Origin of the sequence: Agarivorans gilvus (assembly GCF_001420915.1) — a bacterium.
GTDB lineage: Bacteria > Pseudomonadota > Gammaproteobacteria > Enterobacterales > Celerinatantimonadaceae > Agarivorans > Agarivorans gilvus.
In genome coordinates, this window is the sequence record NZ_CP013021.1 from 3,783,872 (window position 1) to 3,898,140 (window position 114,269).

A 114,269-nucleotide genomic window follows, 5' to 3' on the forward strand; every position below is an offset into this window, starting at 1 on the left:
GGCTTATGAACTGGGTTTTGTGCCTTTAGTGGAGAATGCATCTCAGGCGACTCTACTTGGCTATTCACTATTTTACTTCGTCGCTGCTTTGTTGTTTATCCTGCGTCGTGGTGGCTTAATTGATAGCGTGGGTAAGGTGATTACTCCGTTATTGGTATTGTGTATATCGATAATTGGGGTGAGCGTGTTTAGCCAGCCTTTTGCTGAGATCGCCGCCGCCCAGCAAAATTTTGCTGATATGCCTTTTGGGCAGGGCTTTATCGATGGCTACAATACTATGGATGCCTTAGCCGCCTTGATGTTTGGTGTATTGATGATTGAAGCACTTAACACCAGAGGTATTAGCGGTAAGGACGCTCAATTCTCATATTTGGTGAAAGCCAGCTTAATTGCCGCAGTGGGCTTAACGCTATTCTATGTAGTGCTATTTTATCTAGGCGCTACCGCAACGGGTGTGGCGCCTGAGGCGAAAAATGGTGGGCAAATTATTGTTGCCTACGTAGAGGTACTGTTTGGTCTGAAGGGGCAGTGGCTTTTGGCCACCATTGTCAGTCTTGCCTGTTTTACTACGGCGATTGGTGGTATTTCGTCATTCGCGACCTATGTGAGTGACAACAGCAAATTTTCGTATTCACTCATCGCGATTGTTACGGCTGCCTGTTGTGCCTTGGTGGCCAATATCGGCCTCGATCAGTTATTGCTGGTGTCTATCCCGATTCTGATTGGTATTTATCCGGTTGCGGTGGCCTTGATTGCCTTTAACTTGTTGGTTAATTGGTTTAACCGTCCTCACATGGCGGCGCGCTTAATTATTGGTGTGGCGGCCTTATTTGGTTTGATGGATGGATTAAAAGCTGCCGGTGTGAACATGGACGCCTTCAGTCTTTTGCCTGGCTTCTCGCAAGGTTTTGCTTGGTTACTGCCTACCTTTGCCGCAGTATTGGTCAGCGTATTTGCTCGTTCAGAGAAAGCCGCGCTCACTGAAACCGCTTAAATCTAGACAACATTGCGCCGTTAGCTAATCGGCGCAATATTCTAAGTTAGCAACATATTGGGTTAATAAAGAAATAATTTTATTTGGCCACTGAAGATCTTTGCCTACAGCGCCTCGTATTCACTTCCAGCCCACAATACTATGAAATTTCCTTGTTAGTTTTTCACCGTGCAAGATGGAGTTTGCCATGAAAGAAGTCCCATTTAGGTGGATAGATCGTATAAATGTGCACCTAAAGTTGCAGGAAAAGTTTCTGTTAATGTTTACTTTTCCGATGCTAGCGCTGATTGGCATACTGCTGATCGTGTCCAGTAATGTTGATCAATATATTGAGTCTGTTCATCAGCAAGAAGCTCAGTTACTCAGTCAAGTGATTAGTGCTAAGCCTGAGCAACTAGCCGGAATATTGTCGCAAGCGGGTTACGCTTTAAATGGCAGCAAGGTGAGCTCTCTGCATGAGGATACCTCCATTTTTAGTTTGTTCTCGAATTGGCAGTACGTCAGTATCGCGGCCATTTTATTTGTGGCCGGTTTGCTGTTTTATTACGTGATGACCTTTATTGGTGGTGCTATGTACCAAATTCATCGCGCACTCGATCTCTTATCCAAGGGGGATCTAACCCACCGTTTGAATTACTTTCCGGTACGGGACGAATTTAGCTCCATTGCCATCATTATCGACAAAGTCGCTATTCGTGAACATCAATTGGTCAGTGAAACCAATGCCAGTAATGCCATGGTTAAAGATTTGTGCGAGCAGTTAAATCAAACCAGCGAACAGTGCAGCGACCTTAGCGTGCAGCAGCAAGATAGAGTGGACTCCTTGGCCAGTGCTATTGAGCAAATGGTCTCAACGATTCGTGATGTCGCGGCCAACGCCAACGACACCGCAGAGCAAACTAGCCAAGCCAATCTAGCGACCAGTGAAGGTCAACAAAAGGTTGAGCAAACGGTGGATGCCATCGACAGCTTGATGTCTGATGTACAGCGTGCAGAGCAGGCGGTGAACCAATTAGAACAACGTACCCAAGAAATTGGTGAGGTGGTCACCACTATTGAAGCGATTTCAGAACAAACCAACTTGTTGGCCTTAAATGCGGCGATTGAGGCGGCGCGTGCCGGTGAGCAAGGTCGTGGTTTTGCCGTGGTCGCCGATGAAGTGCGTGGTTTAGCAGGGCGCGCTCAGCAAGCAACGGTGAAAATTCAATCGATGATTGAAGAGCTACAAAGCACCAGTTTAGGTTTAAGTTCTACGGTGAAAGAAAGTGTGCAACGCGGTGAAACCAGCAAGCAGATGATGGGTGGTGTTCACCAAACTATTGCCGATATTAGCCAGCGAACCGATACGGTGTCTGCCAAGATTTCTGAAATTGCCATTGCTTCAGAAGAGCAGGGCACGGTAGCTACCGGGATTTCCGACGATACTCATCAGTTGCGCGACCAAACTGTGTTGGTGACCGAATTGGTACAAGGTTCAGAGCAGTCGATAAAAACCTTGTTAGAGCAAGTTGAGTTATTAGAACAGTTGACCAAAGAGCTGAAAGTGTAAGCTTAAGACTTCACGCGCCTATCTATAGAAAAACAGAAAACAGGGCGCGTGAAAGCATCACGGCGCTTGCTAATGAGCCCCTTCCATCTTAGTTTGACCTCCCCGCATTCTCCAAACTAAACCGAATAAGCCGAGAGCAAGCAGTATCAAGGTTGTAGGCTCATTTACGCTGACGTTATTAGCTTCGCGGCTGCTGACGGTATACTCCGTCATTGACCAAGTTTCGCTTCTAAAACCACAGGTGTCGGGACTGCCATTGTAACTACAGTATTCTAGATATAGTGAGCTATCAGAAGTGGACAAATAGTAGTCTAAGTATTTAGCTAAAAAGCCTTCATTATTGGCATAATTAAGATAAAAACTAGTTAGGCTGACATTGAGTAAATCATCAATGTAGATGCCTATATAGCTTCCGCCTTGCAGATCTTCTATCTGTATTGTTGATGCAAATCCAGGAGTGGTAAAAATGCCGCTTATTGAACTAATGGATGATAACTGCAAGTCTCCAGGTCCATAAGGGATGGGTTGGTATATCGTGTCATCAAAGTTAAGGGTAAGTGAGGTTCCTCGGTTATAATAGATGGTGATCGTGTCAATAATTACCCCTGCCTTGAGTGGTAGTGACAGAGTCAGACTTATTAACAGAAAGATGAACTGTTTGTTGAAAGTTACTTGCATGTTCGTGCTCCTTGCTGGTGAGTTTTTCTCTACATCAGCGAACCATCAGAGCAGCTAGTGAAGCATGACTCATCGCTGGTGAATTTTAAGCAAGAACAGCACCAGTGTGTTTTCGTTACAGCTATAAACAATTGTCAAAGCTCGATGCAAGGGTTCAGGTATGCGAATCCATACCAATGAAATAATAGATAAATTACATTTTTATCATTCATTATTTTCGGCCCTAAGGAATTTACGAGTGATATTTTATTGGCATGTTTTATGGTAGGACATTTGTCTATCAGTCGAAGTTGTAAAATTATCTGACAATTTCGACTGTCGGAGCTTAGGGGCTTACATGAGTAAGTCGCTACTTACTCAGTATTCGGTTTATTTTAATGTGGACAAGGTGGAACTTGAGTTTAGTACTGAGTCACTATTGAAGCCTAGATATCAAGCCAGCGCAGCAAGCTCTTGTTTCAACTGCGCACACCATTGAGCAATGCGTTGATCGCTAAGGTCGTATTGGTTTTCATCGTCTAGTGCTAATCCAAAGAAATATTCGCTGTCTTCGGTGAGGGCTTTAGAGGCTTCAAATTCGTAGCCTTGGTTGGGCCAAAAGCCGATGAAGTTGGCACCGGAAGGGGCCAGTTGTTCAAACAGCATGCCCATGGCATCGAGGAACCACTCGCTATAACCAATTTGGTCGCCCAAACCAAACAAGGCGATGGTCTTGTTTTGTAAGTCGAGCCCTTCAAGGTTGTCCCATACTGCTTCCCAATCTTCCTGCAATTCGCCATAATCCCAAGTAGAAATACCGAGAATAAGCACAGGGTAGTCAGTCATTTGTTGCACATCACAGTCTTTGATATTGAACATATCAAGTTGCTGTTCGGCAAATTCAGCTTGAATTTTTTCCGCTGCTATTTCGGTATAACAGGTAGATGAGCCATAAAAAAGACCAATGCGCATAGTAAACATCCTTCATGCAGGGGGAGAGCTGCGCGGCAGTGTATCAAAAGCCTCAGCTAACACCAATACGCCCGTGTCTTGAAGCCTAAGCAGTGAGAACAATGCCCAGTACTAAAGCCAGTGAAGTCGACCATCCTTTAATCAACCGTTTCATCGAACAGCTGTGGTTTGAGCACGGTTTGGCGGAAAATACCTTAAGCTCTTATCGGAACGACTTGCAGCAGTTGCTGGTATTTTTTAACGCCCAGCAAATTCAGTTAGAGCAGGCGCAAACCCTAGATCTACAAGCCTTTATTAGTCAGCGCTATCAGCAGGGGCAAAAACCTGCCAGTGCAGCGCGCCAGCTATCTACGTTGCGGCGCTTTTACCGCTTCTTAATTCAGCAGCGGCTGCGTGAAGATGACCCCTGTGCCTTGTTGGCGCAGCCCAAGCTAGAGAAGAAGCTACCAGGCACCTTGAGTGAGGCCGAAGTGGAAGCATTGTTGGCCCAGCCCGATTTAACTGACCCTATCCAACATCGCGACTTAGCCATGTTAGAGGTATTATATGCCACCGGCCTACGGGTGACTGAGTTGGTGAGTTTGCAAATTGAGCAGCTAAGCTTGCGCCAAGGTTTGGTTAGGGTAGTGGGAAAAGGCGGTAAAGAGCGCTTAGTGCCGCTAGGCGAGCAAGCCTTAGATGTGCTTGAAGGCTACCTTAAGCTGGCGCGTCCCCAGTTACTTAAGCAGGAGAGTGATGTTTTGTTTCCCAGCTTACGGGGCCAGCAAATGACAAGGCAAACCTTTTGGCATCGAATCAAACACTATGCGCTGTTAGCTGGGGTAAAAAGCCACTTGTCGCCACATACTCTGCGCCACGCTTTTGCTACGCACTTGCTCAATCACGGTGCCGATTTGCGGGTGGTACAAATGTTACTTGGCCATAGTGACCTGTCTACCACCCAAATTTATACCCATGTGGCTAACGAGCGTTTGCGCAGTGTTTATCACCAGCATCATCCGCGAGCCTAGTTGCTGGAGCAGCCTTAGATGAAAAATTTTGCAATTAACCCGCTGAGGCGGTAAGTTTTGCAGAGTTTATACGGTCTGCTTGAGTACCCATTTCCGGAGAATTATTAATGAAGTTATCCAAGGCCCTATTGTTGTCAATGAGTCTGTTCGGCCTTAGCTTAGGCTCGGTGTGGAGTGCTCAAGCGAGTGAATCCGCTACAGGCAAGCTTGATCCGCTAAAAACCCAGCAAGTGATAGAGGCGCGTTTGGGAGTTAAAGTAGACTCCGTTGCTGAAACGCCACTGCCAGGCATTTATGAGATTGCCACCAGTCAGGGCATGTTCTATGTGAGCCCAGATGGCCAATACCTGCTTCAAGGTAGCTTATTTGATTTGGTTAACCGCACTAACCTGACCGAGCAAAGCATGGCTAAACTGCGCATTAAGCAGTTGGCGAGTTTTGAAGACGATATGATCGTATTTAAAGCTAAAGATGAGAAACACGTGGTAACGGTATTTACCGATACCAGCTGTGGTTACTGTCGTAAGCTGCATCACGAGCTCTACACCTATCAAGAAAAGAATCCGCAAACCAAGAAGCTGGAAACCCTACCGGGTTACACCGATTTAGGCATTACCGTGCGCTACTTGGCCTTTCCTCGTGGTGGCGTCGATTCACCAGCCTATGGGCAAATGCAGAGTGTGTGGTGTTCAGAGGATAAAGCCGCAGCCATTGGTGAAGCTAAAAATGGCAAAGCGATTAGCCCTGTAAGCTGTAAAAACAATGTATTGCAGCAATACCAACTAGGCGAAGCCTTTGGCGTAAGAGGTACTCCAGCCATGGTATTGGAAGATGGTTCTATGCTGCCGGGCTATCGCCCACCGGCGGCCTTGCTGGATTTTTTAGAACGTAGTTAAGCCCCAGCTTGCCGATATAGGGCTCCTACTTTGTTTGAAAGAGGAGCCTTTTTTATATGATGAATTAGAGTAAATCAGACTGTGTTATTACGCCGCCGAGAAAACCTTGATACCCAATCCTTACCCAGTGAATGGCCTGAACTGTTAAAGCAAGTCTATGCGCGTCGGGGAGTGAAAAGCGCCGCTGATGTTGAGCGCCGAGCGCAAGCCTTGTTGCCATTTCAAGGCTTGCAGGGAATGAATGATGCGGTAGCGCTGTTAATCGACAGCCTAATGCGACGTAAACAAGTACTGATTGTGGGCGACTTTGACGCCGACGGTGCTACCAGTACCGCCTTGTTAATGGCTGGGTTACCGCAATTTGGTTTCAGTAAAGTCGACTTTTTAGTACCGAATCGTTTTGAGTATGGTTATGGCTTGAGTCCGGAGATCGTCGAACTAGCGGCGGCCAAGGGGGCAGAGCTAATTATTACCGTGGATAACGGTATTTCCAGTATTAGTGGGGTGGCCAAAGCCAAAGACTTAGGCATTCCAGTATTAATTACCGACCACCACCTGCCCGGTGAACAACTCCCGCAAGCCGCGGCCATTGTTAATCCCAATTTATCCGATTGTGCTTTTCCCAGTAAAAATCTCGCCGGAGTGGGAGTCGCCTTTTACTTGCTGGTGGCGCTACGTAGCGAGATGCGCCAGCAAAATCTGTTCGATAAACAAGGTCTGCTGGAACCCAATATTGCCAGTTTATTGGACTTAGTGGCCTTGGGCACGGTGGCCGACGTAGTCCCTCTGGATAGTAATAATCGTATTTTGGTGCATCAGGGCTTACAGCGGATCCGCGCCGGCGCTTGTCGACCAGGTATTCAAGCCTTAATTGAAGTGGCGGGGCGGCAGCAGGCGAATATGGTGGCCAGCGATTTAGGTTTCGCCATTGGCCCGCGTTTGAATGCGGTAGGGCGCTTAGATGATATGAGCTTGGGCATTCATTGCCTGATCAGCGACGATATTCACCACGCCCGTCAGCTAGCCAGCGAAATGGATAGCCTCAATAGCGAGCGTAAAGACATTGAACAAAGCATGCAGCAAGAAGCCTTGCATAGTGTTAATCAATTAAGCATTGATAGCGAACACTTACCCAAGGCGCTGTGTTTATACCAAGCCGACTGGCACCAAGGCGTGGTGGGCTTAGTCGCCTCGCGAATTAAAGAACAATATTATCGACCGGTATTTGCCTTTGCCGATGGCGAACACGGAGAAGTGAAGGGCTCGGGGCGCTCGGTGACGGGGGTGCATTTGCGTGACCTGCTGGAGCGGATCGATACCCAAAATCCCGGCTTAATTAGTAAGTTTGGCGGTCATGCCATGGCGGCGGGCTTATCACTGCCGCAGGCTCGCTTCGATGAGTTTAAGCGCTGTTTGGAAGATACCGCAGCCAGCTTTATTGACAGTGAATGTTTAACCCATACTTTGCTTAGCGACGGTGAATTACTGGCTGAGCAAATGACGCTAGATTTTGCCCAAATGCTACGAGACGCTGGCCCTTGGGGGCAGGGTTTCCCCGAACCCTTGTTTGATGGTGAGTTTGAGCTGTGTAGCCAGCGAGTGGTCGGGCAAAAGCACCTAAAAATGAGTGTTAAACTGCCCGGAATGGCTCAAGAACTGGATGCGATTGCCTTTAATGTGGATCGGGATATTTGGCCGAATGCCAGTTTGAAGCAGGTGCAATTGGTGTATAAGTTAGATGTAAATGAATTTAGAGGGCGGCGCAGTGTGCAACTGATGGTTGAGCATCTAGTGCCCTTGTAAACACAGGAGTAAGCAACAATGTCAGACAGCATGATTGTTATTTGTCCTAGCTGCCAAGCGGGTAATCGTCTACCCATTTCTCGAATGAGTGAAGCGGCGAAATGCGGCAAATGTAAAGCGCCTTTGTTTAGCGGTAAACCGATAGAGGTGGATGAGACTAGTTTTGCCAAACACCTGGCCGGTGAGCTGCCTGTAGTGGTGGATTTTTGGGCTGATTGGTGTGGCCCTTGTAAAAGCATGGCTCCTGCCTATGCGCAAATGGCCCAGCAGTATGCTCATCAGGCGCAGTTTTTAAAGGTAGATACCGAGCAACAACAAGCTTTGGCTCAGCGTTATCAGATCCGTTCTATACCCACCTTGATGTGTTTCAAGCAAGGTAAGTTGTTGGGCCAACAAGCGGGCGCTTTACCCGCTCAAGCCATGCAGCAATGGCTACAACAGTTCATTTAATCGGCTAGATTGTTCACGGCCATTACTACAAAGAGTGTTTAGTCTGCGCTTGGCTGAATGCTTTTTGTAGCTTCCTCGCATTTTATTCCCTTCGCTATTGAGTTGTTCGGCTAATTATCGATAATCCTTGCGACCATTTGTTAATGGTTGGTGTGTGGATGTTTATGAATTTGTTGTCAATAATTTATAAAAAATCTCAACCAAGCCCCTTGGATGTTGTTGCAAAATTAAGGATTGTTTATGCCTAGGAATTTAAGCCTCACCGGAAATGAAAGAAAAATGGTAGAAGATCAGCATATTGTCTCTACCACAGACTTACGGGGGGTGATTACCTATGCAAACAAAGACTTTGTCGAGATTAGCGGTTATAGCGAGTCAGAACTGGTTACCCATGGTCACAACATTGTGCGCCATCCGGCGATGCCTGCGGTGGCCTTTAAGATGTTATGGGACCGCATTCAAGCTGGCCAGCCGTGGATAGGTGTGGTAAATAACCGCTGTAAAAATGGCGACAACTACTGGGTGGACGCTCTAGTCACCCCGATCCTTGGTGAGCAAGGAAAAATAACCGGTTATCAATCGGTGCGGGTTAAACCCAAAGCCGAGTACGTGGCGCGCGCCGATGCCTTGTATCAGCGGGTGAGCCAAGGTAAACCGCCATTATCGCGCATTCAGCAAGGCTTAGGTTTGTTTAGCCGTTATTGCCTAGCCATTGGCTTGCCGATGTTGCTGGTATTAGCTTGGTGTTTTGTCACTGCCAGTCTAGCTGTGGCCACGGGCATAGTGGCCTTATTGGCGGTGTTAGTGCTAAGCCCCTTAAGCGCATTTTATTTAAGCGCGCCGCTACGCCAGCAGGCCGCCCAAAGTAAAAATTTAATAGACGACCCTGTCGCCCAGTGGATTTATACCGGTCGCACCGATGAGCTCGGGCAGATAGAGCTGGCAAAGTTGTTGTTATCCCACTTGCAGCAAACCTTAGTTTGGCGTGTCAGTGACGCCACTCACAACCTCGATGAAGTGGCCGCTCAAGCCGCTCAAGCCACTGAAAATGTTTATCAAGATATGAGCTCGCAGCAGTTAGAGGCAGAGCAGGTGGCCAGTGCGATAACCCAAATGACCAGCAGTGTTGAAGAGGTTTCGGCAAATATTCAACGCACCGCCGAGCAAACCAACCACGCTGAGCAGCAGGTTCATCAAGGTCACCAAGAAGTGACTGAGACCATTACCCATATTAATCAATTAGCTAAAGAAATCGCTCAGGCTAGTCTGGTGATTGAACGCTTGGCCAAAGAGAGTGAACAAATCGGCGCCTTTGTCAGTGTCATTCAAGGAATTGCCGAGCAAACCAACTTACTGGCCTTAAATGCGGCGATTGAAGCGGCTCGCGCCGGCGAGCAAGGACGCGGCTTTGCGGTGGTGGCCGACGAAGTAAGAAGCTTGGCTAATCGCACCCAAAGCTCTACCGAAGAGATCCAAAGTATTGTGGCTACTTTGCAAAGCGAAGCCGAACAAGCAGTTACAGTTATGCAACAAGGCGAGCGCTCTGCCAAAGGTAGCGTAGAGCAAGCTGCACAGGCTGGCGAGGCGATTTATTCAATGACTGCTACGGTAGATCAGATCCGCGATCAGATTGAGCAAATTGCCGCGGCCAGTGAGCAACAGGCCGCGGTATCTAATGAGATCAGCCAAAACATTGCCAATATTAACCAGCAGACGCTGCACACCCTAGAGGGCTGTCAGCATAGTGGCCAAGCTAACCAACAGCTTTCGGAGCAAACTAAAAAACTGCAAGCTATGGTGGAACTATTTGCTCGCTAACCTTGGCTTTAAGTGAATTTACAGCGCCAAATCAAGCTGCTTAATCGCCAGCTTTAAGGCGGCAAAGCACTGCCTGTCGATGGCGCTATCCAGCTCCTGTTGCATAATACTTAAGGCCTTAGCAATGGGAATGGGGGCGCGATAGGGACGGTCGGCAGTTATTGCATCAAAGATATCGGCCACTGTAATGGCTCGGGTGGCTAAGCTGATTTGTTCACCCTTAATGCCTCTTGGGTAACCCTTGCCATCGAGGCGTTCATGGTGGGCCGCCGATACTCGAGCCAGTTCTTTAAAGGCGGCAATTTCGCAGAGAATTTCCTCGGTATATACCGCGTGCATGCGCATTTCTATCCATTCGTCTTCATCCAACTTACCGGGTTTATCGAGAATGGAATTACTCACACCCAGTTTGCCGATGTCGTGTAACAGGGCGCCGCGTTTTAACCAGCGGCGTAGCTCATCGCTAAAACCGAGCTGTTGGCCAATTAGGTCGGTGTATAAGGCTACCCGTTCACTGTGGCCTGCGGTGTAGGGGCTTTTGGAGTCAACAATTTGGCCAAATGCGGCGGCAATTTCATCAAGGTAGTCATCATCTAGGCTAACCGAGTGCTGAGCAGGCTCAAAGGCCAATACTTGTTGTTGCACATCTTCTGCTTCTAGGCCTGCCCAAAATGTGGGCTGCTCGGCTAAATCGACAAAGTGTTGCACTAGTTCTGGGTCAAACCATGTGCCCGCGCGGGTAGTTAATTCGCGCAGCGCGGCATCTCGCCCTGATGATTGATGGAACACATCGGCCACCTGCGCCAGCAGTGCGATGCGGGCGAATAGGGGGATGGCTTGACCGGCTAACTGAGCAGGTCGACCTCCGCCGTTCCAGTGTTCATCTAGGCTGCGAATGGCCTCACTAACACTGGGGCCAAAACGCAGTTGCTTGGCTATTTCGGCGCCACGATCGCAGCGGGTTTGGATTAAGTCTTGGGCTATCTCATCACCATTTTTAATAATATTAAGAATCGCCTTAAAGCGCTCGGCAAGGTTTTTCTTCAAGCCAGTATTTTGCACCACAAAGTTAACCACTTGGCTAAGGCTGCCGTTCACTGTTTTAAAATTGTGTTTAAAACTCAAGTCATCGGTGACATATAGCTCGCAGATCCGTGCCGCGTTGCTACTACAACCTAAGTCTTTTAGCAGCAGAGTGTAGTAGAGCTCGTGCAGTTCTTCAGCGCTAAGCCCACAGCGCTCGCCGATGTGAAAGCCTATCCAGCAGACGCGAATGCAATGCCCCGGCGGTTGCCCTTCGGTAATGTCTAAGGCTTTACTCAATGAGGCCATCAATTCGCTAAGCTGAAGTTGCGATTGACGTTGAATGTCATGGGCTGCTTGCATATTTTTACCTAGTTATTTAGGCCTTATTTAGAGTGTAATTCAGCCGAGTCGGCTTAGGCCTGAGTTATTCTTTATCGAAGCTGTCAACCACAATGGCCCCCATAGAGGCGGGCATAGCAATAATGATAATACGTTTAAGTGCCACCATAGGCTCACTGAGTAAGGGCAGTTTATCAATACATAACAAGACTAAGGCTACCACCATGGCTGCCATGACGTAGTCGATAACGATACGCAGCACAAACACCGGCAGCCGATGGTTAATCTGCCTTTGAAAGACGCTCTGATAACTAAATAAGGCGAGAAAGATTAACGATAAACCCAGCAACATGAAAATATTGCTAAGGGCCAGGGTTTCGCCTAAACGCCAGGCTTCTTCGGTAAAGGAAATCGGCACCGCCAGCGCAAACGCGCCAACAAACACCTGACTGGCATCTTCCATGTTGAAACTAACTTGCATTGCCAACCTTGGTGGTGGAAGGGCTGTAGTATTACTGTAGCGGAAGGTATTGATTTTAGATAGCTTTAGCCGCTAACCCTTGCTGTTGGCTGGCTGCTCTGTGGATTTTTGCTTCATCAGCAACAGGGTAAGAAGGATTTTACTGGGTACTAATAACAGCAAGCCTAGGCCAATAATGCCGGCGATAATTTGTACCCCGCGCACCCCCATCGATACGCTTATGTCGGAAAACATCGCTAAGGCGACGCCGCCCAGCACCAATAATAAACCGAGGCCCATGCTTGTATAGAGCAGCCATTTCCATGATGCTTTCATTGTGATTTCCCGCTAGCCTGCCTTAGTCGCATTATTGGCTGGGCCAGCCTTAGCGACTTTGCGCTAGCGCAGTTTAGGTTTAATTATCTAGCGGGAGCAGCTTGGCATTGTCCATTGTGAGATTTAAGTGGGCTTGTTGCTGTGGCCAAGTGAGCTGCCCGCGCACTTGCCAACGGCTATTGGCTTGCCACTGCAAGGCCTTGGGGAGCTTAAGTCTAAGCTCAGCACCTGCGTCAGTTTGTGCCAGCGCTAGGCCGTTGGCCGCTTCGCTTAATAACTGTACCTCGCCGCTTACCCAGCCGCTGAATTGTTGTTCTATTGCCTGCTCCAAGGCGAGTTCGCTTTGCTTACGAAAAGGACTATTGGGGGCCCAAGTGTAGTAGCAAAACAGACCAACCAACAGAGCCAATACCAAGGGAATACGTTTGTCGATGACGCGAGGATCTTTCATCAGTGCCGTCCTGTAGTGCTGTAAGCAGCGAATCGACCACTTTTTATTGTGGCAGGGTGGTTTAACTAAAAGGAAGGTCATGCTAACAAGTTCAGACCTTAATAAACAAGCTTAAGCCTCTTAAGCTGGCAAGTATTGGCAGGCGAAGGATGAGATAATGGGCTTTCTTATGGTTAGGGCGCTGTTTACTAGCGCTGCTTAATGATCATTCAGATACTCCAAACATAGTGCAGTGGCGCTGGTGCGGTTGTCTACTTCCAGCTTTTGAAAAATCGCTTCTAAGTGCTTGTTCACGGTTCTTGGGCTCATGCTCAAAATTTGGGCGATTTCTCGGTTGGTCTTACCTCGAGCCAGCCAAAATACCACTTCGGATTCTCGCTCGGTCAAGCTAAAACGCTGGCGCAAAGACTCCCTAATACTCTGTTCATCGTTATCAACCAAGCGCAGTAGGTGCTCTCCCGGTGAGGACTGCCCAAGGTATTTTAGTTGGAAGGGTTTGGCGAAGTGCTGCAGCGCTAAACTGCTGTGTTTGCTGGGCGCGTTATTCAGCCAGCGTTGAATTTGCTGGGTGAATTTGGCGCTGACCTCGGCGTCATCAATATGAATGGCGCTGAGCAATTGTTTGCTTTTGCTGCTCATCCAAGCAATGCCGCCGCTGCTGGTAAAGGTAAGGGTGGCTTGGCCTATTTCGTCTAAAGCACCACGCACGCTGCGGGTGAGGCGAGCGTTGTTAAGGTGTACTTTTATCCGGGCGAACAGTTCGTCTAGTTTGATGGGTTTATTGAGGTAGTCAACGCCGCCCGACTCTAGGCCCTTAATCACCGACTCGCTGTCGCTTAGGCCAGTCATAAAGATGATCGGCAAATCACTGAGTTCGTCATTGTCTTTGAGTAATTGGCAGGCCTCGAAGCCATCCATATTGGGCATCAGCGCATCCATCAGTACTAAGTCTGGAGTGATCCGCTCGGTAATGTTTAAGGCCTGTTGCCCGTCCATGGCGATGAGTACCGTATAACCCTGCTCAATCAGGGCGGTATTTAACATGCCCACCGATTCTGCTGAGTCGTCTACGACTAATACTATTCCTTTTGAATCAAGCGCATTCATGCTGCTAATACCTTCTCACAATAATCTTTAATTTTTGAAAACTGATATTGTTCTAAGTCTTTTCGTAGTGTCGAAGTATGCGCCAATAGGCTTGGGTCACACTCTAAATTATTTATAATTTTGTCTATTCCTTGTACAAAGCCTAATTGGGCCATTTCCCATAGCTCTCTAAATTGTTTGCGTTGTTCTTGGCAAAGGCTGACCTTGCTGGCCTGAATAGGGTCGATTAGCCTAGGTGACCACTTCGGCGAGGCATGATAATTCCAGTTAAGTTTTAAGGCCTTGGCTATTTTATCCAGCAAAGCATTGTCGCGGATCGGTTTGGCCAAATAGTCGTTATGTAGTGGATGAGGTGAGCCTTGCAATAAGGGCGCTTCATCGGCGTCGGCCGATACCATGATCACCGGCGCTTTAATCCCTTTAGCCCGTAGAGCTTCCAGTAGTTGCCAGCCGTTCATTTCCGGCATGGAAATATCTAACAAGAATATATCGATGTTGGCTAATTGCAGACTACTGAGGCAATTAATGGCATCGCTAGCCTCTAAAACCACAAAACCCAAGGGGGAAAGCAGTTCGCTTACTAAGTTACGGTGATTAGGGTCATCATCTACCACCATTAGCGTTTTGCTGGGACCGTCTAAGGAGCTGATTTTAGTTTGCGGTGTTTGGCTGGGGCCTTCTTCTTCAATACTGGATAACATTAAACTTAATTTAAAGCAGCTGCCCTTACCCGGTGTACTGCTTAGGCTGATATTGCCACCCATGATGTCGGTGAGTAGTTGGGTAATAGTCAGGCCAAGGCCAGTGCCCGGCAGTTGTGGAGCATCCAGTTTACGCACCCGTTCAAAGGGTTTAAATATTCGTAGCTGATCGCTTTCATCAATGCCGGGGCCACTGTCTTGTATGGTAAATTCGGCCACTTGGCTGCGGTAGCGTACGCTTAAAGACACGCCACCTTGCTGGGTAAACTTCACCGCATTCGATAACAAGTTAATTAGAATTTGCCGCAGGTGAGTCTCGTCGGCATAAACGCAGTTAGGCAAATAAGGGCTGGGTTGGTAGTCGAAGCGAATGTCTTTTTCTCTGGCTTGCAGGCTAAACATTTCGACTAAATCATCCAGTAATACTTTAATGGCCACCTTGTCACGTTGAATTTCTAACTTGCCTGCTTCAATACGCGATATGTCGAGCAGTCCTTCAATGATGTCGGCAAGGTGTTCACCACTGCGTTTAATTAATGAAATTTTGGCGGCATGGGCAGGCAACAAATTCGGCGCGTTTTCTAGCAGTTGAGCATAACCCAATACCGAATTTAACGGTGTTCGTAGTTCGTGGCTAATGCCGGTGAGGTAGCGGCTCTTAGCCTGATTGGCCAGTTCGGCGGTTTCTTTGGCTTGCTGTAAGGCGCGGTCGGTGATTTCGTGAGCCGAGATCTCTTGGCTAAGTAGTTCGGTTTGGCGCAGTGACTCGGTAAGTGCCAATTGGCGGCTGTCGTTGGCCAGTACAAATAGCCATACCAGGACCCCAACAATAATCATCAGCAAAAAGAATACATGGCTAAGGGTGGTGGATATCAGCTCGCGTGATTCGGTTTCTACCTCGGGGACCCCCAGATAGACCAAATAGAACAAGCCCGAGATGAGACCGGCAATAATCATCATTAGTCCGCTAAATTGCAGCAGTCTGGCATTCATCATTGAGGAGATAGAGCTAGGCAGAATCAGCCGTACAAATTGATTGAGCTGCTGGCCAAAGTTGGCGTGCGGTTTACATTGGTCGTGGCAACGAGCATCTAAGGTGCAACACAGTGAACAAATAGCTCCCCCGTAGGCGGGACAAGAGGCTAAGTCTTCAACCTCGAAATAGTTTTGACAGACTCGGCACTCACCATGTTGGGCTAGCGATAACTCGCTATCGCGCGCCAGATAATAACGGCCTTGAGTAATGATGGCGATCAGCGGCGAGCAAACAAATGCGCTAGCCAAACCGATGAAGGGCGACAGGGCTTGGGCCGTTTCGCCGAGTTGGCCGGTATAACATAGAATGCCGGCGCTGGAAGCTATCACCATGGCACCTACGCCCACCGGGTTAATATCAAACAGGTGGGCACGTTTAAACTCGATGTACTTGGGGCTATAACCCAAGGGTTTGTTAATCAGTAAATCGGCCACCAAAGCTCCCACCCAGGCGACCGCCACGTTGGAATAGATCCCTAGAATATTCTCAATCGCCGAGTAGATCCCTAGCTCCATGATTAACAGCGCAATAATCACGTTAAATACCAACCAAACTACACGGCCGGGATGGCTATGGGTGAGACGAGAGAAGAAGTTAGACCAAGCGATTGAGCCCGCATAAGCGTTGGTGACGTTAATTTTTAACTGGCAGACAATCACAAAGATCCCCGCTAGGCATAGGGCAATCAGTGGTGATTGGGTCACATAAGAAAACGCCACTTGATACATTTGGATGGGATCGCCTGCCACCCCAGCGGCCACGCCGGCATTTAAACCCAAGACCACTAAGAATGAGCCTGCCAATATTTTTAGCGCGCCTACAACTATCCAGCCTGGGCCGGCGGCCAGCAAGGCGGCCCACCAACGAACCCGGTTTTGCTGATTCTTTTCCGGCATGAAACGCAGAAAGTCTACCTGTTCGCCAATTTGGGCCATTAGGGAGAATAGTACCCCGCCGCTGCGCCAAATAGGTGCAGGTCAAAACCAGCACTTTGCTGTTGCTTGCCTTGAAAATGGGTCCAATCATCTATGCTGGTGGACTCATGCCATAGGATGAAAACAAAGGGCAGCAGTTGTAACACCACCCAAATTGGCTGGCTCCAAAGCTGAAAACGGCTGATAAAGGTGATCCCGTGAGTCACCAGTGGGATCACCACCACGGCGCTAATCAAATAACCAATGCTTAAAGGGATGGCAAACAACAGCTCTAAGGCCGAGGCCATAATGGCTGCTTCAATGGCAAAGAAAATAAAGGTGAACGAGGCATAAATTAATGAGGTGATGGTGGAGCCGATGTAGCCGAAACCCGCACCACGGGTGAGTAGGTCTATGTCTACGCCATAGCGGGCGGCGTAGTAGGAAATCGGCGCGGCACAAATAAAAATAATCGCCGATACCACCAAGATAGCGGCCAGAGCATTGCTAAAGCCAAATTTAAGCATCAACGCACCGCCGATGGCTTCTAAGGCGAGAAAAGAGATTGCCCCTAGAGCAGTGTTAGCGACCCGCGAGCTAGACCATTGACGGGCGCTTTTGGCGGTAAAACGTAGTGCATAGTCCTCTAGGGTTTGGTTGGCCACCCAGCGATTGTAGTTCCTCCTCGCTTTTAGAATATGCTGATCATTCATCTTTTAAATGCCTTTTATATCAATAATTTAATGATGCCATTGTTAGTAAAAGCATTATTTGAGCCAATCCTTTGGCGGTGAAAGATATACCATCTCTATTAAGCTCTTGACCTTAAACAAAGGGTTAAGTCATGGCTATGCGTTAAATGACGTAGTGGGCTAGAGCAATTGGCGAATTCTTATTGCTCTTGGGGTTTTGCATGATGGTTATCACCAAGTACGGACACATCGTCTTTCACTCAAGTAGGGATACCACTATGCAAAAACTTAAAACTTCAGGCGTGAGCAATCTGCTGCGTCGCCGTGTGCTCAAGGGAATGATGGCCTTACCCGCCGCGATGCTGGTTTCTCAGCTCAGCTTTGCTGCCAGCCCCAGTACTGCAGAGGTCAATACCACTGGTTTGGCGGTCACCGACGATACGGTAAAAGTCGGTATTTTACACTCGGTTACCGGCACCATGGCGATCAGTGAAACTGGTTCGGTGCAAGCGGAGAAGCTGGCGATTGAGCAAATCAATGCCATGGGCGGGGTACTCGGTCGTAAGATTGAATACATTCAAGAAGATGGTGCCAGTGACTGGCCTACTTTCGCTGAAAAATCGAAAAAGTTATTGGTAAAAGACAAGGCCGCCGCGGTATTTGGTTGTTGGACCTCGGCTTCTCGTAAAGCGGTATTACCGGTATTTGAGCAATACAATGGCATGCTTTATTACCCCACCTTTTACGAAGGATTGGAGCAATCACCTAACGTGATTTACACCGGCCAAGAAGCCACTCAGCAGATTATTGCCGGTATTGATTGGGTGACTAAAACCAAAGGCGCTAAGAGCTTCTTCTTACTTGGTTCAGATTACATCTGGCCACGTACCTCTAACAAAATCGCTCGTAAGCACATCGAGAAATTGGGCTTGAAAGTAGTGGGCGAAGAGTACTACCCACTGGGTCACACTCAATTTAACTCGGTGATTAACAAGATTAAGTTGAAAAAACCTGACGTGATTTACGCGATTGTGGTGGGCGGCTCGAACGTGGCCTTCTACAAGCAGCTTAAAGCGGCCGGTATTGATATGACCAAGGAAAAACCATTAGTGCTAACCATTTCGGTTACCGAAGATGAAATCCTAGGTATTGGCGGTGAGAACATTCAAGGTGCTTACGCTGCGATGAAATACTTCCAAAGCTTAACCAATACTAACAACCAAGAGTTTGTGGCCGCCTTTAAAGAGCGTTGGGGTGACGACATTGTGATTGGTGACGTAACTCAGGCTGCTTACTTAGGCCCATGGTTATGGAAGGCTGCGGTAGAAAAAGCGGGCTCGTTTGATATCGACAAGGTGCGCGCCGCATCTCCTAATCTAGAGCTGACCACCGCTCCAGAAGGTTATGTGAAGGTTCACGAAAATCATCACCTATGGTCGAAGACTCGTATTGGACACGCTAAGGCTGATGGTCAGTACGAAATTGTCTATGAAACTGACGAGTTAATCGAACCCAATCCTTTCCCTGAGGGTTATCAGTAAACAACGGATGGGTGCCCCACGGCACCCAATCTTTTCGCTGACATCAAGGAGGGGCAGCCAATGTTTGCCGATTATACCAGCGCTGAGCTAACCGCCATTTTCGCTATGCAGGGATTTGCCGGTCTTATTTTGTTTTCTGTATTTGTTCTTATGGCCCTAGGGCTTGCCATCATCTTCGGTCAGATGGGTGTGATTAACATGGCGCATGGTGAATTCATGATCCTAGGTGCCTATATCACTTATCTCACCTCACAGTTTTTTAGTAGCCATTTACCTAGCCTATTTGACGGCTATTTCTTTGTCGCCATGTTATTGGCCTTTGTGGTAACCGCCGCCTTAGGTGCTTTGGTGGAATGGTTAATGATTCGTCATTTATACAAACGACCACTCGACACCTTGCTGGCCACTTGGGGCTTAAGCCTTATCTTGCAGCAGCTTTATCGCACCGTATTTGGCGCGCGTGAAGTGGGAGTGAGCCTACCCGATTGGTTAATGGGCTCTTACGCCATTACCGACATTATTGAAGTGCCGATTAACGGCATCTTTGTGATGGGCTTAACCATCATTATCACCTTTGGCGTGTACCTCACGATGCAAAAGTCTCGTCTTGGTAAGCAAACCCGAGCGGTGGTGCAAAACCGTGCCATGGCCGGTGCAGTGGGGATTAATACTGAGCGGGTCGACCGTTACACCTTTGCCCTGGGTTGCGGCATTGCCGGGGTGGCGGGTTCGGCTTTCACCATGGTGGGCTCAACTGGGCCAACGGCGGGTCAGTTATACATTGTTGATACCTTCTTAGTGGTGGTATTTGGTGGCGCATCCAGCTTACTGGGCACCGTTGCCTCGGCCTTCACCATCTCACAAGCGCAATCAACCATGGAGTTTTTCCTCAGTGGTTCGATGGCCAAAGTACTTACCTTATTAACCGTTGTTGGAATATTGATGCTGCGTCCTCAAGGTTTATTTTCGCTCAAAGTTCGTCGTTAGGGAGAAAGCAGAATGTTATTTCAAACTAATTCAGATGCTCCGCAGGACAGCAACTCAGTAGGCTGGTGGAAATACCTGCTACTGGCTGCGCTACTGTTTATTGTGCTGCCGCTGGCCTTAGATATTTTTCGCTTAAACCTAGTGGGTAAATACCTAACCTATGCTTTTGTCGCGATTGGTTTGGTGTTGTGTTGGGGCTGTGGCGGGATCTTGAGCCTGGGCCAAGGGGTATTTTTTGGCCTAGGTGGCTATTGCATGGCGATGTTCCTTAAATTGGAAGCTTCCGACCCTGAATCTACCGCGATCCAATCCACCCCTGGCATTCCCGACTTTATGGACTGGAACCAGCTAACCGAGTTGCCTTGGTTTTGGCAGCCCTTCCATAGTTTAGGTTTCACTTTGATCGCAGTGATTGCGGTGCCGGTATTGTTTGCCTTCATCATTGCGGTGGCCATGTTTACTCGCCGAGTGGGCGGGGTGTACTTTGCCATTATCACGCAGGCGATAGCCGCCATTTTGACCATTTTGATTATTGGTCAGCAGGGCTATACCGGCGGGGTGAATGGGATCACCGATTTACGCACCTTTCTGGGGTGGGATATTCGTTCGGAGTTTTCCCAATATCTGCTGTATTTCATCAATGCTGCCTTGTTGTTTGCTTGCCTGATGGTGGCCTTGTACATCAAACGCTGTAAGTTAGGTCGACTATTGGTGGCAATGCGGGAAAAAGAAGACCGCGTTCGTTTCTCCGGTTACAACGTAGCTAGCTTTAAAATCTTCATCTTCTGTATTGGCGCTGCCTTTGCCGCGATTGGCGGGGCGATGTTCACTCTGCAAGTGGGTTTCATGTCGCCGTCTTTTGTTGGCATTGTGCCTTCGATTGAAATGGTGATTTTCTGTGCCGTAGGTGGACGCTTGTCCTTGTTGGGTGCGGTGTATGGCACCTTGTTGGTGAATCTGGCTAAAACCAGTTTCTCCGAGTCCTTCCCCGAGTTGTGGTTATTTGCCATGGGCGCTTTGTTCATTGGCGTAGTGATGGCCTTTCCCGATGGCTTGGCGGGCCTTTATCAAGAGCATATTGAACCGCGTATTAAACGCCGCTTTAAGCGTAAACCCAGTCCTGCTGTTAAGTCGGTAGCCGCTGAGCAAGCAGCCGATAGCAGCAAGCCTACATCACCATCAGTAGAGGAGCGCGGTAATGCAACAGCCTAAGCAAACAACAGCCCGCAAAGATTTTGTATTGAGCGTAGAGGGCTTAACCGTTTCGTTCGATGGTTTTAAGGCGGTGGATGATTTGTCGCTGTACGTCGAGGAGAAAGAAATTCGAGTAATTATTGGCCCCAACGGAGCCGGTAAAACCACGGTGCTGGATTTGATTTGTGGCCGTACCAAGGCGACTCAAGGCTCAATCAAATTTAAGCAAAAAGAACTCACCAAGTTAAAGGAACATCAGATTGTACATGCAGGGGTGGGGCGAAAGTTCCAAAACCCCTCAATTTATGAAGATCTCACGGTGTTTGAAAACTTAGAAATTTCTTATCCGCGAGGGCGCAATGTTTGGGGCGCTTTAACCTTCAAGCGTGATCAAGCGGTGCAAGACAAAATCATGGAAATTGCCGAGATGGTATTTCTTAGCGACAAGCTACATGACCAAGCCGACTTACTCAGTCATGGGCAAAAGCAGTGGTTGGAGATTGGCATGCTGCTGATCCAAGACCCTGAATTGCTGATGTTGGATGAGCCAGTAGCGGGCATGTCAGTGGCCGAACGCAAGCAAACCGCCGCCCTGTTGCAAAGCATTACGCAGCAGCGCTCAGTATTGGTGATTGAGCACGACATGCAGTTTGTGGAAGACATCGCCGACCGAGTCACGGTGTTGCATCAGGGCAAGGTCTTATCGGAAGGCTCGATGCAGCGGGTGAAGAATGATCCCAAGGTCATTGAAGTGTACCTAGGTCACTAAGGAGAAGGTGATGTTACAACTAAGCGATTACAGCGTGGCCTACGGGCAAAGTGAAGTGATATCAGAGCTGAACTTTTCGCTAAAGCCAAATGAAATTGTCGCCATTTTGGGGCGCAACGGCATGGGCAAAACCACTTTGATGAAGTCTCTGATCGGCATGATCCCCAGTCGCAGCGGCAATGTGGAGCTTGCTGGCAAGAGTTTAAACAAGCAAAAAAGTTATCAGCGGGTGGCTTCGGGTTTAGGTTTTGTCCCGCAAGGGCGAATGATTTTTTCCACCATGACGGTGCAGGAGAACATTGAAACCGGCTTAACCAGCATTGGCCAAAGCAAGGTACCCGACGACTTGTACAGTATTTTCCCGGTGCTGTGGGAAATGCGTCATCGTCGCGGTGGCAACTTATCTGGTGGGCAACAGCAGCAGCTGGCCATCGCTCGTGCGCTAGCCAGCAACCCCAGTGTATTGCTGCTGGATGAACCCACCGAAGGTATTCAACCTTCAATCATTAAAGATATGGCAAAAACCCTGAAACAAATTCGCGACCAGCGTGGTTTGTCGATAGTGGTTTCCGAGCAAGTTCTGAGTTTTGCCCTTGATGTTGCAGATCGAATTCTCGTAATTGAAAAGGGAAAAATAGTGCATGACGTGCTGCGCGACGAAGTTGATGAACAACAAGTGGCAGCTTATTTATCAGTATAAAAGTGGTTAGTTATATTCAAGGAGAAGAACCATGGCAGAAACAATTATTAAAGTGGACTTAAGCAAATCAGCCTACGAAAACGAAAATCTACACAACCGCTGGCATCCCGACATTCCGATGGCGGCAATGGTTAAGCCCGGTGACGACTTTATTTTGGAGTGTATCGACTGGACCGGTGGGCAGATCAAAAACAACGATGATGCTTCGGATGTGCGCGATGTGGATTTAACTCAGGTGCACTTTTTGTCAGGCCCGGTTGGGGTAGAAGGCGCTGAGCCAGGCGATTTATTGGAAGTCGATATTCTAGATATTGGTACTTTTGAAGAGTCGCAGTGGGGCTTTAACGGCTTCTTCTCTAAACAAAATGGCGGCGGCTTTTTAGACGAGCACTTCCCCGAAGCGCAAAAGTCGATTTGGGACTTCAACGGCATGTTCACTAAATCAAGACATGTTCCTGGTGTTGAATTTGCTGGTTTAATTCACCCTGGCTTAATCGGCTGTTTACCTTCTAAGAGCATGTTGGAAGAGTGGAACCGTCGCGAGAAAGAGTTATTTGATACTAACCCGAGCGTGTGCCAATGTTAGCGGCCTTGCCTTACGCGCCTACCGCTCACATGGGACGGATGAAGCCCGAGCAAGCTAAAGTAGCGGCAGAAGAAGGCGCACGTACGGTGCCGCCTCGTGAGCACGGTGGTAACTGCGACATTAAAGACTTGTCTCGTGGCTCTAAGATTTACTTCCCGGTATATGTGAAAGACGCGGGTCTGTCGGTGGGCGATTTACACTTTAGCCAAGGCGATGGTGAGATTACCTTCTGTGGCGCGATTGAAATGGCCGGTTGGATCCACTTACGAGTGAAACTGATCAAAGATGGTATGGCTAAGTACGCCATTAAAAACCCTATCTTTAAGCCTAGCCCGATCACGCCTCGTTACGACGATTACTTGATCTTTGAAGGTATATCGGTAGATGAGAATGGCAAGCAGCATTACCTCGATGCTAACGTGGCTTATCGTCAGGCCTGTTTAAATGCTATTGAGTATCTGAAGAAGTTTGGTTACAGCGGTGCGCAGGCCTACTCGCTACTGGGTACTGCGCCGGTGCAAGGTCACTTGAGCGGGGTGGTGGATGTGCCTAACTCCTGCGCCACTTTATGGTTGCCTACCGACATCTTTGAATTTGATATTAAACCGAATGCCGAAGGGCCAACTAAGTACCTCGACGGTAGTGTTGATATGCCTTTAGCGCCTGATCTAGATAAATAAGCGAGGTGAGCCATGCCAGTTTACGATTATAAATGTGCCGAACACGGTTTGTTTTATAAACTCACCGAGATGAAAGACAGTGCCAAACCGGCTGCCTGCCCTGAGTGTCAAAGCTTGTCTGCCAGAGTGATTGTGCTACCGCCATCGGTATTGGATGTCGCAGCAGAAACCAAGCAAGCGATTGAGCGTAACGAGAAGGCCCAGCATGAGCCGCAGCATTCCACCGTGGAGACTCGCGCTGAAAATGCCGAAAAAGTTAAAAAAGGCTGTGGTTGCACCCATCATAAACGTGGCGGCTCCAAGCTGTTTTATACTGCTAATGGCGAAAAAATGTTTCCATCTATGCGACCGTGGATGATTAGCCACTAAGCAGATGGTATCTACTATAAAGGCAGCCAAGGCTGCCTTTATTTATATGCTGGCGGTGCGAATGGTTTTTTATCACTAGCGCTGAAATAGTGCTGTACAAGCGTTTTGCTTAATTTATAATCAGCGCGGTTTTAAACCATAGTGATAAACAACAGTAGGTGATTATGAGTAAAAAGAAACAGCTTGCGGCTAAACCGCTTGCTCACCAGCACGGTCGTGGGCAAATCAACGACAACGCCATCAAGGCCTTGGTAACCAGTCAACTATTTAGAAGCAAAGTTGAACGGCCGAAAAAAGGTAAAGGTTCATATAACAGAAAGGGGCATCAGCTGAAGGGCGATGCCCCTTTTGACATCTTAGCTAAGCCATCTTTAGTGCGGCTGATGCAGCCAGTGTTGTAACTCTTGTAACGACGCCACCTGATGTTTAGGTTGAATGCCCTGAGGCAGCGGCTGTTGTTCGCGGTTCAACCAACAAGTATCGATACCCGCATTAATCCCACCTTGAATATCTGAATGAGGGTTGTCTCCCACCATTAATACCTGCTGGCGATTAGGCTGTTGCATTTGCTCGAAGGCATGTTCAAATATCGCTTTAGCTGGTTTCGCCACACCCACTTGTTCGGAAATCACCAAGGTTTGAAAGTAACCGCTTAGGCCGGTGCGCTCTAGACGTATTTGCTGCAATGCGGTGAAGCCATTAGTAATAATGCCTAGCTTCACCTTATCTTTAAGGCTGTCGAGTAAGTCTTTAGCACCGGGAAGCAACTTACAGATGTCGGCCATGGCCTCTAAAAACGCCTGATTCAAATGCTGAGCAGGTACGGCTAATTTGTTAGCCCAATGGGTAAAGCGTTGCTCCTGAAGTTGCTGAGCGTTAATTTGCCCCGCTTGGTAGGCGTCCCATAAGGCTAAGTTGGTGTTTTGGTAGTCTTGGTAGTGCTGGCGTTCAAATTGTTGATTAAAGCGCGAAAACATCAACTGCAGTCCAGCAAAAGCATCGAAATGGAACAGGGTTTCGTCGGCGTCAAATAATATCCATTGGTACTTCATTCAGCAGCCTTTAAAGACAAATAAAAGGGCGCTTATGGTGGGCGAGCATTGCTGAATTGTCAAAGGCTGTTCACGGCTTGGGTGGTAGGCTGAAGCCCCTTAGCTGGCTTAAGCTGCGCCTAATCTTTAGCTTATTTGGGCTGGGGGAGAAAGGATGAGCCACACTATAGTGGCTTTGGCTTGCATTTGAGCAAAAAAGGAGTACAATTCCGCGGCTTCAATTAGCGGGTTCCCAGTTTTGGGACCTTAAATTTTTTAACTAGTATGAGGACGATATGGTTACCATTCGTTTGCAACGTGGCGGCGCTAAAAAGCGTCCATTCTATCAAGTAGTTGTTACTGATAGCCGTAATTCACGTGACGGTCGCTTCATTGAAAAATTAGGTTTTTTCAATCCGATCGCACGAGGTCAAGAAGAGCGTGTACGCTTAGAGCATGACCGCATTGAACACTGGGTTGGTCAAGGCGCAGCGGTTTCTAACCGTGTAGCTAAGCTAATCAAAGATTCAAAAGCAGCTTAATTGAATATTTTTGGTGGAGTTTAGATGAGCAACAATCAACAGCCCATCGTCATAGGCCGCTTAGGTGCTGTTTACGGCATTAAAGGTTGGCTTAAAGTTAACTCGTTCACCGAAGATGCAGAAGCTGTATTTAACTATCAGCCTTGGTTGATAGGTCGTTCTGGCGAATATACTTCAATTGAAGTGACAGAATGGCGGCGTCACAGTAAATCTTTCATCGTTAAGCTTGCGGGCTTTGATGTAAGAGAACAAGCGCAGAGTTTAACCGGGATGGATATTGCGGCTTTGCCGGAAAGTCTACCTGAATTGGCTGAAGACGAGTACTACTGGCGTGATCTTATCGACATGCAAGTGGTTAACCGAAGCGGCTATAACTTAGGGCAAGTGACCGATTTAATGGAAACTGGCTCGAATGATGTCTTGGTTGTGAAGGCCAATTTAAAAGATGCCTTTGGCAAAAAAGAACGGTTAATTCCGTTCGTAGAGTCTCAGATAATTGATAACGTCGATCGCGAGTCTCAAACTATTACTGTTGATTGGGATCCTAGTTTCTAGGTTTCCTTATGGCTGAGCAGACACCACGTTTGTGGGTAGGAATAGTTAGTCTATTCCCTGAAATGTTCTCTGCTATAAGCGAGTACGGTGTGACCGGGCGAGCGGTAAAACGTGGCCTGATTCAAATTGAGTGTTGGAATCCTCGTGATTTCACCCACGATAAACATCGTACGGTGGACGACCGACCTTACGGCGGTGGACCTGGCATGTTAATGATGGTGCAACCTTTACGGGATGCGATTCATGCTGCTAAACGGGCTGCTGGTGATGGGGTTAAGGTGATTTACATGTCACCACAAGGGCGTACCTTGAAGCAAGATGGAGTAATAGAGTTAGCTCAACAACAAAAGTTGATTATTGTTGCTGGTCGCTATGAAGGCATTGACGAACGCTTGATTCAAGCCGAAGTTGATGAAGAATGGTCGATTGGTGACTATGTGCTAAGTGGTGGTGAGCTGCCGGCAATGAATATGATAGACGCCGTCTCGCGGTTAATTCCGGGAGTATTGGGGGATAGCGCTTCAGCCGAGCAGGATTCATTCTCTGATGGATTGTTGGATTGTCCACACTATACTCGTCCAGAAGTTTTGGATGGTAAGGCAGTACCCGAGGTATTGCTCAGTGGTAACCATAAAAAAATTGAAGAATGGCGCTATAAACAAGCACTTGGGCGAACCTATTTGAGGCGACCGGAGTTATTGGAGAATCTAGCTCTGACTGACAAGCAAGAAAAAATTCTTGCTGAGTTCATTCAAGAGCAAACGCTCTTGGATAATAAATAAAGATTCAGTTAATTCTAGGAAAAGTGTAATGAGCAACATTATTAAACAGCTCGAAGAAGAGCAAATGAAGCAGGACGTACCTGCGTTCGCACCTGGTGATACAGTAGTAGTACAGGTTAGAGTAAAAGAAGGTAACCGTGAGCGTCTACAGGCGTTTGAAGGTGTGGTAATTGCTAAGCGTAACCGTGGTTTACACTCTGCATTTACTGTACGTAAAATGTCAAGCGGTGAAGGCGTAGAGCGTGCATTCCAAACTCATAGCCCGCTAATTGAAAGCATTACTGTTAAGCGTCGTGGTGACGTTCGTCGTGCTAAGCTTTACTACCTACGTGAACTTTCTGGTAAGAAAGCACGTATTAAAGAAAAGTTGGCTAAATAAGCCCTTTTCTTCGAGACAAAAAAGCCCGCGTATGCGGGCTTTTTTTTGGCTAATTACTGGGCGACTTGTAATACAGAATTGTCACCATCCACGCCATTAGGTTGATAAGCATCGGCTTCCCAGTCGTTGTCGTAAGCCTCCGCTCCACCTTCCAAACACAATTTGTATTTGAACTGGTAAGCATCTTGTTGATCGGTAGGAACGTTTACTACAGTCTTGAATTTCCCACTTTTCAATTTGCTCATTTCGATGGGTTGCCACTGGTTAAACTCTGCCAGCAGAAAAATCTGTTCGGCATCTTGAGTGGCTTCTTTCTCAACTTCAAATGTGACTTTGACTTCTGGTTTTGATTTTAAGTATTGCTTCTTCAATGGCATGGTGGGTTCTCCTCCGAGAGCTAAAGTAAATCCGTATACTATGTGACCAATATCGATTCTTTCAAAAAAGTGAGAGCTTGGTCAATAGTTGATTGATTTTTTTATAGTTGGAAGTGTTGACGTAACAGCTCGGCGGTGAAGCGAGTTTTGAGATAATAACCGCGTGGCAGGGTTTGAATTATTTGACCATTGGGGCCAATGGCATCGGTTCGAGCCTTGTTGTTAGCGGCTTTGGGGCGTAATTGCAATACTTGACCATGGCGAGCGGTGATCTGCTCGATTTGGCCAAAGGCGATCATATCCATCAGTTCTTCCCAATCTTCGCGCAGTAACTGTTCTTGGGCAGCGCTGGGGCTCCAAAGTAAAGGGGTGGCCACAACGCGTTGCTCAACAGGGATCTGCCGCTCGGCTAAAATGGGGATCCACAGTACTCGGGATAGCTTGTTATACACATTACTGCTGTGCCAAGTAAGCCCGGTGACCTGACATAGCGGGGTAATGCATACGTAAGTACTTTCCAGCGGTTTACCTTGGCTATCAATGGGAATGGTTTTTAGTTCTATACCTAGTTCGGGAAAGTCTTGAATGGGTTTACTGCCAGCGCTGGCTCCCAAACACCATTCGATCAGTTGACCTCCCCAGCCCTTTTCTCGTTTTAGGTTTTTAGGGATGCTAAAACCTTCACGCTGCGCCAGTTCACCCAGGCTAAAGCCGGCTAGAGATTGAGCGCGTTGTAATAATTCGGCTTCGCTTTTGGGTTTGGCTAGCATGCTGACTTTTGATAAGAAAAAACACCATTGTATAGAAGCTGGCCAATAAATGCAGTAGTGGCTTGTTAGTTTTACTCTAATCCTTAAGTCTATGATTAAAATGAGTTTTATGCCTTTTTCTTGGTCTTTGTTGGAGGCTATTTAGGTTTATTCAGGGCTTATGTACACTTATGAACAGTGTTATGCACATATTTTATGGATAACTATCTTTAACTGTTATTAACTTTGTTTTTATGCACAGAATGCTTCGTTTTAACTCAGTTTGTATAATTTATAAACTTAATGATGAAGATAACTTGGTGTTTTTAAGGCTTGTGTGTTTTTTGAGCGCTTGAACTTATAAACAGCATGGAGTTTTACTAATATCGGCTTTTTGTTATTAAGCTCTTCTTAACTTAATGATTTAAATGTATTTTTTATATTTCAGTTTTTCGTTTCTTTAAAGTTTTTGTACTTTGCAATATTCCATATTTGGTTTAACCCAAGTTATGCACAGCTTTTCTCACAGATAAATCGAATAACTTTAAGCAAGCGAGTATTTCTACAAATTAACTCCTTTGTGATAGTCGTATTTGCTGTGTTTCAGTTTCTGTGAAAGAATCAACTTATCTATAGTTTTCAGCTGAAGGTTGTTTCAGTGATTGATGGGGATGGTTATCGTCCCAACGTAGGCATCGTTATTTGTAATCAGCGTGGTCAAGTCTTGTGGGCCCGTCGATGTGGCCAACATTCATGGCAGTTTCCTCAGGGCGGAGTTGACGAGGGCGAAACCGCCGAACAAGCGATGTATCGTGAGTTGCATGAAGAAGTCGGCTTGTTGCCGAAAGATGTGAAAATTTTAGCAACAACCAGACATTGGCTGCGTTATAAGTTACCAAAACGCCTCATTCGTTGGGATAGTCCGCCTGTTTGTATCGGACAAAAACAAAAGTGGTTTTTGCTGCGTCTTGTTGGCAAAGAATCTAATATTAAATTTGATCGCTGTGGTCACCCTGAGTTTGATGATTGGCGCTGGGTGAGTTTTTGGTACCCGGTTCGCCAAGTGGTATCATTCAAGCGAGAAGTATATCGTCGCGCGCTAAAAGAGTTTGTGAGTACGGCTATGCCGTTTAATCGTTCCGAGAAAAGCCAAGGAAAAGACAAGCGGCGGCGCTTTAAAAAACGTAAGGGAGCATAGTCAGTGTTAGGAGAGTTACGTGCCATTGTTGAACAGGTAAGTAATGCGGATTCTCTTGACGGCGCATTGGCGATACTGGTGCAAAAAATTCGCCATACCATGAAAACTGACTGTTGCTCGGTTTATGTTACCGACCCCCAGCAACAACTGTTGGTACTGCGGGCAACAGATGGTTTGGCTCAAGAAGCTGTTGGTAAGGCTTGCATGCCCTTAGGAGAGGGCATGGTGGGTCAGGTGGCGGTGCGAGAAGAGCCGATTAACCTAGCCGATGCTAGAAGTAACCCCCATTTTAAATACCTTCCAGAAACCGCAGAAGAAGGCTTTCTCTCTTTTTTAGGTACCCCCATAACCCACCATCGCAAGGTGCTGGGTGTATTGGTCGTTCAACAATCGCAAGCGCGTAGTTACGATCAAAGTGAAGAATCTTTTTTGGTCACACTCGCGGCTCATTTGGCCGGGGTTTTAGCCAATACTGATTTTCAGACAGTGCTTAGTGAGCCCAATCAACGCAAACGACTTAAAGCCATTAAGGCGGGCTCTAGCTCCAGTGGTATCGCTATTGCTAAGGCTTGGATTAACCGCTCCAGCGGCGAGCTAGAGCAACAGCAAATTATTGAAACCGATAATATAGAGCACCAATTAGAGCGCTTTAATGTTGCTTTAGAAATCACTCGTGAAGAATTTCATAGCCTAGCGATTAAGTTGTCGGAACAGCTGCCTAAAGATGTGGCGTCTATTTTCGACCTATATCAACACATGTTGGCCGATGCCAGTTTAGCGGGCGATATTCGTAATAAAATCAAACAGGGTTATCAGGTTGAAGGGGCCTTGCGCATGGTGGTTGAGCACTATGTGCAACAATTCTCCGAGATGAGTGACCCTTATCTTAAAGAGCGTGCGGTAGATGTTAAAGACGTAGGCTTACGTTTGCTACATGCTTTGTTATTGGGCCCTAGCGCGGAGATGTTTCCTACTGAGCCGGTGATTGTGGTCGCGGAAGAAGTTACGGCGACCATGTTTGCGCAGATCCCTCGTCAATTCTTAGCAGGGGTTATCTCACAGCGGGGCGCTGCTAATTCTCATGCTGCTATTTTAGCTAGAGCAATGGGGATCCCTGCGCTGATGGGCTTGAGTTTCGACATCAATAAACTGCGTGGCTGCGAGCTTATTTTGGATGGTTATTCAGCCGAGTTATTTGTTGAGCCTGACAAGATTGTTCGAGATGAATACCTCGCCTTATTGGCTCAAGAAAGTGAGTTAAATACGCTGGTTCAGCAAGATTTAGATAAACCCGCAATGAGTCTTGATGGCCTAGAAGTTGAGATGCTGATAAACGCCGGTTTGAGTGCCGATAGTGATATTGCGATTAACGCTGGCGCCGATGGTGTAGGTTTGTATCGAACCGAAGTGCCTTTTTTGATGCAGGACCGTTTCCCTTCAGAAGACGAACAGTTTATGCGTTATCGCGATATCTTAAACAGTTACCGCGACAAAAACGTATGCATGCGCACGCTGGATGTGGGTGGTGATAAACAGTTACCTTATTTTCCTATTGTGGAAGAAAATCCCTTTCTTGGTTGGCGAGGCATTCGTTTAACGCTCGATCACCCTGAAATCTTTTTGGTTCAAGCGCGGGCTATGTATCGAGCTGCCATTGAATGTGGCAACTTATCGATTATGTTGCCAATGATCAGTTGTTTAAATGAAGTGGATGAAGCTTCGCGTTTACTAGAGCAAGCTTGGGTTGAGGTGCTTGACGAACTGGGAATTGACGAAGAACCAGAACGGCCGAAACACGGGGTGATGTTGGAAGTGCCTTCGGTGCTATTTGTGCTACCCGAGTTGGCCCAGCGGGTAGACTTTTGGTCGGTGGGGAGTAACGATTTAACCCAATACTTATTGGCGGTGGACCGAAACAATACCCGAGTCGCAGGCTTATTTAATACCTTTCATCCGGCGGTGGTACGAGCACTTAAACAAATTATTGAGCAGGCTAATCAGCATGCTATACCAGTTAGCTTCTGTGGTGAGCTAGCGGGCGATCCGGTGGGGGCTTTATTGGTATTAGCGCTGGGTTATCGCCGTTTGAGCATGTCTAGTTTCAACTTGGCTAAAATTAAATACATTATTCGTCATGTTGATGTGGCTGAGTTGAGCGCGTTGGGTGAACAAATTCTGCAAAGCCAAAGCGGGTCGGCAATTTATAGTTTGCTATTTCGTTATCTGGAACAGCGCGACTTATCGCAGTTAGTGCGAGTGAGTAAACATTGAGTTTGGTTTTGCTAATCGCTTGTGTCATGAGCGCTTTCACTGCAAAATGCCCATTCTTTTTAGTCCTTAAATAGAGCTTTTTATTGTGTCTACACCTTTGCAATTTCCCGAGATAGACCCTATTGCTATCAGCATCGGGCCTCTCGCTGTACGCTGGTATGGCTTAATGTACCTATTTGGTTTCTTGTTTGCTTTATGGCTAGGTGGCCGTCTCGCAGATAAACCAAAAAGTGGCTGGACCCGTGCCGAAGTCAGTGACTTATTGTTTTATTGTTTTATCGGGGTGATTTTAGGTGGCCGAGTGGGTTATGTATTATTTTACCAATTCCCGCATTTTTTAGACGATCCCCTCTACCTATTTAAGATTTGGACTGGTGGCATGTCCTTCCATGGCGGCTTGTTAGGTGTGATTACCGCCATGCTATGGTTTGCTAAAAAGACTAAGCGGCATTTCTTTACTGTTGCCGACTTTATTGCTCCCTTGATTCCTTTTGGTTTAGCCACGGGTCGTTTAGGCAACTTCATCAATGGTGAGTTATGGGGCAGGGCTACCGATATGCCTTGGGGCATGGTTTTTCCAAGCGGTGGCCCCATCGCCAGACACCCTTCGCAGCTCTATGAATTTGCCTTAGAGGGCGTGCTGCTGTTACTGCTGTTATTGGCTTACGCTAAACGTAAACCACCTATGGGGGCTGTTTCTGGCGCCTTCTTATTGGGCTATGGTTGCTTCCGCTTTATTATTGAATTCTTCCGCGAACCTGATAGTCACCTAGGCTTGTTAAGTTTTGGCATGAGTATGGGGCAGATATTGTCGTTACCGATGATAATTTTTGGTGGAATATTTATCGCTTGGGCTTATCGCCGCGTGGGTAAAGAGAGAACTGCATGAAACAGTATTTGGAGCTTTGTCAGCGGATCGTTGATGAAGGTATTTGGGTAGAAAACGAACGCACTGGTAAGCGTTGCTTAACGGTGATTAACGCAGATTTGGAGTATGATGTAGCCAATAATCAATTTCCTCTGGTGACTACCCGAAAAAGCTATTGGAAAGCGGCTATTGCCGAGCTATTGGGTTACATTCGCGGTTTAGATAATGCCGCCGACTTCAAAGCTCTAGGCACCCCTACCTGGTTGGCTAACGCCAATGAAAACCAAGCCTGGCTGAATAATCCTGCGCGTAAAGGTGAAAATGATATGGGGCGGGTTTATGGTGTACAAGGCCGCTCTTGGCGTAAACCCGATGGCGGCAGTATCGACCAGTTACGTAAAATTGTTGATGACTTGTCGCAAGGCATCGATGACCGTGGTGAGATCCTATCTTTTTACAACCCCGGTGAATTTCATCTAGGCTGTTTACGCCCTTGTATGCACACCCATACCTTTTCCTTATTGGGTGATACCTTGTATCTGACCTCATCACAGCGCTCTTGTGATGTGCCGCTTGGGCAAAATTTCAACCAGATCCAGGTGTTTACCTTCTTGGCTTTAATGGCGCAAATTACCGGGCACAAGCCGGGTAAGGCTTACCATAAGATTGTTAATGCGCACATTTATGAAGATCAGTTGTCATTGATGAAAGAGGTACAGTTGAAACGTGAGCCTTATGCTTCGCCGCAGCTGCATATTAACCCAGACATTAAAACCTTAGAAGATTTAGAAACCTGGGTGACCCTAGATGATTTTGAAGTCAGTGGTTACCAGTACCATGATGCGATAGCCTATCCCTTCTCGGTATAGAGCTGCTTGGTAGCGACCTTATGCTGCTAAGTAGGCTACCGGTCTTGAAAATGCCCTTCAGTTTTGTGAAGGGCTTTTTTTTGCTTAACGCTCAGTTTTACCGTAGACGCATGGCTTTTCGAGCAATTCGAAGAACGGCCAGCCTTTCATTTTTGTTTGCTTAGCCATGTTGAAAAGTGGCTCGCTAAGCAGCCTTATTTGCGGTGTAAACGCTCAGCAAAACCAGCCCTGTTTAATTTAATTAGCTGCTTAATATTGGGCTTTAGTAAAAACAAGGAAGGTTTTGGCCTCACGCTCGCTGAGTATTAGCGCGGTTTATTTGCGGCTGAAGTGTTGCCAAATAGTAAGTTTCTTTTTTGTAGTGTAGGTAGGGGCTGTTTAGTTATTAGGCTTTATTGCTTGCGATTAGTGGAGTGGAGCCGAAAATTGGCAGCAAGGTTTGTTTGCGTTAGCTCACCAAGTTTTTGTTAACCTCTGGTTAAACTTTTTCTTATCTTAATTATCTTCGGAAATACCGATGATAAGCGCAATTAGAAATGAATATGTTTTAACTCCTTGCTCAGTAAAATGATTATTCATTTTTCATTGTGAGCTGTTATGAAGTCATTTATTGAACGCTTTTTAAAGATGGAAGCTGCTGGTGGTATTTTGCTAATGCTAGCTGCTGCCGTGGCTATGTTTATGGCAAATAATGCTTGGTTGTCACAAGCTTACTTTGCTTTCTTAGATACTCCTTTACAGGTTCGCATCGCCGAGCTTGATATTAATAAGCCCTTATTGCTTTGGATTAACGATGGTTTAATGGCGATTTTCTTCTTAGTGATTGGTTTAGAAGTAAAACGCGAGTTAATTGAAGGCGCTTTATCTTCTAAAGAGCGGGCGCTATTGCCGGTTGTTGCCGCCGTTGGTGGTATGGTGGTTCCTGCATTAGTCTATTTGCTATTCAATATGGGCGACGCTGAGCTAGCCAAGGGCTGGGCGATTCCTGCTGCGACTGATATTGCCTTTGCGTTGGGTGTGATGGCCTTACTCGGTAAACGCGTTCCAGCGAGCTTAAAAGTTTTCTTGTTGGCTTTAGCCATTGCCGATGACTTGGGCGTGATTATTGTTATCGCTTTGTTCTATACCAGTGAGTTAGCGATTGTTCCTGCCATTTGGGCGGCCTTTGCCACCCTCGGCTTGTACCTATTAAATCGTCGTGGTCATGGTGGTTTAACGGCTTATTTAATTTTAGGTACGGTGTTATGGGTTGCCGTATTGAAATCGGGCGTTCATGCCACCTTAGCTGGGGTGATTGTAGGCTTCATGCTACCCATTAAGGCCAAGTCTGGTGGTTCTCCACTGAAGAAACTAGAACATGCGCTGCATCCGGCTTCGAGTTTCATTATTGTACCTATCTTTGCCTTCGCCAATGCAGGGGTCCCTTTGGCGGGAATCAGCTTGGAAAGCTTCCACAGTCCACTGGCTTTGGGGGTAGTGCTTGGCTTGCTGGTGGGCAAACCTTTAGGTATTTATACTGCCAGTCGTTTAGCCATTCGGGTTGGCTTGGCCAAGTTGCCAGAAGGGGCTAACAATATGCAGTTGTTTGCCACCTCCATGCTGTGTGGCATTGGCTTTACTATGTCGATATTTATCTCGTCATTGGCCTTTAGCGGACAAACTGATTTGATAGCCTTGTCGCGTTTAGCTATATTGGCAGGCTCTATCAGTGCCGCCGTGCTAGGTTATGGTTTGCTACGTTGGTCAACTCCCGAGCAGGCTAGTAAGCAACTACCACAATATGGCGAGACAGCTGATACAGCCCAAAATCCTTCCATCTAGTATTGAAGGTCGTCATTTTTAGTGTAGACAAACCCCGTTATCGGGGTTTGTTTGTAGGTGGAGCATGTCACATTTAAATTATAATCACCTGTATTACTTCTGGATGACTTATAAGCGTGGCTCGGTTACGGCCGCCGCAGAGGCTCTGTTTCTTACTCCACAAACGGTCACCGGACAAATTAAGTTATTAGAGCAGCGTTTTTCCGGTGAATTGTTTATTCGGCGTGGGCCTAAAATTACCCCCACCGAGCTTGGCCATCTGGTTTACCGTTATGCGGACCGCATGTTTAGTCTAAGCTACGAAATGTTAGATATTGTGAATTATTCCCAGCAGGAGAAGCTGCTGTTTGAAGTAGGGGTGGCTGATGCTTTGTCTAAGCGACTTGCTAGCCGTATTTTACTCTCTGCTGTGCCGCCCAATGGTAACATCCGCTTACGCTGCGTGGAGTCTACCCATGACTTATTACTGTCGCAGTTAGCCGAACATAAGCTTGATATGATTTTGTCTGACTGTGGATTAGATCATGCGCAGCAAAACGGTGTACTAAGTAAAAAGCTGGGTGAGAGCAGCATTGCTTTTTTTGCGAACGAACCGCTACCTACTCTCGATTTCCCTGCCTGCTTAGAACAGCGCAGCTTGTTATTACCCTCTCGTACCAGTGCCTTAGGCAGAAAGTTGTCTACATGGTTTGATGGCTTGGGCTTAAATGTATCGGTATTGGGTGAATTTGATGACGCTGCCTTAATGAAAGCCTTTGGTGCGTATACCGATGGTATTTTTGTCGCACCGGCTATTTACACCGAAGAGATTTTAGCTAATCCCAATACGCGTTTAATTGGTATAGCTAAAGAATTGACCGAGGAATACCACCTATTGTTTGCTGAGCGGATGATTCAACATCCCTCGGTTCAACAGCTATGTAATAGCGACTTTTCGAGTTTGTTTTCTGGTCAGCGACAATTACAAGACGAAGCTGAAATACTAAATTTTGCGGATCCCAATAATTAGCACTAATTGTGTTATTTAAATGCAATTTGACAGCAGTTAATTGATATTTATAGCTTTTTTTCATGTGATTTAGCTCGATGTTTTAGCTTTTAGTGCCATGTTTTTTTGAAGTTAAACGTTTTTATAATAAAAAGCGCTTAATTATTCGTCATTCAACTCTTACTCTCCATCGAAAACATATCAACACGATTTCGACTCAAAGGCTCGGTTTCTCCATTGCTATTGAGTCAACTCCAATAAATGGCTAGCAAAGACTAGTCAAATGAACGTTCTGTTAGCTCTGCGTTACGGCAATAGAGCTGTTGTTCAGAAACGCTTAAGCCCATCCATCTCAATGGGCTTAATTGGCGATGCGAAAGGCATCTAAGCGCAGAAACGAACGGTAGTTGGGCAATTCAAATTCGGTTAACACTAAACTTTCCCATGTTTGGCTTCTGCATTTTTAACGGCGAGTAATACGTATGAGTGGCTTGAGAGCGACGAGTGCGGGAAAGGAAGCAAATCATGAAAAAGGTGTTTGCCATAAGTATGGTGGCAGCCTCGATCTCTGCGCAGGCAGAAATTGCGGCAACCCATATTTATCACAACCATATGCCAAACTTTTGGCCTTATTACGACGTAAGTGAATACGATAATCTGGCGGTAGGTGAAGCCATTCGTTATACCTACGACGGTCAAGTAATTAATCTCAAAAACAACCCTCCAGCTAATTACACATTTTTTATTCCAGGCAGTGGCGCTCCCATGCCGCATGATGATTTAGTCTCTTACTATCAGCATCATGCTAAAACTGGTGCGTACCTTAGCTGGCCGATGGATACGGCTTTAGGCAACAATGGTAATCATCCGCAGAGTCAAACCCATGTGACGATGTCGGCGTCGGTGATCAATAACGTACAAAGCTTTGCCGAGCTGGGAAACCTTAGTGGTTACAACCTAGGCTGGGGCGACTATTGGCGTAATACCCAAGCAGCCACTAAAACCACTAATGGTTATAAAGCCTTAGATACCATTCACTTCTCTGGCCACCACTCGATGGGGCCTTTGGTAGGTAATGATTATTTCTTAAAAGATTTGATCTACCAAAATGTGACCTTGGCGCAAGACTATTTCTTAGGCGACTCTTTTACCTCGTCTAAAGGTTTCTTCCCCACCGAGTTAGGGTTCTCTGAGCGAATTATTCCAGCGCTAACTAAGTTGGGCATCGAGTGGTCGGTATTGGGTAACGTGCACTATTCACGTACCTTACGAGACTACCCTTATCTTAATGACCCAGGTAAAGATACTTTAGTGTCACCACCAAACCGAGCTGACTTACAAAATGTCAGTGATATTGGTGCATGGACCGAGCTGCACATGTTTAATGAGCAGCAGACTACCTATAATAAATTTCCTTTCGCTTCTATTCCTCACTGGGTGCAATATGTTGACCCTGAAACCGGTGAAGAGCATAGGGTAGCGGGGATCCCTGTTGAGCAAGCGAGTTCTTGGGAAGAAGGTTATCAAGGTTCGATTACTGCCGATGTATTAAAGGGTTTTGAAGGCGATGCCGCATCAATTGGTCGTACTCAATACTTCACCATTGCTCATGATGGCGATAACTCATCAGGCCGAGCGGGTGATGGCGGTACTTGGGCGAACTCTGGCAATGTTACCTATGCTGACAGCGCTGTACGAGGCATGGGGGTTGACGAATACCTGCAAGCCTACCCGATCCCTGCCGACGATGTAGTACACGTTCAAGATGGTTCTTGGATTGATACTCGAGACTCTTCAGCCGATCCAACGTGGTATCACTGGCACATTCCAATGGGCGTGTGGGCAGGACAAATGGCTGATTTCAATACCGTTCACGGTACTGATTTCGAGGCAACTCGCCAGCACATGGTATCACTGGAACTGGGTTACCATTATTTAGAGCGTAACTTCGCCTTGTTACAAGCGGCTGAAAACTATGCTAAAACCGCTGAGCAAATTTGGTTGGATAATAATCCAAATTATTGGAGCCCAACTACGGCCTTAGATAATGAAGTCACCTACCCTGGTAACCAGTTAAACCCTTGGATGATGTCTTACCCTGTTAAGGGGGATGCAGCGAATAACTACGCCGGTGGCGCTAACCCTGCTGAGTTAGGTTGGTACTTCTTAATTGCATCGATCGATTCAGGTTTTGGTTACTACGATGAAAACGTAGATGACGGGGTTAAACCTACTGTTTCGTTTAATCAGTCTTTACACTTCACTCAACCTTATGTGGAAGCTAATTTAAGCCAAGATCAAACCGGCCCATCTATTTGGTGGCCACAACGTTACCCCTATAACCCAGGTAGTGCTAACTCAAGTAAGGCCGAAGGTTGGGCAACCGTTTATGCCGATACTAAGTTTGCTATCTATACCTACGGTTACGACGTAAGTGGTATTCAAGACATTAAAGTGAAGGTGCGTGTTCACACCGACAAGTGGGCTACTGCTACGGATAAAACCTTCAAGCTTTATGATCCTAGTGCCCATGCCAGCGATCCTAACGTTGACCCATCACGGGTGGGTGAATGGCAAACCTTTAGTATGACCGAGCGAGACCTTAGTGGTGACATTAATGGTGTAGATTGGCAGCCTAGCGGTAAGGAAATGTTTGAAGTGGTTCCTGCTGAAAAGATTGGCAATATGTACTTTAGCTACATCGACCAGTATCAAGAGCAGTTGTTGGACTACTACATTGAAGCTACCGATAGTAAAGGCAACGTAACCCGTTCTGAAATCCAACAGGTTTATGTGGGGGCTGGTCAGTTTAGTGCTGTAGGCAATCAAATTGTTGAAGACCTAAATGGTGAGATTGCTGGTGAAGCGATGTTCTTCACTGACAATGTAGTAGTAGGTGACAAACGCCCAGTTGCTGTGATTGATGCCACAGGCGGTGAAGTCGAAGCAGGTACCGTGGTAACCCTAAGCGCAGCTGGTTCAACTGATGAAGAAGGCCCTATTGCTAGTTACTTATGGAGCACTGGTGAGACCACTCCTTCTATTAGCGTGACTCTTGATGAGCGTACGACTATTTCGGTCACTGTGACCGACAGTGTTGGCCAAACGGCTTCTGCTAGTGTGACTTATCGTATTGCTGGGCAGTCTTTAACTAGCACGGTGTATTATCAAGATACTAACGGCTGGGGACAGGTTTGTTTGCATTACACTGTGGATGGTGCAGTAACTTGGACTACCGCGCCTGGTGAAGAGATGCAAAGCTTGGGAGATAACTGGTACAGCTTGACAGTTGATTTGGTAGACGAGACTCAGTTGGAGTTTGTTACTAACAACTGTAGTGGTGCTTGGGACAACAATGGCGGACAAAACTATCAAGTCAGTGATGGTGTTTGGAGTGTTGCCGCCGGTGCCATTGCCGCAGGGCTCCCCGATGGCCTAGATGGTAACGCTGCTCCTGTTGCGGTGATTAGCCCTGCTAGTCAAACTGTGACTAAAGGCACTGTTGTTACTCTTAGCGCAGCAGGCTCAAGTGATAGCGATGGATCTATTGCCAGTTATGCTTGGAGCACAGGTGAAAGCAGTGAAGCGATTACTGTAACGGTAAATGAAACACAAACCATTAGCCTGACGGTGACTGACGAGCTAGGTAAAACAGCGAGTACCTCTGTTACCCTAACGGTAGCGCCTAATGTTGCGCCTGTGGCGGTGATTTCTCCAGATAGCCAAACCGTAGCAGCGGGTACCACGGTTACCTTGAGTGCGGCTAATTCTAGCGACCAAGATGGTTCAATCGCCAGTTATCTATGGAGCACCGGAGCGACTACGCAAAGCATTGACGTAGTGGTTAATGAAACTCAAACGATTACTCTAACAGTAACAGACAACGAAGGTGTTAGTAGCAGTGCTGAAGTAGTACTCAGCGTTGCAGGTGATGATAAAGCTAAAAACTTCGAGCAACTATACTTCCGTGGTACGGCTAACGCTTGGCAGACTAGTGCAATGCAGTTAGTGGCCGATAATACTTGGCAGTTGCAAGTAGAGTTTGACGGACAACCAGACCAACGCTTCAAGTTTGACCTTAACGGTGATTGGAGTATTAACTACGGCGACAATGGTGCAGATGGCAGCTTGGAGCAAACTGGCGCTGATATTTATACCAGCGTAGTAGGCACTTACTTAATCGAAGTGAACGACCAAACCATGAGCTATAGCATTAGCGAGCTTTATGCCAATAATGCGCCGGTTGCGATCATTGGGGCTTCGGCCATACAAATCGATATTGGCCAAAGCATTACCTATAGTGCTGCGGGCTCTAGCGATAGTGATGGGGTGATTGCGGCTTACTTATGGGGCAATGGTGCTACCACAGAAACCACTACTGTAACCTACGATACAGCGGGCTCTTACGGCATGACGCTTACCGTGACTGATGATGGTGGTAAAACTGCTCAAGCCTCGGTAGTGGTTGAAGTAATTGACCCAAATGCCAACTACAGTGGTCACTTCGAGCAATTGTATTTCCGTGGAACCGCTAACGGTTGGCAAACTGCGGCAATGAGTTTGGTGGCGAACAATACCTGGCAAGTGAGTGTTAGTTTTGATGGTCAGCAAGATCAACGCTTTAAGTTTGATGTGAACGGTGATTGGTCTTACAACTTTGGTGATAACAACAGCGACGGTGTAGTGGAGCAAACAGGCTCAGATATTTACACCGATGTGGTTGGTGATTACATCATCGAGTTAAATGACGCTACCATGCAATATCAAATTATCGCCCAGTAAGCGATATTTAACGACAAAAGCCGCTTTTTAGCGGCTTTTTTGTTTAAAGCTTTCTCATCATTCTGCCGCTATCTAGCGAGTCGAGATTAATTCACGTATAGTCTGCGATGAAGGCCCTAGTGAGTAGAAAGATGAACATAGAAGACATGCAGAAGAATGCCAAACCGGCATTAAAGCTATTAAAAGCCCTTGCCAACGAAAGTCGTTTAATGATTTTGTGTCATTTGTTAGAGGGTGAATTAACGGTAGGGGAATTGAATCAACGGGTTCAGTTAAGTCAATCTGCTTTATCACAACACCTAGCTTGGTTACGAAAAGACCAATTAGTGGCCACGCGTAAAGAGTCCCAAACCATCTACTATTCATTATCCAGTGAAGAGGCGAAGGCTGTATTAGGCCAATTACATAAACTGTATTGTGCTTAGTGTTGACTGACCGATAAGCTAGAGCCTGAGTTGCTTTGATGCAGCTTCTTTTTTGGCATTCACTTAGGCTAGTTTAAACTGTTCGGTTATGTATCTCGCCATATCATATAGGGTATTTTTCTTAATTTTTATATAGTTGTAGTTAGCAAACACAATGGATGGTTATGTTATCTTTATTGAAAATTTTAAAATTTAAGGCTAGAAGTGGGTTTTTATCGAAAGACTGTGAGGTTCGCCATATAGCAGGAGAGGTTATTGAAAATAGCTATAATGCTACTTTGTATACCGATCATGACCCGTCGACCAATAAATCTAAAACAACGGCTTTTCGCCGAACTGTATTAAAAGTTAGGGACCGTGAATCTGGAGAAGTATTTATAGCTGCATTTAGCCAGCGTACTGAGATTAGGCCTGGTGATCAGGTGAGGCTATTTTACTACCCGCTAAATAATAAAGATGGAACTTTTATTCCTTTTGCCCTTTATCGACATAGTGATGGTTATTTTCTCGTTGATAAAGATACAAAAACGAAAGCATCGATGGGCATGGCTGGGTACGGAGCACTGGGAAGAACATTTTCTAAACTGGTTCGCTTATTTGAGTACGCCTTAGCTTTCTTTGTTCTCGCCTATGTTTACTCTTTTCTTTCCACTTATGGGAGTGATGTGAGCGAAGGATTTCGCTTCTATGAAGAACCTTTCAAGGCTTTCTTGTGGGCGATATCAGAGCATGTACTTAATATTCCTGACGGTAGTTTAAATTCGGGTTTGATCTTTGCTGCAGTAGGCACTGTCGTAGGAGTGTATCTGATTGAGCAATTCACTGATCTTTTTCTGCCATCGGTGGTGACAGGTAAACGAGTGTTCAGACGATTCAAGAAAGAAGTACCCCGTATAGCCTAAAATTCATAATATTGAGCTGTTAGGCGCTTTGTTAGACATAAAAAAACCGGCTTAAGCCGGTTTTTTTTCAAGCTCTTAATTTTTAGATTAAAGAGCGTTGATTTTAGCAACTAGGCGGCTCTTATGACGAGCGGCTTTGTTTTTGCTGATCAAACCTTTAGACGCGTAACGGTCTAGAACAGGTTGAGCGGCTTGGTATGCAACTTGTGCTGCTTCTTTATCGCCGGCTTCGATAGCTGCAATAACTTTTTTCAAATTAGTGCGCATCATAGAGCGACGGCTAGCGTTATGTTGACGACGCTTTTCAGCTTGGATAGCGCGTTTTTTAGCTGACTTAATATTAGCCAAGTGTAACTCCTGAACTTTGTCTTGGAATTATGAATTTAAAGGCCGTGGAATATGCCCGTTTTTCATGTTTATGTCAAACAATTTTTAACCAACTATAAAATCCAAGCAAGTAAAACTGAAGTAATTGCTCTGCCCGTAGCATCGATCTTTATAGGCGGGTAAACTGTGGCGCAATTCTACCAGCATTTTTTATGTTAGGGCAGAGGAAATTGTATTAATTAGCTTCAGGAATCGGCATTGAGTAGAACTTTGTTAAAATCAGGCGCCATTGTAAGTGCGATGACGCTGATTTCCCGCGTATTGGGCTTAGCCAGAGATGTGGTGATAGCCAATTTAATGGGCGCAGGAGTGGCGGCGGACGTATTTTTCTTTGCCAATAAAATTCCTAATTTCTTGCGTCGTTTGTTTGCCGAGGGCGCGTTTGCCCAGGCCTTTGTTCCGGTTCTCACTGAATACAAGCAAACCAGTAGCGAAGACGAGGTCAGACAGCTGGTCGCCAAAGTGAGCGGCACCTTGGGCGCGGCGGTAAGCGTGGTGACTTTATTGGGGATAGTAGGCTCTCCTTTAGTTGCCGCGTTATTTGGTACCGGATGGTTTATTTCATGGCTGAATGACGGCCCCGATGCCGCTAAATTCGAGTTATCGGCCTTTTTGTTGAAAATCACCTTTCCTTATTTGTGGTTTGTTACTTTTACCGGCTTATCTGGCGCCATTCTGAACGCCTTTGGTCGTTTTGCTGTGGCGGCCTTTACTCCGGTGTTACTCAACGTGGTGATTATTGGTTTTGCGCTGTGGGTATCACCGCAGTTGGCTCAGCCAGAAGTGGGTTTGGCCATGGGGTCTTTTTTGGTGGCTTGTTACAGTTTCTGTTTCAGCTACCTTTCTTGTTTAGGTTGAAGCTGCTGTGCAAACCCAGTTGGGGTTGGCGCCATCCTGGTGTGGTAAAAATACGTACACTGATGATTCCTGCTTTATTTGGGGTATCGGTCAGTCAAATCAACCTGTTGCTGGATACCCTGATTGCCAGCTTCCTGGTGACTGGCTCAATCTCGTGGTTGTACTATTCAGATCGTTTATTGGAGTTCCCCTTAGGCCTATTTGGTATTGCCATCGCCACGGTGATTTTACCCAGTTTGTCGCAGCGCCATGTTGATAAAAGTCCTCAGCAATTTCAACAAACCATGGACTGGGCGGTACGCATGGTGTGTTTCTTGGGGATCCCTGCGGCGATAGGTTTGGCAATGTTAGGCCAGCCTATTTTGCAGGTCTTGTTCATGCGAGGTGCCTTTGATCAACAAGATGTCCTTAATGCTTCCTATAGTTTGATGGCTTATAGCGGAGGCTTGCTGTTCTTCATGTTGGTGAAGGTCTTGGCGCCCGGCTATTACTCGCGTCAAGACACTAAAACGCCAGTAAAGATTGGCATTATCGCCATGTTAAGCAATATGGGCTTCAATTTTATTTTTGCCATTCCTTATGGTTATGTAGGTTTGGCGATAGCTACGGCCCTTTCGGCCCTGTTAAATGCTAGTTTGTTATATCGAGGTCTATATCGCCAAGGGGTGTATCGTTTAAGTTCTGCGACCTTACTCTGTATTGCTAAAATTGTTGTGGCTTCGCTATTGATGGGTGGGCTTATAGGCTATTTATCCCCCTCTGCTAATGAGTGGTTTGATTTAACTTGGTCGCAGAGTGTGCTGCAACTGATTATCTGTATCTTCGCGGCGTTTTTGGGCTACCTGATTTTATTATTCGGATTAGGGATCCGTTTAGCGCATTTGAAAAGCAGTTTCGGGGCTGTAACTGGGGACTAAACAAGCTATAATCCGCGAGTTTTTGACGAAATAGGCGCCGGAATGGAGTTAATTCGCGGTATACGCAACATTAAAGCACGCCATTATGGCTGTGCTTTAAGTATTGGTAATTTTGATGGTGTGCATTTAGGCCATCAGCAGGTGATTAAGTGTTTGGTGGAACAAGCTCGCCAGCGCAGCTTGCCGGCTGTGGTAATGATATTTGAGCCGCAACCTCTAGAAGTGTTTGCTAAACATCAAGCTCCAGCTCGAATTAGCCGTTTTCGCGATAAATACCAACAGCTAAAAGCGCTAGGGGTGGATCGCTTATTGGTGGTGCGTTTTAGTCATGCCTTTGCCCAGCAAAGCGCTGACTATTTCATTCGTCATTTATTGGTGGAGTTGTTGGGTGTTAAATACCTTGCCGTGGGCGATGATTTTCATTTTGGCAAGGGGCGTGAGGGCAATTTTGCTCTGCTGCAAGCGGCCAAAGCCGAGTTTGGTTTTGAGCTCACCGCTAGCGATTCATTTTGTATGAATCAGCAACGCGTCAGTAGTACTCTATTGCGCCAATACTTAGCTGAATCAGATTTTAATTCGGTGGCGCAATTGTTGGGTCGCCGATTTAGCTTTAATGGCAAAGTAATTCACGGCCAAAAGTTGGGGCGTCAGTTAGGTTTTGCTACGGCTAATTTAAAAGTGGCGCGTCATGTATGTCCAATCCATGGGGTGTTTGCTGTTAAGGCCTACATAGAACATCAGCCCGAGCATCGCTTTTCAGGGATTGCTAATATTGGCTGGCGGCCTACCGCCGCAGGAAAAGATTTATTGGTAGAGGCTCACTTATTTGAGTTCGATGCCGCACTGTATGGACAGCGCTTAGTGGTTGAACCGCAGTTAAAGATACGAGATGAACAAAAATTCGATTCGCTTGAGGCCTTAAAAACTCAAGTGGATCTCGATATTAAGCGAGCAAAAGCCTACTATGGCCTTGCTGAGTAATAGACTGGAAACGTAATTCGATGAGCGACTATAAAGATACTCTTAACCTACCTGAAACTGAATTCCCGATGCGAGGCAATTTAGCGAACCGCGAACCTGCCATGCTGAAACGCTGGAACGAAAAAGATCTGTATGGCCAAATTAGAAAGGCCAAAAAAGGTAAGAAAAGCTTTATTTTGCATGATGGTCCTCCTTACGCTAACGGTAATATTCACCTTGGTCATGCGGTAAACAAGGTACTCAAAGACATCATCATTAAATCGAAAACCTTGTCTGATTTCGATTCTCCTTATGTGCCTGGCTGGGACTGTCATGGTCTGCCCATCGAATTACAAGTAGAGAAGAAAGTCGGTAAGCCGGGTAAGAAGGTTACTGCTGCTGAATTTCGTCAAAAATGTCGTGATTATGCTGCCAAACAAATTGATGGGCAGCGTAGTGACTTTATTCGCATGGGTATTTTAGGTGATTGGCAAAATCCTTACCTCACCATGAACTTTGATACCGAAGCCAACATCATTCGCGCTTTGGCTAAAATCATCGATAACGGCCACCTACTACAAGGCTCAAAGCCAGTTCACTGGTGTACTGATTGTGGTAGTGCGTTAGCTGAAGCTGAAGTGGAATATGAAGACAAAACCTCTCCAGCTATTGATGTACGTTTTACCGCCGTTGATGAAGAGCAGGTATTAGCCAAGTTTGCCCATCCTGATGGTGTCAGTGGTGAAGGCCCAATCTCTGCAGTTATTTGGACTACTACGCCTTGGACGCTACCGGCAAACCGCGCGGTGGCCTTAAATGCTCATCTTGAATATGTGTTGGTGCAAATTGAAACCGAAGTGGGTAAAGAGCGTTTAATTTTAGCCCGAGAATTGATGGAGCAGTGTGTTGAGCGCTTTGGCGCTAAGCACTACCATGCTTTGGGTTACTGTCAGGGCCAAGATTTAGAGCTAGTGCAACTGAAACACCCCTTCTATGACTTTACCGTTCCAGTGATTTTGGGTGACCATGTTACTACGGAGTCTGGTACTGGTTGTGTGCATACCGCACCAGGCCATGGTCAAGAAGACTTCGCGGTAGGTCAAAAATATCACTTAGAAGTAGCAAACCCAGTGGGGGATAACGGCGTGTACTTGGCTGATACCGAGTTTTTTGCTGGCCAGCACGTATTTAAAGCCAATGATAGTGTAGTAGAGAAGCTTAAAGAAACCGGCGCTTTATTACACCACCATGCTTACCGTCATAGCTACCCACATTGTTGGCGCCATAAAACCCCAATTATTTTCCGTGCCACGCCGCAGTGGTTTGTGAGCATGGACCAAAATGGTTTGCGTAAGCAAGCGATGCAAGAGATTGAAAAAACGCAGTGGATCCCTGAATGGGGCCAAAGCCGTATCGAAAGCATGGTAGAAAATCGCCCAGATTGGTGTATCTCGCGTCAGCGTACTTGGGGCGTACCGATTGCCTTGTTTGTTCATCGTGAAACTAATCAATTACACCCTCGCGCAGTTGAGCTAATGGAAGAAGTAGCGAAACGTGTTGAGCAAACCGGTATTCAAGCTTGGTGGGATTTAGACGCAACAGAATTGTTAGGTGATGAAGCAGAGCAATACCGTAAAGTTGAAGATACTTTAGACGTATGGTTTGATTCCGGCTCGACTCACTCAAGCGTAGTCGCTGCACGTAAAGAATTTAATGGTCATTCAGCCGATATGTACCTTGAAGGCTCTGACCAACACCGTGGCTGGTTCCAATCGTCCTTGATGATTTCAACCGCTATCAGCGGCAAGGCGCCTTACCGCCAAGTATTAACCCATGGTTTTACCGTGGATGCCAATGGCCATAAGTTCTCTAAATCTTTAGGTAATGGTATTGCGCCACAAGATATCTGGAACAAGCTTGGTTCTGACATCCTACGTTTATGGATTGCTTCAACTAACTACTCGGCAGAAATGACCGTATCGGATGAAGTGTTTAAACGTAGTGCCGATGCTTATCGTCGTATTCGTAATACTTCCCGCTTCTTGTTGGCTAACTTGGCCGGATTTGAGCCAGAGCAGCATCTTGTTGCAGCGGAAGATATGGTTGAGCTTGACCGCTGGGTAGTTGGCCGCGCCGCTGCTGTACAACAAGAGATTGTTGATGCTTACGAGCAGTATCAATTCCACGTGGTGTATCAAAAGCTTATGCACTTCTGTTCAATCGAATTGGGTAGCTTCTATTTAGATATCATCAAAGATCGTCAATACACGGCTAAAGCCGATGGTATTGCTCGTCGTTCATGTCAAACCGCCTTGTATCATATTGCCGAAGCGCTGACTCGTTGGATTGCGCCGATTTTAAGCTTTACCGCCGATGAAATTTGGCAAGCTTTACCGGGGCAACGTAGCGAGTTTGTGTTTACCGAAACTTGGTACGAAGGCTTAAGCGCCCTAGCGCAAGATAGCGGTATTAACGATGAGTTTTGGGCTCAGCTGATCACTATTCGTGATGAAGTGAATAAGAGCTTAGAGCAAGCGCGTCGTGACAAGAAAATTGGTGGAACCTTGGAAGCCAAGGTGACTTTATTTGTTGATGCAGAGTTGGAGAAAGTGCTAGCGCAATTGGGTGATGAGTTACGGTTCGTATTATTAACCTCTGATGTCACTCTTAAGCCTTTAGCTGAAGCTGGCAGTGATGCGGTAGAGACTGAACTAAGCAATCTTAAGGTCACTGTAGAAGTTGCTGAAGCTGAAAAATGTGAGCGCTGCTGGCACCATCGGGAAGATGTGGGTAGCAACCCTGAACATCCTGGTCTTTGCGGACGTTGCGTAACTAACGTAGCGGGTGAAGGTGAGCAACGTCGTTATGCATAGTCAGCTTACCGCAAGTAAAGCCAATAGCAGTGGTCTGCGTTGGCTTTGGTTAAGTGTTCTGGTGTTTGCGCTGGATCAGCTAACTAAATTAGCCATTGCTAAGACCTTTGACCTTTATGAGTCAGTGGCAATAACGCCGTTTTTTAATTTGGTTTCAGTACGCAATTATGGTGCCGCATTTAGCTTTTTAAGTGATGCAGGTGGCTGGCAGCGCTGGTTCTTCACTGCCATTGCGGTGGTAGTGAGTGCCTTGTTACTGTGGTGGATGAAGAAAACGCCAGCCGAGCAAAAACTACCAGCGATTGCTTATGCTTTAGTCTTGGGTGGCGCTATTGGCAATGTGTTTGATCGCATCGTGTTTGGTTACGTGATTGATTTCTTAGATTTTTATGTGGGAAGTTATCATTGGCCTTCATTTAATATTGCCGACTCGGCGATTTGTATTGGCGCAGTGTTATTAGTACTAGATAGTTTTCTTTCTCCCAAAGCAAAGGATGCTAAATGATTCAGCAAGGAAGTAAGGTAGAGCTGCATTTCGTGTTGAAACTGAGTGATGGTTCTATTGCCGAGAGTACTTATAACTACCCTAAGCCGGCACAATTAGTGATAGGCGATGGCAGTTTAAGTGAGGGTTTTGAGCAGTGCTTGTTGGGTTTAAAGCCCGGCGATAAAAGCCAGTTTGAACTCTCTGCCGACCAAGCTTTTGGTCAAAGCAATCCTGATAATATTCAGCATTTTGAGCGTAGTAAGTTTGGAGAAGACGCGCCCGCAGAAGAAGGCAATATTATTGCCTTCGCCCAACCCAATGGCAGCGAAATTCCCGGCATTGTGCGAGCCGTTACTGGCGATTCGGTGACAGTGGACTTTAATCATCCGCTTGCTGGCCAAAACGTCATTTTTGAAGTAGAAATTTTAGCGGTAAATTAAGGAGTAATAGTGGAGATACTATTAGCCAATCCTCGAGGTTTTTGTGCCGGTGTCGACCGCGCTATTTCTATTGTTGAGCGTGCCCTAGAAATGTTTGGCGCGCCTATTTATGTGCGCCACGAAGTGGTACATAACCGCTATGTGGTAGATGGTTTACGTAAACGTGGTGCGGAGTTTGTTGACGAACTAAGTGATGTTCCTGAAGGCAGCATTTGTATTTTTAGCGCCCATGGTGTGTCGCAAGCCGTTCGTATTGAAGCCAAGCAACGTTCATTAAAAATATTTGATGCCACTTGTCCCTTAGTGACGAAAGTGCACATGGAAGTCACCCGTGCCAGCCGCAAGGGCATAGAGTGTGTGTTGATTGGTCACCAAGGCCATCCTGAAGTGAACGGCACAATGGGACAGTACGATAATCCTGAGGGCGGAATTTACCTCGTGGAGACGGTGGAAGATGTTGCCAAACTCAAGGTGAAAAAGCCCCAGCAACTGTTTTATTGTACTCAAACCACGCTGTCTGTAGATGATACCTCGGCTATCATTGATGCGCTGCGCGAAACCTTTCCAGATATTCAAGGGCCACGTAAAGACGATATTTGTTATGCCACCCAGAATCGGCAGGACGCCGTAAAAGATTTGGCTGAAAAGTCTGATGTAGTATTGGTAGTGGGATCAAAGAACTCTTCCAACTCAAACCGTCTACGCGAGAAGGCTGAGAAGTCTGGTGCTCGTGCTTATCTTATTGATGGCGTGAGTGACATTAATTGTCAGTGGTTTGAAGAGCATAGTCGAATTGGCGTTACTGCCGGTGCCTCTGCCCCAGAAATCTTAGTGCAGGAAGTGGTCACTGGCTTAAAAGCGATGGGCGGCGTTACGGTAGTGGAAAACCCTGGCCGTGAAGAAAATACCATTTTTGAAGTTCCCGCCGAATTACGTATTCGCCAACAAAATTAAACGCCTCTCTCATATAGCGTAAAAAACGCAGCAATCTGTGTTGTTTTACGCTATAACCGTAAATATTGATTATTTGTTAAGGCCTCACTATATCGATAGCGGGAAAGCATCAAGGATGGGTTGGTAGGGATGCAAACTAAGGTTAAACTTCGAGCTAGAGGCTTTACTCTGATCGAAGTGATTATCACCACTTTTATATTGGCGATAGGCTTGCTTGCCGTTGTTGCAATGCAGGCTGTTGCTAAACGTTCAAGTTTTGAAACTCAGCAGCGTACTGTGGCTATGCAGCTCGCTGAAGATATGGTTGAACGTATTCGTTTAAATAATCTTGCCTGGCAAGCGAATAATCCCGCTACGGTTATTGTAGGGGATGGCCAAACTGCTAGAACAAGACCCGCCTGTGCCCAAGATAGCGGCATGATGAGCAATTGCTCCATGGCCGATTTGGTTAATTACGATCTCTACCATTGGGAGTATGCGCTTAATGCTAACTCCGCTGAGTCTACTGGTGGTTTGGTAAAACCTAACGGCTGTGTCTTATTAAGCCCTCAAGGTCAGCTCACTGTGGTGGTCAGCTGGGTATCTAGGCAATCATTTACAGGGATTGCTAGCGGTAATACGGTTGAAGAAAACTGCGGTGCCGAGTCAGATAAGCGTCGTAGCATGCTACTAAGTACCTGGGTGGCGTCATGATTCAGCAGCGCGGTTTTACTCTAGTAGAATGGTTGATTGCCATCGTTATAGGTTTATTTCTCACTGCGGGTATAGGTAGTTTTCTGGTGGCCTCTCAGCGCAGCACCGAATCCACTTACCATAGTGAACAGTTGATGGACAGTGGTCGTATCGCGATGCACTTGATTACTCGCGACTTACAAATGGTGGGCTTTTTTGGCGAATACACTGGCAAACCGATGGTACGAAATTCTGGTGTTATCTTGGCTGCTGGCGCAAATGGCGCAATAGCCAATGACTGTACTATTGATTGGGTGGGTAGTACTCCCGAAGGCTCTTTTCCTTCTGCTGATGGGCGCTTTAGCCCGCTGTTTGTAGGGAAGGTGAGTAGTTCTAATTCTCTAAGTGGGCAATATGCCTGCGTCGCCAACCGCAGTAACCTGGTGGTGGATTCTGATGTGATAGGGATTAAACGGGTGATTGGCGCACCGATGGCTGCTCAGACAGATCTCGATGATAACCGTTACTATTTTGCGGCTAATACGGCTACCTCACAGATTTTCACTAAAACCGATACTTGGCCTACCCAGGCGGCTATGCCCGGTCGTCAAGTTTGGGAATACCAGCATATTGTGTATTTTCTCGACGTCAGTCCTCAATCGGGTTTACCCGTTTTACGTCAGCTGCACTTAACAAAGAACAGTGGCATGCTTTTGGCCGGAAGTGGTCCTTTGGTTGAAGGCATTGAGCGAATGCGCGTGCTGTTGGGAGTGGATACTGATACCACTCAGGACGGTGCAATTAACGATTTTGTAGCGGCTAGTGCGGTGACGCCCTTGCAGTGGAGCGAGGGCCGAGTATTGGGAGCAAAAGTCTTTTTACTGGTGCGCTCATTAACTGAAGATCAAAACTATACTAATGAGACAAGCTACCAACTTGGTGACATCACCGTCGCAGCGGCTAACGACCATTATCGTCGCGCCTTATTTGAGTCAGTGGTTTCATTCAGGAATATGAGGTATTGATGCGAAATGTTTTGATGCAGCGAACACAAAGTGGCGCTGCCTTATTTGTTGCCATGATCTTTCTGTTGATTCTGAGTTTTCTTGGTGGAGTTTTGCTGAGTAATTCTAATCAAGGCTTAAAAATTGTTTCGGCTATGGGGACCGTCTGGGAGCAGAGCATGAATTGGAAGGTGAGATGAGTGAGTTGGTGATTGACCCTGACTTACAAGGAGCGATTGGTTCAATGGTTCCTGCTGCGTCTATGCCTGTTTCGGACTTTGTTGCCGGGGCTGATGGAACATTAAGACATACTGTAGATGGAGTGTGCTCACGTAGCTTTAATGCTAGTAGTAACAATGCAATTACTCAGTGTCGTTATGTAAGAGCAGACGCGAATAAGAATTACGGAAAGGCAAATCGAGCATCCACTTCAATAGCTGCCGGTATAGAGCAGCCGATGCTTTAACTATAAACGGTAAATAGCAGGCTACCAGCCTGCTGAATAGACAAGGAGAGAGCAGATGAACACTCGGTTGAAATCGGGACTGCTTGCTTGGTTGTGCTCAGTGGCAGTAACTATGCCAGTTTGGGCAGATGATACAGAACTTTTCTTATTTGATTTTAATAGTTTAAGTTCTGCGGATCCTAAAGTATTGATCATTTTCGACACCTCGGGGAGTATGGCTTGGAATATTACCACTCGCGAAGGTTATAACCGCGACAACAATGGTGATGTGGAATATCAAGACTACCCTGAGGCGATTAGTTCACAAAATAGCCTAAACAATGAGTTCATTTACTTCACGGTAAATGGTGTGGACGGTTCTTACATTCCTACCGGGGCTAACGACGACCGGCGTTTTATTTGGGATATCAATAACTGTGCCACCTCTTATGAAGCGCTAGCTAAGAACGGCATCTTTACTGGCTACTTTCGCGAGCATCGCGTTCAGGGGGCACCGGTTCTTGGGAGGACGTGCGTTTAAATAATGGCGCAAACTATACTGTACTAGATTGTCTTGATGACTATGATTTAGCTAGCGATCCCAGCACTGGCGAATTGTTAGATGAAAACGGTAACCCTCGCTCCTTTACTGTTAAATTGCAAGATCGCGATGGCAATTTTGTTGATAAAGAAATTAAAACTATTAACCCAGGCCAATATCGGATTAGCAATAATGCTTATGAAGCCGCGCCGCAAGGCCATCCAATCAATGGCGCAGCAAGAAATACCGAAGACTTTTACACCTTAAATAAAGCGGATGCTGAGCAAACCACCAAAGCCACCTTTGATGACGGTTACCTAATAACATTATATTCGGCTAACTATCTGCGCTGGTATCACTACGGAGATGCTACAACCACTCGCCCGCGGATCGAAATTGCTCAAGAGGCGATGGAAAATGCCCTCAACACCATTAATGGCGTTAAGTTTGGTTTAATGGTATTTAACGAGTCTAATCATGGTGGACGAGTCATTAGAGGTATTCAAGCCTCTGATGATAACCAGGATTTAATTTCTGATATTATCGATTTAACCGCTGAGGGGGGACGCCCTTGGTGGAAACCCTAATGGAAGCTAAGCATTACTTTGCCGGCGAAGCCGTTGACTATGGGAAAAGGGGTAACAATTCTGAACAAAATGATCGCGATAGAAGTATAGAGTCAAATAATAACTATATTTCGCCCTATGAAGTGGGCTGTGATAGTTCCATTAATATTATTTATGTCACCGATGGTACCCCCTCCGTTGATGACGAAGAAAATACCAACGTAGGCAATTTGCCGATCAATACTCCGAATGTAGCAGGCTGTGATGGTGCCACCACGGTGAATGGTTGTACTTGGAAGAACCCGGTTGGTTTTGGTACTGGAAGCGAAACAAGTTATTTACCAGTACTGGCTAAATGGATGAATACTAATGATATTAATCCCGATATGGCTGGCCGCCAATATGCCAAGATTTCGACTATTGGTTTTGGTGAACAGGTAATTGAAGGCGGCTCCGCAATGTTAATCAAAACAGCGGAAAATGCCCAAGGTCGTTTTTATCCAGCTGAGGATGGGGTGGCTTTAGAAGCGGCATTTCGTCAGGCTCTTATTGGTATTTATGAAGAGACTTCTTCGCTAGTATCACCTGCGGTGACCAGTAACAACTTCGACCGCACTCGCACCCTAGACCGAGTTTATTATGCGATGTTTAAGCCCTCTCTCACACCGCGTTGGCGAGGCAATCTGAAAAAGCTTCAGTTGACCCCCGCGGGCTATATGGCCGATCAAAATGGTCAGCCTGCGATTGGTGCCGACGGTTCGATCATCGACGAAGCCAAGACTTATTGGTCGTCAATTAAAGATGGTAATAATGTCGAGCTAGGTGGGGTGTCAGAAACCCTAGCCAGTAACGATTCGCGTAACGTGTATTTCAATCAAACTAATAATGGTAGTTTTAGCCGTTTTACCAGTGCTAACCTAGAGACTCGGGCGGGTAGTACTACTTTATTAGCCGATCATTTAGGTGTACCTGAAGCCGATCTAACAGAACATATTGATTGGATCAAAGGCGCCGATGTTGACGATGATGATGGCGATAGTAGCACCACCATTCGTAATGATTTGATGGGTGACCCTTTGCATTCGCGTCCCTTAGTCATTAACTACGGTTTACGCAGTGGTGCAGATGCAGGTAGTACTGACCCCGACGATATGGATATTCGCATTTTGGTTGGCACCAATGGCGGGGCCATGCACCTATTTAAGGATGCGGGGGCTACGGTATCCGAAAGCTGGGCTTTCTTTCCTTATGAATTATTAGGACGACAGCTGACATTACGCAATAACAGTGCTAGTTCGCAACATGTTTATGGGGTTGATGGTACGCCTACCGTCTTCTTAAAAGATGTTGATAACGATGGAAAATATACATCTAGCGGCGATAAGGTGTTGGTATTTACTGGCCTGCGGCGCGGCGGTGATGCCTATTACGGCATGGACTTGACCAACCCAGATTTACCTAAAATGCTGTGGAAGATAGATAGCTCTAGCACTGGTATGAGTGAATTAGGGCAAAGTTGGTCACAACCTAGTGTGGGTTATGTACCAGGGCATAGTAACCCTGTGGTGATTTTTGGTGCGGGTTATGATGTGAACCAAGACTTAGCTACCCCTGCAGCTGATGATCAAGGTCGAGGCGTTTTCATTGTTGATGCCTTAGATGGCAGTTTGGTTTGGAGCCTAACCAACGCCGATGACGCGCGTTTGACCCATAGTGTTCCTGCTCGCGTTGCCACCTTGGATGCTGATGGTGACGGTGCTATTGACCGACTCTATTTTGGTGATACTGGTGGTCAAGTATGGCGAGTAGATCTTTATTCTAGCAATCAAGATAAGTGGAAAATGACCGCTTTAGCCAGCATTAGTGATCAGTCGGAAGTGACCCAACGTCGTAAGTTTTTCACTGAACCAGTGATTGTGAGAACTTATTTGAAAAAACTAACTCGGGTGACCACTGGGGAAGGAGAAAACCAAGTTACCATCACCGATGCTCAGCAAATTCCTTACGATGCGGTATTAATAGGTAGTGGTGACCGGACTAAGCCGGTAAGTGATAAAGATCCGGATGGGGTGGATAACAGTTTCTATATGTTCCGAGATTACAATGTACAGCCAACGGATTTTACCGCGCTGGACTCAAGCTCGCAGCCAGTGGCGATAGCGTCCAATGAGTTATATAACATCACTAGCGATCCTATTGGCAGTTTAAGTGATGAAACCGCCATTGAAACTCAGCTGATTGCGCTGGGTTCTGCCAAAGGTTGGGTTTATAACTTGCTTGACGACGGAGAAAAATCATTGGGAGCGGCTTTGGTATTGGGCGGTGAGTTGTACTTTACTTCTTTTATTCCCGAAACGACTAACTCAGAAACCTGTACTATTCCTACCATTGGTAAAGGACGTACTTACGCGGTAAACATGCATATAGGCGTTAATACCAGTAGCTCTCGCTACTATGATGTGGATAACAAAGTACCTGATGACTTGATTATTCACTCTGGTGAAGACGAGCAGGGGGAATCGGTAGTCCGAGTATTTGGTGGTGACCCTGGAGAAGACCTCGATTACGACGACCAAGATGAAACTCAAGAGCACACTTGTGAAGAAGCTGGCGCGTGTTCTCAGGGTTCTCGAGAGGCCAATATGAATATGAGCCCTAAACAAATTTACTTTTATTTTAATGAGGATTAAATGAGTCGTTTAGTACGTGGCGTAACGCTGATTGAATTAATGATTGCGGTGGCGATTGTGGCAATTTTAGCTGCGGTCGCTTACCCAGCTTACACCTCGTTTGTGGCTGAATCGCGCCGCTCAGAGGCGAAGAAAGAGCTGGCTAGCTTGGCGGTATTACAAGAGCAGTTTTATGTGGATAATTCAGTTTATGCCTCTGATTTGGTGAGTTTAGGTTTAGCAGCCTCAGGAGCCACCAGTTACAATACCGAGAATGCGTATTATAAGATTACTTTAAGCACCTCTTCGGCAAATAGTACCTATACCGCCCAGGCGACCGCTATTGGTTCTCAACTATCCGCAGATACAGATTGCAAAATATTTAGCATTAATGATGAGGGTGCCAAGTTAGCTAAGGACGCTCTCGGAAATACAAACTCAGACTGTTGGTGATAACTATGAAAGGCTTAACAATATTGGTATTGGTGATGCTACCGCTTTCGTTTAGCTGGGGTAAAACCGTTAAATGTTATATGGCTGGGGATAAAGGTAAGGATCAAGTAGTCATAGCAACACCTAAGGGTCTAAGTAATATGCAGGAGATTAATGATGAAATGTATCGTCGTTATGCCGAGCATGGTAAAACGATAAATAAATTAGGTAACATTACTCAATTTGAATGTGTTGAGTTTGAGCGCAAGTTTAGTAGTAAAGCTGCCAATACTCGCTTTTCAGAAATGCAATATTAAGCGGTTTTTATAATGGGCAAGTTGCTTCGGTATCAAAGCGCACGCTGCCCCCTTTACTTACGGCTACTCCTTTTATGTAGCTATTGTCATTTGAACAGAAATAAACCCTGCCGGAGTTACCTGAAATAAGCCCATCGCTTCTAAATGATAAGGAATTGATTGCGCCAACAAAGCCGGTGCTACCGGCTTTATTAAAGGGATTGGCCGCTTGTAATACTTTTTCCCCCACATCTCGCTTAGTATTACCATTATCGTCGGCAAATACCGTTAAACCTGCATCCGCGTCCCCGCCGCAGTCACTACCGTTACTCGCTAGCGCACAGATTACTACCGTTTGGTTGAGATCGATCGCTTGGCTTCGAGCAAAACGGATTTCTCGCATTATACGATTGGCCGAAGCATCTCCCGATATTGATTGAAATAGGCCATTTAAACTAGGTACGCCTATGCCGAGTAAGATAACGGCAATCGCCACGGTGACCATTAATTCTAATAAAGTAAAGCCCAGTTGTTGTTTCAAGAGACGCTGCCTTTCATTCCATTGTTACTTTAATAATATACCGCTGAAAAAAATCTTGCTGGCTTAGCTTAACGTTATCATAGCAAACATGGTTTTGTGCAATCGAATAAACCAATAAGGGATGGCGCCGACATTTTTGTTGGCTTAGTCGCTGGTTGCCTAGAGAGTTGTTTTGAGATGGTTTTATGCTGGATATTTTCACCTTTTTAACAATTTCCTGCATCTAGCAGGTGCTTAACATTGTCACTTGCTTGCGCTTGGCTTAAAGTAAAGGCATAGCGTGTCAACAAAATGAAATATAAGGAAGTTTATATGAAGCAAGTAACGGCAATTATCAAGCCATTTAAAATGGATGATGTTCGCGAAGCTTTAGCGGAAATTGGTATCACCGGTATGACGGTCACCGAAGTAAAAGGCTTTGGCCGCCAGAAAGGGCATACAGAACTGTACCGTGGTGCAGAGTACAAAGTTGATTTTCTTCCGAAAATGAAACTGGAGTTAGTGGTTCAGCAAGACGATCTTGATCGTTGTATCGAAACTATCGTGAAAACAGCCCAAACCGGTAAAATTGGTGATGGTAAGATTTTTGTGCGTGATGTTGACCGAGTTATTCGTATTCGTACTGGTGAAGAAAACGACGACGCTATTTAACAGTTATTGTTTTGGTTGCTTGAGTAATTTTTAGCATCCGCCAGCTCAATTTTTGCTTACTTCTATAAATAATCCGAGTCTTGCTACTCGGATTATTTTTTATGCTTTCTTTGGTATCTTTGCCTAGCCCTCGCTTGTTTGCCGTTTGTATTTTTTGCCGTTTGAGGGCAAGATAAGCGGGTTGTTTATAAGCAACATATTCTCAGGGCGGGGTGTAACTCCCCACCGGCGGTAGTTAGTTGTTAAGCTAAGAGCCCGCGAGCGCCTAGGTATATTTCTAAGTATATTTAGGGTCAGCAGATCTGGTGAATCCCACAAGGGGCTAGTCCAGAGCCGACGGTAATTTACAGCGTGCTGTAATCAGTCCGGATGGAAGAGAATCATGTATCAAAGTACTACCTATCTAATGGGGAGTAGACTTAGCCTTTGGCTAAGCTTTTGTTGATGCCGATAATTTACTTCGAACCTAGTTCGAAGACATTCCTATTGCCCTGATTCTGGAAACCTAATCTTGTAGTTTAAGGACTTTAACCATGAATCAGTCATTACTTGCCGAATACGGCAATTCCATGCAACGTGTCGAGGCCGCTTTAGCCGCATTAGCTAAAGGCCACGGGGTATTGTTAGTTGACGATGAAGATCGTGAAAACGAAGGCGATCTTATTTTTGCAGCAGAAACACTCACTAATCAGCAAATGGCGCTGTTAATTCGTGAATGTAGCGGTATTGTTTGTTTGTGTTTGAACGATGATAAAATCAAACAATTACAGCTTCCACCAATGGTTAGCGATAATTCTAGTCAATTTGGTACAGCTTTTACCGTGAGCATTGAAGCCAAAGTAGGAGTGACGACCGGCGTATCCGCAGCCGACCGAGTGACCACCATTAAAACTGCTATCGCCGATGATGCCAAAGCTGAAGATTTAGCCCGTCCCGGCCATGTATATCCTTTACGCGCCCAGCCCGGTGGCGTGCTTTCGCGTCGTGGTCATACCGAAGGTACGGTTGATCTAATGAGTTTAGCCGGCTTGCGTCCAGCCGGTGTATTGTGCGAACTCACCATGGCCGATGGCACTATGGCCCGTTTACCGCAAATTGTGGAATTCGCCCGGCAACATGATATGCCAGTATTGAGCATCGAAGATATTGTCAGTTACCGCAAAGCGACCATCGAGCAAGCCAGCTAAGACACTACCGACGACACAAAAAATTAGGGGCTCATGGCGAGCCCCTAATGGATTAAGCGTTTAGTTCTATTGTTGTTATATGTTGTTACAGTGTAAACACCTGATAAAAATATAACGTATTTTTAACAATGTGGTGGCCTTTCCTGACGCACATTTAGCGATATTTTTATAAACTGTGAGTCGAAGCGCCTTCTGCAGTGCCCAACTGACTTGCTTTTCAGGCAAGCGACTTAGCTTTCCTTGGTTTGCCTCTTTTGGCCGATTTATTTTTTTTATCGATATTAGCTAACACAAATTCGATTCTACGTTGGTCTAAATCCACGCGAGCCAGTGTTACCGATATTGACTGGCCAATGTTATAGGCTTTGGCTTTGCGTTCTCCCATTAAGCGTTGTTTAGCCGCATCGAAGTGATAAAAATCACCGGCTAAGGCGCTAATATGAATACTGCCTTCAACTGGTATGTCTGCCAACTCAACAAATAGGCCAAAGCTGTTTACCCCACTAATGGTGGCTTGAAACTGTTCGCCTAGCTTAGTTTGCATGTAGTGACATTTTAACCATGCATCTACTTCCCAACTCGCCTCATCGGCGCGGCGAGCGACTAAGGAGCAATGTTCAGCTAGCGCCAGTATTTCGCTTAGCTGATAGGGATAGTTTTGTTTAAAAGGTAATGGCTTTGCCTGCTCGACGCGTTTAACCGGGTCAAAACCTTTGCCGCTTAGGTTCTTTACCATGCGTTTAATCAGTCCGCCAGATTCTTTACTACGAATGACCGCGCGAATCGCTCGGTGAACCAGCAAGTCGGGATAACGGCGGATCGGTGAGGTAAAGTGCGCGTAGGCAGCAAAGGCTAAACCAAAGTGGCCGTCATTTTCTGGACTATAAACCGCCTGATTCATTGAGCGTAACAACATTGTTTGAATCGTGGCTGCGTCTGGCCGCGCAGCCGTTTGGCTAAGTAACTGGTTGTAATCAGCTGGGCTGGGCTGCTCGCCGCCAGCAAGATTAAGCCCGCGCTCAGCCAGAAAACTCCGTAAATCTTTGAGTTTTTTGGCTTTAGGGCCTTGGTGAACCCGATACAGCGAAGGGATTTTTAGTTGGCTTAAAAAGGCTGCCGTTGCCAAGTTAGCACACAACATACACTCTTCAATTAGCCGATGTGCATCGTTGCGCAGGACTGGCACAATTTGCTCAATCTTCGCTTCGCTGTTAAAGATAAAACGACTTTCCTGAGTACTAAAATCAATGGCTCCGCGACGTTGGCGAGCTTCGGCTAATACACGATATAAAGCGTGTAATTGCTGAATATCCCCTAGCAATGCACTATGTGGGCTGCTGTGTTGCTGAGCTTCATCAGCTGTTAACAAGTGACCAACCTCGCTATAAGTTAAGCGCGCATGCGAATGGATCACCGCTTCATAGAACTGGTAGGCTAGCATCTCACCGGCTTGGCTTATTTGCATCTCACACACCAGTGCAAGCCGATCTTGTTTGGGTTTTAGGGAACACAAACCATTAGAAATCGCTTCCGGTAACATCGGCACGACATGGCCGGGAAAATACACCGAGGTGCCGCGTTTTTGCGCTTCTTGATCCAGCTCGGTGCCCGCTTTGATGTAGTGAGATACATCGGCAATCGCTATCCAAAGCCGCCAGCCGCCTTGCTCATTGGTTTGACAATAAACCGCGTCGTCGAAGTCTTGGGCATCTTCACCATCAATGGTCACGAAGGGAAGGGCGCGTAAGTCGATGCGCTTAAGCTTGTCTTGCTCACTCACTTCTTGACCTAGCTGTTCGGCCTGTTGTAAGACTTGTTCTGGCCATTTGTGAGGAATGTCATGATTGTGTAAGGCCAGTGTGATTTCCATACGTGGGGCCAGCGGCTCACCGAGTATTTCACTCACATGAGCCTGGGCATTACGGCGTTTGTGGGGATAATCAACCAGCTCGGCACTCACGTATTGGCCGTCTTGGGCTCCCAGTAACTGCGCTTCGGGAATTTCGATGCGCTGAGTAATTTTTTGGTTATTGGCTAGCAGATAATAAGTACCATCGCGCTGTTCAACTCGCCCTACTAGCTGGCGAGTATTGGCTTGCAATACTTTAATTATGCGTGCTTCTTCGCGGCCGCGTTGGTTAAAGCCGTTGGCTAGGGCTAATACCACGTCGCCATCAAAGACTTTAGCCATTTGACTGGAGTGCAATACAAAGTCTTTTTCATGTCCTTCGCAACGTAAAAAGCCGAAGCCTTCACGGTGACCAATCACGGTGCCTTTGAGGTATTCATCTTCAGCTACTGGCCAGTAGTGGTGATTTCTATCGCTGTGTACTTGGCCGTCACGACTCATGGCTATTAGCCGACGACGTAGCGCCTCAAGTTGTTCATCAGTGGTGAGCTTTAATTGTTGGCCAATGCTTTGTTTATTGAGTGCTCGGCCTTGCTGTTTTAGCAGGCTTAGAATAGCGGCACGGTCGGGGATCGGATTGGCGTATTGAGTTTGTTCAGTGCTTGAGTGTTTACTCATGGTTATGGTTCTCTACTATCTTGGCCATTAACCTTGCTCTGGAAAAACTATCAAGTGGTGTAGTGATACAGTTCAGATATTAATCTCAAGGTGGTGAGGCCGTGGCTCGTACTACGAGTCACAATTAATCGGATTTGGTTCAGTTCGCGGCTAGGGCGATGCTGCCAATGTATTTTACTGTTGTGTCGCAGCCTAAAGGCCTTATATGACAAAAACAATAATCAGGGAAAACGAGCTGGAATTTAAAACGACGAACGAAGCTAAATGAAGGCAAGCTAGAAACGGTGTTTAAAAGATAAACTGATTTTCATATGCCGGCCACTGTATAGGTTTACGCGAGAAAGTCAACGTCTGCGATGACTAATTAGCTCAGCTCAGGCTCAAACATGGTGGTATGGGCGAATTTTACTAGGGTTAAGATCAGCGCATGTAGATAGTTATCTTCGCGGCTGGCTAAGCCATTGGTGAGCAGACCTATGGCGCCACCTTTTTGTTTGATGTTAGTGGTATTAAACAGTTCATCCATTAAGGGGCCAAGTTCTGCGCCTTGCTTAAGCGCTTGAAAAACCGAAGGCGGTAGCGGCATGTTAGCGCTGCGGCCCACCGCCAGTTGCTGCTGGTTAGCAACGGCCACATAGGCGAAGGTGGCGGGGCCATCTTCAAATAAGTCTACGCCTCCTTCGATGGCTGCATAAAAGTCGGCTTGGTGTTGCTGTTGGCAAAAGCGCAGCCGATTAATCGCGCCGTCACGGGTTTGCTGGCTGTTTATCGGTTGTTCGGGGACTTGCGAAGGGGCATCTACCCCATGGCAGTCGATATCGGCATTGGGATAGTACAGCGCTAGCGCCTTGGCTACCGCGCGCACCTTAACCGGATTACGCGAACCAACAATAACTTTAAGTGATGTCATGGAAATAGTGCCTTCAAAAATAGTTAACTTGCGCAACATACTGATGTATATGGCTAAAGCAAGTACTAAGTGCCGGTGTTTAGGTTTTTAGTTGTTCGTCAATGCTTTTACAGGGCACTCGCGAGTCAATAATGCGCCCATCGCGCTGCGGTTGCGAGCCGGGGCGAATATCCCAATTAAGCTGGTATTTTTGATTAATAAGCTGCACCAATTGGTAAAACGACAGCCCTTGCTCGTTACCACCAACATGATAAATACCGGCTTTGGCTTGCTTGGCTAAGTCTATTAAGCACTGCATGCTGTGTTCAACATAAGCCACCGCTGGTAGCCATTGGGTGCTGGCTTCTAAATAACCCTGGTTATCGTGCATGTCTCTAACATGGGTGAGAAGGTTGTCGCGCTCGAAGTTATCGAACATCTGCCACCCAAGTCGAGCAATAATGGTATTAGGATTAGCCTCAAGCGCAGCTTGTTCGCAGGCGATTTTATAGCGGCCATAATCGTTCACTGCATCGGCTGGATGTTCTGGGCTAAAGGGACCAGTGCTCTCGGGGTTAAATACGCTTTCGCTGCTGGTAAACAGCAGTGGAATGTCGAGCTCGTGGGCAATGCTCGCCAGTGTCGCCAGCCAGCTTTCTGGGCCAGTGGCTAAGTGGAAAATAGTATCGATTTGCTGGGTTTTGATAAAGGCCAATTGCTGGCTGCGTTGGGTAATGTCCAACTGTTGGCGATCAAAGCCGATAACCTCTATAGCATGCGCCTCTAAGGCTTGTTTTAGATAAGGAGCAAGGCGGCCGTTTAAGCCGCTAACTAATACACGTTGCATAGAACACTCTTCAGTTAACCGATGGGAGTATTATGCAAGTTAAGCTGCTGTGCGGCTAGTGGCTTTAGTCGCTTTGCTGCAAAAGTAACTGGGCTTGTTGGCCAAGGATTTTTATCGCCTGTTCAACTGCTTCAGTAGGAGGATTAGCATAACTTAAACGTAAGCAGTTACGATACTTGCCTGAGGCTGAAAATAGACTGCCCGCGGCAATGCCGATGTGGTAGGGGCGTAAGTGTTGATTTAACTGAAAGCTGTCGATGCCTTCTGGTAAGGCCAACCATAAAAAGTAACCGCCCTGAGGAAAACTCACTTTGGTTTGTTCGGGCAAGTAACGCTGTACCCAATGCAGCATGATGTCTCGGCGCGCTTGATAATGCTGTTTGCTTAGGCGCAAGTGCTTATCGTAATAGCCTTGTTCAATAAAGTCGGCAACCGCTAATTGTGGCAAGCTGGCAGACCCCAAGGAGCTGACAAATTTTAGGTGGGTTAGCATGGTGCTATAGCGCCCAGGAGCCACCCATCCCAGCCGCAAACCGGGAGCAATGGTTTTAGAAAAAGACGAGCAAAATAGTACCCGCTGTTGGCTATCGTAAGATTTTAAGCTGCGAGGTCTAGGATAGTGGTAAACCGTATCGCCTAGAATGTCATCTTCAATAATCGCGAAATCGTATTTTTCGGCCAGCGCTAACAGTTTTAGTTTATTTTTCTCCGGCATGATGTAGCCAAGTGGGTTATTAGAGCTGGGGATCAGCTGCAATACCTTAATAGGCCACTGCTCTAAGGCTAATTCTAAGGCTGGTAAACTAATGCCATTTTGCGGATGGGTGGGAATTTCTAATACTTTTAGCTGATTTGATTGAATCGCCTGCATCGAGCCATAAAAGCTTGGTGAGTCTATGGCGACAATATCGCCGGGTTGAGTCAAGGCTTTTAAGCTTAATGACAAGGCTTCCTGACAACCTGCGGTGATTTGAATATTGTCGGGGTGCACCTGACAACCAGAGTGTTGCATTAGCCGAACGATTTGCTCACGTAGCTTTAATAAACCATTGCCTTTGGCGCAGCTAAAAACCTGCTTACTTTGTTGCTTGATGTTTTCGTTCATCAAGCGCTGTAAGGGTTTTAAGGTACTAAAACTGGTATCGGGAGAGCCTCGCCCCAAGGCTAAAAAGTGCTGGCTTGATTCGGTCATGGTTAGCGCGAGAACTTCTTGCCAGTTATCTATCAGAACAGGGCGCTGTTCAGGTTGGCTTAGCTCGGGTAAGGAGGCGGTTTTCAGTGGTGATTTTACGTAGTAACCCGATTTGTGTTTACTGTATACCAGGTCAGCATCTTCTAATAGTCGATAGCTTTCTTGTACCGTAGAAATACTTACCCCACGCAACTGGCTCATGGCTCTAATTGAGGGCAGCTTTTGTCCCACCGGGTAATAACCTTGTTGGATTTGCTGTTTGAGTTCTTCGGCAAATTGTTGATAGAGGGTCATCACGATTCCTGCGCAAAAACATGGCCTAGTAGTAGCACATTCATATACAGATGAAAAATATTTGCTAGTTAGCAGTACAGATTGTTCGTCTTAAGCCAGTACAGTTGCCGATATTGGCTGTCTGTATTGGACAAAAATAATATTTTTGAATCTGTAATGAGGCGCGGCGCCAACTTAAGCTGGAATGGTCATTTCGCTTAACAGGAGTAAGCGCATGTTAATTGCCAGCCAAGTCGCTACCGTTATAACTCGCCTACATGCCAAGGTGGCTGAATATCGAGCCTTAAGCCGCAGCAGAAGAGCGCTGAGGTATTTGAGTGATGCCACGCTGCGCGATATTGGGGTTACGCGACAACAAGCCATGGCGCAGGCTAGTTTGCCGTTTTGGAGAAAAAGCCAGCCTGCTCAGCAAGTGGTTAAAGCTAAGCCTAAAGCGAAGCAAAGTCAGACTTTGGAAGTGAGTAAATAGTCCGTTGCAGCTTGCTGGTAGCGTGTCACTTTAGTTTGTTCGAGTGTGGCTTAGCGGTAGCGCTTAAACTTACCCCTTGGCCTGCTTTAAGTGGTGCTTAAACTACTTGTTGCTAATGATTTTTCGTTGCGCTATTAACAAGCGTGGTTAAGCGCTTGTCTGACAAATTATAATTGCGTAGGCTTGGGGCAAATCTGCTGAGGACTACGCTGTGTTTTTCATTATCGCCTTAACCGCAACCTTTGCCTATGCCCTGCAAGGGGTATTGATGGCCAAGGTTTACCGCCAATCTGACCGACTTAGTTCGGTGGCTTACCGTGGCCTGAGTTTGCTGATTAGTATGTCACCTTTGCTATTGCTGGTGCCTCAGTCTGACTTTACTGAATTTTCCGGGTTACTTCCTCAGTTACTGCTGGCGGCTAGTTTGGCTGCATTAGCCAATTGGGCCAATGCCATTGCCTTTGTTCGTTTGCCAGTGGGCATCGCTAGCGCCTTATCTATGGCTTTCACTGCGCTATTTGTGGCCTTGCTTGGTCAAGTCTTTCTCGATGAGCAACTTAGCCCTCAACAATGGCTGATGGGGGCGGTGACTTTGGCTATGGTATTGTTATTAGGTGCTAGCCAACGCCGTGGTACACCGTTGACTTCTTCCGATTATCGCCCGCTTAGCGGCATTTTAGCCAGTGCCGGTTATGGTAGCTTAATGAGTTATGCGCTGATATTAGTGGCGGGGATGTCGCGTGCTTCTCATCCATTTTTAGTCGGTTATGCCTGGGAGGCGAGTATTGGCTTAATGGCCATGCTATTCGCCCTAGCTAGAGGACGGCTAAGTGCTAAGCCCGGCTTTCAGCGTATTTCTTGGTCTCGCTTTAGACAGATCCTAGTATTTGCTTCACCTACCGCGCTGGGGACGGGTTGTTATGCCTACGCCATGACCTTGGGGCCTTTAGCGATTGCCGCTGCGATCCTCAGTACCATGATGGTATTTAGCATGTTACTCGGCTGGTGGTTGTTAGCAGAACGTCCTCGTTTAAGACAGTGGGCTATGATGAGCCTAGTGTGCATGAGTGTGGTGGCCCTCAAGCTAGTCAGTTAGTTTGTCAACGTTTTGCGCGGTGAGTCTAACCAGCATGATGTATTTAGCATACGGCTTTATTTGGGGCTGTTGGCTGAGCGTTCTCGTTTAAGGCTGTGGGCAATGATGAACTTGGTATGCATGAGTGTGCATTAGCGTGGTGGCGTTGAAGTTGGTGAGTTAGTTTTCAGCGTTTTGCCGAGTTATTCTACTAATTGGGTTTAAAGTGTGAGCATTGTCTCGTTTTTATGTCCGCTCACCGCAATTATTGCTGTTTTACCACTCAGATGGCTTCGAGAGCTTATGTTGCCTATTCGCTAAGAAATAAATGTTCCTCGGGTTGTAAAAATTTTTATTAGCAGTCAATGCTAAAAAACTTATGAACAATAGTGGTTTAAAACTGATTTTTTGAAATTTTTTTGTGATGACTCAATATAATCTCGATTTTTGACTTGAAATTGGTTTTTCATTCTATATGGTTACGCACTGACCAATTATATAGCTTCAAAGAAGGATAAAAAGAAGCATGAAACCACAGTCAAACACACTCGTTCGATTTATCACTCAAGGTAGTCTGGTAATGCAGATCCTTATCGGTATTGTCTTGGGTAGTATCGTTGCCACTGTTGCACCGGAGCTGGCTCTTTCGTTTAGCTTATTAGGTAGCTTGTTTGTCGGAGCCTTAAAAGCCGTTGCTCCAGTACTGGTATTTGTCTTGGTGGCTGCCTCGGTAGCAAGCCATAAGCGCGGACAAGATACGCAATTACGTCCCATTATATATTTGTATTTATTTGGTACCTTTGCCGCTTCGTTGACCGCAGTGGGCATGAGCTTCTTGTTCCCCACCGAGCTGGTATTGGTGAGTACCGATACCGCAGCAAATCCACCTCAGGGGATCACCGAAGTTTTACAAACTTTGTTGTTTAAGATTGTTGATAACCCAGTTAGCGCAATTATGAATGCTAACTACATCGGTATTTTGGCCTGGGCAATAGGTTTAGGTATTGCTATGCACAGTGCTTCTGATACCACTAAAACCCTGTTTAACGACGTAGCAAGCAGTGTTTCAAGCATCGTTCGCTTTGTTATCCGTTTAGCGCCAATTGGTATTTTTGGCTTGGTAGCCAATACCATCGCTCAAACTGGTTTCTCTGCATTAGTGGGTTATAGCCAACTATTAGTGGTATTGATCGGTTCAATGTTACTAATTGCTTTAGTGATGAACCCCTTATTGGTATTTTATAAAATCCGTAAAAACCCTTATCCACTGGTATTTAAATGTTTACGCGAAAGTGGTGTTACCGCCTTCTTTACGCGTAGCTCGGCGGCTAATATTCCGGTGAATATGGATTTAGCTAAGCGTTTAGGGCTAGATGAAGATACTTATTCTGTTTCGATCCCACTAGGTGCAACCATTAACATGGCCGGTGCAGCGATTACTATTACCGTATTGTCTTTAGCTGCGGTGCATACTCTGGGTATTCAGGTTGATTTTGCTACTGCCCTGTTGCTGAGTGTGATTGCTGCTGTATCTGCTTGTGGAGCCTCGGGCGTTGCAGGTGGTTCGTTACTGCTTATTCCTTTGGCGTGTAGCCTCTTTGGGATCTCGAATGATGTAGCCATGCAAGTGGTAGCGGTTGGCTTCATTATTGGCGTATTGCAAGACTCTGCCGAAACCGCACTTAACAGTTCTACCGATGTGCTGTTTACTGCCGCATGCTGCCAAGCCGCGGAACAAAAAAACTAATTTTAAGCTGCTCAGCTTGAACACAAAAAGGTGGCTTAGCCACCTTTTTTTAATGGCTTATCACTCCGTTCACTTCATATATTATGGGCGTATAGTTGCTCTGCCAACTGTAGTATTTCTTCGGCCATGGTGATCTTTTCCTGCCATTGGGGGGGATCCCGTCTAATCCATAATAGGCGCCGGCAATTTGCCCACAAATAGCCGCGGTGGTATCGGCATCATCACCTAGGTTGGCGGCCATGAGAATGGCTTGTTTGAAGTCATTGCTATGAGCAAAACACCAAAGCGCGGCTTCCAAGCTGTCAACCACATAGCCGCTGCCGCGGATCTGTTGTATATCTTTGTCTAAGTAGCTTAGCTGCTGCAGGGTTATTATTTTGCGGGTATTGGCGCTGTAGTATTGGTTGGCCAGCAGCTGCTGTTTATCCATGCCCGCTAATGCGCAATGCAGTAGCGCAGCAAAGTAGCGACAGGCATCAATACACTCGCGGGCAGCGTGGGTAGTGCGTGAGCTTTCCCCTGCAAAATGCAGGCTTTGTTCTAGCTTAGAGTTATAGAACAAGACCACCGGGGCAAGGCGCATCAGTGAGCCATTACCCGCGGCAAAAGGGCTCGTTGGACCGGCAAAAGGGTCGCCGTGACTAAGGTATTGGCTTAGTGCTTCCGACACGGTGACGCCGATATCAAAGCAGCGGCCATTGCTACTCATGTAGCCCTCGGTTCGCCAACGGTTATAGCGTTGCATTTGATCTTCAGCATCAAAGCCTTGGCACTCTAATAAAGAGTGAGCAAGGCATAGTGCCATAGAGGTATCATCGGTCCATTGACCGGGTTGAAGGCCAAAAGGGCCACCGCCAAGCATATCGATTACTGGGGGAAAGCTGCCGCGGGTTTTAAATTCTACGCTGGTGCCCACTGCGTCTCCGGCTGCTAAACCTAAAAGACAACCTTGATAACGCTTTTTTAGATCAGGCATCAATATTTTTCCCTTTAAGCTAAGTAAACTAAAACTTATTTAGTCATTTCCTCAGCTTATATTACTCCGAATGACCGAGCTTCCCATGACAAAGAACAAAAGCGCTGAAATAACTCGTGAGAGAGCGTGTTTACCCGCCTTTGCCTACAGTTCGCTTAATCGCTGCAATATTCCGGCTGTGGTATTGGGGGGAGTCACTTATCAGCAGCATCCGGTGGCACTGCTAATCGATGGCATGCAGGCACTACACGGTGAGTTTTTTAAAGCCTTGGACGAGATAGCCTGCTCTCAAGAGCGTGGTGTGCATTTTCGTCAATATATGTGCTCGGCGTTTTTATTGGGGAAAAGCGAAGAAGCCGGCTTGTTGGAGACGAATAGCGGGATCCGCAGAGACAAGTGTGACTATCTGCGGTTGTTGCGCGGCTGGATGTTTAATGCCGATGGCAAAGAGGCGGCGGTGCTAAAGCGCTGGGTGGAGTCGCGTTTTGGCTTGCTTACGCTAAATCATCGGCAGCCTTTAGGCAGTCACAGTAGTGAGGCTTACCAAGCCTATCAGGCAGATTATGTGCGGGGGCTGTATAACAGCAATGCGCTGGAGTCTCAATTGGATTTGCTTTACAGCTTTTGCCAGTACGAAGTGCAGCGCCGCTGGCCAGAGCAACAGCATTGCCAGCTGTATCGTGGCGTTAATCATATCGATGAGCATCATCGTCTTGGTCGCTCAGAACAGGGAACCCTGTTGCTGCTGAATAATCTAAATTCTTTTAGTCATCAGCGAGAGTTGTGTGAATCCTTTGGCGATGTGATTTTAGAGGCGAGGGTGCCTATGACTAAGCTGCTGTTTTTCCCAGGTTTATTAGCCGATGTATTAAAGGGCGAGCAGGAATACCTTGTTCTGGGTGGCGTTTACCAAGTCACTATGTCAATTTAGTTGGTACTACGCTAAATACTAAAATTAGTCAGCATAAGCACTGCCAATGGCGCGAAACGGCATCTTCAGCTCTAATTCGGGGATTTGTAAGCCCACCCATGCCGGAAAGGTATTGCTATTAGGGCCGGGAAATAAGCGATATTGGTCTGCCCAAGGGTAGCGCGTTACTACCTGTTTTAATTGAGGAATTAAGCGTGCTGCTTTATCACCTTGGATCGATAATACTTTTTCTGGTTCGGCGCCATACCAATAGCGGTCTGGAGTAGTGGTTTGGTATTGGCGTAAGCCGGGGCGTTGCCAGCCCACCACTTCATAGACGGTATATTCGGCGGCATTCTCTGGTTTAATCGCTAACCAAGTGTGTACTGCAAACCAACCTCGCCAGCTAAAGGCATCGGCAGCATAAAATTCAATTACCGCTTGGTGTTGAGTCTGAGGATCGGGGGCGATGCCGGCGGGTTCACGGCTGGCGGAGCGCCAGTCTTTATCGCTACAAGCGCTGAGTAAGCTGCTAAGTGCAAGCAACATAATACTGTAAAGTCGGTAAGACAGTTTGTTGTTCATTTTGACCCACCTATGTTGACTCAAAAAACTACCTTAGCAGATTTTATCAGCGCACAGAATCCAGAGCTTACTATTAGTCGCCGCTAGAGAGTTAAGTCAATGAATCATCTAAATTTGTGCACCAATGTAGGTTTGTTTTGATTTTAACTTTATCTTTAAAATATTTGTCATTAGTATCTTTGTATCCGCTAATGCAAGGGCAGTACAGTGTTGCTAAGTCGTTTATATGTATTACTATTTTTGAGTTTTGTTGGGGCGTTTGTTGCGCCGTCATCGTTTGCCGCAGAGTCTCCTTTGTGGCGGCTTAGCAGTAAGCCGCAATGGGTTAAAGATGCGGTATTAAGCGCTGATAGTCGCGAGGGGCAAGGAATTGAATCGATGGAGGTATTGCTCTCCGATACCCAAGTCAGCCTGCTTAATCAAGATGTGCATTATTACCGTCATTTACGTATTCAACTCAATGACAAGGTGGGGGTGGATGAAAACTCTGATATTTACATCGGTTTTAATCCCGAATTCCAACACCTAGAATTACACCACATTGAAATAATTCGTGATGGTCAAGCGGAGAATCGGCTATATCCTGAAGATGTGCGCATCGTCGATATCGAGCCGGAACAACATAACAAGCTTTATTCTGGGCAAAAACAGCTACAACTGTGGTTACGCGATATACGCGCTGGTGACATTGTTGATTACAGTTTTAGCGTAGTGGGTGAAAACCCGGTGTTTGGTCAGCACTTTAGTCATACCTTTAGTCTGGGCTGGAACGTGCCGGTGAAGCAAGTTGAAGTGAGTATTATTAGCCCTAAGTCTCAGCCTCTGCATAACCAGATTAATCGTCTTGAGCTTCAGCCTAAGCAGCACAGTGAGCAACAACGTGTGCGTTATTCTCTTTCTTTAAGCGATGTGCCCGCCTATTTTGATGATGGGGAAAACCCCAGTTGGCAAAACATCTCCCCTAGTTGGCAAGTTAGCAGCTTCGATTCTTGGGGCGCAGTGGCGCAGTGGGCCGAGCAACTATTTCAACCCGCGCACACTCCCTCGGCTGCGTTTCAACAATGGTTGGCCGAGTTGCAGAAACAGCCCACCAAGTTAGCCATTGAAGAGGCTATTCGTTTTGTGCAACAAGATATCCGTTACTTGGGCGTTGAAATTGGTCAAAACTCGCATCGTCCTCAGGCTCCTTCGGCGGTTTTAAGTAACCGTTACGGCGACTGTAAAGATAAGTCTTTGTTATTGGTGAAAGCCTTAAATGCCTTGGATGTAGAGGCTTATCCGGTGTTGGTTTCTAGCTATCTTCGCGATACCTTGAGTGAGCACTTACCTAGCTATAATGCTTTTAACCATGCCATTGTGTTGCTGCGTTATCGGCAGCAAGACTACTGGATTGACCCCACCAATGCTTATCAGGCTTCGTTATTGGAAAGCATAGTGCCAGCCGCCTTTGGTCAGGCCTTGGTGGTGAAACCCAGTACGCAAGAGCTGGTGGCAATTCCAGAGTTAACAGCCGCAGACAATACACTAAGTGTCGAACAAGTGTTTATCGCGAGTGATTTTCGCTCTCCGGTTCAGTTTAAAGTAAGCAGCGTATTTACCGGGTTAGAAGCCGATAGAATGCGTTATCAGCTAGCCAATCAAAGTCAGCAGCGCTTGGCTAAATCTTCGGTTGATTACTATCAACGTTTTTATCCTTCACTCAGTCGCTTAGGCGACATGGAGGTAAACGATGATGTAATTTCCAATCGTTTGCAGATCAGTGAGCAGTATTTGGTGAAAAATTTCTGGGAGCAGCAAGAGCAAACAGTGTTTCACTTGATTGCCAATAGTGTTGAGCATTATTTAAAGCTACCTAAAAAGCTAAACCGGCAACAAGCTTACCTACTGGGGCCTTTGGTCTCGGTGCAGCAAAATATCACTTTGCAATTACCCTACGATATTGATTTTACTAGCTTAAACCAACAGCAAGAGCTGCAAGATGATTACTTTAAATGGCAATCCCGCTTTGATTACCAAAATCGACTGATTCGCTACCAGCAAAGCTACCAAAATAAAGCGATAGCGGTGAAGGCTGAGGATGTGAAGGACTACGCCAAGTTGATCCGCCAAGCCAGAAAGCATTTAGAGTTTGCTTACAGCATCGATCATGCCGCCGAGGATAAGGCCTATGACTCCATGGCTAAATTGGTAAATTATTTGTTAGATAAAAAGCAAGCGCAGCAGGGGAATGGCAATGAGATGGATAGTGCTAAGTTGTTTAGGCTTGCTGTTAAGTGCTTGTGCCAGTGCCCCGCAGAGCTCAAATACTTCACAACCCGCGGTGCTTGCATCGGTTACCAAAGATAGTCCGGTGGCACTATACAGTGGTCGCTATTTTGTTAATTTTGCCGCAGCCTTAAATCAACATGGCGAAACAGCATTGCGCGGGCGTCTTGATCTGCAGAAGAGCCTCGATTATCTAGAGCAGCAATACCAGTTAAGCCTAAATACTCAACAAAGAGAGGGTTTAGCCAGCACCTATTCTGCGATTATCGACTCAACACTAGCAGCACTGTTTAATAGCCGAGAGCAACAATGGAAGTATATCGCCAGTGAGCAAAGCTCTGAACCCATAATGGTGAGCTACTACCGCTTAGTCACGAAACAAGGCTATGCCTATTACCGTTTTACCTGGTTTGAAGGTGCCATAGTGGATATGTTCAATCTCAATAGCGGAGTTGGTGCCCAGGATACCTTCGACTTAGTTGTTGATATGGACAGCTATCAGCGTCAGCATCCACAACAGCGCTTAGAGCGTTTAGGTGATTTTTTTAACTACATGCGCCAAGCCAATTACACTCAATTGATGTTTGCTTACAACGACTTGCCGAAGCCGCTTAAATTCCACGACATGGTGCTGAGCGGTATCATGCAAGCTTATACCGATAATCCCCAGATGGTATTGCCTGCCCCTTTGTGATTTACATGCAAAAGCAGCAACCAATTCACCCGCGTTTTTTTGCTTACTATTACAACCAGCAGCAATACCAGCTAGCCGAAGCCTGTTTGCGAGTATTGCCCAAGTCGGTGTTGGCTGATGTCAGGATGCAAATGGAGCTCGCAGAGTTGTACCGAGCTAAGGGGAGCAAGCTCAGGCTGAAGCCTTATTAGTAGAGGGGATTTTAAACTTCCCCGATGAGTCCTTTGCCTATTTGGGGTTGCTTGATAGCTCAATAACTGCGGGGGAATACCAACAAGCCGAGTTAGTTTTGAAAGTGTTATATGATCGTTTTGCTTTGGCCTTTAGCCGTAGCGATTTTGTGGCATTTAAGGCCGGCAGAGACTTCGTTAAAAGCCAGCAATATCAACGTTATCAAAACTATATTGATTAGTGTGTAACAACTTAGATAGCACTTTTGAGAAGCGGTTTTTAATGTAGGTAAACGTTTCATTAGAGCCGTTTCGGCTATTTTGAAATTACCCTTAGATTTTATGACCTGTATCACCGATAGTTTGAGGTTGAAGAAGGGGATTGAGGAAACGTTCTTAGTTGTTTATTTGTTGCACACGGCGAGCTGAATTTTTTGCTTATTTATTGAGATGTACTCTATGTCTTTTAGATACGATTGAAGATGACCTTGCTCGATATCGGCAATAAAGAATTCATTGCCGTTTTCAGCTTCTTTACGCATAAAAGCGATTAGAGCATGTAAACGCGCAACCATTATATCGGTTAGTTGTTCTCTTTCAGGGCTGTTGCCCCGTAGCTATCACAAAAAAGTTTTGCCCTGGCAACTTGCTCTTTAATTGAACCTAACTTATCAAGACTGTGAGTTTTAAACGGAGACCAACAATAAACAGAATAAGCTAAATCCCATACCCTTGGCGCAGGATGTGCAGTATCAAAATCAAACACACCGACCACTAAATTTTTCGAAAGAGCGACGTTGTATGGAGTAAAGTCACCGTGACAAACAACTTCAAATGGCTCTTTGGGCTCAAGCATCCACTGCTGTTTACTCAGGTCCATCTGAGACAGCAATGAAGCTGTGGCGTCATGGATTTTTCGTAGTAGTTTAGCAGCTGAAGTGAGCGCCTCGGCTGAAGTTATAGCTCCCACTAAGGGGTAGTTATATGTATCCCCAGCAATGAAACTTAAAATTTCTTGGTTTTCTTTGACCCCAATAAATCTAGGACATTGATGCAGGTTTGAATGTTCTAAATGCTTCAATAATTGATGAATCGTCGGGCTCCAAGGCTGAAGAGGTCGATAAACCACATCTCCACACCGATAGATAGCCGACTTTCTACCACCTGATAATTCTTCCATGATGCTCCCATTACAACTAGCTCAGCTTTCTGTCGTGAGCAAAGCAGCCTCCGAAGCCAAGCTATTGTTACGTAATCACTTAATTCGATTTTCTGCAAATTAATGGCGTGGCGAATTGGTTTTAGCTGTTTTAGGCGAGGTGTGCGGCCAACGCTTAAATGGCTCAATACTCTCGAAAAATTAAGACAAATACGCAAACAGCGATTATAGCAATAATGTAGAAAATTAAAGCCCGGGTTCCCGTTTTTGCCTCAGATGCCTAATATGCATTGAATTCTTTCTTACTTTGTTACCGGCCATGCTTTGAAGCAAGATTGTGTTTACCTATAGGGATAGTACCATGAGTGGGGTTTTATTTTGGTCGCTATATCTACTTTGTTACAGAGCCCATAAGCTAAGCATCTCTCGAATTTGTCATCTTAGCGATTAGTCCACTAACGCGTTTGCGCATCTCGCGCCTATCTACAATCATGTCTATAGCACCATGCTTTAAAAGGAACTCACTTCGCTGAAAGTCCTCGGGTAATTTCTCTCGAACGGTTTGTTCTATCACACGGCGTCCAGCAAAGCCGATAATTGCCTTCGGCTCGCCGATATTAATGTCACCTAGCATGGCTAGACTTGCTGAAACGCCGCCCAGCGTTTGGTCGGTTAATACCGAAATGTAAGGCAAGCCTCGACTGGATAAACGATTTAACGCAGCGCTGGTTTTTGACATTTGCATTAACGACATTAGAGATTCTTGCATACGAGCGCCACCACTAGCAGAAAAGCAAACTAATCCACAATTTGCATCAATCGCCGTTTCAACAGCCTGAACAAAACGAGCACCTACAACTGAGCCCATTGAGCCAGCCATAAAAGAAAACTCGAATGCACAGGCCACAACAGGTAAGCCCATAAGTTTTCCTCTTATCGCAACTAAAGCATCTTTTTCTCCTGTACTTTTCTGGGCCAAAGCAAGACGTTCCTTATAGCGTTTCTGATCCTTAAAATTCAGCAAATCTTTCGGTGCATAGGCACTGGCAATTTCTACTCGCTCGCCTGTATCCAAAAAGTGCTCTAAGCGACGGCGAGCCCCCATCCTCATATGGTGATCGCATTTTGGACACACCTCCAGATTTTTCTCAAGGGCGATGCGGTACAAGGTCTGATCACAGGAAGGGCATTTAACCCATACCCCTCTGGAATCGCTGCTTTACGTGTACTGATAATATTTTTCTTATTTAATAGTTTTTCTAACCAACTCATGGAAGACACCTTCAAATCACTTTAGCGAGAAATATTGTATAAGCCTGTTTCTGGTAATAAAGTGTCCTATATGGGTTTTATAATCCAATATAATGGGATTAAGTAAGATGCTGAATAAGATTGACCAACAGTGGTTAAAAAGTTTTCACTGCGTTTATGAGAACAACAGCTTTAAGCGGGCAGCAGAATTTCTAAGTTTGCCTACATCAAATATCAGTCGCCACATTGCTTTGCTGGAAGAGCGACTGGATATTCGACTATTTGACAGAACCACACGCAGAGTCATTGCTACGGATGCGGGAGAACAGCTTTATTTTCGAACGCAGCCATTGCTGGACAAACTTAATGATGCTCTTGAGGAGGTGACTCAGCACTCTCATGAAGTGATGGGGCAGCTCAACGTTCTCATGCCTGATTCGCCTGCTTTAGCTCAAGCAATGGTGTCTTTTTGTACTCGATATCCTTCAATTTCGTTATGTTGTGATACGAGCATTAGCCCGAAAGAGGATTTACTTGATGGCTTTGACATTATTTTGAGTTTTCATCGAGGAAAGCTTGAAGACAATAATTGGGTAGCTAAAGAGATTAGGCGTTGGCCAAGCGCTGTGCTGGCATCCCCTAAACTGATACAAGCGTATCCTAGGCTTTTTCAGGTTACCGATTTGAAGCACGTTCCGTGTATCAATAGTTTTACCGCGCTAAATGGAACGCCGTGGGTCTTCAAAAACGCCAAAGGTGAGCTTATTACTCAAAAGGTTCGGTCTTCATTTAAAGTCAATAGTGGCTATTTAGCTAAATCAGGCGCATTAGCTGGTTTGGGATTTGCGATACTACCAATCGAATCCTGTTGTCATGAAATAAATGCAGGCTCTCTGGAAACGGTAAAAATGGAGTATGAGCCTGAAGATTTGGTCTTGTATGCCTTTTATACGTCCAGAAAACACTTGGCAAAAAAAATCCCAGTGTTTATTGAACATTTACAGCACCAAGCAAACTTAGATAAAAGTACTTAGGCAAAATAACAATGTCACTAATAGGCGGTGTTTAAACCTCCTATGTTAGGCGCGGTGATTAGCTGTGCGCTAGGCAAGGCTCAATCTTGATTGTATTTTTATAATTCATTGATTTTTATGGGTGTATATGATTTAGTGATAAAATTAATTTTCAAGGATAGATAATGAAAAAACTTATTATTGCGAGTATCTGCTTTGGCCTGGCGGCTTGTGCTTCAACGCCTACCGTTGAAGAAGCTGTCGCAGCTTATCATACCGAACTTAATGCGCCGTACAAAGAAACCTTGCGTGAGCAGATAACTGAGGAATGTGCGCAAGTAAACTATCGAGACAATGCGGTGAAAGCACACTGTTATGTGGCCGATGATGTGATTGTTTATGAATATCGTTTATTGAAGTTTTCAATGCAGTGGAATGCTCAAGCAGCTGCAAAAATTACCAAAAGGTTATTAAAACAATATTGTGAAGACCTAAGTGATGAACCCTTAAAATACGGTTTTGGCCTATTGGTTGACCTAAAAGGGCGGAATGGTTTTGTTGGTAAGGTTAATACTTACCAAGATTGCTTAGCGCTTTAGTTTTGTTGGCGATAAAGCTCAAATTAGTTATTTGAGCTTTGCCGGGCAATTAAGCATTTGGCCACTCTTTTATAGCAAAATGCGGTGTACTTAAGCCTTTAATATCGCCTAATTCTATGGCAAATAGACCGCCGCTGAGTGGATACTGTTCTAGTTGCTGCGGGCTCATGCCATCACGCGCGGTTACCACATATAAAGTCGATAGATCCGCTCCGCCAAAGGCACACTTGGTGACGTTTAAGGCAGGAATTGCGATTTGTCGCTCCAGCTTACCTTCAGGCGTATAACGGCTAATTCTAGCGCCGTTATAATGGGCTACCCATAGGTGTTGCTCGGCATCCAGAGTGATGCCATCGGGATTACCAAAACTCCGGTCAACCTCTAGCCAGTCTTGCATGGCTAACAAGCTACCATCGCTGGCCAAAGCTGCGCGCTTAATCATAAAGTTTTCGGTATCAACAAAGTAAGCATAGCCTTGCTGGGCGCTGAATGTTGGGCCATTGGTGACCCAATAACGTGCAGGCTCGGCACTTAGTTCTAGCTCTGGAGTGAGTCGGTAGAAGCGGCCGGAAGCGGTTTTAATATCTATATCCATGGTGCCAAACCAAAGATCGCCATTGGGAGCCACCCAAGCATCGTTGCAGCGATTGTTGCTCAACTCTGGTTCTGGTTGAATCAGTGGAAAACCTTGCTGTTGTTGCAGCAATCTTACCCCATCGGCGTAGCAGGCCACAAAGGTAGCAGGCTGGCTGTCTATTTGGGTGGGTAATATGGCACTAATCATCGAGTCTTGTGGCCAGCTTTGGCGCTCGCCGCTAGTAGGATGATAACGGTGTAGCTGTTGGCCAATAATATCTACCCAGTAAAGTGCTTGTTCTGCCTCTATCCATACTACGCCTTCGCCTAGCTGAGCTTCGGCGGGCCAAATACATTTGACCTGAGCATCTTGCTGCATGTGGTTTTCCATGGTTTTCACAGTGTTTGGCCGCTTATTGTATGCACTGTTGAGCAGATGTGAAGGGGGGCGAAGGAAGCATTAAAGGCTTTCATCAAATAATCGTGAATTTGCGAAGCTGACTGCAAAACTGAGGTTTGAAGAGAGTGAGAAGATAAGGACTTAGCAGGGCTAAGCTAAGTCCTTGGTGGCTTATTTAGAGTGATTAATGCCAATGCCTCGATAGCTCACTTCGCTGATCGCGAGGTTTTGCCATTGGCCGACAGCTTTAGCTTGTATGCTTTGAGCTCTATAGAAATAGGGTTGGCGTAGTTGAGCTTGCTGTTGTGGCATGGCAAAGAACAAACGCGCCGTTTCGCCGTTTAATTGAGCACTGCTAAGGTAGGCGACTAAGGCATGCTCTAGGGCATGGTAATCGCTCTTCCAGAGATGAATTTTTAGCCCTTGATTGGCCACCGGATAAGTACCACCATCACTGGCCACAAAACGTTGGAACCATTGCGGATAGGTTTGGCTTAGGTAGTGGCTAGCTTCGGGTTCGATTAGCGCTAAACTGGCCGCCGCTTGGTCAAGCTCGGCGTATTCCCACCAAATGGCCGGTGCACCATTGGGTAAACGGCGCCAACCGCCTTCTCCCTCTTCGATGAAGGCCGCATTCAAGGTGGCCTTAAGCCCCTTGAGGCTGTTTTGTGCCAAGGTGCTATCGCCAAGATATTCTGCCGCCAGCCAGCTCATCCACCATGCTTTAGCGGTATGGCCGAAGTCGTTGTGGCGGGCCGAGTCTTGCTGATAGTCTTCGCCATGTTTAGTGCCCCAGAAGCGAAAATCATCGGGTCTGAGAAATTGCTGCATGATGGTATTGAGTAGGGCGCTGAGGTCGGCATTCCAGCGGCTCTTTTCTGGCTCCGGCAACAAAGGGGAAATAAGCAACATGTAAGCATTGATTTGGTCCAGTTGAGCCACCAGTTCAATTTCATTGCCTTGGCCGTTGCTAGAAGGGGCATTAACCCAGCGCAAACGCTGGTTTTGCTCATCCCAATATTGCTCAAAGATATAGTTTTTAACTTTGATAAGGTCGGCCAGCACTGCTGGATCACCAGTTAAATAGTAGTAAAAGGCCATGCCCAGTTGCGCGTAGGCCATGTCTTGAGTAGTGCGCTGCGCTGCCGAGAACTGTGATTTCCCTTGTTCGGTGACGCTAATCACCGAGCCGGGCTCTTCCAGCAAATGGCTGCGTAGGTAGTCAACGCCGGCCTTGGCTAATTTTAAGGCTTGAGGATCGCCAGTTAAATGAAAGATCACCCCATAAACAAAGGTATGGCGGGCTTGCATGCGAGTGTAGTTTTCATTTAAGTGCGCGGCCATCCATTTAGGCGCATTGGCCAACTCGTCACAGCTTTGGCTCAGTTGATAGGCCGAGCCATCATTACAGCGGAAGGTCGGGAAATTGCCTAGCGGAGAGCCATAGGCATCTTGATGCAGCCAAAAGGGCGCCAGCTCATTGCTGACGCTATCTAACCAACGTTGGGCAGGAGGCAGCGGCGCATCTACTGCATATGCTTGGCCTCCAGCGAATAAACAAACACTTAGTACTAACCGTTTCATGCATGGTCTCCTAAAGCTAATCCGCTAATTCTCAAAGATTTTATCTGAAGAGCCTTGCTGAAATTATGGTCGCCTGCACAGTTTTGTCTTTTTGATAAAAAAAGCGATAGCCAAGGCTATCGCTAATCAGCATTAAATTATTGCTGTCGTTTATTGTGCTGTTGCTGTACCCGTTTATACATTTTGCTTAAGTCCCGCTGATGGGCTCGTCGCTGGGCGATGCTAGCGGCATTTAGCTGCTGTTCACGCAGTAACTTTTGGTAAGAGCTTAAGCGCCTAGGGTCTAATAACCCTTGGTTGATGGCGCGCTGCACCGCACAACCTGGCTCGCTCTGATGCTGACAGTCGGCAAACTTACACTCCTCGGCCAGTTGGCTAATCTCGTCGAAGGTGTGTTTTACCCCTTGTTCACAGTCGCTTAATTGCAATTCGCGCATGCCCGGGGTGTCTAGCAGTAAACCGGCATTAGGCATTTGCAGCAGCGCTCGAGCGGTGGTGGTGTGCCTACCTTTACTATCGTCCTCACGAATGGCGCCGGTGGCATTTCGTTGTTCGCCCAGCAAGCTGTTAACCAGGGTTGATTTGCCCACCCCCGATGAGCCTAAAAACGCCACCGTTTGTCCCACGTTGCACCATGCACTTAAGGCTTGCACTTGCTCACTGTCGAGCGCATTTATGGCCAACACATTTAACATTGGCTTAAGTGCTTGAACTTGCTCGACGTAGCGTTGTGGATCGGCGCAGCCATCGGCCTTACTAAGTACCACTACCGCTTCTACCTGCGCTTCACTGGCTAAGCTGAGATAGCGTTCAATTCGATTGAGATTAAAGTCATTATTCAACGAACAAACGATGAAGGCGGTGTCGACATTCGCGGCAATTAGCTGCTGCTGTGCGCTTGGGCCTGCGGCCTTACGGCTAAATAGCGAGCTGCGCTCTAGTAGCTTTACCAAGCGAACAGCGCCTTTATGATTATGTAACCATAACCAGTCACCCACGGTTATTGGCGGTTGTTGGCTGCTTACTGGCAGCTCTAACCATCCTTGTTCTGTGGCTAGCAAGTAGTGGCTGCGATGCTGTGCAAATACGCGAGCGGCAAAACCTTGTTCAAGTTGTTCTAGGTTGAGTTGTTGATGAAAGAAGGCCTTCCATCCAAGTTGAGATAGAGAAAAACAATTACTCATTATTTACCCCAAAGCACTAAGGTGCATTCTAAATGTTTAGAGGGGGCAATGTCGCCCCGGTGATAACCGGGCTTAACAGGAAGGAGTTAGGAAGCCTGTTCCTGAGCCCGTAGGGTGTTTAATACAATCATCTTGTGTCCTCATTATTTGGGCTTATTACTGAACGATGCGAAATTGTAGCTTAAGTCCTGAAGCAAAGCTGTAAATTCATAGCTAAACTTTAACACTCCTAGTAAAAATTCATAAAATAATCCCCAAACAACTTAGCTATACCCATACTTAAACACGCTATTGTTGCAATTAGTCTCGTGAGTTAAGCCTCTGGCTTGGTGTTAAATTTTGTTTTAAACGTTTTGTGCTTAGCTCGCGTAGATGAATAACAGATGAGTTTTATCGGCAAAATATGCTGTAACGGAGATTTCTATGGATTATTTTCGACCCGCCGAAGAGCGTGGTTCCGTTGATTTGGGTTGGCTGCAAAGCCAGCATAGTTTTTCATTTGCCAATTATTACGATCCCAAACACATGGGGTACTCGGTGTTACGGGTGATCAATCAAGACACGGTGGCTCCTGCCCAAGGTTTTGCTACGCATTCCCATAAAGATATGGAAATTATTTCCTATGTTACCCAAGGTGTGGTTGAACACGTGGATAGCATGGGCAATCGTTATCAAGTTCCGGCGGGAGATATTCAAGTGATGAGTGCCGGCACTGGAGTCAGTCATTCTGAATATAATGCCTCTGACTCAGAGCCTTTGGAGTTTTTACAAATTTGGCTTAAGCCCCAACAGCTGGGATTGGCACCAGCCTACCAACAGGCGAATATTCAGCAGCGCCAAACGCTCACACCCTTAGTCACCCCCGATGGCCGAGACGGCTCGCTATTGATGAAGCAAGATGCGGCCTTGTATCGCTTAACTCTACCAGCGCACAGTGAGTTTAAATTAGAGGTGATGAAGGCTTGCGCGTATTTGCATGTGGTGTCGGGAGCCGCCAAATTGCAGCAAACTGGGCGGGAGCTGCACAATATTCGCGTCGGAGATGGCGCGGGCTTTTCTGGAGAGCCTGTATTACTGCTGACCGAAGATTACCCGCTTGAAGCGCTGTGGTTTGATTTGCCCAGCGCTTAAGTTGTGGTGACTTGAGTGCGTGGCTTAAATAGAGGCCAGCTGGAAGTCGGGGATAATTTGGCTGCGGGCGATGTGCTCGGCCACATCTAAGCCGCGTAAAAAACCATGTTGGGTGACTAATACGCTGGTAAAACCTTGAGCATTGCCGCCCAAAATGTCGGTATGCAGGGTATCACCAATCATGGCGATGCGCTTGGCTGGTATAGTGCCTCGTTGCGCACCAATGCGTTTCAAGGCCTCCTCAAAAATCGGCGCGTAGGGCTTGCCATAGCAGCGCACTAAGGGGTAGAGATCGTCGGGTAGCGTCAGGGTAAAACTGCCTGGCTCTTGAGATACCCCATGTTCAAGCGGCGCGATGAGATCGGAGTTGCCCACCCACACGGTGCGCGGTTGGGCTCTGAGCGCTTGAACAAAGCGCTGTTGGCGTTGCTCATTCCAAGCTTGGCCGCTTAAGAATAAAAACTCTTCGGCCTGCCAAAACTCTGGATCTTGTGGGTAGAAGCAGGGGCGCTCAATATCAAGGCGAAACTCATCAAGGGTGATCACCCCTAAGCTTTTACTGCCGCTTAAGTCGATGGCTTGCATGAGAACTTCACGGCTACTTATGATTTCTTGCTCGCTGAAGTCGTAACCGAGGCGTTGAAACTTCTCCACCAGCTGCGGCTTGTTTTGGGTAGCTGCGTTGGTGACGACCAGTACCATTTTGCCAGCGGCGCGCAACTTGGTAATTTGCTCACAAGCGCCGCTAATCGGGCTTGAACCCACGTTGAGCACGCCGTAGGCATCAAATAAAAATACATCAATATGCTCGACTAAATCGGTGATTTTCTGAATCACTCGGTTGGCCTGCTGCCCATTATTTTGGGGGAGTCTTTCTGGTATTGCTAAATAAGCAGTAAAAGCTTCTGAAGGGCTAGAAAACATCGTTACAACTCGATAAAAATTTGTTCTTACTGTGGCAGTTTTTTCGCTGAAAATGAAGCCGTAAAACCTTTTATACGCTGGCTGTGCCTCGTTTGGCTGAGGGTTAACAGAGAAAAGTGAATCTTTACTTGGCTTAATTTTTATAAACATTACACTCTAGCTTTTATTTTTAGCCAAGAGTGATTATGCAATACCTGTTAGCCGTGACCCTATTATGGGCCTTCTCCTTTAGTTTAATTGGCGTCTATTTAGCCGGCCAAGTGGATGCTTGGTTCTCGGTGTTGTTACGCATCGCCCTTGCCACCTTGGTATTTCTGCCTTTTTTAAAACCGAAGTCGCTAAAGCCGAAGACGGCTCTTAAGCTGATGCTAATAGGGGCCATTCAGTTGGGTTGTATGTATGGCTTCTATTATCAGTCGTTTTTGTATTTATCTGTGCCCGAAGTGTTGCTGTTTACCGTAATGACGCCTATCTACGTTACCTTGGTCAATGATTTGATTGAGCGACGCTTTAATGCGCAGTTCTTACTTAGCGCCTTTATTGCGACCTTAGGCGCGGTGGCGATCCGCTACCAAGGTATAGACCAAGGTTTTATTACCGGTTTCTTGTTGGTGCAGGGGGCTAACCTGTGTTTTGCCAGCGGCCAAGTGGGCTATAAGCGCTTAATGGCTAAGTCTAGCTTGCAGCTAGAGCAGAGTACGGTTTTTGCTTGGTTCTTCATCGGTGCCTTGTTGGTGGCCTTGCTCGGTTTTGCGCTGTTAGGTAATGCTGAAAAACTGCCTACTACAACGACTCAATGGGGGTATTAATTTATTTGGGCACGATAGCCTCGGGTGTCGGTTATTTTGCTTGGAATAAAGGGGCCACCTTAGTGAACGTAGGCGCCTTGGCGGTCGCCAATAACCTACTTATTCCCGCCGGTATCGCGGTCAACCTATTAATCTGGAACCATGACGCCGACGTACTGCGCTTAAGTATTGGCGCAGGGATTATTATTGCTGCGCTGGCCTTAAATGAGCGTAGTTGGAATAAACGCAAGGCTAAGTTAAGCGCTTCTTAGTCTGTTAATTAGAGAGGCGGTAGGTTTAACCGCCTCTTCACTTTATGGGCTTAGCGCACTGTTGCATGTGGCTTAAGCTAGGTGCTTAGGGCAGCTCAAAAGCCTGTCTAATTTGCTCAAAGCTCACTAACTTAAAGTTTTGGTTTTGTAGCGCATAGTTTGGGTCAACGTTGTACCAATCTTGGGCTATAAATAAGCCTTCCGGATAGGCTTCGCCAAGGTAGGCGGCAGTGGCTACAATGCCATCGGTATCGCTGGCCCCATCAAAGCCCTGTTGATCATCGGCAATAATCGCAAAACTGCCTACTACTTGGTTCTGTTGGTTAAGATCATACAGCACGTAGCTATTATTGCCTTGGCTAGAGGCTAGCAGGTATTTGTTGCTGCCGTCGTCGTACAGGGTCAGGCCTTCTATGTCGGCGACCAGCTGTTGGCCATCAACACTGGCGAAAGCGGTGGCTTCGCCGCTGGCGGTTTCTTCGGCATTAAAACTCCAAATGCCCACATCTTCTTCGCCCACATATAGGGTGGCAGTTTGGTCATCTACCACACAGCCTTCGGGTTGGCTTTCTACTTGTAATTGCCTGACCATTTGCCCATGAATACCTTGTTCGCTAGGGCTTAAACGCCATTGTTCTATCACCCCATTTTTACCGTTTACAAATACATAGGGAGTATCATCGGCGGCCAGATACATACATAGGCCATAGACCTCATCCACCGAAGAGACTAACTGATCTTGATCGAGTTGTTCACCAAGTGCAGGCAGTTTAACGATAGGCTCTTGACCATTGCTGGCGGCCTGAATTTGATAGAGGCTAATGGTATTGAGTTCGCGATTGGAGGCGGCGGCAAGAGTGAAGCTTGAGCCATCCCAATTGACGATGTTTTGGCGTAAATCGACGTTATTGGGCTCGCCTTCCTGCAAGTATTGTAATAGTTGGCCGTCCAGATTGTAGGCCATTAGTCCGCCTTGCTTATTGGTGGCAATGATTAGGCTGGCGCTAGGCTCATCTTGGTTGAGCCAAAATGCCGGATCGTCGGCGGCATCGCCATCGTCGTCTACCGCTTCAGTTTCGCCATTAGACTTCACCAATTTGATGTTGCTATTGCTTAGCTCGCGGTGGCTGAGGCTGGATGTGATTGGTGCGCTGGCCAGCTCTGGTAGCGTGTTGAGACTGGCATAAGCGAGTTTTTCGTACACTGGTTGCTCAAGTTCGCTATTACCCAACCATAGGCCATCTCGTGCTACGGCGAGAGTTTTGGTTTCATCAAAACCTACCACTGTAGTTTGCGCGCTAAAGCTCAGGTCATCGCGCTGATAAAACAATAAGCCAGCGCCTTCGTCGGCCACCACTAAGTAGCCTTGACCATCGTCTTGATAGCTTAGGCCGATGCCTTCAATTTCTTCGAGGTGACCCAGCGGTGCCACGCTGTCGACCAGTTTGCGTTCTTTAACGTTTTCAGCATCGGCGCCATAGGCCCAGATGCCGACATTTTGCTCGGCAATATATAAATTTGCGGTTTCATCATCCACCGCACAAGCGCTTAATTTACCGCCTACGTTAAGCTCGCGTACCGCTTGGGGAAGACCGGTGCCATCGACAATGGTGCTGTTGATGTTGGCGCCGTCGAAGTCCAGTTTGTACTGTTTGGCGATGCCTAAATCGGAGACGCCAATCACGCTTAACTCACTGGTGGTGGTATTTTTGTAAAGGCACAGCCCTTCAGCAGCAAAGTCCAGCGCCAATTCACCCAAGCTAAGTAGCTCTGGTTCGGCCTTGGCTTGATGAGCAATCGAGTAGAAGGCAATGCTTTGTTCGTCGGGTAAAGCCAGAGCCACTAGGTCGATGCTATCGCCGTTGCTGGCGGTGATTTGATAGCGCAGATCGGCGCTGGTGACCTCACCTAATTCTGCATGCAGGACTTGCTGGCCTTGACTGTCGAAAAGGGCCAGGCCGTCACCTTCCAAACTGACTAACAATAAATCTAGAGAGGCATCGCTGGCTGACTGCCAGACTGCGGCATCGGCGATATCTTCATAGCTGTGAGATGTTTTGAGTTCGCTAGTGAGCAAAACTTCAGGATTGGTTTGACCATTGTCGTCGCTGCCACAGCCGCTGAGTCCGGCGGCGAGAACTAGGCTGCTAAGAGCAAGTTTACGCATTTTTCTTTCCTTGAAAGGTGTTAAAAAGTGGCTAGACGCTAAAAGTCTAAGATGACTTTTTTGTGACAGAACAAAGTCTAAAAGCTGATATTAGGCGACTTTAAGCGCCTGTTGGCTGGTGCTTGAGCTGTTGTGACTAAGCGGCGGCAGAGGTTTAGTCGATGGCTTGCGAGCGCTGCGCTAATGCTCTTAGGCTTTTGCGCGGGCTTAGCCATAGAGCTGTAATAAAAATGCCAAATGGGCGCAAAATGGCTGAGCTATTCGGACTATTTTCATATTTCTTGCATTTTGCACTGTTAATCTGCCTGCGTTTTGCACCTAAGCGTGCTTGTGAGGAGGTGACAGTGGCTGATGCCCTGATAAGGATTTATTACCAAGTAAGTGCATTTTTTAGTGCGCTAAGGCCGCATTGGCATTGGCTGCTACTTTTGCTGCTGCTATTGAGTGTTCAATTTGCATTGAATAGTTACATCGGCGAGTTTAAGCAGGCTTGGGAATGGGATTGGGTTGATATTGTAGGCGAGGGGCTTAGCGCTTTAATGGTGTTTTGCTGGTTGCTGCTGATCCTATCGGTGCGAACCAAGGGGCGGGTCACTCATTTATTTGCACTGGGTTTGATCCTGCTCGATATCGCCTTAGTACAAGATTTACTGGATGAATTTATTCGCCTGCCGGAAAATATTCAGTGGGATAGCGTACTAGAAGCCAGCCCAGTTGGCCTGTTGCTGATTACCGCGGCATTTTGGTGCTGGCGCCGAGAGCAGCAAACCACCAATTTGTATCTGGGGAAGCGGCAGCATATTTTTAGTCAGCCTAATGACTTAGATAAATCACTGCACATTCCCGACTTGGCTTATTTAAAGCAAAACTTGATAAAGCGGGCCGCTAACTTAGCTCAGTGGCAGCATACCGGCTTGTTATTTATTGAAGTTCGCCAGTTCAATCATTTACTGCATCAACATGGGGCCAAGCATGGAAACCAACTGCTGTTAAAGGTGAGTGAACTGTTACTGCTGAGTCTGCGGGCGAATGATCTGTTGTGCCATTACGCCGCTGCGCGTTTTGTGGTGGTGTTTAGTGATGTACGGCCAGAGCAAGCGCGTCAATTGGCTGCAGAGCTGCAGCAAAACATAGAGAGTTTTAGCCTGCCCGTGGCGGGAGAAGCTTGTCGCTTAACTATCGATAGCGGCTTGGCCTTGGCTAGCTCTGCAAACTCATCCCAAAGCTTGTTAAACCAAGCGCTTGATGATTTAGCTAAGAATAAGCAGTCTAATGACTAGAGCCCAGCTAAGCAGCGGGAACGCGCCTTTGGAGTGGTGGGAGCGCGATCAGGCCTACATTCCGGCGCAGGGACATTTGGCGCTGTTGTTAGATCTGCTGGCCGACCGAGGATTAAATTTTAATTACGCCCTGAGTCGCACTCGCATCTTTTATGAAGATGTATTTAGTGGTGAATATCAGGTGAGTAATCGCCAGTTGGCCCAGCTTTGCTTAAATATGAGCAAGTTGCCCGGCGAGCAAGAACTGAGCTTTTTGTTTGGCCAGCGTTTATTGCCGGGGATGTTTCAAGATTACTCTCACTTATTGAGCCATGCGCCCAATTTGGCCAGTGCTTTGGGCTTATTGGAAGACTATGCCTGTATCTACTTTCCTATGTTAAAGCTGCGTATTCAAAGGTCGGCACAGCGGTGTCAGTTATTGGTGGAAGACCCCTTTGGTGAACTAGCAGCGCCTAAGTCGAGCAGCGATAAGCAAAAACTCAATATTTGGTTAATCGAAACCTTATTTTCTGCGGTGCTGTCCTTTTGCCAGTGGCGTGCGGCCAAGCCCTTGCCTTGGCAAGTTAATTTGGCTTTTTCGGCCCCGCCCCGCCCAGAGCTCTATGAGGTTTACCTAGGAAGAAGGCTGAATTTTGATTGCGCCTATAACAGTTTAAGCATCGATGTGGCTTATTTAGACACGCTCTGGCCAGAGCATTCTGAGACGCGCTTTCGCTTAGCCTTGGCCAATCTTAAGCCACAACAAGGCAAGCAGGGCTTGCTCAGTTTAGTGCGTAAGTTGATGCGCCAAGCGTTGCCGCAAATTCCTAGTTTAGCCGAGCTCGCCGAGCAACTGGCTATGAGCCCCGCGACCTTGAAGCGCAAACTACAGCAACATCATAGTTGTTATCGTCTACTCTGCGATGAAGTGAGGCAAGAGCAGGTATTTCACTTGCGTGATGAATATGGCTATAGCGATGAGCAGCTAGCGCAACAGCTCAACTTTTTTGATGTGAGTAATTTTCGCCGTGCGCTGCGTCGTTGGAGCCGCAGCTAAAGCCCTTTCAGTTCGGCAGTTCACCGTCGTAGTCTATTTATAACAAGCTATTAACCTAAATCACTAAGGTTTTATCTTTATTAGCGTTAGTGGGATGCTTTTGTTGATAAGTATAAATGATGGGTATTGTCATTCGCGTTTCCTTCAAGTCATGAATGGATCCACTGAGACCAAAATGACAAAACTAAATAATATTACTCTCGCACTGTTGTTTGGTGCGGCTTCTGTCGCGTTTGCTCAAAGTGCTAATGGTGAAGAACAAAGCATCGCCATCGACACTATGGTGATTACCGCCGACGCGCTAAAAGTAGAAACTCCAGCCAGTGAATCACCTCGCGTCCTATCAATTATTTCCGAACAGGAACTACGTACTCGTGCTCCGCAAAAATTAGATGAAGCGCTGCCTTATACCTCAGGTGTAACCAGCCAGCCTTATGGCGCAGACAATGATACAGATTGGTTTAAAGAGCGCGGTTTTGACGTAGCTATTTACCTCGATGGTAGCCGATTGTTCCGCGATGGTGACCTAAACGTAGCGTTATTCGACATCACTCAGGAGAATGCCTTAGTCACTAACTAAAGACTTGGGTAGCGACGCAAACCGGTGAAATGGCTTCACAGGGCCTAGAACTTGATGTTGTTGCGCAACTGAACAGCGTCTTACAAGTGAGTGCTAATTACACCTTTACCGATGCTAAAACCGACGAAACGAGTGGCAAGGGAACACCGCAAGCGGGCTTAATTCCTAAGCATGCTGCTAGCCTTTGGCTTGATTACGATGCTTACCTACTGGGCGTGGAAGGCTTAAACATTGCCACTGGCCTGCGCTACATCGGTGAATCGCAAGATAATCCTGCAAGTAGTTTAAGAACTGTACCCAGTGCCACCCTGTGGGATGCAGCCATTAGTTATCATTTGTCGAGCTACTGGGATGCTCAGTTAAACTTAAATAAGCTATTGGATAAAACCTACGTCTCCGGTTGTGACTACTACTGTTACGACGGTCAGTCTCGTAGCATTATGTTCGCTACCAATTATCGTTGGTAAGCCCTTCATCTCCCTCCTAGGGGAGGGGATCCTGAACTGAGCCTGCTATATCGCTGGCTCAGTATTTCTCTTCTCTCATCTTCTATTCAGCATTTGGGTTGCTGTTTTTGTAAAATTTTTAATACAACTAGTTCGCTTGCGCGGCTTGTGACATTCATCAACATGGTTAAGGCTTAATACTTGTGCCAAGCAAAGAGGCTTTTTTATGTTGGCTTGCATCTATGGGTTTATGGTCAGAGCGCTGTGATATGGAATTAAGTCGAGCCGAGTGGTTGGATATTATTCCGCTGATAGCGGCTGCCATATTGGCGCTAGTGGGGTGGATAGTCACTTACTTTCATCGCTGGCATTTTGATAACAAGGCCAATCAATTGGCTCGTGTGAATCGTCAGCTAAAAGAACTGTATGGCCCTTTGTATGTTCGGCTATTGGCTAGCGATGAAGCTTGGCGGTGTTTTTGGCAACAACACCGGCCACAGCATGGTCAAGCTAGCTACTTTGGGCCTGGTTTGGATCTAAGCGAGCAGGAAAAGCAAGTGTGGCGGCATTGGATGACTCATGTGTTTGAGCCACTCAATGCCAAAACCGAAGCCTTATTGCTGAATAATATCGACTTGATAGATTCCAGCGACATTCCCGAACCCTATGTACAAGCTTTGGCCCACATTGCCGCCTATAAAGCGGTGCTGGCCAATTGGCAACAGCATGATTATTCGACTCATGTATCGGTGAATAACTGGCCTCATCAAGCCTTGCTTGACTTGGTTAAGCCGGAATATGAAAAACTAAAACGCCAACAGCAACAATTAATTAATATTATCAGCAAGACTTAGTATTTAGTTTTAAAATAAGCTGATGGGTCGGCCGTTTAAAACGATAACAGTGTTTCTGCCAGACCTTACTAGGATTTAAACAAACCGATTCGCCCCTGAATCGGCATTAATTCAAGGAATCGAGATGGAAGACTACATACAAAATCTGGATGTAAACCAGTATTTCCCGATGCTGGTTTCAGGTGCTACTAATGTGCTTATTGCCGCGTTAATTCTAATTGTTGGTGTATTTATCGCTAAAAAGGTCGACCGACTGATCTGCGACATTGGGGCTAAGTATCAAAAATTAGACGATACCCTGTTTCGTTTTTTAGGTAGCTTAGGTAAATACGTGTATTAGCCTTTGTTGCCATTGCCGTGCTGAATCGTTTTGGGGTGCAAACCGCCTCCATAGTAGCCTTATTAGGTGCGGCAGGTTTGGCTGTAGGCTTGGCCTTGCAAGGCACCTTGTCTAACTTAGCTGCGGGGGTAATGCTGTTGATCTTCCGCCCTTACAAAGTAGGCGATTTCATCAACGCTGCCAGTCAGTTTGGACAGGTGCAGCAAATCGATCTATTCACCACCATTTTGCAAACCTTCGACAATCAACAAATCATTGTGCCCAATAGCCAAATTTGGGGTAGTCAAATTACCAACCATTCGCATCATAGTGTGCGGGGTGTGGATATGCGGTTTGGTGTGGCCTATAAGGAAAATACCGATAAGGTGCGAGAGGTGATTGATGCGGTGTTGGCGGCTCATCCGCTGATCCTTAAAGATCCTGCTCCCTTTGTTGAAGTGGAAACACTTAACAATAGTTCGGTGGATTTTTTGGTGCGGCCATTTTGCCAAGGCGAGCATTACTTCAGTGTATTGTATTCGGTGCCTGAGTTGATTAAGAAAGCCTTAGATGAGAATGGCATCGAGATCCCCTTCCCACATCGTAAGTTAATTATTGAAAAGCAAGATTAGTTAAATCTATGGCGAAAGCCTAAGCGGAGAGGTTCGCTTAGGCTGCCCCGCTTCTCCCATCTATTCACCTTGCTGATTTCCCTAAGACTCTCTAATCACTACACTTAAATACGCTGTAAGCTTAGCTTCGTTTGCCTAACTCGCTAGAGAAAAAGGCTAGCTTGCGGCACGCTATGCAGCGGTCGCAGTTGTGCCAGGAAATGATGTGAAATCGGTATTTTAGCTGCTAAGGTGTGGTGAGTTTATGCTGTTCGCAGTTAACATTGATAACTAACGGAGTGGGAACTTGTTCATCAATACCTTAGATAAACTGGTGTTTAGCATCTTGCTGTTGGCTTCGTTTCAGCTGCCTTTGTTGGCCAATGATTATCTGCAGTTGGTGAATGGTTACTTTCTCTCTACTCAGGCGCAGGTCGAAGCCTATCAACTGAACGCCCAGCGCCACGAATATCCCGATGTATATGCCATGATTGAGGATTTTAAGCGTAATTCCAATTCTGCGGTACGTAGTGATGCGCTGTTAAAAGAGCAAACCATGCAGGAGTATCAGCGTTTAACTGACGCTCTGCAAATATTTAAACATGGTAATTGGTTAGAGAAAACCCGCTTTATGTTCTCACCTAATAATTGGCCCTTATTGCGCGAAGTGAGCCTTAACTTTCAGCCGGGCATTCCTTTAAACGTGATGGCAGTGGCTTACAGCTTTGTTACTGCTTTGCTAGTTGGCGCTATCTTGTTGTGGCCATTACGTCGCTTGTTTCGGCCCAAGCGTCGTTTATAAGTTGTTGTAAGTTTTATCCGGTGCTAGCTCTTATTTGTTAGGAGTGGCATTGTCTTATTGTTGCGGTACAATCGGCGCAATTTTTTTGCTCAGTGAGTTAGCACTCGCTAGGCCTAAGTTGTGGTAGTTCTGATGTCTAAATCTACAGTTGAAATCGCTTTGCTCAATCCCAAAAGCCCCAGCAATGTGGGCTCGGTGATGCGAGCGGCAGGTTGTTTTCAAGCCGATGCGGTGTTTTATACCGGCCAACGTTATGCGCGAGCGGCACGTTTTAATACCGATACCAAAAACCAAAGCCTCAACATTCCCTTAGAAGGTTTGGATGATATTCTTGCTCGGCTTAAGCCTCAGCAAAAAGTGGTATGTATTGAGCTGGTGGAGGGCGCGACCGCCTTACCGGATTTTCAGCATCCTGAACATGCCTTGTATGTGTTTGGCCCTGAAGATGGCTCAATTAGCCAAGAGATCGTTAATCAAGCCGATGAGGTGGTTTATATTCCCACTCAAGGATGTTTAAACTTGGCGGCCACGGTAAATGTGGTGCTCTACGATCGCCAAGCTAAACTGGCTACAGTGCCTAGCGATGACGCGCTAATTAGGCAAAGTCGCGATGTGAATAACCGCCTCAAAGTGAAGTCTTAACCTTATTATTAGCCATCTATGGTGCTGGTTTTACTGTAACTCCCTGTTAAATTTTGAGTTAGAAGGCAATTTCTTCACTTACCATGTTGATCGTTTGGCATCAAAACGGTGAAAACTGTGTGCTGTCCCGCTAATTGGAGGTTTTTAAGCCTAGCCTCTCTTTGTTGCTCTCGAGCTGGTGGCTATAATGTAATATCAATGAACAAGGAATAGGTTAAGTAGTATGTCTGGTGTTTTAGCTAGCGTAGACCAACGTACTCAATTGGTGGGAGAGAACCGCCTAGAACTGCTGATTTTTAAACTCAACTCAATGCAGCTGTTCGCTATTAACGTCTTCAAAGTGAAAGAAGTCGTAAAACTACCAAGGATGAATAAGTTACCGGGGTCGCACTCGCATATCAGTGGTGTGGTTAATCTTAGAGGTGTATCCATTCCGGTGATTGATTTGCGCGCCGCAATAAAAATGCCCCCCGCCAAAGCCGAAGCGCAAGGCGATTGTAATCTCATTATTACCGAGTATAACCGCAGCGTTCAGGGCTTCATGGTGGGTGAGGTCATGCACATCGTAAATACCTCTTGGAAAGACATTCTACCACCGCCTTCTTCTGCTGGGCGCAGCAACTACCTTACTGCAATTACTCGAATTGACTATCAAGAAGCCAATCGCATTGTTGAGATCATCGATGTTGAAAAGGTCTTGGCTGAAATTGTCAGTTACAAGGTCAACATTTCTGAAGAGACTTTAGATAAAGATGTGGTCTCCTTACTTCATGGTAAGCGGGTACTAGTCGTAGATGATTCTTCTACTGCGCGTGGTCAGGTTAAGGCCACCTTGGGCCAGCTAGGCATGGAGATAATCGAGGTGGAAAACGGCTTACAGGCCTTGAATTTATTGAAGCGTTGGTTGGAGCAGGGTAAGTCGGTTTACGATGAGATTTTGTTAATGATTACCGATGCGGAAATGCCGGAAATGGACGGTTATCGACTTACCGCCGAGGTTCGTAACGACCCGCGTATGGCCGAACTATTTATCGCCTTAAATACTTCGCTTAGCGGTAGCTTTAACCAAGCCATGGTAGAGAAGGTCGGCTGTAATCGCTTTATCTCTAAATTCCAGCCAGACTTACTGGTAGATGTGGTGCAACAGCGAATGCGTGAGCTAATTGCTAAATAGCCCATTGGCCTAAATAAAAAACCAGCGAATCGCTGGTTTTTTTATGCCTATCTTTAGCGAGGTTTTACCTAAAGAACAATTGGCTAAAGGGATTAAGCAACGAAGCTAAGCCTGAAGTAAAGTGCAGTGGTGCATCTAACAGGGTTAGGCACAGGCAGTCTTGATTAGCTGCGGTGCGCGGGCTGTGCTGATGCTGCTTATTCTGAATCACAAAATCCCCCGGGTGATAGCTACCTGCTTCATCGTGAAAGCTGCCCGCTAGAACCAGCGTAATCTCCTGACCCTGATGAGTATGTTCTGGCAAGCTGCTGTCTTGATCCATATAAATAAAGTTCAGTTTACTGCTGCTTAGTGCATCGACTCTGGCACGTTGGATTTTCCCTGGTAAACGTCCCCAGGGGCCAATGTGCTCGGCATGGGTTTGCAGCGCGCGTGGCAGAGTGAACTGCTTTTCGCCCAACTCAATTTGTTGCTGGCGCACTGTTTGCTCTACAGCTATCGCTGTATCGGGGCTTTGCTGCATGATCATCTGTAGCATGGAATCTAGCTCTTGCTCCATCGCCTGCTCGGGGACATCGGGGACAGCGCTTAACTCAACGGCAAGTTGCTGTTCGATGTCGGCGACTTTTTGCCGGCAGTGTGCGCAGAACTCCAGATGGGCACTTAGCATTAGGCTCATTGCTGGGTCAAGCTGCCCTTGAGCATAGTGGCTGAGACTTTGCTCAGGCGGATGAAATTGGATCTTACTCATCCAGTGCCTCCTTCATTTTTTTCAAGGCTAATCTAAGACGACTTTTTACGGTGCCAAGCGGCAGCTCTAACATTTCTGATACCTGTTGTTGCGATTCCCCATGTAAGTAAACTCGCCTAACTATTTCAGCTTGTTCTTCAGGAAGCTGGCTTAGCACCTGTTGTAGTTCACGACTAACTATCTCTTGGTCAAGCTCGGGAATACTGTCATGGTCTTGATCTTCTGTTAGAACCGGCCACAAATCGTCGCCTTGTACCCAACTTTGTTGGTGTTTACCTTTGCGCATTAAATCAAATTTCACGTTACGTGAAACCGAGAAAATCCAAGTCATGGCGTTGCCTTTAGAGGCGTCATATAAACCAGCTTTTAACCAAAGCTTAAGCATGGTTTCTTGAACCATTTCTAAAGCCAAAGATTCGTCAACTAATTGCTTACGCGCCAAATTAAGTAGCCGCGGAGCGACTTGGCGAAACAGACTTTGATAGCTGTCTCGGCATTGTTTGCTGGCAATATTGGCCAACAACAAAGCAATGTCATCATCTTCACTGTTAGACGGGGTGAACGAGCCTGTCATGGTTTTAGTTTTACCACCGATAGTCGATTGGGTGCTGTGTCTTTCCATATTGCCAAAATCGTTGTCGGATTGATAACTGATTAACGCGGCAGTTCAGTAAAACGATCATTGCGTCGCAAAATAAATGTCAAATAGCGTAAACACAGTTCAACAGACGGAGCCTGTAGTAGCCGCTGTTTGGTTCTAAGTGGTAATGGTAGCAACTCTAACCAACGCCAACACAGTTGATTTAGCTTAGTGGCCGTTGGACTGGTAGTTAGCTCGTTTACCATTAATTCTGGGTGTTGTTGTAATACTAAGTCTAGCGCTTGTTGTAAGTGCTGTTGATGTTGAGCACCGCTATGTTGCGGCCACAGTTCAATGGGCTTTGCGGTGAGACTTGCACAAGGCCATTGTTTAGCTGATGAAGGAGTGGCAGTCACCACCACAGCCCAGTGGTGGATCTCACAATCGGCCACAATTTGCGACTGGCTGAGCCAATCTATCTGAGTAATTTTTGCAAAGCAGACTAAGTCACCGGGTTGAATAGCACTGTCGCCGCCACTGTCTTGATGAGCTAGCCACAGACCGCCGGCTTTTTCAGCAGCGCGTAAGCGCTCTGTGAACATTAACCCTTGGCCGCGCAGTTGAGCTAAACGCTGCGGCATTAAATGTTCACGAGTGGTGAATAAGGGTAAGCAAGGGTTGTTATTCAAGCCAATAGTCCTAAAAGTAGCGATTTGACTTTATTTACGTAAGCAAGCAGAAAAAAGATGAATGATCTTTTTTATCGCTGATCACGTACTATGGTTAAAGATAATGTAAACAAACGCTTATAATTTTTATTGTTAGGATGATAAATAATGGATAATGCAGCAAAACCACCGATTATCACCCAGCTAGAAGACTTTTATAGGCACTTGAGTTTGGCCAAGATTGCCAGCTTAGCCGAGCTGTATAGTGAAAATATTGAGTTTGTTGATCCGGTTCACCACTTGTATGGGCTAGCGCCGCTCGAAGAGTATTTCAAACATTTGCTGGTGAATACCGAGTATTGTGATTTTCAATTTGGCCACTGCTTATTGGGCCAAGGCGAATGCAGCTTAACTTGGCAAATGCGCTTTAGCCATCCCAAGTTGGGCAAAGGAAAAGAGATTGTGGTAGATGGCATCAGTTTACTGAAGTTCACTGACAAAATTTATTACCACCGTGATTACTACGATTTAAGCGCCATGTTGCATGACCATGTACCGCTGCTGGGCTGGTTGTCGAAGAAACTTAAAGATGGATTGCGCTAATGAATATTCTTATCACCGGGGCGAGCTCGGGTATTGGTAAACAATTGGCCCTCGATTACGTCGCGCAGGGGCATCAGGTTTGGGGGCAAGGGCGTAATGCGCCACGCTTGCAAGCCTTAGCCGAGCAGGGCATTAAGCCGATACAAGTAGAATTGAGCGAGTTAAACCAAGTGCGTGAGGCTTTTGCCGATTTAGCCGATCTGGACTTAATTGTACTGGCGGCGGGAGATTGTGAATACCTTGACCCGCAAGCCTTTGACGCCGAGTTGTTTGCCCGGGTATGGCAAAACAATGTGCAAAGCATGGCCAATTGTATCGATGCGCTGTGGCCAAACTTAAAACCACATAGTCAGCTCGCGTTGGTGGGCAGTTTGGCGCACTTGTTACCGTTTAGCCAAGCGGGCGCCTATGGTAGCAGTAAGGCGGCGGTGGATTACCTTGCTCTGGCCTTGGGGACTGATTTAAAAGCTAAGCAGGTATCAGTGCACTGCATTCAGCCGGGCTTTGTTAAAACTCCGCTAACCGATAAAAACAGCTTTGCCATGCCCAATCTAATTAGCCCACAACAGGCAAGTCGTTATATTCGCCGAGGCTTGGTTAAGGGCAAAGCTAGAATCAACTTTCCCGGTGTTTTTAGCGGGATATTACATGCGCTAAGTTGCTTACCGGCGCGCTGGCAGCAAGCACTTTGTCAGCGTTTAGCGAATAAATAAGGACGTTTTTACTCATGAAAATAGCCATCATTGGTTCGGGGATTTCAGGCATGACCTGTGCCCATTTACTACAGCAAGACCACCACGTGACCTTATTGGAACAAAATGATTATTTGGGCGGACATACCGCCACTAATCAGCTGGAAATCGAGGGAAAGAGCTACGCCGTAGACAGTGGTTTCATCGTATTTAACGACCGTACTTATCCTCTGTTTAATAAGCTGCTCGCCAAACTAGGTATTCAGGCCCAGCCCACCGAAATGAGCTTCAGTGTGGTGAATCCTGAGTTGGGACTGCAATATAATGGGCATAATTTGAATACCCTGTTCGCTCAACGCAGTAATTTATTTAAGCCGCATTTCTATAAATTTATTAGTGAAATCCTGCGTTTTAACAAGCTGGCCAAGCAAGCCGTAGATGCCGAGCCATCGCTGAGCGTGGGTCAGTTTTTAGCTGAACATGGTTTTTCTACGATGTTTCAAGAAAACTACCTATTGCCCATGGGCGCGGCCATTTGGTCGTCTACGCTCAATGCGATTAATCAATTTCCCATGCAGTTTTTTGCCCGCTTCTTTGTAAACCACGGCCTATTAGATGTCACCAACCGCCCTCAATGGTATGTCATCCCCGGCGGCTCCAAACAATACATTAAACCGCTACTCGCCGGGCTAGAGGGCAACATTCACTTAAATGCTCCTGTGCACAAAGTGCAGCGAAGTGAGCAAGGCGTCACTATCGACTATGGAGATGCCCAGCAGTGGCAGGGGGATGCAGTGGTATTTGCTTGCCATAGTGACCAGGCCCTAGCCATTTTGGGCGAGCAAGCCACCCCCAAGAGCAAGATATTTTAGGCAAACTCAAATATCAGCCTAATGAAGTGATTTTGCATACCGACCAGCGTTTGCTGCCAAGCATTGATCGAGCGCGGGCTAGCTGGAATTATCTGTTGCCGCCGACAAAGGAGCGTGGCGATCGCCTCGCCAGCGTAACCTACGACATGAATCGCTTGCAGGGCTTAGATGATGCGCCACAGTTTTGCGTTACGCTAAACCCGCTGCAAGCCATTGATGAAGACAAGATCATTAAGCGCTTTAACTATATGCATCCGATCTTTTCTATCGAAGGTCATCAGGCTCAGCAGCAACGCGAGCAAATCAGTGGCCACAATCATAGTTATTTTTGTGGCGCTTATTGGCATAACGGTTTTCACGAAGATGGAGTGCGCTCGGCGGTGGAAGTATGCCGTCAATTTGGGGTAGAGCTATGAGCATTCAGCACTCTGCCATCGCCTTTGGTGAGACCTTTCACCAGCGCTTTGTGCCGCGAAAACATGGCTTTAGTTACAAGCTCTATTACGCCTACATTGATTTGGCCGAAGAGCAGGCGGTGCAAGACCAATTGGCTAATTTTGGTCGGTTTTTGCCCTGGTTACGGCTGAAGGCCGCCGATTATTTAGGTAAGGAAGGCGGTTCTATTTACGATAAAGCCTTGGCCGCACAACGCCGCTTTCAAGCCGATTATCAAGCCAAACAAATCGTATTATTAGGTCAACTGCGCTGTTTGGGCTGGTTTTTTAGTCCGGTGAACTTTGTGCTCTACGGTGACGGCGAAAAGTTTGACTACTTGCTGGCCGAAGTCACCAATACGCCGTGGAAAGAAAAGCATCAGTATTGGTTGAATCTCAATGAACTAGCCGCCCACGACAAGGTTTTCCATGTATCGCCATTTAACCCTATGGACATGCAGTATTGCTGGCAGGTTGAGTTGGCTCAGCAGCAACTGCAAATTGTGATCAATTGTTGGCGTGAACAGAAAGAATTTTCTGCTGGACTGAATTTATTTAAGCAACCTTTGAACTCTTCTAGTCTTCGCCGCGTAATAAAAACATACCCACTGATGACCTTGAAAGTGGTGGCGGGAATTTATTGGCAGGCCTTGAAGCTGTGGCTGAAGAAAGTGCCATTTTACGCACACCCGTAGTAACAAGGTATTCATTAATAGGCTTGTGTAAGGACATACTATGACAACTGCAAAATCTCTGTTACTTGGCTCTTTAGGAGGCAGCGTAAATTGGGCCAGAAAATTAGTAGTAAACAGTTTTGCCGGCTTAAAAGGAGGCTCCATTACCCTAAGCCAGCCAGGTTATACCTCTATTCATCTTGGCGAGTTAGATCATCCCAATAATGTGGAAGTGCACATTCTCGACCCTCAAGTGTTTGCGCGTATTTTGCGCGGGGGGAGTGTGGCGGCCGGAGAAACTTATATCGACGGCTTATGGCGCTGTTCAGACTTGCATGCCTTGTTGCAGTTGCTGGCCAATAACCAACAGCAAATAGACAGCTTAGACCGCCGTTTACATTGGCTGAGTGATGGCTGGATGAAGTTGCAGCACTTCTTTCGTCGTAACCATAAGCGCCAAGCCAAGAAAAACATTCTGGCTCACTACGACTTAGGCAACGGCTTTTATCAATCTTTTCTTGATTCGCAAATGCAATATTCCTCGGCTTTGTTCGCAGGCCAAGCGCTGAGCTTAGAGCAAGCACAAAACCAAAAATTGAAGCGCATTTGTGAGCAACTTCAGTTAAGCGCCGATGACCACCTACTAGAAATCGGCACCGGTTGGGGAGGCCTTGCCATGTATGCGGCCAAGCACTACGGCTGTAAGGTGACTACCACCACTATCTCTGATAAGCAATTTGCCCATGTGCAACAGTTGGTTAAACAGCAACAGCTGGAGCACTTAATTACGGTACTGAATAAAGACTATCGTGACCTCAGTGGTGAATACGACAAGTTAGTGTCGGTAGAAATGATTGAAGCGGTGGGCGAGCAATATCTGCCAGGCTTTGCCGAGATCTGTGCTAAGCGCTTAAAAGTGGGCGGTCGCATGTTACTGCAAGCCATTACCATCGATGACCGTCGTTTCTCTGCCTATCGCAAGAGTGTGGATTTCATTCAGCAATATGTTTTCCCCGGTGGTTTCTTGCCTTCACCTTCCTTGCTTAAGCAGTTGTTTAGCAAGCAAAGACTGATCCCCGTGCAACGCCTTGAAATGGGCTTAGATTACGCCCAAACCTTGCAACACTGGCATCAACGAGTGCTGCAGCAACGCCAAGAGGGTAAGCAAAACTTTGGCTTTAGCGAGCAGTTTTATCGCTTGTGGCATTTTTACTTTGCCTACTGCGAAGCGGGGTTCCGTAGCCGTAATATTGGCACCGAACAGTTAACCTTAGTGAAGCAGTAATACTCATGCCTTGGTTAAGCTTTGTCGCCTTTAAGCTGAATTGGTTGGCCGCCTTTTTTTGGGGGGCCGATGCCGAACTGCTGATGTTATTGGGCATAGTCGCGCTAATAGCCCTGCAAAGTTATCGTTTTGGCTACGCCGTGCTGCTGCCCTGTGCGCTGTTAGCCGGATTAGGCATAGCGGCAGATTGGCTGTTGGTATGGCTTGAACTATTAAGCTTTAAGCAGCCCGGCTTACCTTTGTTTATGGCCTTATTGTGGGTCAGCTTCGCCCTGTTGCTGCCCTCTTTACTCGCCTTGGGGCGTACCTTGTTGTTGTTGGTGGTGGGGATTATGGGGCCAGTTTCCTACTATTTAGCTAACTTAGCCGAGGTATTAAGCTTACAGCCTAGCAGTGAACTGACCGCTGTGCTGTTACTTCCTTTATGGACGGGATTAGCCTGCCTAGCCCTGTATTTATTGGAGCCGCGCCATGCTTAATTCTATTTTACTAGCCGCGCTGTTAAGCAGTGCAAACGTACCAAATTCAGCCTTACAAAAAGTCGGCGAAGCCCAGTTGCGTTGGTTGTTTTGGCCAATATACCAGGTGAGCCTGCATAGCCCTGATGGACAATATCAGCCACAGCGCTATCCGATGAGTTTGAGCATTCACTATTTGCGAGACATCAAACAAAGCGCTTTGTTAGAGGCCACCGAAGACGAGTGGCAGCGCTTGGGCATTTGCCAACAGGCACCTTGTCAGCGCTGGCTTGGTCAACTCGCCGAGATTTGGCCTGACTTAACAGAGGGGGACCAATTACAGCTTTTCGCCAGTTCTGCCAACCAAGCCACCTTTTTCTTAAATGGCCAAGCCATAGGCAAAATGAACGACGATTTATTTAGTCAGCATTTTCTCGATATTTGGTTATCAGAGAACAGCCGTTTTCCAGAGCAACAACAAGCGCTGGTGGGTGGGGAGTGAGCTTCACCCAGTTCTCTCAAGATTGGTTGCTGTTTTATACATGCGCCGGGCTAAGGTTGCTGATGGCTGTACTTGTCCTGCCATTGTTCTTCATGTACCAATTGTTTTAAGTCTTCGCGGGCTAACCAGCCAAATTGCTCTAATTCGGGCTGCTCGGCAAAATGGGAGACATAACCAAGGCACAGGTAGCCAATAATGCTTAAGCGCTGTGGTATGTTCAGCGCATCGCGCAGCACTTGGTCATCAATAATGCTCACCCAACCTAGCCCGATGTTCTCTGCACGCGCCGCCAACCACATATTTTGAATGGCACAGACTGTACTGTATAAATCCATTTCTGGTTTGATGGTGCGGCCAATAACCACTGGTCCATTTCGCTCTCGGTCACAGGTAACACAAATGCCTAAGGGGGCTTCTACAATGCCTTCTAGCTTAAAGCTTTGGTAAGTTTGGCGAAGCTCTGGCGAAAACTGTAAGGCCGATTTAGCACTGGCCGCTTCATACCCTTGTTTTATCGCCTGTTTGGTGGCGGGCTGGTGAACCAAAATAAAATCCCATGGCTGGCTAAATCCAACGCTGGGAGCGTGATGAGCGGCCTGCAAAATACGTTCAATCACCGCTTGCTCTATGGGAGTATCCAGAAAGTCTTGGCGAACATCACGGCGAGAATAAATGACTTTGTAAAGCGCATCTCGCTCAGCTTGGTTTATCTGCATGTTGCTCTCTATGGCTAAAATTGGCCATTAAGCCTGAAGCGTGGTCATTCTGCAATGCTTGCTCATTTTTCTAAAGCTCTTCTCAGCTGCACTTATTGGTAGTCGTCTTGGTAGTTTTTCGGCGGCGGTGTCCAGGCGCGGTCGGCTTCGGAATGGCCGTCGATTCGATCGCGATTCATCGCCTTACCCAGTAATTTTTCTAGTTGTAAAAATAGTTCGCGATAGTCGTTGCTAAAGCGGTTGTCTTCACTGCTGGCTAGCCAAGTTTGATAGAGTTTTTCTTTATGATCTTTTTCGATTTGGTCGAAGGCGGTTTTTAGCTGCTCTGATTTAAAGGGATGAAAGCCCAATTCGTTGAGCACGCGCCCACCCATTTCTAAGGCCGAGTAATAAGCTTCGGTAATCACGTGGTCGGCACCAAGGCTGCGCAGTTCGTAGGCATGGCCGCGGTCGAAGGCGCGTACCATTAGGCGCACATGGGGGTGATACTTCTTCACGTACTTCACAATGCTTCGGACCCGTTGTTTGTCGTCGATGGTGACCACCATTAACTTGGCTTCTTCTATGCCTGCGGTATGTAATAACTCGGGTTGCGAGGCATCACCAAAATAGCTTTTTATGTTAATTTTGCGCATCAGCTCCACTTGGCCAGCCTGGTGATCCAGTACCACAGTACTAATGCCATTGGCCGTTAAGAAGCGGTTAACGATTTGTCCGAAACGGCCAATACCGGCAATAATTACCGTGCCTTTTTCATCTATTTCATCCGGCTCTCGGTGATTCTCGCTGCGCGCATAGCGCGGTAGGATAACTTTGTCGTACACAATGAACAGTGCCGGGGTGAGAAACATCGAAAAGGCTACCACTAGCGACAATATTTGAGAGAGGTTGTAGGGCAGTACATTGTTTTGCACCGTATAGTTAAGCAAGACAAAACCAAATTCACCGGCTTGGGCCAAACTTAGTGCAAACAACCAGCGGTCGCTGTTTTTAATTTTAAACACGATGGCCAGAGAGAATAGGATCAGCGCTTTAACCGCAATCACTGCCAAGGCTAAGCCGATAACGACCAGCCAATGCTGAGACAATACCGCGAAGTCGACAGCGGCTCCCACGGTGATGAAAAATAGGCCTAGTAGCAAGCCCTTAAAGGGCTCGATGGTGGATTCCAGCTCATGGCGAAATTCACTGTTGGCCAATACTACTCCCGCTAAAAACGCACCCAAAGCGGGGGATAGGCCAATTAAGCTCATTAATGCAGCAATGCCTATCACCAGCATTAGGGTGGCGGCGGTAAAAATTTCCCGTAAGCCCGAGCTGGCCACATAACGAAATAAGGGGCGGCTTAAGTAGTGCCCCGCGGTAACCAGCGTAATAATTGCAGCCACCACCACTAGGGCATAAGCCCAACCGGGTAGGTGGGCGCTAAGCAGCAGGTTTTCGCCATGGCTGGCGACGGCGTTATTGGCTTGTTGGTTTTGGGTAATCAGCTCAGGCAGTGCCAATAAGGGAATTAGCGCTAGCATTGGGATTACCGCCATGTCTTGAAATAGCAATACCGAAAACGACGAGCGGCCACCATCGGTTTTACTTAAGCCTTTCTCGTTAAAGGTTTGCAATACAATCGCGGTGGAGGAAAGCGAAAAAATAAGCCCAATGGCCAAAGAGATAGACCAAGCTAAACCCAACCAGAGACAGCCCAACATCACCACTAAGGTGGTTAGGCTAACTTGCAGGCCGCCCAAGCCCAGTAGCTTGTGGCGCATGTTCCAAATCATCTTGGGTTCTAGCTCTAGCCCCACCACAAACAGCATCATTACTACACCAAATTCGGCAAAGTGCTGAATGGTTGCGGCCTCGCTGCCGACTAAGCCGATCACCGGCCCAATCATCACCCCTGCGACTAAGTAACCGAGTACCGAACCTAAGCCGAGCCGCTTGGCTAAAGGCACCGCCAATACCGCGGCAATCAGGTAAACAAAAGCTTGTAAAAAGTAACCTGTCATGAGCGCTCCTTAAATACTTCGGTAGGCAGCGTCGCTAGGTTTTCTAGCTGGCATGCGATGTCTAGCTCAATGCGGTCTTCAACTAAAGCATGCAGCAGTTGCGACCAGTTATTTAGGTGTAACTCTAGGCGTTGTTCTTCTACTGCGGTGCGCGAGCCAAACAGCGCGAATGGTGCTAAGTAGCGCATGCCGGTGAGCCAGGCAGTTTGTTCTAAGGGGTGTAACAGTTGGCGAATTGAAAAGTGGTTATAACCTTCACTTTGATAGGCTTTTTCTACGCCGCCAGCGGTGAGGGCCGCCATAAATAACTTACCGCGTAAGTGATTGCCGTGTTTGCCATAGGCAAATCCATATTCCAAGACTAAGTCTTGCCATTCTTTGAGAATGGCCGGGGTTGAATACCAATACAAGGGAAACTGCATGATCACCACATCGTGGGCGAGTAGCCGTTGTTGTTCTTTGTCTACGTTGATATGGAAGTTGGGGTATTCGGCATATAAATCTACCGCAGTCACGCCGGGGATCTGCTGCGCTAGTCTAAACATCGGCCGGTTGATCTCGGAGCGCTCTTGAGAAGGATGCGCGAACAGTATTAATACACGTTGTTTCTGCTGAGGCATAGTTAATCCCTAATAAGCCTGCGAATGCGCAGCAGTGAAAACTGAATTTAATATAGGTAGTTTTGGCTAGGCTATTCAAGCAAAAACTGTGTTTATCATTAGTTTAAGACATAGCCTTTGGGGGCTAGGACCGAGCTAATAGGGCTTACTCTCGTTGAGCAAGCCAAGGTTAAATGGTTTGGTTTATTTTATGGCCAGCACTTGCACCACGCTGCTTTCTCCTTGGTGATAGTGGCCTTCGTCAATATAACGGGTAAGCTCTCGGCCAATCGAAAACTCTAAGCCAGCCAGTTCTAGTTTGAGGTGCTCTAAAGACATGAAAAAGTCTAACTGCTCGGCGGGAGGCCCACCTCGACCTTCGGTTTCTAGCTGTCGTTTAGTGAACGCTTCTAAGAGAAATACGCCGGTATTCTTTAAGGCTTTAACGCAGCGTTGGTGCAAGTCTTTACGCAGTGGCGCGGGCATGTGGGCAAAAATAGATACAATGCCATCCCAGCATTCTTCACCTAAGTCATAAGTGGCTAGGTCGGCCACCTCGGTATGAATGGTAACGTCGTGTTGTTTAGCCAATAATTGGGCTTTTTCTAGTCCAACGGCAGATTGGTCTACCGCTGTGACTTGATAGCCTTGGCTGGCTAAATAAACGGCGTTGCGGCCTTCGCCTTCTGCTAAGCACAGTACCTTTCCCCGTTGCAGTATCGCTGAGCTCTCGGCGCGCAGAAAGTCATTGGCGCTAGTGCCGTAGATATAATCCGATCGTTGATAACGTTGATCCCACATATTCACTCTCCTTGGCACTTAACAATCAATAGCAGTTTATCGTGTTTATTGATTTAAGCAGAGACCTGTTGTGAGATTATTTTTGTCTGCTTGGCGCTACCGCATTAAGGTGGTTAAACAATGGTGATCAGTGACGCTCACTCAGGCGCACCTTCTAAGCGATTTAGTGAATGTTGCTGCGAGTTGGTAGATAGGCGCTTATTGACTTAAGCAGGGACTACCTTTGGCAACAATCAGCCTAAGAGCTTGTGGTTCTACCTCGATATGGGCTTGCTTAAACTGATAGGGTTCGCCATCAAGGTTACAGGGAAGCGCCTGCTCTAGCTTTATGTCGAGGCTGTCGGTTTGCCAGCTCATTACATATTCAGCATCGGCCAGTGCTTCTCCTTTGCTAAAGGCGCTGGCTTCTTGTATGACTTGGCTTAAGGCAATGGCTGGGAAGGCTTTAATGATACAAACATCGAGTAGGCCATCGTTGATTAGCGCTTTAGGGCCTAGCTCTTGGCCTCCGCCCGCTTGTTTGCCATTACATAAGGCGGCCACGATTAATTCGCCATTAAAGTTTTGTTCTGCGCTACTGAACTCGCTTTGGTAAGCGCTAAAGCTCACCGCTTTAAGTAATCCCGCTAAGGTATAAGCGCCACCGCCAAGCAAATCTTTTAGCTCCGTGGGGGTATCGGCGGTCACTTGTGCGGCAAAACCGGCACTGAGTACATTTAAAAAGTAATGGCTTGATTGTTCGTCTGGCTCTTCAACGCGAATCACATCAATCGCTTGCGGCTGATTTTGTAAGGCGAACTGTAAGGCTTCGCTGGCCTCTAGCGGTAGGCCACAGCCGCTAGCAAAGTCATTGGCGGTACCTAGCGGCATAATGGCAAGGCTAGGGCGCTCATCTTTAGGCAGTTGCATTAACGCTGAAACAGCCGCCTGAACGGAGCCGTCACCGCCGCCAATCATTAGTGTTTTATCGGGGTGATCCCAACCTTGTTGGTGGGCTTCTTCAATCAGCCGTGGCACATCGGCGGCTTCCCAAGTCACTCTAACTTGAATGTCGTGGCCTTGTTCTCGTAGGGCAAATATCGCTTCACGCAGTTCTTCTTGTTGGGCTTTTTTGCCGTTTAGGATCAGTCTTAGTGCCATGATTCCTCGCTGTTATTCGCGTTATGCTGGCTCATACTATAAACAACAAACTGCATGATGGTGAAGTGTTGACCTTAAGCGAGGCCTTTCATGCGTAGGTATAAGTTTTCTACTTTATCACGTGCCCATTGGGTTTTACGTAAAAACTTAAGGCTAGATTTAATGCTGGGATCATGGGTGAAGCAGCGAATATTGATTCTTGCGCCGAGCCCTTCCCAACCATAAAAGTCGACGAGTTCGGTGAGGATGGCTTGTAGTGTTTTACCATGCAATGGGTTGTTTTTTTGAGTCATGCTAGTGGCCGTTAATTAGTTCTCACTAAGTATATCAGCTGCCGGGGGGCGGCTGGTAGCCAAGACTTATAAGAGGGGCTGAGTGAAGTACTGTGTTGTTCTTGGCTCGGCAACATAATGCTTGTTAAAAATGGAAAATAATTGGCAACAAAAGCTAAAGTTATCGTTTAGTCAGCCGACAAAAGGCTGATGTCCAGGAATAGGAGGTAGAATGGAAGTCAGTGGAGCAAGCACTTCGCAATCGATGGAAGTGATCTCAGCACAGTTGGCCCAAGGCCAACAAAAGCAAGACGGTAAAGCAGTACAAGAACTTGTTGCCGCTGCCGAAGTCCCACAAGTTGCTCCTGCGAGCAGACCGGGTCTTGGTGGAAATATTAATATTAAAGTGTAAATAGACTAAGCCGCATCGCGGCTTATTCTTTTCTTATCATTTGGTGAATTGTTTGCGCCAATCATTCAGCTAAACTGAACCTTGTTTAAGCCTTGAACAACTCTTCTCTCCCTATATAGCGCCCCGTCATAGAACTTAAGTTTTTTATAAATAACTTGCCTTTTCTTGATTGAAGTCAATCGATTAATTGGTAGCGTAAAGGACTTATGGCCTACTGTTTTAAGGTAAGCAGCAAGCCCTATCTGGCTGTTAATTTTTATTAAATTTCAATTGAGTAACAAGATATGCAAACTGTTAGCGCTCGCCTAAAGATTATGATCGTGATGTTTTTTATGGCCTTTTCTCTGTTAGCCTACAAGGGTATATCAGGGATGAATGCGGCAACCCATTCAATCAATGATATGTATTCAGAGGGAATGCAGCACACCATCAGGGCGGGTAGAATTCTTGACGCTTTGGGGCAAGCTCGAAGCTCTTTGTTACTCGCTTTTCAACATGCTCCCCAGTCTGAATTCGTTAATATGCATGACCATCCAGTGTCTTTGCATGTGAATGATATTCAGCAAGCGATGAAAGACTTGCATCATATTGTGGATGTTGAATTGGCGGGGGTGGTGTTAAATAACAAAGAACAGCAAATTGTTTCTAGTTTAGAGCGCCAGCTCGATACTATTGCTGAGCAAGGATTTACGGTGGCGCTAAACGCTATCGCAAAAGGGGATTTCCAAGCAGCTAACTTGGCTTTATTAAAAGTGATTAATCCAAGTTACGTAGAGGTGACAAAACACGCTGAGCAATTTTTAGAAGCACAGGTGACTGAAGCCGCTTCCTCTTTAGCGACAGCACAAAGTAATACTCGCGCGTTTATGTGGGGCGTGGCTATTATCACCCTCATTAGTTTGTTGGTGATTGTGGGTTTATCAATTCTTACCATGAAACGAGTGAGTGGAGCAGCGGGCCAGTTACAAGAGAAATCTAAGTTGATTGTAGAAGGCGATTTGACTCAACGTATTGAGCTTAGTGGGCAAGACGAATTTAGCCATATCGCCAATGATGTAAACAACATTGTGACTCAGTTCCAACACGTAGTGGCGACTAATCAGGCCTCCATCGACAGCTTAGCCAGCGCCGCTGAAGAGGGCTCGACAGTTGCCGAGCAAACTAAGCAGAACGTGTTTGACCAGCAACAGCAAACTCAGCTTATTGCCACAGCGATTCACCAGTTCACCGCTACCGTGCATGAAGTGGCGCAAAACGCCAGTGGCGCGGCAGAAGCATCAGAGGAAGCAGACCATGCCGCCGACCAAGGTAAAGAGGTGGTACAACAAAGCATCAACATGGTAGAGACCTTGTCGCAAGAAATGCAGGATACGGTGGGGGTAATGCAAAATCTAGCGCAACATGTGGCAGAAATTAGCAGCGTGATCGAAGTGATTCAAAGTATTTCCGAGCAAACCAACCTGTTAGCGCTCAATGCGGCCATTGAGGCGGCTCGTGCCGGAGAGCAAGGACGAGGCTTTGCGGTAGTGGCCGATGAAGTTAGAACCTTAGCCAGTCGAACTCAACAATCTACCGGCGAAATTCAGCAAACTATTACTCAGCTACAGCAGGGCAGTCGTGAAGCCATGAGCCGCTTAGAACAAGGGGCGCAGAGTGCCAAACAAACCGCAGAAAAATCCTTGCTTGCCGGCGAGGTGCTAGCACTCATTACGCAAAGCGTGGATAAGATTTCTGCGATGAATGCTCAAATTGCTACCGCCGCTGAGCAGCAGAGTTCGGTCACCGAAGAAATTAACCAAAACATTACCAGCATTAGTGAAATTTCTAATCAAACCGCTAGCGGTGCTGAGCAAAACAGCAGTTCAACCTTAGTATTGGCAGAGTTGGCTGAACAACTCAGGCTAGAAATACAAGCTTATCGAGTTTAGGAGATAAGGCCGAATAGGACACTTCTGTAAGCAAAGCTAAATAAAATGACTATCTTAGGCAAAAAATCTAATTTTTTTGCCTAAGTTGTTTTTAAGTTTTAACTATTTTTGATTTATCAGGGTTATCGCTAATTAACCATAGACCCGCCTGCGCCGCATGCGCTACAGTTTGCTTTCGGTTTTTTGTAGGTGACTCTGTATGCGACGCATTGGTTTGTTGGTAGCGGCGCTCATTATGGTTATTACTTGGATGTTTTACCGGAATGACGCGGCTGAAGAGAGTAAGGCTTCAAGCACCCCGCCTGTAACGGTGGAGGTTGTGCGTTTAAGTGAGGGCGTACTTAATCAGCAGGTGCATTTATTGGGCAATGTGTTTGCCTTGCGTTCGGTAGAGATAAAGCCGGAGGTTGATGGGCGGATTAGCGACATTGCTGTTCAATCGGGGCAACAAGTTAAACAAGGGCAGTTGTTGGTTCAGCTCGATAATCGCCATCAACGAGCGGTGCTGATGCGTGAGCAAGCCCGCTTAAGTGATATTCAGCGCCAGCATCAAAACTTACTACAACTCCTGCCTAAGGGCGCGACTACCCAAGCCGAAGTGGATCGCTATGAATCTCAGGTGGCGATGCAACAAGCAGAGCTAGCACTTGCCGAAGCCGCCTTGCAAGACCGAGCCTTACGCGCGCCGTTTGATGGCCAGCTTGGTTTGGTGGATTTAAGCCTCGGCCAAGTGGTTAACTCTGATACTGTGTTAATGACCTTGGACGATGCCAGCACTCTACGCTTAAATGTGCCTGTCGCGGCGCGCTATTTGGGACAAATTCAACTTGGGCAAACCGCCCAACTGCGCCAGTCTGGTGCCGAGCAACGAGTATTTGAAGCCAAGGTGAGCAGCATCGATAGTCGGGTTCGCGGCGAAACCTTAAATGTGTTTGTGCAACTGTCTATAGATAACCAGCAGGGCTTGCTGGCTCCCGGCACCTTAATGAGCGGTGAATTGTCGCTAGCCTCTAGCGAGCACTTGTTAATGCCCTTGCAAGCGGTCGCTTACGATGGTGAGCGCCGTTATGCCTACCGCTTAAACCAGCAAACAGTAGATAAAGTCGAAGTGCTTTTGGGGCAGCGCGGTGATGAGCAAGTTGAGGTTTTAAGTGGTTTAGTCGCCGGTGATCAGGTGGTGTATAAGGGCTTGGTTAAGCTTCACGACGGCATCGAGGTTGAAGTACTTAACTAATGAAAATATCTGATCTGTCCATGTATCGCCCGGTGGCGGCGATAGTATTAAGCCTGCTGCTGATGTTATTTGGTCTGGTGGCTTACACTGAGCTGCCCGTGCGTGAAATGCCCGATATTGAAAGCCCAGTGGTGTCGATAGGTACCCCGTATCGCGGCAGCGCCTCGTCCATCGTTGAGTCACAAATTACCAAACCTTTAGAAGATGAACTCAGTGGCATCGACGGCATAGACTACATTTGGTCCTCTTCTTGGGACGGTTGGTCGGGCATCACCATTACCTTCAAGCAAGGCCACAACATGTTGGAGGCGGTGAGTGATGTGCGCGATGCGGTAAGCAGGGCACGCGGCCGCCTGCCCGACGACGTGGATGAGCCCATCGTACGTAAAAGCGATAGCGAAGAAGCGCCATTCATGTGGCTAAACCTCACTACCAGTATGCAAGATAGAGTGGAGTTGAGTGACTTTGCCGAGCGGATTTTAATTGAACGCCTAAGCCTGCTACCCGGCGTAAGTGCGGTGAATACTTCGGGTTTGGTTGAGCGGGTGATGTACATCGAATTAGACCCCACCGCCATGGCGGGGCGTGGGCTTACCACCAATGACGTGCTCACCGCGCTAAATCAAGAAAACCTGCAATTACCCGCAGGCTATGTCAGAAATGATAGCCTGAATATTGTGGTAAGAGTGGCGCGGATGTACCAGCAGGCCGAGGACTTTGCCCGCTTACAAATTGCTAACGTGGCTGGCGACCATGTCACCTTAGATGATATTGCGCATATTTATGTTGGCGCGAAAAAAGACACCACCACGTTTAAGAGTAATGGCGTAGACAGCATGGGCTTGGGCATTGTTGCCATGTCTAAGGCCAACCCCTTGGATGTGGCCGATACAGTGAGCGCCGAACTGGAGCGTTTACAGCGGTTTTTGCCCGAGGGCGCTGCTTTGACGGTTGATTACGACAGCACCGTATTTATTCGCCAAGCCATTAGCGAGGTCTATTCCACACTGGCAATTTGTGCCGTATTGGTGGTGCTGGTACTGTACTTATTTTTGGGGCGGATTAGCGCTACCTTAATTCCGGCTATTACCGTGCCAGTATCACTGATTGCAGCTTTCTCGGCGGCTTATTGGTTCGGCTATAGCATCAATTTAATCACCTTGATGGCCTTAATTCTGGCGATTGGTTTGGTGGTGGACGATGCCATTGTGGTGGTGGAAAACATTATTCGCCACCGCGCGGCTGGTGAGCCTCCCCTAGTGGCGGCATTTCGTGGTGCCAAAGAACTGAATTTTGCGGTTATTGCCACCACCATCGTATTGGTGATGGTGTTTCTTCCGCTGTTGTTTATGCAAGGGAAGATGGGTGACTTGTTTGCCGAGTTTGCGGTGCTCTTGTCAGCGGCGGTGATTTTTTCTTCCTTGGTGGCGCTTACGCTAGCGCCGGTGATGGCGGGCAAGCTGTTTGAAAAAGATCCCACTAAAACCACCTGGCTTAACCGCTCAGTAGGGCGAGCAATGACTCGTTTAGAGAAAGCCTATACTCAGTTGTTGCATCAGATGATCGACTACAAGTTAAGCGCTGTAGTATTTGTTGGCGCTTGTTTGCTGGCGCTGATGTGGGCTTATCAACAGCAGCAAACCGCCTTTGCCCCAAAAGAAGATCGGGGCGTGGTGAATGTGTATGTGGGCGGCGAGGAAGCGACGAGTTATCCGCGCATGTTAGAAAGCATGGCGGCCATTGAGCAGCGTCTATTGCCGATGATGGCAGAAGATGGCCCAATAGCAACACTCAACTATTCGGCTCCGGCTTTTGGTAGTTGGGCCGACCACCAAGGTTTCTTTATTGTGCGCTTAAAAGATTGGAGTGAGCGAGAGCAAAACGCCGCTGAGGTGGTTGAGATGATCCGCCAAGCCGCACACGATGTGAGTGATGTGAAGGTTTATCCCTATCAGCCCAGCTTTGGTGGGCGAGCTGGCGAGCCTGTGCAGTTTGTCTTGCAAGGTGATGATTACCAGCAACTGTATCATTACGCCCAAGAGCTAGAGCAGCAAGCCAATGCCAGTGGGCTGATGCATGGCGTGAAGTTGGACTATAACCCCACCACGCCAGAAATAGTGTTAAGCGTGAACCGCTTAGCAGCCAGAGAGCTAGGCATTAGCGTGAATGATATTGCCAGTACCCTTGAGGTATTGCTAGGAGGGCGAGCCCAAACCCGTTTTGAAGAGTTTGGCGAAGAATACGATGTGTATTTAAAAGCCGACGAGCAGCAATTTCAGTCTCCCAGTGATTTAAGCAAGGTTTACCTGCGCAGTGACAGTGGAAACTTGGTTTCCTTAGACAGCTTAGTCAGCGCCAAGCAGGAAGCATCGGCCCGAGGTTTGTTTCATTATCAGCGTAAAAAGTCGATTAGTCTGAAGGCTAACCTTAGTGACCAAGTCAGCCTAGGAGAGGCGCTAAGTTTTTTGAATCAGGCCTCAGCGCAGATGCTGCCCAGCGGTTATACCGTGGATTACGCCGGAGAATCAAAGGAGTTTTATGACAACCAACGTGAGTTATGGCTGTTGTTTGCGCTCGCTTTACTGGTGTGTTACTTGGTACTGGCGGCGCAGTTTGAAAGCTTTATTAGCCCGGCAATTGTAATGTTAACGGTGCCTTTGGGTTTGTTGGGCGGCTTATTGGGCTTGTTGATTACCGGTGAAACGCTAAATATTTACAGCCAGTTAGGGCTGTTGATGTTAATCGGTATGGCCA

At 46.8% G+C, this 114,269-nt stretch carries 107 protein-coding genes, 6 pseudogenes and 1 riboswitch (2 of these 114 running past the window's edge); of the genes and pseudogenes, 77 read left to right on the forward strand and 36 right to left on the reverse strand.

Going from position 1 to position 114,269, the window contains the following annotated elements:
* Together brnQ and AR383_RS17995 are read left to right on the forward strand one after the other, a co-directional pair.
* On the forward strand, positions 1–994 hold the 3' portion of the coding sequence (gene brnQ / locus AR383_RS17990; protein ID WP_083481678.1) for a branched-chain amino acid transport system II carrier protein. Its footprint begins 314 nt before the window's first position; only the last 994 of its 1,308 coding nucleotides appear in the window; its start codon lies off the left edge, out of view; it ends in the stop codon at positions 992–994.
* Between the two features lie 259 nt (positions 995–1,253).
* Positions 1,254–2,543: a methyl-accepting chemotaxis protein gene (locus tag AR383_RS17995; protein ID WP_198150172.1), complete on the forward strand. Its 1,290-nt coding sequence runs from the start codon at positions 1,254–1,256 to the stop codon at positions 2,541–2,543.
* Between the two features lie 69 nt (positions 2,544–2,612).
* Here AR383_RS17995 and AR383_RS18000 read toward each other — a convergent pair whose 3' ends face one another.
* On the reverse strand, positions 2,613–3,221 hold the full coding sequence (locus tag AR383_RS18000) for a PEP-CTERM sorting domain-containing protein (RefSeq protein WP_055734383.1): 609 nt from the start codon (positions 3,219–3,221) through the stop codon (positions 2,613–2,615).
* Positions 3,222–3,653: 432 nt separating this feature from the next.
* A complete protein-coding gene (fldB, locus tag AR383_RS18005; RefSeq protein ID WP_055734384.1) occupies positions 3,654–4,172 on the reverse strand; it encodes a flavodoxin FldB in 519 nt (172 codons plus the stop codon).
* Positions 4,173–4,273: 101 nt separating this feature from the next.
* Between fldB and xerD the strand changes: the two genes are divergently transcribed.
* The 5 genes from xerD to AR383_RS18030 all read left to right on the forward strand — a co-directional run bounded on the left by xerD (position 4,274) and on the right by AR383_RS18030 (position 10,149).
* Complete coding sequence (gene xerD / locus AR383_RS18010; protein ID WP_055734385.1) at positions 4,274–5,182, forward strand: site-specific tyrosine recombinase XerD; 909 nt, start codon at positions 4,274–4,276, stop codon at positions 5,180–5,182.
* Positions 5,183–5,289: 107 nt separating this feature from the next.
* Positions 5,290–6,078, forward strand: a complete 789-nt coding sequence (dsbC, locus tag AR383_RS18015) for a bifunctional protein-disulfide isomerase/oxidoreductase DsbC (RefSeq protein ID WP_055734386.1) — start codon at positions 5,290–5,292, stop codon at positions 6,076–6,078.
* Positions 6,079–6,159: 81 nt separating this feature from the next.
* Positions 6,160–7,881 carry a single-stranded-DNA-specific exonuclease RecJ gene (gene recJ / locus AR383_RS18020; RefSeq protein WP_083481680.1) on the forward strand — a complete coding sequence of 574 codons (1,722 nt, stop codon included), beginning with the start codon at positions 6,160–6,162 and terminating at the stop codon, positions 7,879–7,881.
* A gap of 18 nt (positions 7,882–7,899) precedes the next feature.
* Positions 7,900–8,331, forward strand: coding sequence for a thioredoxin TrxC (gene trxC / locus AR383_RS18025; protein ID WP_229711143.1), 432 nt, complete (start codon positions 7,900–7,902; stop codon positions 8,329–8,331).
* Positions 8,332–8,571: 240 nt separating this feature from the next.
* Complete coding sequence (locus AR383_RS18030; protein ID WP_055734388.1) at positions 8,572–10,149, forward strand: methyl-accepting chemotaxis protein; 1,578 nt, start codon at positions 8,572–8,574, stop codon at positions 10,147–10,149.
* A gap of 18 nt (positions 10,150–10,167) precedes the next feature.
* On the opposite strand, the gene AR383_RS18035 is transcribed toward AR383_RS18030, so the two are convergent.
* From AR383_RS18035 to AR383_RS22245, 7 genes are all read right to left on the reverse strand, one after another.
* The gene (locus AR383_RS18035; RefSeq protein ID WP_055734389.1) at positions 10,168–11,535 is read right to left on the reverse strand and encodes an HD-GYP domain-containing protein; all 1,368 of its coding nucleotides are present in this window, start codon (positions 11,533–11,535) and stop codon (positions 10,168–10,170) included.
* A 64-nt stretch (positions 11,536–11,599) separates the two neighbouring features.
* Positions 11,600–11,995, reverse strand: a complete 396-nt coding sequence (locus AR383_RS18040; protein ID WP_055734390.1) for a DUF2391 family protein — start codon at positions 11,993–11,995, stop codon at positions 11,600–11,602.
* A 72-nt stretch (positions 11,996–12,067) separates the two neighbouring features.
* The gene (locus tag AR383_RS18045; protein WP_055734391.1) at positions 12,068–12,310 is read right to left on the reverse strand and encodes a hypothetical protein; all 243 of its coding nucleotides are present in this window, start codon (positions 12,308–12,310) and stop codon (positions 12,068–12,070) included.
* Positions 12,311–12,389: 79 nt separating this feature from the next.
* Positions 12,390–12,761: a hypothetical protein gene (locus tag AR383_RS18050; protein WP_055734392.1), complete on the reverse strand. Its 372-nt coding sequence runs from the start codon at positions 12,759–12,761 to the stop codon at positions 12,390–12,392.
* A 198-nt stretch (positions 12,762–12,959) separates the two neighbouring features.
* The gene (locus tag AR383_RS18055) at positions 12,960–13,868 is read right to left on the reverse strand and encodes a DNA-binding response regulator (RefSeq protein WP_055734393.1); all 909 of its coding nucleotides are present in this window, start codon (positions 13,866–13,868) and stop codon (positions 12,960–12,962) included.
* Positions 13,865–16,540: a hybrid sensor histidine kinase/response regulator gene (locus AR383_RS18060; protein ID WP_232304764.1), complete on the reverse strand. Its 2,676-nt coding sequence runs from the start codon at positions 16,538–16,540 to the stop codon at positions 13,865–13,867. The genes AR383_RS18055 and AR383_RS18060 overlap by 4 nt, the downstream gene beginning before the upstream one ends.
* Entirely contained in the window at positions 16,540–17,232 is a 693-nt protein-coding gene (locus AR383_RS22245; protein ID WP_232304765.1) for a purine-cytosine permease family protein, read from the reverse strand. The genes AR383_RS18060 and AR383_RS22245 overlap by 1 nt, the downstream gene beginning before the upstream one ends.
* Positions 17,233–17,489: 257 nt before the next feature.
* Between AR383_RS22245 and urtA the strand changes: the two genes are divergently transcribed.
* The 9 genes from urtA to AR383_RS18100 all read left to right on the forward strand — a co-directional run bounded on the left by urtA (position 17,490) and on the right by AR383_RS18100 (position 24,438).
* Positions 17,490–18,752, forward strand: coding sequence for an urea ABC transporter substrate-binding protein (gene urtA, locus AR383_RS18065; RefSeq protein ID WP_055734394.1), 1,263 nt, complete (start codon positions 17,490–17,492; stop codon positions 18,750–18,752).
* 60 nt (positions 18,753–18,812) lie between these two features.
* A complete protein-coding gene (gene urtB / locus AR383_RS18070; RefSeq protein WP_055734395.1) occupies positions 18,813–19,739 on the forward strand; it encodes an urea ABC transporter permease subunit UrtB in 927 nt (308 codons plus the stop codon).
* A 12-nt stretch (positions 19,740–19,751) separates the two neighbouring features.
* The gene (gene urtC / locus AR383_RS18075) at positions 19,752–20,951 is read left to right on the forward strand and encodes an urea ABC transporter permease subunit UrtC (protein ID WP_055734396.1); all 1,200 of its coding nucleotides are present in this window, start codon (positions 19,752–19,754) and stop codon (positions 20,949–20,951) included.
* Entirely contained in the window at positions 20,938–21,702 is a 765-nt protein-coding gene (urtD, locus tag AR383_RS18080) for an urea ABC transporter ATP-binding protein UrtD (protein ID WP_055734397.1), read from the forward strand. Before urtC ends, urtD begins: the two co-directional genes overlap by 14 nt.
* A gap of 10 nt (positions 21,703–21,712) precedes the next feature.
* Positions 21,713–22,402 (forward strand): urea ABC transporter ATP-binding subunit UrtE, encoded by a 690-nt coding sequence (gene urtE, locus AR383_RS18085; protein ID WP_055734398.1) that lies wholly within the window; start codon positions 21,713–21,715, stop codon positions 22,400–22,402.
* A gap of 31 nt (positions 22,403–22,433) precedes the next feature.
* Positions 22,434–22,988 carry an acetamidase/formamidase family protein gene (locus tag AR383_RS22360; RefSeq protein WP_250636635.1) on the forward strand — a complete coding sequence of 185 codons (555 nt, stop codon included), beginning with the start codon at positions 22,434–22,436 and terminating at the stop codon, positions 22,986–22,988.
* Positions 22,982–23,668 carry an acetamidase/formamidase family protein gene (locus tag AR383_RS22365; protein ID WP_250636636.1) on the forward strand — a complete coding sequence of 229 codons (687 nt, stop codon included), beginning with the start codon at positions 22,982–22,984 and terminating at the stop codon, positions 23,666–23,668. The genes AR383_RS22360 and AR383_RS22365 overlap by 7 nt, the downstream gene beginning before the upstream one ends.
* 12 nt (positions 23,669–23,680) lie before the next feature.
* Complete coding sequence (locus AR383_RS18095; RefSeq protein WP_055734399.1) at positions 23,681–24,037, forward strand: FmdB family zinc ribbon protein; 357 nt, start codon at positions 23,681–23,683, stop codon at positions 24,035–24,037.
* Positions 24,038–24,201: 164 nt separating this feature from the next.
* The gene (locus AR383_RS18100) at positions 24,202–24,438 is read left to right on the forward strand and encodes an alternative ribosome-rescue factor A (RefSeq protein WP_055734400.1); all 237 of its coding nucleotides are present in this window, start codon (positions 24,202–24,204) and stop codon (positions 24,436–24,438) included.
* Here AR383_RS18100 and yjjG read toward each other — a convergent pair.
* Positions 24,409–25,089 (reverse strand): pyrimidine 5'-nucleotidase, encoded by a 681-nt coding sequence (gene yjjG, locus AR383_RS18105; RefSeq protein ID WP_055734401.1) that lies wholly within the window; start codon positions 25,087–25,089, stop codon positions 24,409–24,411. The genes AR383_RS18100 and yjjG overlap by 30 nt on opposite strands.
* A gap of 275 nt (positions 25,090–25,364) precedes the next feature.
* On the opposite strand from yjjG, the gene rpsP reads away from it, so the two are divergent.
* The 4 genes from rpsP to rplS are packed head-to-tail and all read left to right on the forward strand — an operon-like array spanning position 25,365 to position 27,326.
* Positions 25,365–25,610, forward strand: coding sequence for a 30S ribosomal protein S16 (gene rpsP / locus AR383_RS18110; RefSeq protein WP_055734402.1), 246 nt, complete (start codon positions 25,365–25,367; stop codon positions 25,608–25,610).
* A 24-nt stretch (positions 25,611–25,634) separates the two neighbouring features.
* Complete coding sequence (gene rimM, locus AR383_RS18115; RefSeq protein ID WP_055734403.1) at positions 25,635–26,165, forward strand: ribosome maturation factor RimM; 531 nt, start codon at positions 25,635–25,637, stop codon at positions 26,163–26,165.
* Positions 26,166–26,173: 8 nt separating this feature from the next.
* Positions 26,174–26,947, forward strand: a complete 774-nt coding sequence (trmD, locus tag AR383_RS18120; protein ID WP_373869464.1) for a tRNA (guanosine(37)-N1)-methyltransferase TrmD — start codon at positions 26,174–26,176, stop codon at positions 26,945–26,947.
* 28 nt (positions 26,948–26,975) lie between these two features.
* On the forward strand, positions 26,976–27,326 hold the full coding sequence (gene rplS / locus AR383_RS18125; RefSeq protein WP_055734404.1) for a 50S ribosomal protein L19: 351 nt from the start codon (positions 26,976–26,978) through the stop codon (positions 27,324–27,326).
* 53 nt (positions 27,327–27,379) lie between these two features.
* Here the strand turns inward: rplS and AR383_RS18130 are convergent, their stop codons facing one another.
* A complete protein-coding gene (locus tag AR383_RS18130; RefSeq protein ID WP_055734405.1) occupies positions 27,380–27,703 on the reverse strand; it encodes an isoamylase early set domain-containing protein in 324 nt (107 codons plus the stop codon).
* A 101-nt stretch (positions 27,704–27,804) separates the two neighbouring features.
* A complete protein-coding gene (gene mutH, locus AR383_RS18135; protein ID WP_055734406.1) occupies positions 27,805–28,473 on the reverse strand; it encodes a DNA mismatch repair endonuclease MutH in 669 nt (222 codons plus the stop codon).
* Between the two features lie 637 nt (positions 28,474–29,110).
* Here mutH and rppH point away from each other — a divergent pair.
* From rppH to AR383_RS18180, 9 genes are all read left to right on the forward strand, one after another.
* On the forward strand, positions 29,111–29,650 hold the full coding sequence (gene rppH, locus AR383_RS18140; protein ID WP_055734407.1) for an RNA pyrophosphohydrolase: 540 nt from the start codon (positions 29,111–29,113) through the stop codon (positions 29,648–29,650).
* A gap of 3 nt (positions 29,651–29,653) precedes the next feature.
* Entirely contained in the window at positions 29,654–31,921 is a 2,268-nt protein-coding gene (gene ptsP, locus AR383_RS18145) for a phosphoenolpyruvate--protein phosphotransferase (RefSeq protein ID WP_055734408.1), read from the forward strand.
* An 82-nt stretch (positions 31,922–32,003) separates the two neighbouring features.
* Complete coding sequence (gene lgt / locus AR383_RS18150) at positions 32,004–32,810, forward strand: prolipoprotein diacylglyceryl transferase (RefSeq protein ID WP_198150262.1); 807 nt, start codon at positions 32,004–32,006, stop codon at positions 32,808–32,810.
* Complete coding sequence (locus AR383_RS18155) at positions 32,807–33,658, forward strand: thymidylate synthase (protein WP_055734409.1); 852 nt, start codon at positions 32,807–32,809, stop codon at positions 33,656–33,658. The genes lgt and AR383_RS18155 overlap by 4 nt, the downstream gene beginning before the upstream one ends.
* A gap of 597 nt (positions 33,659–34,255) precedes the next feature.
* Positions 34,256–35,479: a Na+/H+ antiporter NhaA gene (gene nhaA, locus AR383_RS18160; protein WP_055734410.1), complete on the forward strand. Its 1,224-nt coding sequence runs from the start codon at positions 34,256–34,258 to the stop codon at positions 35,477–35,479.
* Positions 35,480–35,543: 64 nt separating this feature from the next.
* Positions 35,544–36,488, forward strand: coding sequence for a transcriptional activator NhaR (gene nhaR / locus AR383_RS18165; protein ID WP_055734411.1), 945 nt, complete (start codon positions 35,544–35,546; stop codon positions 36,486–36,488).
* 504 nt (positions 36,489–36,992) lie between these two features.
* The gene (locus AR383_RS22540; protein ID WP_055734412.1) at positions 36,993–41,249 is read left to right on the forward strand and encodes a PKD domain-containing protein; all 4,257 of its coding nucleotides are present in this window, start codon (positions 36,993–36,995) and stop codon (positions 41,247–41,249) included.
* Between the two features lie 131 nt (positions 41,250–41,380).
* Entirely contained in the window at positions 41,381–41,674 is a 294-nt protein-coding gene (locus AR383_RS18175) for an ArsR/SmtB family transcription factor (RefSeq protein ID WP_055734413.1), read from the forward strand.
* 164 nt (positions 41,675–41,838) lie between these two features.
* Positions 41,839–42,576, forward strand: a complete 738-nt coding sequence (locus tag AR383_RS18180) for a hypothetical protein (protein ID WP_157051787.1) — start codon at positions 41,839–41,841, stop codon at positions 42,574–42,576.
* Positions 42,577–42,663: 87 nt separating this feature from the next.
* Here AR383_RS18180 and rpsT read toward each other — a convergent pair whose 3' ends face one another.
* Positions 42,664–42,924 (reverse strand): 30S ribosomal protein S20, encoded by a 261-nt coding sequence (gene rpsT / locus AR383_RS18185; RefSeq protein ID WP_055734415.1) that lies wholly within the window; start codon positions 42,922–42,924, stop codon positions 42,664–42,666.
* A 336-nt stretch (positions 42,925–43,260) separates the two neighbouring features.
* Between rpsT and murJ the strand changes: the two are divergent.
* The 14 genes and pseudogenes from murJ to AR383_RS18260 all read left to right on the forward strand — a co-directional run bounded on the left by murJ (position 43,261) and on the right by AR383_RS18260 (position 57,098).
* Positions 43,261–44,738: pseudogene (gene murJ, locus AR383_RS18190) on the forward strand (murein biosynthesis integral membrane protein MurJ).
* Positions 44,739–44,780: 42 nt separating this feature from the next.
* Positions 44,781–45,719 carry a bifunctional riboflavin kinase/FAD synthetase gene (gene ribF / locus AR383_RS18195; protein WP_055734416.1) on the forward strand — a complete coding sequence of 313 codons (939 nt, stop codon included), beginning with the start codon at positions 44,781–44,783 and terminating at the stop codon, positions 45,717–45,719.
* 20 nt (positions 45,720–45,739) lie between these two features.
* Positions 45,740–48,571 (forward strand): isoleucine--tRNA ligase, encoded by a 2,832-nt coding sequence (gene ileS, locus AR383_RS18200; protein WP_055734417.1) that lies wholly within the window; start codon positions 45,740–45,742, stop codon positions 48,569–48,571.
* Entirely contained in the window at positions 48,564–49,076 is a 513-nt protein-coding gene (gene lspA / locus AR383_RS18205; RefSeq protein ID WP_055734418.1) for a signal peptidase II, read from the forward strand. Before ileS ends, lspA begins: the two co-directional genes overlap by 8 nt.
* A complete protein-coding gene (fkpB, locus tag AR383_RS18210; protein ID WP_055734419.1) occupies positions 49,073–49,498 on the forward strand; it encodes an FKBP-type peptidyl-prolyl cis-trans isomerase in 426 nt (141 codons plus the stop codon). Before lspA ends, fkpB begins: the two co-directional genes overlap by 4 nt.
* A gap of 9 nt (positions 49,499–49,507) precedes the next feature.
* Positions 49,508–50,452 carry a 4-hydroxy-3-methylbut-2-enyl diphosphate reductase gene (gene ispH, locus AR383_RS18215; protein WP_055734420.1) on the forward strand — a complete coding sequence of 315 codons (945 nt, stop codon included), beginning with the start codon at positions 49,508–49,510 and terminating at the stop codon, positions 50,450–50,452.
* A gap of 129 nt (positions 50,453–50,581) precedes the next feature.
* On the forward strand, positions 50,582–51,145 hold the full coding sequence (gene pilV, locus AR383_RS18220) for a type IV pilus modification protein PilV (RefSeq protein ID WP_055734421.1): 564 nt from the start codon (positions 50,582–50,584) through the stop codon (positions 51,143–51,145).
* Positions 51,142–52,149, forward strand: coding sequence for a PilW family protein (locus AR383_RS18225; RefSeq protein WP_055734422.1), 1,008 nt, complete (start codon positions 51,142–51,144; stop codon positions 52,147–52,149). The genes pilV and AR383_RS18225 overlap by 4 nt, the downstream gene beginning before the upstream one ends.
* Positions 52,150–52,324: 175 nt before the next feature.
* Positions 52,325–52,594: a hypothetical protein gene (locus AR383_RS18235; protein WP_055734424.1), complete on the forward strand. Its 270-nt coding sequence runs from the start codon at positions 52,325–52,327 to the stop codon at positions 52,592–52,594.
* A 55-nt stretch (positions 52,595–52,649) separates the two neighbouring features.
* Positions 52,650–53,114, forward strand: coding sequence for a hypothetical protein (locus AR383_RS18240; protein ID WP_055734425.1), 465 nt, complete (start codon positions 52,650–52,652; stop codon positions 53,112–53,114).
* Positions 53,105–53,701, forward strand: a complete 597-nt coding sequence (locus AR383_RS18245) for a hypothetical protein (protein ID WP_055734426.1) — start codon at positions 53,105–53,107, stop codon at positions 53,699–53,701. The genes AR383_RS18240 and AR383_RS18245 overlap by 10 nt, the downstream gene beginning before the upstream one ends.
* Complete coding sequence (locus AR383_RS18250) at positions 53,701–56,370, forward strand: pilus assembly protein (RefSeq protein ID WP_055734427.1); 2,670 nt, start codon at positions 53,701–53,703, stop codon at positions 56,368–56,370. Before AR383_RS18245 ends, AR383_RS18250 begins: the two co-directional genes overlap by 1 nt.
* Positions 56,371–56,802: a type IV pilin protein gene (locus tag AR383_RS18255; protein WP_055734428.1), complete on the forward strand. Its 432-nt coding sequence runs from the start codon at positions 56,371–56,373 to the stop codon at positions 56,800–56,802.
* Between the two features lie 5 nt (positions 56,803–56,807).
* Positions 56,808–57,098 carry a hypothetical protein gene (locus AR383_RS18260; protein WP_055734429.1) on the forward strand — a complete coding sequence of 97 codons (291 nt, stop codon included), beginning with the start codon at positions 56,808–56,810 and terminating at the stop codon, positions 57,096–57,098.
* 7 nt (positions 57,099–57,105) lie between these two features.
* On the opposite strand, the gene AR383_RS18265 is transcribed toward AR383_RS18260, so the two are convergent.
* The gene (locus AR383_RS18265; RefSeq protein WP_055734430.1) at positions 57,106–57,618 is read right to left on the reverse strand and encodes a GspH/FimT family pseudopilin; all 513 of its coding nucleotides are present in this window, start codon (positions 57,616–57,618) and stop codon (positions 57,106–57,108) included.
* Positions 57,619–57,930: 312 nt separating this feature from the next.
* Here AR383_RS18265 and glnB point away from each other — a divergent pair, with 312 nt between their 5' ends.
* Positions 57,931–58,269, forward strand: a complete 339-nt coding sequence (glnB, locus tag AR383_RS18275) for a nitrogen regulatory protein P-II (protein WP_055734432.1) — start codon at positions 57,931–57,933, stop codon at positions 58,267–58,269.
* Positions 58,270–58,463: 194 nt separating this feature from the next.
* Positions 58,464–58,654: riboswitch (FMN riboswitch) on the forward strand.
* A 148-nt stretch (positions 58,655–58,802) separates the two neighbouring features.
* On the forward strand, positions 58,803–59,456 hold the full coding sequence (gene ribB, locus AR383_RS18280; RefSeq protein ID WP_055734433.1) for a 3,4-dihydroxy-2-butanone-4-phosphate synthase: 654 nt from the start codon (positions 58,803–58,805) through the stop codon (positions 59,454–59,456).
* A gap of 217 nt (positions 59,457–59,673) precedes the next feature.
* Here ribB and rnr read toward each other — a convergent pair whose 3' ends face one another.
* From rnr to AR383_RS18300, 4 genes are all read right to left on the reverse strand, one after another.
* Positions 59,674–61,983 carry a ribonuclease R gene (gene rnr, locus AR383_RS18285; RefSeq protein WP_055734434.1) on the reverse strand — a complete coding sequence of 770 codons (2,310 nt, stop codon included), beginning with the start codon at positions 61,981–61,983 and terminating at the stop codon, positions 59,674–59,676.
* Positions 61,984–62,347: 364 nt separating this feature from the next.
* Positions 62,348–62,899: an inosine/xanthosine triphosphatase gene (yjjX, locus tag AR383_RS18290; protein ID WP_373869465.1), complete on the reverse strand. Its 552-nt coding sequence runs from the start codon at positions 62,897–62,899 to the stop codon at positions 62,348–62,350.
* A gap of 73 nt (positions 62,900–62,972) precedes the next feature.
* Positions 62,973–63,719, reverse strand: coding sequence for a sugar nucleotide-binding protein (locus AR383_RS18295; RefSeq protein ID WP_055734436.1), 747 nt, complete (start codon positions 63,717–63,719; stop codon positions 62,973–62,975).
* Between the two features lie 64 nt (positions 63,720–63,783).
* Entirely contained in the window at positions 63,784–65,205 is a 1,422-nt protein-coding gene (locus AR383_RS18300; RefSeq protein WP_055734437.1) for an aminotransferase-like domain-containing protein, read from the reverse strand.
* Positions 65,206–65,419: 214 nt separating this feature from the next.
* On the opposite strand from AR383_RS18300, the gene AR383_RS18305 reads away from it, so the two are divergent.
* The 3 genes from AR383_RS18305 to sstT all read left to right on the forward strand — a co-directional run bounded on the left by AR383_RS18305 (position 65,420) and on the right by sstT (position 68,496).
* Entirely contained in the window at positions 65,420–65,674 is a 255-nt protein-coding gene (locus AR383_RS18305) for a DUF1127 domain-containing protein (RefSeq protein ID WP_055734438.1), read from the forward strand.
* A 211-nt stretch (positions 65,675–65,885) separates the two neighbouring features.
* Complete coding sequence (locus AR383_RS18310; RefSeq protein WP_055734439.1) at positions 65,886–66,770, forward strand: DMT family transporter; 885 nt, start codon at positions 65,886–65,888, stop codon at positions 66,768–66,770.
* Positions 66,771–67,275: 505 nt separating this feature from the next.
* On the forward strand, positions 67,276–68,496 hold the full coding sequence (sstT, locus tag AR383_RS18315) for a serine/threonine transporter SstT (protein ID WP_055734440.1): 1,221 nt from the start codon (positions 67,276–67,278) through the stop codon (positions 68,494–68,496).
* A gap of 49 nt (positions 68,497–68,545) precedes the next feature.
* Here sstT and AR383_RS18320 read toward each other — a convergent pair whose 3' ends face one another.
* Entirely contained in the window at positions 68,546–69,472 is a 927-nt protein-coding gene (locus AR383_RS18320) for an ADP-ribosylglycohydrolase family protein (RefSeq protein ID WP_232304766.1), read from the reverse strand.
* A gap of 85 nt (positions 69,473–69,557) precedes the next feature.
* On the opposite strand from AR383_RS18320, the gene AR383_RS18325 reads away from it, so the two are divergent.
* Positions 69,558–70,403: an NAD(+)--dinitrogen-reductase ADP-D-ribosyltransferase gene (locus tag AR383_RS18325; protein ID WP_055735090.1), complete on the forward strand. Its 846-nt coding sequence runs from the start codon at positions 69,558–69,560 to the stop codon at positions 70,401–70,403.
* Positions 70,404–70,427: 24 nt separating this feature from the next.
* On the opposite strand, the gene AR383_RS18330 is transcribed toward AR383_RS18325, so the two are convergent.
* Positions 70,428–70,967: a DUF3750 domain-containing protein gene (locus AR383_RS18330; protein WP_055734441.1), complete on the reverse strand. Its 540-nt coding sequence runs from the start codon at positions 70,965–70,967 to the stop codon at positions 70,428–70,430.
* Between the two features lie 207 nt (positions 70,968–71,174).
* Here AR383_RS18330 and AR383_RS18335 point away from each other — a divergent pair, with 207 nt between their 5' ends.
* From AR383_RS18335 to AR383_RS18350, 4 genes are read left to right on the forward strand one after another with little or no spacing between them, the layout of a single operon-like run.
* Entirely contained in the window at positions 71,175–73,313 is a 2,139-nt protein-coding gene (locus tag AR383_RS18335) for a DUF3857 domain-containing transglutaminase family protein (protein WP_055734442.1), read from the forward strand.
* Between the two features lie 4 nt (positions 73,314–73,317).
* Entirely contained in the window at positions 73,318–73,926 is a 609-nt protein-coding gene (locus AR383_RS18340; protein WP_055734443.1) for a hypothetical protein, read from the forward strand.
* Between the two features lie 5 nt (positions 73,927–73,931).
* Positions 73,932–74,117 carry a hypothetical protein gene (locus AR383_RS18345; protein WP_157051788.1) on the forward strand — a complete coding sequence of 62 codons (186 nt, stop codon included), beginning with the start codon at positions 73,932–73,934 and terminating at the stop codon, positions 74,115–74,117.
* 41 nt (positions 74,118–74,158) lie between these two features.
* A complete protein-coding gene (locus AR383_RS18350) occupies positions 74,159–74,338 on the forward strand; it encodes a hypothetical protein (RefSeq protein ID WP_055734445.1) in 180 nt (59 codons plus the stop codon).
* A 341-nt stretch (positions 74,339–74,679) separates the two neighbouring features.
* Here the strand turns inward: AR383_RS18350 and AR383_RS18355 are convergent, their stop codons facing one another.
* Both AR383_RS18355 and accD read right to left on the reverse strand, forming a co-directional pair.
* Positions 74,680–75,276, reverse strand: coding sequence for an aminoglycoside phosphotransferase family protein (locus AR383_RS18355; RefSeq protein WP_198150173.1), 597 nt, complete (start codon positions 75,274–75,276; stop codon positions 74,680–74,682).
* 394 nt (positions 75,277–75,670) lie between these two features.
* A pseudogene (accD, locus tag AR383_RS18360) lies at positions 75,671–76,527 on the reverse strand (acetyl-CoA carboxylase, carboxyltransferase subunit beta).
* A 107-nt stretch (positions 76,528–76,634) separates the two neighbouring features.
* Here accD and AR383_RS18365 point away from each other — a divergent pair.
* A complete protein-coding gene (locus tag AR383_RS18365) occupies positions 76,635–77,540 on the forward strand; it encodes a LysR family transcriptional regulator (RefSeq protein ID WP_188407357.1) in 906 nt (301 codons plus the stop codon).
* 164 nt (positions 77,541–77,704) lie between these two features.
* Entirely contained in the window at positions 77,705–78,118 is a 414-nt protein-coding gene (locus tag AR383_RS18370; RefSeq protein WP_055734447.1) for a hypothetical protein, read from the forward strand.
* A 49-nt stretch (positions 78,119–78,167) separates the two neighbouring features.
* Here the strand turns inward: AR383_RS18370 and AR383_RS18375 are convergent, their stop codons facing one another.
* From AR383_RS18375 to rsgA, 3 genes are all read right to left on the reverse strand, one after another.
* Positions 78,168–79,073, reverse strand: a complete 906-nt coding sequence (locus AR383_RS18375; RefSeq protein WP_055734448.1) for an SMP-30/gluconolactonase/LRE family protein — start codon at positions 79,071–79,073, stop codon at positions 78,168–78,170.
* A gap of 192 nt (positions 79,074–79,265) precedes the next feature.
* Positions 79,266–80,678, reverse strand: coding sequence for an AGE family epimerase/isomerase (locus AR383_RS18380; protein ID WP_055734449.1), 1,413 nt, complete (start codon positions 80,676–80,678; stop codon positions 79,266–79,268).
* Positions 80,679–80,815: 137 nt separating this feature from the next.
* On the reverse strand, positions 80,816–81,862 hold the full coding sequence (rsgA, locus tag AR383_RS18385) for a ribosome small subunit-dependent GTPase A (protein WP_055734450.1): 1,047 nt from the start codon (positions 81,860–81,862) through the stop codon (positions 80,816–80,818).
* 423 nt (positions 81,863–82,285) lie between these two features.
* Between rsgA and AR383_RS18390 the strand changes: the two genes are divergently transcribed.
* Entirely contained in the window at positions 82,286–82,993 is a 708-nt protein-coding gene (locus AR383_RS18390; protein ID WP_055734451.1) for a pirin family protein, read from the forward strand.
* Between the two features lie 24 nt (positions 82,994–83,017).
* On the opposite strand, the gene AR383_RS18395 is transcribed toward AR383_RS18390, so the two are convergent.
* A complete protein-coding gene (locus tag AR383_RS18395) occupies positions 83,018–83,917 on the reverse strand; it encodes an HAD-IIA family hydrolase (RefSeq protein WP_188407356.1) in 900 nt (299 codons plus the stop codon).
* A 185-nt stretch (positions 83,918–84,102) separates the two neighbouring features.
* Here AR383_RS18395 and AR383_RS18400 point away from each other — a divergent pair.
* Positions 84,103–84,977 (forward strand): annotated as a pseudogene (locus AR383_RS18400) (DMT family transporter).
* Positions 84,978–85,062: 85 nt separating this feature from the next.
* Here AR383_RS18400 and AR383_RS18405 read toward each other — a convergent pair.
* Complete coding sequence (locus AR383_RS18405) at positions 85,063–87,144, reverse strand: phytase (protein WP_055734453.1); 2,082 nt, start codon at positions 87,142–87,144, stop codon at positions 85,063–85,065.
* 344 nt (positions 87,145–87,488) lie between these two features.
* Here AR383_RS18405 and AR383_RS18410 point away from each other — a divergent pair, with 344 nt between their 5' ends.
* From AR383_RS18410 to AR383_RS18450, 9 genes and pseudogenes are all read left to right on the forward strand, one after another.
* Positions 87,489–88,424 (forward strand): GGDEF domain-containing protein, encoded by a 936-nt coding sequence (locus AR383_RS18410; protein WP_188407354.1) that lies wholly within the window; start codon positions 87,489–87,491, stop codon positions 88,422–88,424.
* Complete coding sequence (locus tag AR383_RS18415) at positions 88,417–89,460, forward strand: AraC family transcriptional regulator (RefSeq protein ID WP_055734455.1); 1,044 nt, start codon at positions 88,417–88,419, stop codon at positions 89,458–89,460. Before AR383_RS18410 ends, AR383_RS18415 begins: the two co-directional genes overlap by 8 nt.
* Before the next feature lie 175 nt (positions 89,461–89,635).
* Positions 89,636–90,040 carry a TonB-dependent receptor plug domain-containing protein gene (locus AR383_RS22545; RefSeq protein WP_055734456.1) on the forward strand — a complete coding sequence of 135 codons (405 nt, stop codon included), beginning with the start codon at positions 89,636–89,638 and terminating at the stop codon, positions 90,038–90,040.
* A gap of 29 nt (positions 90,041–90,069) precedes the next feature.
* Entirely contained in the window at positions 90,070–90,507 is a 438-nt protein-coding gene (locus AR383_RS22265; protein ID WP_055734457.1) for a TonB-dependent receptor domain-containing protein, read from the forward strand.
* A gap of 221 nt (positions 90,508–90,728) precedes the next feature.
* On the forward strand, positions 90,729–91,340 hold the full coding sequence (locus AR383_RS18430; RefSeq protein WP_157051790.1) for a hypothetical protein: 612 nt from the start codon (positions 90,729–90,731) through the stop codon (positions 91,338–91,340).
* 124 nt (positions 91,341–91,464) lie between these two features.
* Positions 91,465–92,291: pseudogene (locus AR383_RS18435) on the forward strand (mechanosensitive ion channel family protein).
* A gap of 286 nt (positions 92,292–92,577) precedes the next feature.
* A complete protein-coding gene (locus tag AR383_RS18440; protein WP_055734459.1) occupies positions 92,578–93,072 on the forward strand; it encodes a DUF2937 family protein in 495 nt (164 codons plus the stop codon).
* A gap of 132 nt (positions 93,073–93,204) precedes the next feature.
* Positions 93,205–93,714 carry an RNA methyltransferase gene (locus tag AR383_RS18445; protein WP_055734460.1) on the forward strand — a complete coding sequence of 170 codons (510 nt, stop codon included), beginning with the start codon at positions 93,205–93,207 and terminating at the stop codon, positions 93,712–93,714.
* A gap of 223 nt (positions 93,715–93,937) precedes the next feature.
* On the forward strand, positions 93,938–94,888 hold the full coding sequence (locus AR383_RS18450) for a chemotaxis protein CheV (protein WP_055734461.1): 951 nt from the start codon (positions 93,938–93,940) through the stop codon (positions 94,886–94,888).
* Positions 94,889–94,952: 64 nt separating this feature from the next.
* On the opposite strand, the gene AR383_RS18455 is transcribed toward AR383_RS18450, so the two are convergent.
* The 3 genes from AR383_RS18455 to AR383_RS18465 are packed head-to-tail and all read right to left on the reverse strand — an operon-like array spanning position 94,953 to position 96,908.
* Entirely contained in the window at positions 94,953–95,639 is a 687-nt protein-coding gene (locus AR383_RS18455; protein WP_055734462.1) for a ChrR family anti-sigma-E factor, read from the reverse strand.
* Positions 95,632–96,261 carry a sigma-70 family RNA polymerase sigma factor gene (locus AR383_RS18460; RefSeq protein WP_229711142.1) on the reverse strand — a complete coding sequence of 210 codons (630 nt, stop codon included), beginning with the start codon at positions 96,259–96,261 and terminating at the stop codon, positions 95,632–95,634. The genes AR383_RS18455 and AR383_RS18460 overlap by 8 nt, the downstream gene beginning before the upstream one ends.
* Before the next feature lie 32 nt (positions 96,262–96,293).
* Positions 96,294–96,908 carry a hypothetical protein gene (locus AR383_RS18465; protein WP_055734463.1) on the reverse strand — a complete coding sequence of 205 codons (615 nt, stop codon included), beginning with the start codon at positions 96,906–96,908 and terminating at the stop codon, positions 96,294–96,296.
* 147 nt (positions 96,909–97,055) lie between these two features.
* Here AR383_RS18465 and AR383_RS18470 point away from each other — a divergent pair, with 147 nt between their 5' ends.
* From AR383_RS18470 to AR383_RS18500, 7 genes and pseudogenes are all read left to right on the forward strand, one after another.
* Positions 97,056–97,490, forward strand: coding sequence for a nuclear transport factor 2 family protein (locus AR383_RS18470; RefSeq protein ID WP_055734464.1), 435 nt, complete (start codon positions 97,056–97,058; stop codon positions 97,488–97,490).
* A complete protein-coding gene (locus AR383_RS18475) occupies positions 97,490–98,203 on the forward strand; it encodes an SDR family NAD(P)-dependent oxidoreductase (RefSeq protein ID WP_055734465.1) in 714 nt (237 codons plus the stop codon). Before AR383_RS18470 ends, AR383_RS18475 begins: the two co-directional genes overlap by 1 nt.
* Before the next feature lie 14 nt (positions 98,204–98,217).
* Positions 98,218–99,470, forward strand: a pseudogene (locus tag AR383_RS18480) (NAD(P)/FAD-dependent oxidoreductase).
* Positions 99,467–100,183 carry a DUF1365 domain-containing protein gene (locus tag AR383_RS18485; RefSeq protein WP_055734466.1) on the forward strand — a complete coding sequence of 239 codons (717 nt, stop codon included), beginning with the start codon at positions 99,467–99,469 and terminating at the stop codon, positions 100,181–100,183. Before AR383_RS18480 ends, AR383_RS18485 begins: the two are co-directional and overlap by 4 nt.
* Positions 100,184–100,223: 40 nt before the next feature.
* A complete protein-coding gene (locus AR383_RS18490) occupies positions 100,224–101,447 on the forward strand; it encodes an SAM-dependent methyltransferase (RefSeq protein WP_055734467.1) in 1,224 nt (407 codons plus the stop codon).
* 5 nt (positions 101,448–101,452) lie between these two features.
* Positions 101,453–101,926, forward strand: coding sequence for a DUF2878 family protein (locus tag AR383_RS18495; RefSeq protein WP_055734468.1), 474 nt, complete (start codon positions 101,453–101,455; stop codon positions 101,924–101,926).
* The gene (locus AR383_RS18500; protein ID WP_055734469.1) at positions 101,919–102,407 is read left to right on the forward strand and encodes a chalcone isomerase family protein; all 489 of its coding nucleotides are present in this window, start codon (positions 101,919–101,921) and stop codon (positions 102,405–102,407) included. Before AR383_RS18495 ends, AR383_RS18500 begins: the two co-directional genes overlap by 8 nt.
* Before the next feature lie 50 nt (positions 102,408–102,457).
* Here AR383_RS18500 and bluB read toward each other — a convergent pair whose 3' ends face one another.
* The 6 genes and pseudogenes from bluB to AR383_RS18530 form a co-directional block, all read right to left on the reverse strand.
* Complete coding sequence (bluB, locus tag AR383_RS18505) at positions 102,458–103,123, reverse strand: 5,6-dimethylbenzimidazole synthase (RefSeq protein WP_055734470.1); 666 nt, start codon at positions 103,121–103,123, stop codon at positions 102,458–102,460.
* Between the two features lie 92 nt (positions 103,124–103,215).
* On the reverse strand, positions 103,216–105,129 hold the full coding sequence (locus AR383_RS18510) for a monovalent cation:proton antiporter-2 (CPA2) family protein (protein WP_055734471.1): 1,914 nt from the start codon (positions 105,127–105,129) through the stop codon (positions 103,216–103,218).
* Positions 105,126–105,749 carry an NAD(P)H-dependent oxidoreductase gene (locus tag AR383_RS18515; protein WP_055734472.1) on the reverse strand — a complete coding sequence of 208 codons (624 nt, stop codon included), beginning with the start codon at positions 105,747–105,749 and terminating at the stop codon, positions 105,126–105,128. Before AR383_RS18515 ends, AR383_RS18510 begins: the two co-directional genes overlap by 4 nt.
* A gap of 183 nt (positions 105,750–105,932) precedes the next feature.
* The gene (locus AR383_RS18520; RefSeq protein ID WP_055734473.1) at positions 105,933–106,529 is read right to left on the reverse strand and encodes a class I SAM-dependent methyltransferase; all 597 of its coding nucleotides are present in this window, start codon (positions 106,527–106,529) and stop codon (positions 105,933–105,935) included.
* A gap of 198 nt (positions 106,530–106,727) precedes the next feature.
* Positions 106,728–107,669 carry a lipid kinase YegS gene (gene yegS, locus AR383_RS18525; RefSeq protein ID WP_055734474.1) on the reverse strand — a complete coding sequence of 314 codons (942 nt, stop codon included), beginning with the start codon at positions 107,667–107,669 and terminating at the stop codon, positions 106,728–106,730.
* An 80-nt stretch (positions 107,670–107,749) separates the two neighbouring features.
* A pseudogene (locus AR383_RS18530) lies at positions 107,750–107,962 on the reverse strand (VF530 family protein); the annotation flags it as partial.
* Between the two features lie 211 nt (positions 107,963–108,173).
* Between AR383_RS18530 and AR383_RS18535 the strand changes: the two are divergent.
* The 4 genes from AR383_RS18535 to AR383_RS18550 form a co-directional block, all read left to right on the forward strand.
* Positions 108,174–108,353: a hypothetical protein gene (locus AR383_RS18535; protein ID WP_055734476.1), complete on the forward strand. Its 180-nt coding sequence runs from the start codon at positions 108,174–108,176 to the stop codon at positions 108,351–108,353.
* A 284-nt stretch (positions 108,354–108,637) separates the two neighbouring features.
* Entirely contained in the window at positions 108,638–110,281 is a 1,644-nt protein-coding gene (locus AR383_RS18540; protein ID WP_198150174.1) for a methyl-accepting chemotaxis protein, read from the forward strand.
* A 199-nt stretch (positions 110,282–110,480) separates the two neighbouring features.
* Entirely contained in the window at positions 110,481–111,515 is a 1,035-nt protein-coding gene (locus tag AR383_RS18545) for an efflux RND transporter periplasmic adaptor subunit (RefSeq protein WP_055734477.1), read from the forward strand.
* Positions 111,515–114,269 carry the 5' portion of an efflux RND transporter permease subunit gene (locus AR383_RS18550; protein ID WP_055734478.1) on the forward strand. It continues 359 nt past the right edge of the window, so the window shows 2,755 of its 3,114 coding nt (coding positions 1–2,755); its start codon is at positions 111,515–111,517; the stop codon falls past the right edge of the window. Before AR383_RS18545 ends, AR383_RS18550 begins: the two co-directional genes overlap by 1 nt.

Excerpts from the sequence above, each read along its gene's own strand:
- AR383_RS17995 (WP_198150172.1), top strand. The coding sequence starts at position 1,254 with ATGTTTACTTTTCCGATGCTAGCGCTGATTGGCATACTGCTGATCGTG.
- AR383_RS18000 (WP_055734383.1), bottom strand. The coding sequence starts at position 3,221 with ATGCAAGTAACTTTCAACAAACAGTTCATCTTTCTGTTAATAAGTCTG.
- fldB (WP_055734384.1), bottom strand. The coding sequence starts at position 4,172 with ATGCGCATTGGTCTTTTTTATGGCTCATCTACCTGTTATACCGAAATA.
- xerD (WP_055734385.1), top strand. The coding sequence starts at position 4,274 with ATGCCCAGTACTAAAGCCAGTGAAGTCGACCATCCTTTAATCAACCGT.
- dsbC (WP_055734386.1), top strand. The coding sequence starts at position 5,290 with ATGAAGTTATCCAAGGCCCTATTGTTGTCAATGAGTCTGTTCGGCCTT.
- trxC (WP_229711143.1), top strand. The coding sequence starts at position 7,900 with ATGTCAGACAGCATGATTGTTATTTGTCCTAGCTGCCAAGCGGGTAAT.
- AR383_RS18030 (WP_055734388.1), top strand. The coding sequence starts at position 8,572 with ATGCCTAGGAATTTAAGCCTCACCGGAAATGAAAGAAAAATGGTAGAA.
- AR383_RS18035 (WP_055734389.1), bottom strand. The coding sequence starts at position 11,535 with ATGCAAGCAGCCCATGACATTCAACGTCAATCGCAACTTCAGCTTAGC.
- AR383_RS18040 (WP_055734390.1), bottom strand. The coding sequence starts at position 11,995 with ATGCAAGTTAGTTTCAACATGGAAGATGCCAGTCAGGTGTTTGTTGGC.
- AR383_RS18045 (WP_055734391.1), bottom strand. The coding sequence starts at position 12,310 with ATGAAAGCATCATGGAAATGGCTGCTCTATACAAGCATGGGCCTCGGT.
- AR383_RS18050 (WP_055734392.1), bottom strand. The coding sequence starts at position 12,761 with ATGAAAGATCCTCGCGTCATCGACAAACGTATTCCCTTGGTATTGGCT.
- AR383_RS18055 (WP_055734393.1), bottom strand. The coding sequence starts at position 13,868 with ATGAATGCGCTTGATTCAAAAGGAATAGTATTAGTCGTAGACGACTCA.
- AR383_RS18060 (WP_232304764.1), bottom strand. The coding sequence starts at position 16,540 with ATGGCCCAAATTGGCGAACAGGTAGACTTTCTGCGTTTCATGCCGGAA.
- AR383_RS22245 (WP_232304765.1), bottom strand. The coding sequence starts at position 17,232 with ATGAATGATCAGCATATTCTAAAAGCGAGGAGGAACTACAATCGCTGG.
- urtA (WP_055734394.1), top strand. The coding sequence starts at position 17,490 with ATGCAAAAACTTAAAACTTCAGGCGTGAGCAATCTGCTGCGTCGCCGT.
- urtB (WP_055734395.1), top strand. The coding sequence starts at position 18,813 with ATGTTTGCCGATTATACCAGCGCTGAGCTAACCGCCATTTTCGCTATG.
- urtC (WP_055734396.1), top strand. The coding sequence starts at position 19,752 with ATGTTATTTCAAACTAATTCAGATGCTCCGCAGGACAGCAACTCAGTA.
- urtD (WP_055734397.1), top strand. The coding sequence starts at position 20,938 with ATGCAACAGCCTAAGCAAACAACAGCCCGCAAAGATTTTGTATTGAGC.
- urtE (WP_055734398.1), top strand. The coding sequence starts at position 21,713 with ATGTTACAACTAAGCGATTACAGCGTGGCCTACGGGCAAAGTGAAGTG.
- AR383_RS22360 (WP_250636635.1), top strand. The coding sequence starts at position 22,434 with ATGGCAGAAACAATTATTAAAGTGGACTTAAGCAAATCAGCCTACGAA.
- AR383_RS22365 (WP_250636636.1), top strand. The coding sequence starts at position 22,982 with ATGTTAGCGGCCTTGCCTTACGCGCCTACCGCTCACATGGGACGGATG.
- AR383_RS18095 (WP_055734399.1), top strand. The coding sequence starts at position 23,681 with ATGCCAGTTTACGATTATAAATGTGCCGAACACGGTTTGTTTTATAAA.
- AR383_RS18100 (WP_055734400.1), top strand. The coding sequence starts at position 24,202 with ATGAGTAAAAAGAAACAGCTTGCGGCTAAACCGCTTGCTCACCAGCAC.
- yjjG (WP_055734401.1), bottom strand. The coding sequence starts at position 25,089 with ATGAAGTACCAATGGATATTATTTGACGCCGACGAAACCCTGTTCCAT.
- rpsP (WP_055734402.1), top strand. The coding sequence starts at position 25,365 with ATGGTTACCATTCGTTTGCAACGTGGCGGCGCTAAAAAGCGTCCATTC.
- rimM (WP_055734403.1), top strand. The coding sequence starts at position 25,635 with ATGAGCAACAATCAACAGCCCATCGTCATAGGCCGCTTAGGTGCTGTT.
- trmD (WP_373869464.1), top strand. The coding sequence starts at position 26,174 with ATGGCTGAGCAGACACCACGTTTGTGGGTAGGAATAGTTAGTCTATTC.
- rplS (WP_055734404.1), top strand. The coding sequence starts at position 26,976 with ATGAGCAACATTATTAAACAGCTCGAAGAAGAGCAAATGAAGCAGGAC.
- AR383_RS18130 (WP_055734405.1), bottom strand. The coding sequence starts at position 27,703 with ATGCCATTGAAGAAGCAATACTTAAAATCAAAACCAGAAGTCAAAGTC.
- mutH (WP_055734406.1), bottom strand. The coding sequence starts at position 28,473 with ATGCTAGCCAAACCCAAAAGCGAAGCCGAATTATTACAACGCGCTCAA.
- AR383_RS18155 (WP_055734409.1), top strand. The coding sequence starts at position 32,807 with ATGAAACAGTATTTGGAGCTTTGTCAGCGGATCGTTGATGAAGGTATT.
- nhaA (WP_055734410.1), top strand. The coding sequence starts at position 34,256 with ATGAAGTCATTTATTGAACGCTTTTTAAAGATGGAAGCTGCTGGTGGT.
- nhaR (WP_055734411.1), top strand. The coding sequence starts at position 35,544 with ATGTCACATTTAAATTATAATCACCTGTATTACTTCTGGATGACTTAT.
- AR383_RS22540 (WP_055734412.1), top strand. The coding sequence starts at position 36,993 with ATGAAAAAGGTGTTTGCCATAAGTATGGTGGCAGCCTCGATCTCTGCG.
- AR383_RS18175 (WP_055734413.1), top strand. The coding sequence starts at position 41,381 with ATGAACATAGAAGACATGCAGAAGAATGCCAAACCGGCATTAAAGCTA.
- AR383_RS18180 (WP_157051787.1), top strand. The coding sequence starts at position 41,839 with ATGTTATCTTTATTGAAAATTTTAAAATTTAAGGCTAGAAGTGGGTTT.
- ribF (WP_055734416.1), top strand. The coding sequence starts at position 44,781 with ATGGAGTTAATTCGCGGTATACGCAACATTAAAGCACGCCATTATGGC.
- ileS (WP_055734417.1), top strand. The coding sequence starts at position 45,740 with ATGAGCGACTATAAAGATACTCTTAACCTACCTGAAACTGAATTCCCG.
- lspA (WP_055734418.1), top strand. The coding sequence starts at position 48,564 with ATGCATAGTCAGCTTACCGCAAGTAAAGCCAATAGCAGTGGTCTGCGT.
- fkpB (WP_055734419.1), top strand. The coding sequence starts at position 49,073 with ATGATTCAGCAAGGAAGTAAGGTAGAGCTGCATTTCGTGTTGAAACTG.
- pilV (WP_055734421.1), top strand. The coding sequence starts at position 50,582 with ATGCAAACTAAGGTTAAACTTCGAGCTAGAGGCTTTACTCTGATCGAA.
- AR383_RS18225 (WP_055734422.1), top strand. The coding sequence starts at position 51,142 with ATGATTCAGCAGCGCGGTTTTACTCTAGTAGAATGGTTGATTGCCATC.
- AR383_RS18235 (WP_055734424.1), top strand. The coding sequence starts at position 52,325 with ATGAGTGAGTTGGTGATTGACCCTGACTTACAAGGAGCGATTGGTTCA.
- AR383_RS18240 (WP_055734425.1), top strand. The coding sequence starts at position 52,650 with ATGAACACTCGGTTGAAATCGGGACTGCTTGCTTGGTTGTGCTCAGTG.
- AR383_RS18250 (WP_055734427.1), top strand. The coding sequence starts at position 53,701 with ATGGAAGCTAAGCATTACTTTGCCGGCGAAGCCGTTGACTATGGGAAA.
- AR383_RS18255 (WP_055734428.1), top strand. The coding sequence starts at position 56,371 with ATGAGTCGTTTAGTACGTGGCGTAACGCTGATTGAATTAATGATTGCG.
- AR383_RS18260 (WP_055734429.1), top strand. The coding sequence starts at position 56,808 with ATGAAAGGCTTAACAATATTGGTATTGGTGATGCTACCGCTTTCGTTT.
- glnB (WP_055734432.1), top strand. The coding sequence starts at position 57,931 with ATGAAGCAAGTAACGGCAATTATCAAGCCATTTAAAATGGATGATGTT.
- ribB (WP_055734433.1), top strand. The coding sequence starts at position 58,803 with ATGAATCAGTCATTACTTGCCGAATACGGCAATTCCATGCAACGTGTC.
- rnr (WP_055734434.1), bottom strand. The coding sequence starts at position 61,983 with ATGAGTAAACACTCAAGCACTGAACAAACTCAATACGCCAATCCGATC.
- AR383_RS18295 (WP_055734436.1), bottom strand. The coding sequence starts at position 63,719 with ATGCAACGTGTATTAGTTAGCGGCTTAAACGGCCGCCTTGCTCCTTAT.
- AR383_RS18300 (WP_055734437.1), bottom strand. The coding sequence starts at position 65,205 with ATGACCCTCTATCAACAATTTGCCGAAGAACTCAAACAGCAAATCCAA.
- AR383_RS18305 (WP_055734438.1), top strand. The coding sequence starts at position 65,420 with ATGTTAATTGCCAGCCAAGTCGCTACCGTTATAACTCGCCTACATGCC.
- sstT (WP_055734440.1), top strand. The coding sequence starts at position 67,276 with ATGAAACCACAGTCAAACACACTCGTTCGATTTATCACTCAAGGTAGT.
- AR383_RS18320 (WP_232304766.1), bottom strand. The coding sequence starts at position 69,472 with ATGCCTGATCTAAAAAAGCGTTATCAAGGTTGTCTTTTAGGTTTAGCA.
- AR383_RS18325 (WP_055735090.1), top strand. The coding sequence starts at position 69,558 with ATGACAAAGAACAAAAGCGCTGAAATAACTCGTGAGAGAGCGTGTTTA.
- AR383_RS18330 (WP_055734441.1), bottom strand. The coding sequence starts at position 70,967 with ATGAACAACAAACTGTCTTACCGACTTTACAGTATTATGTTGCTTGCA.
- AR383_RS18345 (WP_157051788.1), top strand. The coding sequence starts at position 73,932 with ATGCAAAAGCAGCAACCAATTCACCCGCGTTTTTTTGCTTACTATTAC.
- AR383_RS18355 (WP_198150173.1), bottom strand. The coding sequence starts at position 75,276 with ATGGAAGAATTATCAGGTGGTAGAAAGTCGGCTATCTATCGGTGTGGA.
- AR383_RS18365 (WP_188407357.1), top strand. The coding sequence starts at position 76,635 with ATGCTGAATAAGATTGACCAACAGTGGTTAAAAAGTTTTCACTGCGTT.
- AR383_RS18370 (WP_055734447.1), top strand. The coding sequence starts at position 77,705 with ATGAAAAAACTTATTATTGCGAGTATCTGCTTTGGCCTGGCGGCTTGT.
- AR383_RS18375 (WP_055734448.1), bottom strand. The coding sequence starts at position 79,073 with ATGCAGCAAGATGCTCAGGTCAAATGTATTTGGCCCGCCGAAGCTCAG.
- AR383_RS18380 (WP_055734449.1), bottom strand. The coding sequence starts at position 80,678 with ATGAAACGGTTAGTACTAAGTGTTTGTTTATTCGCTGGAGGCCAAGCA.
- rsgA (WP_055734450.1), bottom strand. The coding sequence starts at position 81,862 with ATGAGTAATTGTTTTTCTCTATCTCAACTTGGATGGAAGGCCTTCTTT.
- AR383_RS18390 (WP_055734451.1), top strand. The coding sequence starts at position 82,286 with ATGGATTATTTTCGACCCGCCGAAGAGCGTGGTTCCGTTGATTTGGGT.
- AR383_RS18395 (WP_188407356.1), bottom strand. The coding sequence starts at position 83,917 with ATGTTTTCTAGCCCTTCAGAAGCTTTTACTGCTTATTTAGCAATACCA.
- AR383_RS18405 (WP_055734453.1), bottom strand. The coding sequence starts at position 87,144 with ATGCGTAAACTTGCTCTTAGCAGCCTAGTTCTCGCCGCCGGACTCAGC.
- AR383_RS18415 (WP_055734455.1), top strand. The coding sequence starts at position 88,417 with ATGACTAGAGCCCAGCTAAGCAGCGGGAACGCGCCTTTGGAGTGGTGG.
- AR383_RS22545 (WP_055734456.1), top strand. The coding sequence starts at position 89,636 with ATGACAAAACTAAATAATATTACTCTCGCACTGTTGTTTGGTGCGGCT.
- AR383_RS22265 (WP_055734457.1), top strand. The coding sequence starts at position 90,070 with ATGGCTTCACAGGGCCTAGAACTTGATGTTGTTGCGCAACTGAACAGC.
- AR383_RS18430 (WP_157051790.1), top strand. The coding sequence starts at position 90,729 with ATGGGTTTATGGTCAGAGCGCTGTGATATGGAATTAAGTCGAGCCGAG.
- AR383_RS18445 (WP_055734460.1), top strand. The coding sequence starts at position 93,205 with ATGTCTAAATCTACAGTTGAAATCGCTTTGCTCAATCCCAAAAGCCCC.
- AR383_RS18450 (WP_055734461.1), top strand. The coding sequence starts at position 93,938 with ATGTCTGGTGTTTTAGCTAGCGTAGACCAACGTACTCAATTGGTGGGA.
- AR383_RS18455 (WP_055734462.1), bottom strand. The coding sequence starts at position 95,639 with ATGAGTAAGATCCAATTTCATCCGCCTGAGCAAAGTCTCAGCCACTAT.
- AR383_RS18460 (WP_229711142.1), bottom strand. The coding sequence starts at position 96,261 with ATGGAAAGACACAGCACCCAATCGACTATCGGTGGTAAAACTAAAACC.
- AR383_RS18470 (WP_055734464.1), top strand. The coding sequence starts at position 97,056 with ATGGATAATGCAGCAAAACCACCGATTATCACCCAGCTAGAAGACTTT.
- AR383_RS18475 (WP_055734465.1), top strand. The coding sequence starts at position 97,490 with ATGAATATTCTTATCACCGGGGCGAGCTCGGGTATTGGTAAACAATTG.
- AR383_RS18485 (WP_055734466.1), top strand. The coding sequence starts at position 99,467 with ATGAGCATTCAGCACTCTGCCATCGCCTTTGGTGAGACCTTTCACCAG.
- AR383_RS18490 (WP_055734467.1), top strand. The coding sequence starts at position 100,224 with ATGACAACTGCAAAATCTCTGTTACTTGGCTCTTTAGGAGGCAGCGTA.
- AR383_RS18495 (WP_055734468.1), top strand. The coding sequence starts at position 101,453 with ATGCCTTGGTTAAGCTTTGTCGCCTTTAAGCTGAATTGGTTGGCCGCC.
- AR383_RS18500 (WP_055734469.1), top strand. The coding sequence starts at position 101,919 with ATGCTTAATTCTATTTTACTAGCCGCGCTGTTAAGCAGTGCAAACGTA.
- bluB (WP_055734470.1), bottom strand. The coding sequence starts at position 103,123 with ATGCAGATAAACCAAGCTGAGCGAGATGCGCTTTACAAAGTCATTTAT.
- AR383_RS18510 (WP_055734471.1), bottom strand. The coding sequence starts at position 105,129 with ATGACAGGTTACTTTTTACAAGCTTTTGTTTACCTGATTGCCGCGGTA.
- AR383_RS18515 (WP_055734472.1), bottom strand. The coding sequence starts at position 105,749 with ATGCCTCAGCAGAAACAACGTGTATTAATACTGTTCGCGCATCCTTCT.
- AR383_RS18520 (WP_055734473.1), bottom strand. The coding sequence starts at position 106,529 with ATGTGGGATCAACGTTATCAACGATCGGATTATATCTACGGCACTAGC.
- yegS (WP_055734474.1), bottom strand. The coding sequence starts at position 107,669 with ATGGCACTAAGACTGATCCTAAACGGCAAAAAAGCCCAACAAGAAGAA.
- AR383_RS18535 (WP_055734476.1), top strand. The coding sequence starts at position 108,174 with ATGGAAGTCAGTGGAGCAAGCACTTCGCAATCGATGGAAGTGATCTCA.
- AR383_RS18540 (WP_198150174.1), top strand. The coding sequence starts at position 108,638 with ATGCAAACTGTTAGCGCTCGCCTAAAGATTATGATCGTGATGTTTTTT.
- AR383_RS18545 (WP_055734477.1), top strand. The coding sequence starts at position 110,481 with ATGCGACGCATTGGTTTGTTGGTAGCGGCGCTCATTATGGTTATTACT.